This window comes from Streptomyces coeruleorubidus (assembly GCF_008705135.1).
Classification (GTDB): Bacteria; Actinomycetota; Actinomycetes; order Streptomycetales; family Streptomycetaceae; genus Streptomyces; species Streptomyces coeruleofuscus.
In genome coordinates this window covers 4961021-5073300 of sequence record NZ_CP023694.1, presented here as the reverse complement: position 1 = coordinate 5073300, position 112280 = coordinate 4961021, and the positions used below count along the sequence as shown (strand labels likewise).

Genomic DNA, 112280 nt, shown 5'->3' with positions numbered 1-112280 from the left:
TGTCGTACGACCCGGACAGGGAGGTCCTGGTCACCGCGGGCGCCACGGAGGCCATCGCCGCCTCGCTGCTCGCCCTGCTGGAGCCGGGTGACGAGGTGATCGCCTTCGAGCCGTACTACGACTCGTACGCGGCGTGCATCGCGATGGCGGGCGGTACGCGGGTGCCGGTCACGCTCCGCCCGCACGAGGACAGCTTCCGTCTCGACCTGGACGAACTGCGCGACGCGGTCACCGACCGCACCCGGCTGCTGCTGATCAACACCCCGCACAACCCGACCGGCACGGTCCTCACCCGCGCGGAGCTGGCCGCGATCGCCGAGCTGGCGGTGGAGCGGGACCTGCTCGTGGTGACGGACGAGGTGTACGAGCACCTGGTCTTCGACGACGCCGAGCACGTGCCGCTGGCGACGTTCCCGGGGATGCGCGAGCGTACGGTCACCATCGGGTCGGCCGGCAAGACGTTCTCGTTCACCGGCTGGAAGGTCGGCTGGGTGACGGCCGCGCCGGAGCTGGTCACGGCGGTGCGCTCGGCGAAGCAGTACCTGACGTACGTGGCGTCGGGGCCGTTCCAGTACGCGGTCGCGGAGGCCCTGGCGCTGCCCGAGTCGTACTTCACGGCCTTCCGGGACGACATGCTGGTCAAGCGGAACCTGCTGGCGGCGGGCCTGGAGGAGGCCGGTTTCCGGGTCTTCCGGCCGTCGGGGACCTACTTCGTCACCACCGACATCCGCCCCCTGGGCGAGACGGACGGCTTCGCCTTCTGCCGCGCCCTGCCGGAACGCGCCGGTGTCGTCGCGATCCCCAACGCGGTCTTCTACGACCACCGCGAGGAGGGCGCCCCGTTCGTACGGTTCGCGTTCTGCAAGCGGACGGGGGTGCTGGAGGAGGCCGTACGCCGCCTGAAGGGCGTCGGCGGGGCCTGAAAAGGCGTACGGCGCGTACAGCACGTACCTCTCTGCTCGTACGCGCCGACGCGCCGCTGGGGCGGGGCCTGCTGGGGCCTACTCCTCGTCCTCGGGCTTCTCCGCCTCGTTGATCTCCTCCTCGAGACCGAGCTGCTCGATGAGCCACTTGTCGAACTCGATCGCGGCCCGCACCCAGCTGACCGTCGAGGAGACGAAGTGCTCCAGGCTCACGCCCATGCCGATCAGCATCTGGGCCTCGCCGATCAGGCGGACCGTGCCGTCGTCGTGGGTGTGGCTGTAGACCTTGGGCCACAGGGTGCGGCGGTTCCAGTCGTCGATGGACTCCAGGATCTGCGGCTTGGCCTCGATCTCGTGAGGCCGGTCGTAGAACGTCCGCACGGAGAAGACCTGCTGGTCTCCCTCACCCCGGAACATGAAGTAGGTGCGGAACTGCTCCCACGGCGCCGCGAGGTCTCCCTCGTCGTCGACGACGTACTTGAGCTCCATCTGGTCGAGGAGCTGCTTCACGAGGTCCTGATCCGGGACGACGGGGCCCGCCGGACCTGACGGCTGCGGCTCGGGCTGGCCCCCGAAGTTCGGAATCGAGGACGGGTCGATGGTCACCGTGATTTTCCCTTCGTACGGATCCCGCCATCCTCCCCCATGCGGGGAGGGGGGTGGCAAGCCCCGACTACCCCGCTAAGCCCATGGCTGACACGATCCGGTCAACCGCAACCTCCAGGTGCCGCACGCCGTCCTCCTGAATGACGGGCGGAGGGGGCTGCGATGGCGGAACCGGGCAGGGGTTACACGCGGTGGCGGCTGATCCTGCCCGTCCTGGCCGTGCCGGTGCTCGTCCTCGGGTTCCTGACCGCCGGCCTCTTCGTGTGGGCCCTGTCGGACGAGGGGGACCCACGCGCGCGGGCCCTGGAGAAGGTGCCCTGCGCCGAGGCGCTGGCCTTCGGCGGTGCCTCGCCTCCGGTGAACGCCCACGTCGGGGACTGCACCATGCAGCAGGGCATCGACACCGCGTACACGGCGGTGCTGCGGATGCCGCGCGAGGACGTGCGCGACTGGCTGCGCGAGACGTATCCGAAGGCGCCCGAGGCCCGCTCGGACGCCTCCTGCGGGGCTCTCTGTCTCGACGTGAGCCACGAGGACGGCCTGCCCGCCACGGCCGGGGCACACGTGGTGCAGGTGCGGGTGGAGTACGTGAACGCCGAGACGGCGCGGATGCGCTTCTCGGCGTTCACCATGTGAGGTCCTACAGCGTCTTGCCCGTAGCCGGTCCCACCAGCAGTTCGTCGCCGATGCGGTCGACGCGGACCGTGTCGCCGTCCTTGATCTCGCCGGAGAGGATCTCCTTGGCGAGGCGGTCGCCGATGGCTGTCTGGACGAGGCGGCGCAGCGGGCGGGCGCCGTACGCCGGGTCCATGCCCTCCTCCGCGAGCCAGGCCAGGGCCTCGGGCGCGACGTCCAGGGCGAGGCGCCGCTCGGCGAGGCGCTTGGCCAGGCGCTCGATCTGGAGCTTGGCGATGCGCTCCAGCTCGGGCTTGGTCAGGGCGGCGAAGACGACCAGGTCGTCCAGGCGGTTGAGGAACTCCGGCTTGAAGGAGGTCCGCACCACCTCCAGGACCTGTTCCTTCTTCTCCGCCTCACTGGTGAGCGGGTCGACCAGGAACTGGCTGCCCAGGTTCGACGTCAGCACGAGGATGGTGTTGCGGAAGTCGACCGTGCGGCCCTGCCCGTCCGTGAGACGCCCGTCGTCGAGCACCTGGAGCAGGATGTCGAAGACCTCGGGGTGGGCCTTCTCCACCTCGTCCAGCAGGACGACGGAGTACGGACGGCGGCGCACCGCCTCCGTGAGCTGGCCGCCTTCCTCGTAACCGACGTATCCGGGCGGGGCACCGACCAGCCGGGCCACGCTGTGCTTCTCGCTGTACTCCGACATGTCGATGCGGACCATCGCCCGCTCGTCGTCGAAGAGGAAGTCGGCGAGGGCCTTGGCCAGTTCCGTCTTGCCGACACCGGTCGGCCCGAGGAAGAGGAAGGAGCCGGTGGGGCGGTCGGGGTCGGAGATTCCGGCGCGGGACCGCCGTACGGCATCGCTGACCGCCCGCACGGCCTCCGTCTGGCCGATGAGCCGCTTGCCCAGCTCGTCCTCCATGCGCAGCAGCTTCTGCGTCTCGCCCTCCAGCAGCCGCCCGGCGGGGATCCCGGTCCAGGAGGCGACGACGTCGGCGATGTCGTCGGCGCCGACCTCCTCCTTGACCATGGTGTCCTTGGAGCCCCCGCCGGAGGCGGAAGATGTCAACGCCTCCTCGGCCTCGGAGGCGGCCTCCAGCTCCTTCTCCAGGGCGGGGATCTCGCCGTAGAGCAGCTTGGAGGCGGTGTCGAAGTCGCCGTCGCGCTGGGCGCGCTCGGCCTGGCCGCGCAGTTCGTCGAGGCGTTCCTTCAGCTCACCGACGCGGTTGAGGGACTGCTTCTCCTTCTCCCAGCGGGCGGTGAGGCCGCGCAGCTCCTCCTCCTTGTCGGCGAGGTCGCGGCGCAGCTTCTCCAGACGCTCGCGGGAGGCCGCGTCGGTCTCCTTGCCGATCGCCAGCTCCTCCATCTTCAGCCGGTCGACGGCGCGCTGGAGCTCGTCGATCTCGACAGGGGACGAGTCGATCTCCATCCGCAGCCGCGAGGCCGCCTCGTCGACGAGGTCGATGGCCTTGTCGGGCAGGAAGCGGGAGGTGATGTACCGGTCGGAGAGGGCGGCGGCGGCGACCAGCGCGCTGTCGGCGATCTGCACCTTGTGGTGGGCCTCGTAGCGGCCCTTGAGGCCGCGCAGGATCGCGATGGAGTCCTCGACGCTCGGCTCGGCGACCAGCACCTGCTGGAAGCGCCGCTCCAGGGCCGCGTCCTTCTCGATCCGCTCGCGGTACTCGTCGAGGGTCGTGGCACCCACCATGCGCAGCTCACCGCGCGCGAGCATGGGCTTCAGCATGTTCCCGGCGTCCATGGCGGAGTCGCCGCCGGCACCGGCCCCCACGACGGTGTGCAGCTCGTCGATGAAGGTGATGATCTGCCCGTCGGAGTCCTTGATCTCGGCGAGGACGGTCTTCAGCCGCTCCTCGAACTCGCCCCGGTACTTGGCCCCGGCGACCATGGCCCCCAGATCGAGCGCGACGAGCCGCTTGTCCTTCAGGGACTCCGGCACGTCCCCCTTGACGATCCGCTGGGCGAGCCCTTCGACGACGGCGGTCTTGCCGACCCCGGGCTCACCGATGAGCACGGGGTTGTTCTTCGTACGGCGGGACAGCACCTGCACCACGCGCCGGATCTCCTGGTCCCGCCCGATGACGGGATCGAGCTTCCCTTCCCGCGCGGCGGCGGTGAAGTCCGTCCCGAACTTCTCCAGGGCCTTGTACTGGCCCTCGGGGTCGGCCGTGGTCACCCGGCGCGCTCCCCGCGTCTTCTGGAAGGCGTCCTGGAGCTTCCTGGCGTCGGCGCCCTGCTGGGACAGCACCTCGCCGGCCGCGCCGCCCTTCGCGGCGATGCCGATGAGGAGGTGCTCCGTGGAGAGGTACTCGTCCCCCAGGTCCTTGGCGCGGGCCTGCGCGTCGGCGACGACGGCGAGCATCTCGCGGTTGGGCTGGGGCGGCGCCACGGTGGATCCGGTCACACTGGGCAGCCCGGCGAGCACCCGCTCGGCTCCGGCGCGCACGGCCGCCTGGTCGGCGTCGACCGCGGCGAGCAGATCGGTGATGTTCTCGTTGTCCTGTCCCTGGAGCAGCGCGAGAAGCAGATGGGCGGGGGTGAGGTCAGGGTGCCCCTCCGTGACGGCCATGTTGCTGGCCGCGTTGATCGCGTCCCGGCTCCGGTTGGTCAGCTCGGCGTCCACGTTCGCGTTCTCCTCCTTGCACTGACCCGAACGACGTACACAAAGTTGAGTCTAGTCCACTCAAGGACCATTCGGGGAGGGGCGCAGGGGTTAAGTTCCGGGGCATGGCGACCAAGTACTCCGTCGATCCCGGCGCTCCGGACGAGCCGTACCTCAGCTTCTGGCGGGAACGGCACGTGTGCACCCTGACGACTCCCCGCCCGGACGGCACTCCGCACGTGGTACCCGTCGGGGTCACATACGATCCCGCGGCCCGGCTCGCTCGGGTAATCACCAACAAGGCGAGCGCCAAGGCGCGGCACGTGCTGGCCGCGGGGGAACAGGGGGCGGCGGTCGCCGTCTGCCAGATGGAGGGCCGGCGCTGGGCGACACTGGAGGGCCGGGCCTTCGTCCGCACCGAGCCGGACCGGGTCGCGGAGGCGGTACGCCGCTACGCCGAGCGCTACGGACGGACCCCCTCGCCGAATCCCGCACGCGTGGTGATCGAGATCGAGCTGACCCGAGCGATGGGGCGGGGTTGATGCCGCGGCTGATGCCGAGGTTGACCGAAGTGAAAATCCACACCGGTGATCGACTGGATCCGGCCACTGCGTGACTGCGGTGATAACCGGAAATGTCGCCAGAAACTGCAGCGGCGTCACCGTGTTCAGGTCACGGTGACGCCGCTGCGGGGGGAAGCACCTGAGCGATCTGTTACGACGGGGGAATCGCGTCAGGCACTGCGGGGGGTGGCAGAGATGGTCCTCGGGGCAGGAGAGTCGGCCTCCACCTGCTCGTGGTCCCTTTGGTCCAGGTTCACAAAGATCATTCCGTACCGTACGGCACACCGCACGGGCTGCGGCGCCCCCCGAGGCCGCCGCAGACACCGGTAAGCCCGTACGTCCTCGTCCTCGTCCCGCGTGACGACCACCGGCTCGCCGAAAACAGTCACCATCAACGAGTCGCCGCTGTGGGGGATGGCGGTGACCAGGTCGATGAAGTGCCAGCCGGAGCGGTAGGCGGTGGCCATTTCGCGGCGGAAGGAGCGGTCGTCGGGTGGAGTGGTCACGGTCAGCTCCCGGATCCCGCTGTCGCGGAACTCGGCCAGCTGGTGTTGTTCACGCCGTAGCTGGTCTGAGCCACCGCCGGCCAACTGGTGTTCGCCCGAACATCGCCCTTCTCATCGGAGAAGCCACTCAGCGCGCCGAGGGTTACAACGACGGAGAAGGCGGCGACAAGCACCGAGCGAAGCATTCTGTTCCGCATAGTCGGCTTCGTCCTCACTTGAAGGTCCCCTTTTCCCCCGTCGAGTACGACGATGGCTCATTCGGGCACGTCATGGCCACACAATCGATGCATCATGTTCCTGCATGTTCAGGACCCTGGGGGGTGGAGATTTGACCACAGATCGAGCAAAAGGGACACATCCCCATGCGATGACCGAGTGGTGCGAGGAGGGCGGACGCTTGTACGCCACCGCTCTGCGCACCGGACGCATCGCACGCGCAGACGTGGAACCGGCCCCCTGCCTGATGGAGTTCGCCCTGCTCCACCCCGATCCGGACGATCCCGACTGGCTGCGCCCCGTGGCCCCGGTCGTCGCCCTTTCCCGGCAACTCAACCCCCTGGAACACGAGATCGCCGAGCGCAGGCGCCTGGCCGTCGACCTCGCGGAGACCTTTCAGCCGTTCATGGCCCTGGGCACCCAGATCGCAACGGTAAGTGACTCCATCACCGTGCTGGAAGGTGGTGAACGTATCAACGCCGCACTCAACATGGCCACAGTCCAGTGCCGGACCGAGGTCCTCACCCTCCAGCCGAGCGACCGCATGTCCGAACGCAGCCTCCTGAGAGGGCTGGAACGCGACAAGCCACTCATCGAACGGGGCGTGCGAATCCGTACGGTGTACCAGCACACCGCCCGTTACAACCCGGAGCAACTGGCCTACGCGGCCAGGCTCTCCGACGGCAAGGCGGAGTACCGCACCATAGACGAGCTGGTGGAACGTTTGATCATCTGCGACCAAACCGTCGCCTTCATCCCCGCCCGGGACGACCAGCAGGTCGCCCTGGAACTGCGCCACCCCGGCCTGGTCCGCTACCTGATCAAGCTTTTCGAATACCTCTGGGACCGCGCGGTCCCACTGAGCACCGGCACGCCGTACGAAGCGGCCACCGGCGGTATCACGGACGTCCAGCACTCCATAGCCAAGCTTCTGGTCGAGGGCCACGTCGACGAGGCCATCGCACGCCGCCTCGGCATGAACGTCCGCACCTGCCGTGCTCACATCGCCAAGCTGGCGTCGGCCCTGGGCAGTGGCAGCCGAGCCCAACTCGGATACCTCATAGCGCAGTCGGGGATCCTGCAGCAGGACCACTGAAGAGGAGGAAGTCCCGAGTGACGTCGGCGCCACACCCCATGCACGACGCGGAAGAACTGTGCCGTGCCAGGACGGAGCTGTACGAACGGGCCCTGCGCGAAGGGCACGTACCCGCCGACGCGGTCCCCGCCGCGCCCTGCCTGACGGACTTCGGTTTGCTGCACCCCGCCGTCGACGACCTCGACCGGCTCGAGCCCGTGGCGCCGGCCGTCGCTCTCCACCGGCTGCTGCGGACCTCCGGGGAACGGATCGCGCGCGAACGACGGCGGGAGGAACGGCTGGCCGAGACATTCGAGCCGCTCATGGCTCTCGAAGGGCATCGCGCGGCTGCGGCCACCACACCGACGCTCACGCTCCTCAACGGGAAGGAGCGGATCAACAAGGCCATCACCGAGGCCATGGCGGACGCCTCCCTGGAGCTGCTCACCATCCAGCCGCGCACCAAGCTCACCAGGCAACGGGTCGAGGCGGCCTATGCCGTCGCCACGGACCGCGACCAGGCTCTGCTGGACCGCGGCGGCCGCATCCGCACCCTCTACCAGCACACCCTCCGCCACTCCCCCTTGACCGTCGCGCACCAGGAACGGCTGAGGGGCGACATCGAGGCGCGCGCCCTGGACGAGCTCACCGACCGGCTCATCATCGTCGACCGGGTCGTCGCCTTCCTCCCCGCCGACGGCAACGGCGACCTCGCGCTGGAGATACGCCACCCGGCCATCGTCGGATACCTGTCCACCACCTTCGACCGCTTCTGGCGCCTTGCCACCCCGGTATTCCCCGAAGCCGCCCCTCAGCCCTCCCACAACGGCATCACGCCCCGCCAACGCGCCATAGCCGCCCTCCTCACCGAAGGCCACACCGACGCCGTCATCGCCGACCGGCTCGGCATGAACATCCGCACGGCCCGCGTCCACATCGCCAAGCTCGCCGCGACGCTGGGCAGCCGGAGCAGGGCCCAACTGGGCTACCTCATCGGGCAGTCCGGGATTCTTGACCAGGAACGCTGAGGGTAGGGGAGGCAGCCGGCCGCGGGGGACCGTCCAGGCCCACCTGGGCGATCCGCACACCCAACTGCGTGCGGCTCGCCGCCCCCAGCGTCTCCGACAGCCGGGCGATGTGCGCCCGGCACGTCCGCACGCTTATCCCCAGCCGTTCGGCGATCACCGCGTCCTGGTGTCCCTCCGCCAGCAGCGCGGCGATGGACTGCTCGCGGTGGGAGATGCCCTCGATGCCGGTGTCGGGGAGCGGGGCGGTCAGCGGGATGGCCAGGCGCCAGAGCCGCTCGAACACCGTGACCAGATACTCGACGATCGCCGGGTGCCGTAGCTCCAGGGCCATCGTGCGGTCGGTGTTGGCGGGGATGAAGGCGACCGTCCGGTCGAAGAGGATCAGCCGGTCGATCACCTCGTCCAGCGTGCGCGCCTCCACCGCGTCGCCCATCAGCTCCAGATAGTTCAGCAGTCCCTGCCCGTGCCGGGCGACATGCGTGTACAGGTCCCGCATCCGCACGCCACGGCCGCGCAGCGTCAGCGCCCGGTGCAGCCCCTCGGAGAGTTCCGCCTCGCGCCGGATGCCGCCGGGCTGCACCGTGAGCACCTCGGTCGTGCACGCCTGGGTCGCCTCGTCCATCGCGGCCTGGATCCGGGCGAGGCCGTCCAGCACCCGGATCGCCGAGCCCTCGCCCGCCGACGGGGCCGGCTGCACCTGACGCCCCAGCCCGGCGTACCACTCGAACGCCGCCACGGCCGAACCCACCCGCCGCTGGCTCGCGCTGACCTCGTCGTACATCCCGCGCAGCAGCCGGGTCATGACCTCCTGCGGGGAGGTCGGCACCAGCCAGTCCATGTCGTCGGGGTCCGGGTGCAGCAGGGCGAGTTCCAGCAGGCAGGGCACCGGATCCGCGTCCCGGCGCGCCACGCGGCCCCGCCGTACGGCCCGGGAGTACACACGATCCCCCGCCTCGCACAGTCGGTCAGCACCGTGAGGATGCTCCTCCGCCCCGTGCCCGGCCATCGCCCATCCCACCCCCGGTTTCGCCGTCCTTCGCAGCGCAACTATGCGCGGACGGGACTTGCTCCGCAACACGGCTCCCCGCGCCGACCTCGCCGGAAACCACCGGTAAGCACCGGTATTTCCGCGCCTCAGCTCGTCGCGTTGCAGCACATGGCCGGGGGGTGACCGAATCCCGCCGGAGGCCAGCCGGATCGCTCCGGTACCGACCGGATCACTCTGGTGCCGACCGGACCCCTCCGGGGGTGAGGCGGAGGGCTCAAGGGGGCGGAAGACGGCGAACGGCGTGGCTACTTCAGGCCGATCGCCTCACAAGCCGCCTTGTACTTCGCCGTGCAGATGTCCGACAGCTTGTAGACGTCGTCGGCGACGACCGTGTCCTTGATGTTGGACTTCGTCAGGGCGACCACCGGCACGAGCTGGGCGGGGATGCCCTTGTGGGTGGGGCTGTCGACCTTGTCGCGGGTCAGGGCGGCGAACTGGATGTCGCGGCCCTGGACCTTGGCCACGGCCATCTCCGCGGCGTTCTCGGCCTCCTGCGGGTACGACTTGTACACGCTCATGTACTGCTCGCCGGCGATGATCCGCTGCACCGCCGGGAGCTCCGCGTCCTGGCCGGTGATCGGCGGCAGGTCGGTCACGCCCGCGGCCTCCAGCGCCTTGACGATGCCACCGGCCATGCCGTCGTTGGCGGAGTACACCGCGTCGATGTTGTCCTTGCCGATCTTCTCGATCGCCTCGGCCATGTTGGCCTGCGCGTTCTCCGGCTTCCAGTCCTTGGTGTCGAAGGACTGGGCGATCGTCACCTTGCCGTTCAGCTCGGACATCGCACCGGCCTTGAACTGCTTGGCGTTCGGGTCCGTCGACGAGCCGTTCATCATGACGATCTTGTCGGAGAGGCTCGCCTTCTCACCGATGGCCTCCAGCAGGGTGCGTCCCTGGACCTCGCCGACCAGTTCGTTGTCGAAGGAGATGTACGCCTCGATCGGGCCCTCGGCGAGCCGGTCGTAGGCGATGACCGGGATGCCTGCCTCCTTGGCCTTCGTCACTCCGTCGGCGATGGCGTGCGAGTCGACGGCGTCCAGCAGGATCACGTCGACCCGGTCGTCGATCATCTGCTGCAACTGGTCGGCCTGCTGGTCGGCGTTCGCCTCGGCGTTGGCGTACTCGACGCGGCCCCGGTCGTTGGTGAGGGACTCGACCTTCCTCTTGATGATGGGGTAGTCGAAGTTCTCGTACCGCGTGTTCGCCTTCTCCGGGAGCAGCAGGCCCACCGTGATGTCGTTGCCCTTCGTCGGGCTCGCGTCGTCACTGCTCCCGGTCGCGTTGAGCACGCCGCAGCCGGCGAGCGTGACGGACATCGCGGCCGCGGCCACGGATATGGAGATACGACGACGCATGCGGAGCTCACTTCGCGTGTGATTCGGACGTGGGCACACTTTGTGGCCCATGTGACTGAAAAGCCAACGCGGACGCGCCCCTCAGCGTCAAGCGGAACCACTTAACGAGATGACAACACCACGCTCCGCAGCAGTTGTGAAGACTCTGCGGAATCACCTCCAAGTGACTTGCATCATTCGGTCATCCACAGGAGGGCCAGCGAAATCGCCCCAAGGCATACGAAAAGGGCCGGGAGTGTCCTCCCGGCCCTTTTCGCAGGCGTACGCGCGTCAGTCCGACTGCTGCTGCCGCTTCGGCCGCCACACGACCAGCGCGCTGGTCTGCTGGACCTCCTGGTACGGCACCAGGTCACGGCGGTACGACGCATGCACCGCCGCCTCGCGCTGGCGCATGGCCGCCGCCGCGCCGTCGAGCGCGTCCTCCAGCTCGGCCACGCGGGCCTGGAGCGCGGCGACCTGGTTCTCCAGTTCGATGATGCGCTTGATGCCCGCCAGGTTGATGCCCTCGTCCTGCGACAACTGCTGGACGGTGCGCAGCAGTTCGATGTCCCGGGCCGAGTAGCGGCGGCCCCGGCCCGGAGTGCGGTCCGGAGACACCAGGCCCAGACGGTCGTACTGGCGCAGGGTCTGCGGGTGCAGGCCGGACAGCTGGGCCGCCACCGAGATGACGTAGACCGGGGTTTCCTCGGTCAGTTCATACGGGTTGCGTCGACGACCGTCCATCTGACTCATGCTCCCTTCGCGGCCTGGAACAGCTCCGCCCGCGGATCCTCACCCGCGGTCGCCTCGCGATACGCCTCGAGCGCGTCACGAGCCTTCCCCGTCAGGTCCTTCGGAACACTCACCTCGACGGTGACCAGGAGGTCGCCGCGGGTGCCGTCCTTGCGGACCGCGCCCTTGCCCCGGGCGCGCATCGTACGGCCGTTCGGCGTGCCCGGGGGCAGCTTCAGCGTGACGGGCGGGCCGCCCAGCGTCGGCACCCGGACCTCGCCGCCGAGGGCCGCCTCGGCGAAGGTCACCGGGACCGTGACGGTGAGGTTGTCGTCCTTGCGGCCGAACACCGGGTGGGAGTCGACGTGCACGACCACGTACAGATCGCCCGCCGGGCCGCCGCGCTCGCCCGGCGCTCCCTTGCCGCGCAGCCGGATCCGCTGGCCGTCGCTGACGCCCGCGGGGATGCGTACCTGCATGGTCCGCGAGGACTTGGCCCGGCCGCTGCCCTTGCAGACCTCGCAGGCGTTCTCCGCGATCAGGCCGCGGCCCTTGCAGTCCGGGCAGGGGTCGGTGAGGGAGAAGCCACCGCCGCTGCCCCGGGCGACCTGCCCGGTGCCGACGCAGGTCGGGCACACCCGCGGGGTGCCGTTCTTGTCGCCGGTGCCCGAACAGGCCTTGCAGGGCGACTGCGAGGACATCCGCAGCGGGACGGTCGCGCCCTCGATCGCCTCCGTGAAGCTCAGCGTGACCTCGGACTCGATGTCCTGGCCGCGCCGGGGATGCGTGCGCGTCCCCGGGCCCGCGCCGCCACGGTTGAACAGGCCCCCGAAGACGTCACCGAGTCCACCGCCGAAACCGCCGGCTCCCTGGCCGCCGCCCGGGGCGCCTCCGAAGAGGTCGCCCAGGTCGAAGTTGAAGGAGCCGCCGCCCGCGCCGGGCCCCGGGCGGAAGCCGCCGTTGCCGAAGAGGGCGCGCGCCTCGTCGTACTCCTTGCGCTTCTTGGGGTCCCCGAGGATGTCGTTGGCCTCGGAGATCTCCTTGAAGCGCTCCTCCGCCTTGACGTTTCCCTTGTTGGCGTCCGGGTGGAACTCGCGGGCGAGCTTCCGGTACGCCTTCTTGATCTCGGCCTCGGTGGCGTCCTTGGGGACGCCGAGGACCTTGTAGTAGTCCTTCTCGATGAAGTCCTTGGTGCTCATCCTCGACGCCCCTCCTTCCCTTCGTCCGCTATGACGTCAGCCCTCGTCCGGGCCACCGCTCTCCTTGTCGTCGGCTTCGGCGGACTCCTCCGCCTTGACCGTCTGCGCCCCCGGCTGGGGCTCGGCCACCGCCACCCGCGCGGGGCGGATGGTGCGCTCGCCGATCCGGTACCCGGGCTGCAGAATCGCCACGCACGTCGTCTCGGTGACGTCCGGCGCGTAGCTGTGCATCAGGGCTTCGTGGATCGTCGGGTCGAAGGGCTCGCCCTCCTTGCCGAACTGCTGGAGGCCCATCTTGGCCGCCGTGCTCTCCAGCGACTCGGCGACGGACTTGAAGCCGCCGACCAGTTCGCCGTGTTCACGCGCGCGGCCGATGTCGTCGAGCACGGGCAGGAGCTCGGTCAGGAGGTTCGCGATGGCGATCTCCTTGACCGCGATCCGGTCACGCTCTACCCGGCGGCGGTAGTTCTGGAACTCGGCCTGGAGGCGCTGGAGGTCCGCCGTGCGCTCGCTGAGCGCCGTGCGGGCCTGGTCCAGCTGGGCCACCAGAGCCACGTCCTGGCCCGTGTCCCCGGCCGGGGCCGCCCCCTCCTCCTTCGAGGGGGAGTCGGCGGCCTTCGGCTCGGCGTCGTCGGAGGTGGCGCCGGAAGGGACGTCGGGCTGCTGCTCGTCGAAGCCCGGGGTCTCCTCCGTCACGCGGCACCATCCTTCCGCTCGTCGTCCACGATCTCGGCGTCGACGACGTCGTCGTCGGCCTTGGCGTCACCGGCACCGGCACCCGCGCCGGCTCCGGCGGAGTCGCCGCCGGCGGCCTGCGCGGCATTGGCGTCGGCGTACATGGCCTGGCCGAGCTTCTGCGAGACGGCCGCGACCTTCTCCGTGGCGGTGCGGATCTCGGCCGTGTCCTCGCCCTTGAGCTTCTCCTTCAGCTCACCGACGGCTTCCTCGACCTCGGTCTTGATGTCGCCCGGGACCTTGTCCTCGTTGTCCTTGAGGAACTTCTCCGTCTGGTAGACGAGCTGCTCGCCCTGGTTGCGGGACTCGGCGGCCTCGCGGCGCTTGTGGTCCTCCTCCGCGTACTGCTCGGCCTCCTGGCGCATGCGGTCGACCTCGTCCTTCGGCAGCGAGGAGCCGCCGGTGACGGTCATCTTCTGCTCCTTGCCCGTGCCCAGGTCCTTCGCGGTCACGTGCATGATGCCGTTGGCGTCGATGTCGAAGGAGACCTCGATCTGCGGGACGCCGCGGGGCGCCGGGGGCAGACCGGTCAGCTCGAACATCCCGAGCTTCTTGTTGTACGCCGCGATCTCGCGCTCGCCCTGGTAGACCTGGATCTGCACGGACGGCTGGTTGTCCTCGGCCGTCGTGAAGATCTCGGACCGCTTGGTCGGGATCGTGGTGTTGCGCTCGATGAGCTTGGTCATGATGCCGCCCTTGGTCTCGATGCCGAGGGACAGCGGGGTGACGTCGAGGAGCAGGACGTCCTTGACCTCGCCCTTGAGGACACCGGCCTGGAGGGCGGCGCCGATGGCGACGACCTCGTCCGGGTTGACGCCCTTGTTGGCGTCCTTGCCGCCGGTCAGCTCCTTGACGAGCTCCGCGACGGCGGGCATACGGGTCGAGCCGCCGACGAGGACGACGTGGTCGATCTCGCTGATGGAGATGCCGGCGTCCTTGATGACGTTGTGGAACGGCGTCTTGCAGCGCTCCAGGAGGTCCGCGGTCAGCTGCTGGAACTGGGCGCGGGTGAGCTTCTCGTCGAGGTGCAGGGGACCCTCGGCGGAGGCGGTGATGTAGGGCAGGTTGATCGAGGTCTCGGTGGACGAGGACAGCTCGATCTTCGCCTTCTCGGCGGCCTCGCGCAGACGCTGCAGGGCCATCTTGTCCTTGCCCAGGTCCACGCCGTGGCCGGACTGGAACTGCTGGACCAGGTAGTCGACGACGCGCTGGTCCCAGTCGTCACCACCGAGGTGGTTGTCACCGTTGGTGGCCTTCACCTCGACGACACCGTCGCCGATCTCCAGCAGCGAGACGTCGAACGTACCGCCACCGAGGTCGAAGACCAGGATGGTCTGGTCGTCCTTGTCGAGGCCGTACGCCAGCGCGGCCGCGGTGGGCTCGTTGACGATGCGCAGCACGTTCAGACCGGCGATCTCGCCGGCCTCCTTCGTGGCCTGGCGCTCGGAGTCGTTGAAGTACGCCGGGACGGTGATGACCGCGTCGGTCACCTTCTCGCCCAGGTAGGACTCGGCGTCCCGCTTCAGCTTCTGGAGCACGAAGGCGCTGATCTGCTGCGGGTTGAAGGGCTTCCCGTCCAGCTCGATCTTCCAGTCGGTGCCCATGTGCCGCTTGACCGAGCGAATGGTCCGGTCCACGTTGGTGACCGCCTGACGCTTGGCCACCTCTCCGACGAGCACCTCACCGTTCTTGGCGAAGGCGACGACGGACGGCGTGGTCCTGGCGCCCTCGGCGTTGGTGATGACGGTGGGCTCGCCGCCCTCCAGAACGCTGACGACGGAGTTAGTCGTGCCCAGGTCGATGCCGACCGCACGTGCCATGGTTGATTCCTCCAGCTGACTTGAGTGGAACGGACTCAAGTGTGCACGACGGCTCTCCACCGGTCAACAGAGCTGAGTCGACCTGGCTCAAGTCTTATCCGTTCCTTACACGCAACGACGCCCTGACCTGCGGCGATACGGTGCGTCGATCGGCGTACACAGCCACCCGGGAGAGGGCGAACACGACCACGAGAGCCACTCCGGCCACCCACCACAGGGCGTCGCCGCCGACCCGGTCGGCATGCGCGAGTACCCCGACGAGCACACCGGAGACCGCCCCGGCCGCCAGCAGCAGAGTGACCCCGGGCACGGTGAGCCCGAGCCGCCGCAGCCGGTGCGCGAGATGATCCGGCCCGCTCCGGAGAACCGCCCGCCCGCCCAACCGCCGCGACAGCAGCACCAGTACGGCGTCGGCACACACCACGGCGGTCAGCGCGAACAGCACCCCGGCGCTCTCCGCTACGCCGAACCCGGCGCGGACGTGCACGGCGGCCACGGCGATCACGAACCCCGCGGCCATGGACCCGCAACTGCCCAGTGCCACGCGCGCGGGGTGCCAGTTGTGCAGCAGGAACCCGGTCAGCGCGGCGGCCAGCACGCTCATCAGCGCGGCGATCCCGTCCATCACGTCCACGGCGGCACAGGCCGCCACCCCGAAGGCGGCGACGACCCCGACCGCCCCCGCGAGCCCGTCGGCGTGGTCGAGCCCCCGGAAGGCGAAGGTCACCCCCACGACCCACAGGACCCCGAGCAGCCCGGTCCCCACCCCCGCCTCCGCGTACGGCACGACACACGCGGCCGCCACGCCCGTACCGGCAGTCAGCACCCGCCGCCGCAGCCGCCACACGTCGTCGACGAGCCCGAGCAGGGCGACGGCGCCGCCGGCGACGAGCAGCCCGCCGATCCCGCTCCCGGCCGAACCCCACTCCTCGACGCCCACGACCGACCCGGTGACGACCACGACGGCGACACCCCCCGACAACGGCACCTCCCGCTGCCGCCGCCGCTCGACCAGCCGCAGCCGCAGGGCGGGGATCCGGAGGGCGGCCGCGAGCAGGGCGGTGAGGAGGAGGGCGGTGGCGGCGGCTGCGATCCCATAGAGCACGGATATAAGTTAGGCGTCACTATGACAATTCGGTACGAATAACACGGCGGGATCGCGATGCGGATCCGGGCGGTTCCTGAGGCAACCCTCAGCGATTCAGATCACTGCCCACCCGGCTACAGTGCGGCGGAAGATAGGGGTAGTCTCAGACGGACTGCATAAGTTACCGCTTAGTAATCTCGGGGAACCCTCGATAACGACAGGTTCCCCCGACAGACCCTCGCAGGCCCGAGGAGCCCCCATGCAACTCGCCGCGATCATCGTGTCGCTGGTCTTGACCGTGGTCGGCGTCGCGCTGCTCGCACGCGCGATCGGCCAGTTCGTCCGGTACTTCAAGCTGGGCCAGCCCGTGCCCGCCGGTACCCGGACCGACAACCCCTACCAGCGCAGCGTGACCCTGGTGAAGGAGTTTCTCGGCCACACGCGCATGAACCGGTGGGGGATCGTCGGTATCGCCCACTGGTTCGTGGCGATCGGCTTCCTGACGCTGCCGCCGACGATCATCACCGCGTACGGCCAGCTGTTCCAGGCCGACTGGACGCTGCCGGTGCTCGGCGGCTTCCTCCCGTACGAGCTCTACATCGAGTTCATCGCGGCCATGACGACGCTCGGCATCGCCACGCTGATGGTGATCCGCCTGCTGAACCTGCCGTCGCGCCCGGGCCGCAAGTCCCGCTTCGCCGGCTCGAAGATGGGCCAGGCGTACTTCGTCGAGTACGTCATCCTCACGATCGGCCTGGCCATCTACGTCCTGCGGGGCCTGGAGGGCGCGCTCCACCACGTGGACGGCTACGAGGCCGCGTACTTCGCCTCGTACCCGCTGGTCCTGGCCTTCAAGGGCCTGAGCGTGGCGGCGCTGCAGAACCTCGTCTACTTCTTCGCGATGATCAAGCTGGGCACGACCATGATCTGGATGATCACGGTCAGCCTGAACACCAACATGGGTGTGGCCTGGCACCGCTTCCTGGCGTTCCCCAACATCTGGTTCAAGCGCGAGGCGACGGGCGGGACGGCGCTGGGCGCCCTCCAGCCCATGACCTCCGGCGGCAAGCCGATCGACTTCACCGACCCGGGGGACGACGACGTCTTCGGCGTCTCGCAGGTCGAGCAGTACTCGTGGAAGGGCCTGCTGGACTTCTCCACGTGCACCGAGTGCGGCCGCTGCCAGTCGCAGTGCCCGGCGTGGAACACGGGCAAGCCCCTCTCCCCGAAGCTGCTGATCATGTCGCTGCGCGACCACGCGCACGCCAAGGCGCCGTACCTGCTGGCCGGCGGCGGCAAGACGATGGAGGGCGAGGAGAAGGCGTCCGAGGAGCAGCTGGCCGGTGTGCCCGCCGCTGCCCTGGCGGAGGCCGAGCGCCCCCTGGTCGGCACGCTGGAGGACAACGGCGTCATCGACCCGGACGTCCTGTGGTCCTGCACCACCTGCGGTGCCTGCGTCGAGCAGTGCCCGGTGGACATCGAGCACGTCGACCACATCGTCGACATGCGCCGCTACCAGGTGATGATCGAGTCGGCGTTCCCGTCCGAGGCGGGCACGATGCTCAAGAACCTGGAGAAGAAGGGCAACCCCTGGGGCCTGGCGAAGAAGCAGCGCCTGGAGTGGCTCAAGGAGGTCGACTTCGAGGTCCCGGTCGTCGGCAAGGACATCGAGGACCTGTCCGAGGTCGAGTACCTGTACTGGGTCGGCTGCGCGGGCGCCCTGGAGGACCGCGCGAAGAAGACCACGAAGGCCTTCGCGGAGTTGCTCCACATCGCGGGCGTCAAGTTCGCGATCATGGGCGGCGACGAGAAGTGCACCGGTGACTCCGCCCGGCGTCTCGGCAACGAGCCCCTGTTCCAGGAGCTCGGCATGGAGAACGTCATGGCGCTGAACATGGCGTTCGGCGAGGAGATGGACGACGAGGGCAAGGTGACGCCCGAGTCGGCGAAGCCGAAGTCCGCGAAGAAGATCGTCGCCACCTGCCCGCACTGCCTGAACACGCTGGGCAACGAGTACCCGCAGCTCGGCGGCGACTACGAGGTCATCCACCACACGCAGCTGCTCCAGCACCTGGTGGACGAGGGCAAGCTCATCCCGGTCACCCCGGTCGAGGGCATCATCACCTACCACGACCCCTGCTACCTGGGCCGCCACAACAAGATCTACACGCCGCCGCGCGAGATCATCGCCAGCGTCCCCGGCATCCGCAACGAGGAGATGCACCGCCACAAGGAGCGGGGCTTCTGCTGTGGCGCGGGTGGTGCGCGGATGTGGATGGAGGAGCGGATCGGCAAGCGCATCAACAACGAGCGTGTCGACGAGGCGCTGTCGGTGAACCCCGACATCGTGTCGACGGCGTGCCCGTTCTGCCTCGTGATGCTCACGGACTCCGTCAACGGCAAGAAGAACGACGGCAAGGCCAAGGAGTCCATCACGGTCGTGGACGTCGCCCAGCTCCTCCTGGACTCGGTGAAGACGCCGGTGTCCGACGAGGGTGAGGGCGACGACGGGGGCGAGCCCCCGGCGGGGACGGCGGACTCCGCGAGTGCGCCGGAGCCGGAGCCGGTCAAGTAGGCGGTTGCTGCGGGTTGTTCTTGACGCCCCCTGTCCGAGTCATCGGGCGGGGGGCGTCGGCGTTCCACGGCTGCCGCTGCCGTACGGGTGGCACGGGCAGCCGCAGCGGGGCTGGAGCAGGATGCCGAGGGCGAAGGGGAGGGGCAGGTCGCAGGTCTGGCGGCAGTCGGTGTGCAGGTCCTGGTAGCCGGGGTGGGCGGCGAGGGTGCACTCGGGTGACGCGGGAGTCCGGTCGGCGGCGGGCGTCATGGGAAGAGACGCTCCTCGTCGTACCTCTGCCCTCGGCTTTCCGCGACACGGAGGATGTCCCGCAGGGCTTCGACCAGCCGCTCGGCGAGGAAGCGGAGTTGTGCCTCGGTGGCGTCGGGGAGCAGGTCGTCGGCGTGGGCGAGGAGCTGGGCACCCATGTCGAGCTGGGTCGCTTCGGTGATGTCGGCCAGACGGGATACGCGTCCGCCCCCGTCGTCGGTGATCAGAAAGCACGGCTTGGCTTCTGGGCCGGTCCAGGGCAGGAGCCGCAGCGTGCGACGCGGGCCGGTGTTCATCAGGCGGCCTCCACACCGTCGAAGGCGCGCGGTTCACGGCACTGCTGCCGCTGTTCGTGGGCGACGAGGGGTCGCGCTGGTCGCGCAGGGCCTGTCCAACGACCAGATCGCCGACCGCATGGTGATCAGCCCGCTGACCGCGAAGACCCACATCAACCGGGCCATGACCAAACTCCACGCCCGCGACCGCGCCCAACTCGTCGTCCTCGCCTACGAGTCCGGCTTGGTGACTCCGCGCGGCTTCTGAAATCCAAGGGCGGCACATTCTGTCCGCGGGGTACGGTGCACCGATGTCAGCGATCAAGAAGTTCCAAGTCACCTTCGACTGCGCAGAACCTGAGCGTCTCGCTCGTTTCTGGTGCGAGGTGTTGGGGTACGTCGTACCACCGCCACCGGAGGGGTTTGCCACTTGGGATGACTTCAAGCGTTCGCAGCCGCCTGAGCAGCGGGATTCATGGTTCGCCTGCATGGATCCCTCAGGTGTGGGCCCGCGGCTGTACTTCCAGCGCGTCCCCGAAGGGAAGACCGTCAAGAACCGGGTGCATCTTGATGTGCGGGTCGGCACCGGACTGGTGGGTGAAGAACGCCTCGCCGTACTTGAGGCCGAATGCGCACGACTGGTCGCGATCGGCGCAGTACACGTGCGAACGCTGTATGCCGATGAGGAAAACGAGTCGTGCATCCCGATGCTGGACATCGAGGGCAATGAGTTCTGTATCGACTGAGCGAGTCGGCTGTCTGCGTCGATGACGACCTGTTGGTCGGTGGAGTACCGGTAGTTCTAGGCGGGCCCGGACACCGGGGGTGAGAGGCGCTGGGGGTGGTGGCGCCGGGCGAGCCACAGCACGAGCGCGGCGTAGATCAGTGTCGTTGCCACGTCCACGAGGGCGAGTTGCCAGGGTGAGTCGGCGGCGGTCTCGTCGGACGACAGCCCGTCGACGAAAGCGGCCGCGGCGCCGAAGGCCAGCAGGTTGTTCAGGGCGTGCAGCGCGACGGCAGCCTCCAGGCCGCCGGTGCGGATGGTCAGCCAACCGCAGACCAGACCGAAGACCAGCAGGCCGATGAAGCCCCACTTGGTGCCCCAGCCGTGGGCGGCGGCGAAGAGCACGGCCTGCGGGATCACCGCGAACCACGGGGAACGGAAGAAGGCGCCGACCGCCTGCGTCAGCCAGCCCCGGAACACGTACTCCTCGGCCGCGGCCTGCACCGGGACGAAGACGGCCAGCACGATCAGTGAGGTGAGGAACGAACGCCGGCCCACCCACACGTCGGACTCCCCCGAGTCGCCTCCGCTGCCGGGCAGGAGAACCGCGGACACCGCCAGCACGGTCACGGGGAGTACCGCGGCGAGCAGACACCGGGCCAGCCAGCGCCACCGCAGCCGTCCGGCGACAAGGTGCCGGGCGGTCGCCGCCCCGGCCACCACACGGCCAGCAGAATCACGGGCAGGGCGATCGCGATGAACGTGAGGTCCAGGGCCGTGTTGACGGGTGTGCCGAAGTCGTAGCCGCCGTCGGGCAGTTCGCCAAGTCCGGCCGCCGCCCCGAAGCCGTAGGAGAGGGCGAACAGCAGGAGGATGAGTACGAGGTAGGCGCCGAGAGCCAGCAGAGTGCCGAGTACTGGCCGCCACCAGCTGTGACGGCCGGTGCTGTGGCCCATGCGGTGGTAAGGGAGGCCGGTGGGGTGCGGTGGTAACGGGATTGTCATGATCAGTAGCTTCCCAGGCGGGGTCCGTCATCGCCGCAGATTTGCAGCCCCCCGTAAGGCCGCGGCCATGCACTGGGAGAAGTGGCATGAGCGTTACGACACTGCAAGACAGTGTGGGAGTGCACCACTTCCGCGGTCGGCCCGTGCCGCTCCGGTCGGGCTCGCGCACCTTCTCGGTGTGACGAACCAGAGAATCATGGACCAGACCCGCCGTTTCGACCTGAGAGCCGAGGTGGGGTCGCCCCCTGCCTGCTGGGTATCGCAATCAATCTCGATAAATCGCCCCTCAAGGGTGTGAACAGTAACGAAACAGTCACTCGCGTATATAGCGGACACAAGTGAAGTGATCTTGTGAGGAGGAGTGGCTGATGAGCGAGGCAGCGCAGGGCGGCACGACGAGGTTGCGGCAGACCGGGGAGACGGCCAGAGCGGAGGCGTCGGCCACCACCGATCAGGCCAGGCAGGCCGCGGGAGAAGTCACGGGTACCGCCGTGGACCAGGCCAAGACCGTGGCCGGCGAGGCACGGCAGCAGGTCGGCGCGGCCGCCCAGGACCTGCGGAGCCGAGCGATGAGCGAGGTCGAGGAGCAGACCAGGCGGGCGGCAGGCTCGCTGCGCCAGTGGGCGGACGACCTGGCCGGGCTGGCGGAGAACGCCCAGAGCGACTCGCCTGCCCGTGGCCTCGCGGCTCAGGCGGCCGACGGTGGGCACCGGGCGGCCGATTATCTGGACAGACAGGGAGTCGACGGCGTCCTCACCGATGTGCAGGACTTCGCCCGCCGACGCCCCGGCGTATTCCTGGGCGGCGCGCTGCTGGCAGGGCTGGCCGTCGGGCGGCTGGTGAAGGCGGCGGGCAAGTCCGACGGGTCCGCTGAACGCACACAGCAGCCTGCGGCTCCGGACGAAGGACAGCCCACGGCGCTGCCGTCCGGTCCTCCCCCGGAGATGCAGCCGTCCGTCGGGATGCCCCCGGGCGGCGCGTCGGCCCGTCCGTACCCGGAGGTGTGAGCGATGGCCACGATCCAGTCCCGCCGTGTGGAGGAGCGCGGTGGGGACACCTCGGTGGGCGAGCTGCTGTCCGCCGTGACCTCCGACGTCCAGACCCTGTTCCGGCAGGAGGTCGAGCTGGCCAAGACCGAGGTCAAGCAGGAGGCGACCAAGGCGGGCAAGGCGGCCGGCATGTACGGCGGCGCCGGGTTCGCCGGCTACATGGTTCTGCTGTTCCTGTCACTGGCCGCGGTGCTGGGCCTGGCCAACGTGATGGACGGCGGCTGGGCCGCCCTGATCGTCACCGCGGTGTGGGCCGTGGTCGCGGCGGTGCTGTACGCACGGGGCCGTACCCGGATGCGCACCGTGACGCCGAAGCCAGGGCAGACAGTCGAGACGCTGAAGGAGAATGCGCAATGGGCACGTCACCCGACCAGATGAGGGCCGAGATCACCGCCACGCGGGACCGTTTGTCCGCCGACATGGACCGGCTCGCGGACCGGACCAGCCCCCGGCGTATCGCCCGTCGCCGCACGCGCAGGATGCGCGGCACCGTCTCGGGCATGCGGGAACGGGTCATGGGATCCGCCTCCCAGACCGCCCAGGGCGTCAGCGGCAGCGCGCAGTCGATGGCCGGATCGCTGCAGGAGGGCACCCAGCAGGCGGCCGGCACCGCGCGGGAGGCTGCCGGCCAGGCCGGTGAAGCCGTACGGCAGGCTCCGGAACAGGCGATACGCCAGACCCAGGGCAACCCGCTGGCCGCCGGTCTGATCGCCTTCGGCGCCGGCATGCTGGCGGCCTCGATGCTGCCCGTCTCCCAGATGGAGCAGGAGAGGACCACCGAGCTGATGCAACGCGGCGGCGAGGCGCTGGAACCCGTGAAGCAGGCCGCCCAGGAGTCGGCACAGAACCTGAAGGAGGGGGCCAAGGAGGTCGCCCAGAGTGCGGCGCAGGAGGTGAAGGACACCGCCGCGGAGGCCGCCCGCACCACGCAGGACGAGGCCCGCGGCCAGGCCGGCCAGGTAGCCGAGCAGGCACGCGACTCCGGACAGCAGGTCGCCGGCGAAACCCGGCGGCAGTCGGGCCCCGGCTGAGAACCGTGCAGGCAGCCGTCCCTGCTGCCGTCGAAGGGCCCCACTGCACGCAGTGGGGCCCTTCGACGTTGTGCCACTCGGTTTCCGACTCGGCTGCCCTTCCGTCACCGATCACTCTGGCCGGTCTCGTCGGACACGTCGGTCTCGTCGGACACGTCGGTCTCGATCCGCTCCTTGCGGACCTCGCCACGAACGGTTGCCTCGTCGGTGCGCTCCTCGGTTTCCAGGCGGACGCGTTCGACGGGGACGGCTTCCGTCTCCACGACCGGACGCTCCGCGTGGAGGATCACCTCGTGCTCGGCCTCGGTGATGTCGACGCCGGACATCGCCGCGTCCCGGTTGGCGTCGGTGATCGGTTCGCGTTCGACGCGGACTTCTTCGTGGCGTACGGGGACGGTCTTCTGGACCTCCTCGGTGACGACGTACTTGCGCAGGCGCGCCCGGCCGGTCTCGCGGCGTTCGACACCGACGTGCATCTGCTCCTCGGAGCGCGTCATCGCGTCGTCGCCGGCGGGCGCTCTCCCGGCCGCCATCCCGGTCTGCCCGGCGGTGCCGGTGCCGGTGTGGGCCCAGCCGCCCTGGTCTCGCTGGTTGGCCTGCTGCCAAGCCGTGTCCCAGTCGATGCCGTAGTGCTCGTACAGACGGTGCTCCTCCTCTACGGACAGATGCCCTCCGGCATCGACGTCGACGTTCGGTGCGTCCTTGACCGTGTCCTTGGCGAAGGGCACCTCCAGGTGGTCCTCCACCACGGTCCCGTCGTGGATCGGCACGAACGACTCGCTGGTGCCGAACAAGCCGGTCTGCACGCTCACCCACTCGGGCTCGCCGGTCACATCGTCGAAGAAGACGTGCTTGGCGTCACCGATCTTGTTGCCGTGCGCGTCGTAGACGGGATGTTCCAGCACTGTGGAGATCTGGTCGCGAGTGATCATTAGCATTCTCCTCGTTTCTGTAGCTCTCTCACGCGTAACCACCCACTCAAGAGCCAAAGCGCATAATCCGGAAAAACCGGAACATTTTGGCGCCTCTGTCCCCTGCGTTGCCCGACCGCAGGTGGCCGGCCCGCAGAGAATTCCCGCGCGAGAGCTGGAATTCCGACAGTGCGGGCGAAGGGGCGGGTCCGAGGAGTGGTGGTGCGCGATGAGTCTTCGGCGTGGGGCCGGTCTATGGATGCACAAGGGCCGCCCTCCGGCCCCCTGACGCACGGGAGACACGATGACCACCGTCGTGATGCACAACGTCGTCTCCGTGGACGGCTTCATCGCCGACGCGGACGATCAGGTCGGGCCGCTCTTCGACTGGTACGGCAACGGCCACGTCCAGCTCAACGAGTACGCCACGGTGTCCAGGGCCTCCGCCGACTACCTGCTGGAGGACCCGCACACCGTGATCCAGGGCGACCGCGTGCTTCACCTGCGCTACCGGGTCCGCAAGCAGCCGTGACCACCTACCGGGAGAGGCCGACCGCCGTGGAACCGCAGACCGCCGCCGGCAAGGTGCTCTGGCACTTCTCGATGTCCCTGGACGGATTCGTCGCCGGGCCGAATCACACGATGGACTGGATGACGGGGGTGACCTTCCGTCCCGGCCTCGTCGCGGAGTACGCCGAGACGACCGGCGCCGTGCTGGGCGGCCGCACCGGCTGGGACGCCTACCCCGACCCCACCGGGATCTACGGCGGCGCCTGGCAGGGACCCGTGTTCGTGCTCACGCACCACCCGGAGGACGCGCAGCCCACCCCGGGCGTGACCTTCCTGAGCTGTGACGTCGCCGAGGCGGTCCGGATCGCGCGGGAGGCCGCCGGCGGGAAGAACGTCGAGGTGTTCTCGCCGACCATCGGCCGGCAGCTCCTGGAACGCGGGCTGATCGACGAGATCGACCTGCACATCGTGCCCGTGCTGCTCGGCGACGGGATCCGGCTGTTCGACAACCCCGGGGGTGCGCCCGTACGGCTGGAGCTGCTCGTCGGGGACGACGGCAAGGCGGCGGTCGATGTGCGGTACCGGACGGTGCCCGGCGAGTGACATGAGCCCTGCCTCTCAGCGGCCTCGGAAATTAACCGAACTCACGTACAACCCTTACGTCCCCACACAGGTCTCCTGATCGCCGACCACCCGTGAACGCCCGTACAACTCCCGGCGAACACGGACGGTCCCGGCGCCTCATCGACTGTGGATGCCCGCCAGGCATCCCGCATGCCGCAGGAGACCCCCGCATGCATCAGCACCAGCCACCGCACCGGCGGCGCCCCCACGGGCACCCGCACCCGCACCCGCACCCGCGCCCCGCCCTCGCGACGGCCACCGGCCCGGCCACGCCGACGGACGGGCCGACGGACGGGCCGACGGGCGGGCCGTCCGTGCCCGCGACCGGCACGGCGACACACCGGGACTCCGCCCCGCAGGCCTGCCCCACCGCCTGAGCCGCCCCGCTCTCCTCACCCGGGGCCGGCCCTCAGGCCCGGCCCGCCGCTTCCCACCCGGAGCCCCACCTTGCGCAAGCGCACCCTTCTCCTGGCCGCCACGCTCACCACCGGCCTGCTCACCATCACCCCGGCCGCCGCCGCGCCCTCGGGCCTCGCCGGGGACTTCAACGGCGACGGGTACCGGGACGTCGCGGCCGGCGCCCCCTGCTCCACCGTCGGCTCGGCCTCCTGCGCCGGTGCGGTCGTCGTGCTGTACGGCTCGGCGTCCGGTGTGTCGGCCGCCCGCAAGGCCGTCATCACCCAGAACTCCGCGGGCGTGCCCGGCACCGCCGAGTCGGGCGACGTGTTCGGCGCCGCCCTGGCCACCGGCGACCTGGACAGGGACGGCTACTCCGACCTCGTCGTCGGCGCCACCGGCGAGAGCATCGGCGACCGGGACGGCATCGGCTCCGGCACGATCCTGTGGGGGAGCAAGTCGGGCCTGACCAGCGGCAAGGGCCTGCCGCAGCCGACGTCGCTCTCCGAGTACGGCGGCTTCTCCCGGGGCATCGCGACCGGCGACTTCGACGCCGACGGCGACACGGACGTCACGCTCACCGGCCAGACCCACACCCGCATCTACCGGGGCCCCTTCACCCGCACCGGCGGTCCGCTGAGCCACTCCGTCGTCGGCGAGCTGGGCACGACGTACGAGGTGATCGCGGGTGACATGACCGGCGACGGCGCGGCCGAGCGCGTCTACCCGTTCAACGTGGACGGCGACACCGGCGGCCAGATCGACTACTTCCGCTGGACCGGCTCGACGTACAAGATGGCCCAGCTGCCGGACGCCGACGGCTACCCCGGTTCGATCGGCGACATCGACGGCGACGGCTACGGCGACCTCGTCCTCGGCGACTACACGGACCCGTACGACCTCAAGCCCGGCGGCCACAAGGGCGGCCAGATCACCGTCTGGTACGGCGGCCCGAACGGCCCCGACCCGGCGCAGCAGCCGACCGTCGTCCACCAGGACACCGCGGGCGTGCCCGGCGCGGGCGAGGCCTACGACGGTTTCGGCTCGGCGGTGACCACCGGCGACATCAACGGCGACGGGTACGCCGACGTCGTGGTCTCCGCCTCGGGCGAGGACGTCGGCTCGGCGAAGGACGCGGGCTCGGTGACCGTGCTGTTCGGCTCCGCCGCCGGCCTGAAGACCAGCAGCGGCGTGAAGTCGTACACCCAGGACACCGCCGGTGTGCCCGGCTCGGCCGAGTCCTGGGACCGGTTCGGTTCGGCGGTCGGCCTGACCGACGTGACCAAGGACGGCAAGGCGGACCTGGTCGTCGGCGTCGACGGCGAGAACTCCACGGGCGGCCTGTGGACCCTGCGCGGCTCCGCCTCCGGCCTGACCACGAGCGGGGCACAGGGCATCACCACCACCGCCGTCTCCCTCAAGGACGGCAGCCTCGGTTCCGTCGTCGCCCAGTGACACTCCGCCGCCCAGTGACGGCCCGCCAACTCCTCTGTGAGGCACGTACACCCATGCGCACCCGTATCACCGCCGCCGTCGTCGCGGCGGCCCTGACCCCGCTCGCCCTCACCCTCTCCGCCCCGGCCGCGCACGCCGCGACCCCCGCCGCCCCCTACGACTTCAACGGCGACGGCCGCACCGACCTCGCGATCGGCGCGCCGGGCGCCACCGTCGCCGGGCAGGCGAAGGCGGGTGCCGTGTCCGTCGTCTACGGCAGCACCAGCGGGCCGAAGACCTCCACGCGCACGCTCCTGACCCAGAACACGGCCGGCATGCCCGGTGCCGCCGAGGCCGACGACGCGTTCGGCTCCGCGCTCGCCTCCGCGGACCTCAACACCGACGGCTACGCCGACCTGCTGATCGGCACGCCCGGTGAGGACGGCGGCGACAGCAACGACGGCACGGTCACCATCGTCTGGGGCGCGAAGTCCGGCCTGTCCGGTGCCCGTTCGCTGTTCAGCTTCTTCAGCACCGACTACGACCGGTACGGCCAGACACTGGCCGCGGGCGACTTCGACGGCGACGGGGACATGGACGTCGCGGTCGGCTCCACCGGCCCGGTCACCCTCTCCCTCGTGGAGGGCCCGATCACCAGGACGAGCGCGTCCAACGGCGGTTCGGGCTCGCGCAACGACTGGTGGTCCTCCTCGACGGGTGTCACGCACCTCTCCTCCGGCGACGTCACCGGCGACGGCCGCCCCCGGGTGGTCCTGCACGGCCGTGCCGTGAGCACCGGTGCCGCGACCACCGCCCTCGCCGACCTGAAGATCGGCAACTACGTCAACTGGCTGGAGCGCCTGCCCGCCGGGTCCGTCTCCACCGTGGGCGACATCGACGGCGACGGCCACGACGACATCGCCGTGGGGAACGACCGGGAAGCCTCCGCCGACCCGGAGGGCGCCCTCGGCGGCCGGGTCACCGTCGTCCACGGCGGACCCGACGGCGGCCTCGACACCAACCGCGCCCCGCTCGTCCTCACCCAGGACACCGCCGGTGTGCCCGGCGCCGCCGAGAAGGGCGACCGCTTCGGCAGCGACGTCGCGCTCGGCGACGTCAACGGCGACGGCTTCGCCGACCTGGCGATCGGCGCCGCCGGCGAGAACTCCGCCGCCGGTGCGGTCACCGTGCTGTACGGCTCGGCGTCCGGCCTCACCACCAAGGGCGCCACCTCGTACACCCAGAACACCGCCGGTGTGCCCGGCAGTTCGGAGCAGGGCGACCGCTTCGGCGCCCGCGTGACCCTCACCGACCACACCGGCGACCACCGCGCCGACCTGTCCATCTCCGCGCCGGGCGAGAACGCCGGCGACGGCGCCGTCTGGTCCCTGCGCGCCACCGCCACCGGCCCGACGGCCACCGGCTCCGTCAGCTTCGGCCCCGGCACGACCGGCGTCTCCACGGCCGGCACGCCGGGCTACGGCACCGCACTCAACTCCTGATCACCGACAACGGGACTCCACAGATGCGCAAGCGCACCCTCCTCCTGGCCACGGCCCTCACCACCGGCCTGCTCACCGCCCTGCCCGCGACGGCGGCCACCGCCGCGCCCGCCACCGGCCCGAAGGCCGACTTCAACGGCGACGGCTACGGCGACGTCGCGTTCGCCGCCCCGTACGCCAAGGTCGACGGCAAGGGCATGGCCGGCTACGTCGCCGTGGTCTACGGCGGCGCCACCGGCCTCGACCCGGCCAAGCGGACCGTGGTCAGCCAGAACACCGCCGGGGTGCCCGGTGCCGCCGAGGCCGAGGACACCTTCGGTGACGCGCTCGCCGTCGCCGACCTCAACGGCGACGGCTACACCGACCTCGCGGTCGGCTCCTCCGGCGAGGACGTCGGCACCGACACCGACGGCGGCTCCGTCACCGTGCTGTGGGGCTCGGCGAGCGGCCTGAAGAACGGCACCTCGGTCAAGGACCCGGCGGTCTCCGGGCACGACCACTGGGGCCGGCTGCTGACCGCGGGCGACTTCGACGGCGACGGCAAGAAGGACCTGGCCGTCGGCACCGGCTCCTCCCACGCCTACGTGATCCGCGGCGGTTTCACCACGAGCGGTACCACCGGCACCGCGAAGCGCGTCAACACGCCCGAGACGGCGTACAGCGTCGACGCCATGAAAGCGGGCGACACCAACGCCGACGGCAGGTCGGACCTGGTCCTCACCTACCGCGTACGGCTCGACTCGTCCGAGTCGGGCAGCTGGTCCAAGGGCGTCGCCTACCTCGGCTCCCCCACCGGCCCGGACACCTCCGTCCCCCGCCCCCTGAACGGCGGCACCTCCCTCGCCCTCGGCGACATCGACGGCGACGGCTACGACGAGATCGCACTCGGCAACGTCTTCACGAAGGACGACGACCACAGCGGCAGCCTCGGCGGCGAGGTCGTCGTCATCCGCGGCTCCGAGGGCGGCCCGGTCAACGGCGACGCCCCCATGGCCGAGCTGACCCAGGCCTCCACCGGTGTCCCCGGCGCCGACGAGGCGAACGACGGCTTCGGCGGCTCGGTCTCCATCGGCGACGCCAACGGCGACGGCTACGGCGACCTCGCCATCGGCGTCGTCTTCGAGGACGTCGGCACCATCGAGGACGCCGGTTCCACGGTCCTGATGAACGGCTCGGCCTCGGGTGTCTCGCGCACCGGCGGCCGCACCCTCACCCAGGCCACCGCCGGTGTCCCGGGCACCGCCGAGGCCATCGACTACTTCGGCTCGGACGTCCTGCTGGCCGACGTCACCAAGGACGGCCGCGCCGAGTTCACCGTCAGCGCCGGCTTCGAGGACGAGGGCATCGGCGGGATCACGACGCTGCGCGGCTCGGCCACCGGCCCCGTCACCGACGGCGCCCGCGCCTTCGGCCCGGGCAGCCTCGGCCAGACCCGTTCCTACGGCGCCTTCGGCACCGGCCTCATCGGCTGACGAACCAGGGAGACTCCCATGCGCAGATCCACCACGACCGCCCTGGTCGCCGCCCTGCTGGCGACCGGCGTCACCCCCGTGTTCCTCACCGGCCCCGCCTCCGCGGCGGTGGCCAAGCACTACGACGACTTCAACGGCGACGGCCGCCGCGACCTCGCCTACGGCGGCTACGACGACGTCGACCGCAAGGGTGGCACGGTGACCGTCGTGTACGGCACCGCCACCGGCCTCGACACCGCCCACCCGAAGTTCCTCCACCAGGACAGCTCCGGCATCCCCGGAGCCGGTGAGGAGGACGACCGGTTCGGCGAGTCCCTCGCGAGCGCCGACCTCAACAAGGACGGCTACGCGGACCTCGTCGTCGGCAACTCCATGGAGCACGTGGGCAGCACCGACTACCGCGGCACGGTCACCGTCGTCTGGGGTTCGAAGTCCGGCCTGTCCGGCGGCACCAACCTCACGCCCGCCGGCGGCGCGGGCAGCTACTTCGGCCGCGACCTCGCCACCGGCGACTTCACCGGCGACGGCTCGCCCGACCTGGCCGTGATCGGCGGCGGGGAGACGTGGCTGTACCGGGGCCCGTTCACCAAGTCCGGCACGACCGGCAAGGTCAGCGAGATCGACAAGGGGTCGGCCGGCTGGTACTCCTCCGGTCTCGGGGCCGGAAAGGTCGACGGGGACGGCAGGACCGACCTGGTCGTGATCGGCACGGAGATCAACGGCAGCGACATCCGCGAGCGCGCCTGGTTCCTGAAGGGCACGTCCTCCGGCCTCGCCTCCGGCGCGTCCAGGACCCTCAGCGACCAGCAGCAGGGCCTCTACCCGAGCCCGGTCATCGGCGACTTCGACAAGAACGGCTACGGCGACATCGCCCTCGGCGTGCCCGACAAGGACAACGGCAAGGGCGCGGTCACCATCTGGCGCGGCACGGCGTCGGGCCCGGGCACGTCGACCACGTTCACCCAGGCCACCTCGGGTGTCTCCGGCAGCCCGGAGGCCGACGACAACTTCGGCTACGCCATCTCGGCCGCCGACGCCAACGGCGACGGCTACGCGGACCTCGCGGTCGGCGTGCCGCACGAGGACGTCGAGGGCCTGGAGGACCAGGGCGGGGTCCACGTGTTCCGCGGCGGCTCCGGCGGCCTCAGCGGCGCCCGCTCCTCGTGGATCGCCCAGACGGTGCTGGGCCCCGCCGACTCCCACGCCTCCTTCGGCTACACCGTCCGCCTGCGCGACCTGACCGCCGACGGCAAGGCCGACCTGGCCGTGGGCGCGGCGGGCGGCGCGCTGCTGATGCGGGGCACGGCCACGGTGCCGACGAAGACCGGAGCGGTCGTCCTGCCGGAGCTCGGCGGCTCGCTTCCCGACTGACCTGCCCGGAACCGGCCCGGGGCAGACCGCTCCGGGCCGGGGCCGGTCGTGGCCCGGCCGGGGCCGGGGCCGGGGCCGGTCGAGGCCACCTGCCGGTAGCCGCCCCAGACGCCCGATCCGCCCCGCCTCACCTCGCCTCGCCCGCCCCGGCTCGTTACAACTCACAAGGACGACGCATGCCTCACCGCACCCCCCACGCCCTCGCGGCCCTGACCACCGCGGCCGCGCTGGGCGCCGCCCTCTTCACCGCCGTACCGGCCGCCGTCGCGGCACCCGCCAAGTACGCCGACGACTTCAACGGCGACGGCTACCGCGACCTCGCCACCGCCGCGCCCTACACCCCCGTCGGCGGCAAGACCGACGCGGGCGCCGTCGTCGTCACCTACGGCTCCGCGAACGGCATCAGCGCCGCCCGCCGCACGATCCTCACCCAGGACACCGCCGGCATCCCCGGCACCGCCGAGCAGGGCGACCGCTTCGGCAAGTCCCTCGCCTCCGGCGACCTGAACGCCGACGGGTACGCCGACCTGGTGATCGGCAGTGTCGGCGAGGACGTCGGCTCCGACGCCGACGGCGGCTCCGTCACGGTCGTCTGGGGCGGCAAGAGCGGCCTGTCCGGCGGCAAGGGCGTCACGGACCCGGCCGTCTCCGCCCACGACGAGTACGGCATGTCCCTCACCGTCGGCGACTTCGACGGCGACGGCCGCCCCGACCTCGCCGCCGGCAGTACCGGCAGCGACGTCTGGATCCACCGGAGCTTCACCAAGACCTCCGGCTCGACGTCCCGCTCCGAGCTCGCCACCGGCCTGCGGGGCGGCGCCGGTCTCGCAGGCGCCCAGAGCCTCGCCGCCGGCGACATCGACGGCGACGGCACCGACGACCTGGTCGCCACCGGCAGCCAGGCGTCGGACTACGAGGACGGTGCCATGGTCTTCCTCGGCGCCGCCTCCGGCCTCACCCGCCAGACGTTCCTCAAGAGCGGCGGCTGGGAGCTGGCGACGGTCGGCGACCTGAACGGCGACGGCTACGACGACGTCGTCACGGCGGACTACGGCGGCGACGCCAAGAGCCTCGGCGGCTCGGTCAGCGTGTACCCCGGCGGCACCGACGGCGCCCGCACCAGCCCCCAGACCACGATCGACCAGGACACCCCCGGCGTCCCCGGCGCGGACGAGGAGGACGACTGGTTCGGCAACGACCTCTCGATCGCGGACGTCGACGGCGACGGTTACGGCGACCTGGCCGTCGGCACGATCCACGAGGACGTCGGCACCGCGGACATCGCCGGCGCCGTCACGGTCCTGCGCGGCTCGGCCACCGGACTGACCACCACCGGCGCCCAGTCGCTCACCCAGAACACGGCCGGCGTCCCCGGCACCGCCGAGTCCGCCGACCGCTTCGGCGCGTCCGTACGCCTGTCCGACCTCAACGGCGACGGCAAGGCGGACCTGTCCGTGGGCTCCGACGGCGAGAACCACCCCTCCGGCGCCGTCTACAGCCTGCGCGGCTCGGCCTCGGGCGTGACGACGAAGAACGCGATCAGCTTCGGCCCCGGCTCGCTCGGCATGTCGACGACCGGCTACCTGAGGCTCGGCCAGGACATGCTCGGCTGACGCCGCCGCGAGGGGCCGTGGTGCTGCCCTCACGGCTGCCCGTACGGCGGAACCCTGACCGCCCACGGACGCCCAAGGCCCCTTTCCCTTAAGGGATGTCACAGCTCGGCCGCAAAGCCGGGCCCGGAAGCCCGGGCCCGGCACACCACCGCGCGGGACCAGGTACGTTCGAAGACGTGGCTGGATTCAGGATCGGGCGCGGCCGGAACAACGGCGCTCCTCAGACGCGACCGCAAAACCCTCCGTACGGGCAGCAGACGCCGCAGGGACCGTCGTACGGCTACCCGCCGGCGCCGCAGCCGTACCCGCAGCAGCAGCCGCCGTACGGCGGCAACGGCGGCGGCCCCGCCTGGCCGCAGCCGAACGCCGGGCGGCCCGGCGGCGGCTACGGCGACCAAGGCGAGCCGGAGTACTTCGGCGACGGCGCGTACCCGCCCGGCCCCCAGGGTCCGCCCGACCCGTACGCGGCGAACAACCCGGGACACACCCAGGCCTTCTCGGTCGGCGAGGACCCCTACACCCAGGGCGACACCTACCGCGCCGGCTCGGCCGCCCCGCCGCCCGGCCCGGTCGGCCCGCGCCTGCACTGGAAGGCCCTGCTGAGGGGCATCGTCCTCGCCCCCCGGCAGACGTTCCTCCAGATGCGGGACTACACGATGTGGGGCCCGGCCCTCATCGTCACGTTCCTCTACGGCCTGCTCGCCGTCTTCGGCTTCGACGGCGCCCGCAAGGATGCGATAAACGCCACACTCTCGAACGCCATCCCCATCGTCCTCACGACGGCGGTCGCGATGGTGATCAGCGCGTTCATCCTGGGCGTGGTCACCCACACCCTGGCCCGCCAGCTCGGCGGCGACGGCGCCTGGCAGCCGACAGTCGGCCTGTCGATGCTGATCATGTCCATCACGGACGCACCCCGCCTGGTCTTCGCGATGTTCGCCGGCGGCGACGCGACGTTCGTCCAGCTGCTGGGCTGGGCCACCTGGATCGCGGGCGGCGCGCTGCTGACCCTCATGGTCAGCCGCTCCCACGACCTGCCCTGGCCGAAGGCGCTGGGCGCGTCGGCGATCCAGCTCATCGCGCTGCTGTCGATCGTGAAGCTGGGCACGGTCTGAGGCTCCGCACGACGTGAGAAAGGGGCTCCCCGGGAGGGGAGCCCCTTTTCCTGGTGCCTCTTGGAGTGGTGTCAGGCGTCGAGCACCTGGTCGGCCCGCCGCACCACGGGCGGCTCCACGGACCACGGGAAGTTGATCCACGCGTCGGTCCGCTTCCACACGTACTCGCACTTCACTAGCGACTGGGACTTCTCGTAGACGACGGCGCTGCGCACCTCGGCGACGGTGTCGAGGCAGAAGTCGCGGACCAGCTTGAGCGTCTTGCCGGTGTCGGCGACGTCGTCGGTGATCAGCACCTTCTTCTCGGAGAAGTCGATCACGTTGGGGACGGGAGCGAGCATGACGGGCATGTCGAGGGTCGTCCCCACGCCCGTGTAGAACTCCACGTTCACGAGGTGGATGTTCTTGCAGTCGAGGGCGTAGGCGAGCCCACCGGCCACGAAGACGCCGCCGCGGGCGATGCTGAGCACTATGTCGGGCTCGTACCCGTCGTCGGCGATGGTCTGCGCGAGCTCGCGCACGGCGACGCCGAACTGCTCGTAGGTCAGGTTCTCCCGAACGCCACTCATGCCTTTGTCGCTCATGCTCGGGTCACTCACACCTGGGTCCGATGGAAGTTGAGGAAGGACCGGGAGGCGGTCGGCCCCCGCTGCCCCTGGTACCGCGACCCGTACCGCTCGCTCCCGTACGGGAAGTCCGCGGGCGAGCTCAGCTTGAACATGCACAGCTGCCCGATCTTCATCCCCGGCCAGAGCTTGATGGGCAGGGTGGCGAGGTTCGACAGCTCAAGCGTCACGTGTCCGCTGAACCCGGGGTCGATGAAGCCGGCCGTCGAATGCGTGACGAGCCCGAGCCGGCCCAGCGAACTCTTGCCCTCCAGGCGGGAGGCGAGATCGTCGGGCAGCGAGATGACCTCGTAGGTACTGGCGAGGACGAACTCCCCGGGATGCAGGATGAACGGCTCGTCCCCCTCCGGCTCGACGAGCCGGGTCAGATCGGCCTGCTCGATCGCGGGGTCGATGTGCGGGTACCGGTGATTCTCGAACACCCGGAAGTAGCGGTCGAGCCGCACGTCGATGCTCGACGGCTGCACCATCGCGTCGTCATAGGGATCGATCCGTACCCGCCCGGCGTCGATCTCGGCCCGGATGTCCTTGTCTGAGAGAAGCACGCCCCGAGGATACGCAAGGCGCGCGGAGCGACCACAACCGGACGTCTCCGCGCGCCTGCCTGCGTGCTTGTGGCGGGCCGTGCCGCTACCGCTCCTACCGCTTCTCGTAGCTCACGGGCACCACGCTCCGGAGCCGCGCACATCGCGGACACCGAAGCAGCCGGCCGGGGCCGAGCCGCTCGGCCTGCTGCATCGGGAACGAAGCGGTGGTGAACACGTGCCCATCCGCACAACGGACGACGGTGCGCTCCATCAAGTCCAAGAGTCCCTTCCCCAAGAGCCGCGTCCGGCTACTGCTTGCCTGACGACAAAAGCCACAGTACGGGATCAAAGGGACGGCCCTCCAGGCGGCACTCCAGTCCCGTCCGGGCCCTCGCCCGCGCCCCCACCGTACGCCCCAACTCCGGTCACCCGCAGCCCGATCCCACCCCCTGAAACGCGCCCAGGCCTCACGGTTTGAACACCGGAGGCCTGGCATGAGGTAGAGTGAGCGGGCATTCGACACCGACTCCGGTCGGCGTCTTACGCGGGTGTAGTTTAATGGTAGAACATCAGCTTCCCAAGCTGAGAGCGCGAGTTCGATTCTCGTCACCCGCTCTTCATTGAAGCCCCAGGTCAGCGGCCTGGGGCTTGTTTATTGACAGGTCGGGAACCAAGCCCCTTGCAGGTGCGCGCGCTTGGCCACGGATGATCTCGCGTCAGAGCGGGAGGTCGTCGGGTAGCACCCGGAACACCTTGTGGCGGCCCAACGGCCGTACGGCCCGGAAGTCCCGCCGGTCGAGGGTGAGGATCGCGTCAGTGTCGTAGTCGGCGGCGAGCGCCACGTTCACCGCGTCGGCGAGGTCCAGGTCGAGCGCGTCGTAGCGGAGTCGGACGGACTGCGCGGCACCCAAGTGGCCTTCCGTGATCTCGGGCATGACGATCCGACCTCGGCTCATCCACCGCCGCAGGTCATCGATCGCGCTGACGGCGGCTGCGCGCCCCAACTCGCGCGTGGCCACGTGATCGAGCTCCGCCAGCAGGAGCGGGGACATCACCAGGAGACCGGCCGCCATGATCGCCTCGTTCGCCGCTCCGTGTTCCGGGTGCGTCGCGTCGAGAGCAGCCAAGAGGCCGGACGTGTCCGCAATGACGATGATCACGCGGCGGTTCCGGGGTCTGTCTCGCGGAGGACCGCGTCGGCGACCGCGTCACGGACCTCAGCCTTGGCCGGCGTACGCCCCGACCCCTCGAACGTCCGCGAGAAAAGCGGCTCGTCCCAGACCCGGTTCGCCATGGCCGCGAGATGGATCCCCTGTCGGATGATCTCGGCCTCGCTTATGCCCCTTCGCTTGGCCGCCTCCTTGATGATCGCCAGGTCTTCAGGGTCGGCATAGACATTCGTACGTTTCATGGACATGTACCAAGAGTAGTCCATGTACTGGATTGATGTATGCGTGAGCCAGGACCTTGGGAGAGGTCCCGACGACGATCGTGTCCTGCGGCATCAACGTCACGACACCGTCAGGTAGATCTTGCGCACGGTTTCTATGGTCTTCCAGACACCGACGAAGCCCGGCTTCATGACAAAGCTGTCGCCTGCCTTGTAGACCACCGGCTCGCCGCCCTCCGGCGTGATTTCGACGACGCCGGAAAGGATGTGGCAGAACTCGAAGATCTCGCCCTTGATCGAGCGCGTCTCGCCGGGCGTGGCTTCCCAGACACCCGTGTTGATCGTTTCCCCGCGGGCGGCGTCCTGGGCCCAGGTCTTGTAGGTCGGGTCGCCGGAGATCAGGCGTTCCGGCAGCGGGCCGGACTCGCGGGGAGCGAAGGAGGGATCGGTGTCGATGGTCTTCAGGAGCGACATGCTTTTCCTCTGCTGGGTTTGGGAACGACGCGAAGCGGGAGCGGACCAGGGCCTGACGGCTGCCCGCAGCCTCCGTGGACCCAGGCGGCAGCCCCGCTCGGGGCGGGTCAGGCAGGCGGCGCCGTCCGGCCCCCGCCGGTGCGGTCCATCGACTATCTCCGACGCTCCGCACGGGGCCCATGCGTGATCTGTACGTTGCGGGCCCGATGTTCGGACGTTGTGTCAAGCGTGGGCTGGATGAGCGGACAACCACTGACTACAGCAGGAGTTGCTCGGTCCAGATGCATTTGCCGTGCGAGGTGTAGCGGGTCCCCCAGCGTTGTGAGAGCGCGGCGATCAGCTGGAGGCCGCGGCCACCTTCGTCGGTCTCATGTGCGCGGCGAATGTGAGGCGTGGTCAGGCTGCCGTCGGTGACCTCGCAGATGAGCAAGCGGCTGCGGATGAGGCGCAGCCGGACGGGGCCTCTCGCATGGCGGATGACGTTGCCGACGAGCTCGCTGGCTATCAGCTCCGTGGTCCACATGAGGTCGTCCAGTTCCCAGTCGGTGAGCTGATGTCGTATGTGATCGCGGGCCTGGCCTGCGGCGACCGGGTCCTCGGGAAGCTCCCAGCACGCCACGTCCCCCGCGGCGAGAGCGTGCGTGCGGGCCACGAGCACCGCGGTGTCGTCGCTGGTCTGCTCCTTGGCGGGGAGGAGAGCGGAGGTGAGCGCGGTGCACAGCTGGTCGAGATGCCGGGCGTCGGCATCCCGGTCGGCGATCGGGGCGCCCGGATCGCGCCCGTCGGGCATCCGGGCGTTGGCGAGCGTGTCGGCCAGGCTGGCCATGCCGCTGTCGATGTCGCGGAACGCGGACTCGACCAGGCCGTCGGTGTAGAGCACGATCAGGCTGCCTTCGGGCACCGTGAGCTCCACCGTCTCGAAGGGCGGCGTGGCCGCGCCGAGCGGTGGGTTCTGAGGCAGCCGCGGGAAGTGGACGGTGCCGTCGGGCTGGACGAGGGCGGGTGGGGGGTGCCCGGCCCGGGCGATGGCACACACCTGGTCGGTGGGGTCGTAGACCGCGTACAGGCAGGTGGCGTAGAAGTCGTCGCCGAGGTCGCTGACCAGGTCGTTGAGGCGGGAGAGCAGCTCGTCGGGGGGCAGTTCGAGTCCCACGAGTGTGTGTACCGCGGTGCGCAGGCGCCCCATGGTGGCGGCTTCGGACAGTCCGTGGCCCATGACGTCTCCGATGACGAGCGCGACTCGCTCGGCGGACAGGGGGATGACGTCGTACCAGTCGCCGCCGACCTCCAGACCCTCGGTGGCCGGCAGGTAGCGGGCCGCGGTGGTGACGGCCGGCAGGGAGGGCAGGACCAGCGGGAGCAGGCCGCGCTGCAACTCCTGCGAGCGGGTGTGCTCGGCGTCGTACAGGCGGGCGCGTTCCAGTGCTTGGGCGACCAGCCCGCTGAGCGCGGTCAGCAGGGCTTGGTCCTCCTCACCGAAGCTGCGCGGCTGTGAGAAGGAGATGACCAGGCAACCGATGGGACCACCGGAGACGATCAAGGGCACGTACGCCCAGGCTTGCTTCCCACCCGTGAGTGCGCGGTCGGCGAATTCCGGGTAGCGCTCGCGGAACTCCCGCCTGGAGACGAGGTACTGCGGGGCGCGGTGGTGGACGGCGTCGGTGAACGGGCTGTGATCGGACAGCCTGATCCTGCCGATGATGTTGCTCAGAAACTCCTGGGAGTAACCGGCGCTCCCCGCGACCCGGAGGCTCTCGCCGTCCACGAGCTGCACCAGAAGGCCGGTGGCACCGAAGAGGGGCAGGACACGCTCCGCAACGGTGTCGACGACGTCGCTCACGGCGACCGCCTCGGCCAGCGCCGCGTTGAGGCGCCCGATGTGCGTGGTGCGCTGGGTGGCTGCGCGCTGTGCTGCCTCACGCCGCTGATCCGCCAGCCGCTTCTCGGTCACGTCGGTGAGGTAGAGCGTCGCCCCGTCCGGCGCCGGGACCAGACGCAGGTGGTACCAACGCCGATGTGGCGGCCACTGGACATCGAAGCCGGTCGGAGCGCCCGCGGCGGCCATCTGCCGGCAACGGTCCTCCAGACCGGGCACCTCGACACCGGGAACGTCCCACAGGACGCGGCCGAACAGTTGCTGAGAAGGGCCGAGGAGGCGCTCGGCGTGGAGGTTGACGAACTCGATCCGCCAGTCGGCATCCACCGTGAGGAAACCGTCGCTCATGTGCAGCAGGGAATGAGCGACCGAATCCAGCGCGGCGCGCTTCTGTGTCGTGTCCCACACTGTGCCCACGAAGCGGGTCGGTTCGCCGTCCTCCCCGAGGACGACCTGGGCGTGGGCCTCCACCCAGACGACAGTGCCGTCCGGTCGGCACAGCCGGTACTCCGCCGCGTACTCGCTGCGCTGCCGGATGGCCTGCTCGACCGCGGCCACGACGCGCGGCAGGTCGTCCGGGTGGACGAGCCCCACAACGGTGTCGACCCGTCCGTCGAAGGTCTCCGGGTCGATGCCGAGTATGGTCAGCGTCGCCTCGTCGTAGACCACGTCGCCCGTGCGGAGGTTCTGTTCCCAGCTGCCGACGCGGACCGCCTCGCGCGCGTGCTGGAGCCGGGGCCCGGCCAGATGCTCCGCGTTCCACCAGGCGGGGCCGAGGCTGCCGGTGGAGGGAGCGGGATGTGTCAGACGCTCGCACACCCACCGTGCGAGCGTCTCGAGGAAGGCCCGCTGCGCGACCGAGGGAACGCCACTCACGGTCACGACCGAGAGCACTCCCAGCGAGCTGCCCTCCACGGCGAGCAGAGGGACGGCCACGATCCCGGTGCCGACCGAAGCAGCGAGCGCCTGCGTGTCGGTCGTGGGCAGCCACACCAGCGCGCCGTCCCGCAGGGCCCGGACCGGCGCGGTCGCGTCCTGCCAGCCGAGGGACTCCCACTCCTGGGCGAATTCCCGGGGCAGTCCACCCGTCGCCGCCAGGTGCAACGGCCGGCTGTCACCAGGTATGCGCAGGTGCACCATGCCACCCAGCCCACCGAGATCGGCCACCGCGTGATGCAGCGCGAAATGCAGCGCCTCGGCCTGGGTCTGCCCGTCGCCCATGTTCCTGAGTACGCGCATCCGGGCGGCCTCCGGCGCCTCCGCCGCTGTCGGCGGAGGCTGACCGAGCTGTTCGTCTGTGGCCATATGGATCACACTCGCCGTCCCGCTGGGCGGGGCGAAATTTACACTACTACCCGTTCGTACGAGCCGAATAAGGGCTATGTCCTTATCATCCCATTCCCCTGGGGATCTCCAGTGCTGTCCGCTGCCCCGACGCCGGCGAGCACGTTCGGGTTATTGCACGTCCACGAAGTCACCGGTCGCCTTGACGGCCGGGGTGGTGGAGGTCCCTGCGAAGTTCCAGCGCCAGTAGCCGTCCTCCGAGGCGGTGGCCGTGGTCGTCAGGTTGCCGGTGCTGGAGGTGTACACGGTCTTGACGGTCGCGTAGGTCGTGGTGCCGGCCTTGCGGAACTGGAGCTTGACCGGCTGGTTGGTGTAACCGCGGTAATCGAGATTGTCCCAGTCGGCCCGGGTGAGCCTGCCGGTGACGGTGAGGGTCTTGCCCCTGGCAGTCGGTTCCGGGCCCGCGTTCACGGTGAGTGCGGACTGCCGCTGCAGGCGGGTCGTGGTGTAGCTCGCCGATTGGTTCCAGCTGTCGTCATTGGCCACCCCCTGCACGCTGACGTTCCAGGTGCCGGCGTGGGCGTTGGTGAGCGCGGTGCCGCCGTACTTCCAGTCCGGTTCGAGGGAGATCGTCTGCGAGCAGGTGGAGGTGGCGGCACTCGAGGCGACGCAGTCCGCATGGGAGTAGTACTGGTTCGACACGATGCGGTCGTCGTAGGTCTCGTAGGGGTTCGCCCCCGCCGGTCCGCGCCACAGGACGAAGTCCGCGTCCTGGATGCCCGAGGGGTGGGTGAAGGTCCCTGAAACCGTGATCGTCTTGGCGTAGAGACCGACCACGATGTTCTTGCCACCGTCGAAGGAGACGTCGCTGATCTGGACGTCCGTCTGGGTCTCGCCCGCGTAGGCACCGGGGGCGGCGAAGCCTGCCAGCGCGGCGACGGCACTGAGCAGGGCAAAGGCAGCACGCTTGCGCATGTATTTCCTTGTCAGAGAAAAGAGTGGGGACCCGCCGAGCGGGAGCAGCGGGGCAGGTGAAGCCGGTCAGGGACCGGTGACCGACTTGATCGTGTACGGGAAACTCTCCTGCTGCCAGATCACCGTGAACCGGGAGACCGGGCGGGTGCCGACCTGGGGGACCCGGCCGTCCGACGTGAGTGTCTTCACGGTGCCGAAGGTGCCGGAACGGCTGATCAGGCGGGCGCCGGCCTTGGTGTAGCTGTACGGGGGCGTCGACTTGGGGACGACCGTGTGGAAGACCAGCATGCCGTCGCCGTCGTCGTCGAGGGCCAGGTCGGGGCGGTCGCCGGGACCCAGGCTGGTGACGGCGCCCCGGGCACCGGCCGCGGAGAGGCGGCGGCCGAGCAGCTCGAGTTTGCCGCTGCTGTAGCGGGTCCACACGATCATCGAGTCGCCGTCGAGGTCGGTCGCGAGGGCGTGGTGGAAGCCCACGTTGTCCGTGGAGGCCGAGATGCGCAGGGGAGCCGCCAGGGTGCCGGTGCGGCTCCAGCGGGAGGCCCAGACCTGCGAGACGGAGCCGCCGCCGGAGTGGTAGGTGATGACCGCGTCGCCGTCCCGGTCCACGCCGACTCGCACCATGCCGAAACCGCCGTACGACGCGATGGGCGACGTGAGCACCTTCGTCGAGGAAACGGATGTCGACGTGATCCGCTTGGCCACGACGTCCGAGGCACGCGCCCAGGCGACGACGAACCGGCCGCTGCGGTCCACTCCGATGGCCGGCTTCTCCGCCGAGCCCGAGCCGAGAGTGATGGGCGTGCCGAGCGTGCCGTCGAGCTTGAGGCGGCGGGCGACCGCGTACCAGCTTCCGTCGCGGATCTCCGTCCACGCCGCCATCGCGGTGCCGCCCGGGGTCACGGCGACCACCGGGGTGGTCGCGGGCGCCGACGTGGACAGCTTCTGCAGCGGTCCGACGAGGCTGCCGGAGGCCGAGAGCCGGCGGCCCACGACCTGGCTGTCCTGCTGCCAGACCACCGCCGAGTCGCCGGTGTCGTCGGATGCGGCCTCCGGCCGGGACGGCGCGGCACCGTCGGGCGACAGGGTGCGGATCGCTGTCACCGTACCGCTCGCGGTCTTCACTCTGGTCTGGATCCGGTAGTAGCAGCCCGGCGTCGACAGGTCGCAGGCGTTCCAGGCCAGCAGGGCGTCGCCCTGCCGGTCGACCGACACCGTGGGGGAATCGTCAGGGGTCCAGCCGGAGGCCGACACGTTCCACGTCGACGTCCACGCCGCCTCGGCGTTCATGGCCATCGTCGCGGTGACCGCGATTCCGGCCGCCGCGGCCGCGGAAACCCCGGCAAGGACACGACGCTTCACCGAACGCCGATGACGTGCTGCACGCGTAGCCACCCTCATCCCCCGTTTCCATGGCTTGGGCACAGCCGTCACAGGCCGCCCTCAACCTCCAGCGCACCTGCGTGCTCAAACGTCACACGCGTATGGACGGGCATGAGCGGTCTGGTCGTCTCCAGCTGAAAGGGTCCTCGCCCTGTCAGCCGTACTCGGGCTGCCACATCGCGTCCTGGATCTGCTGGATCACGTCGTCCAGGCGGGCCCGGGCGATGCCCTCCTCGGCGGCGCGGCGGGCGACGGCCGTGGCGACCACGGCCGAGGAGGTGCGCAGGTTCCGCACCTCCGGCAGCAGGGCGGCGCCGGGTTCCGGCAGGTCGGCGAGGCCGGCGACGGCTTCCGCCGCGGCCTGGAGCATGCCGTCGGTGATCCGCTCGGCGCAGGCCACCACGGCACCCAGCCCCAGGCCCGGGTAGAGGAGGGCGTTGTTGGCCTGGCCGATGACGTACGTGGTGCCGTCCAGCTCCACCGGAGGTACCGGGATGCCGGTGGCGACCAGGGCCTTGCCGCCGGTCCACCGCAGCACGTCCTCCGGCATGGCCTCGATCTTCTCCGTGGGGTTGGACAGCGGCAGGACGACCGGCCGGTCCACGTGGCGGGCCATGGAGCGCACCACGTCCTGGGTGAAGGCCCCGTGCCGGGTGGAGGTTCCCACCAGCACGGTCGGCTGTGCCTGGTCCACCACGCTCGGCAGGTCGGCCGGCCTGTCGTCGGGCCACTCGTCGTCGGGTCGCGCGTAGGGCTGCTGGTAGTCGCGGAGTCCCTCGGTGGACTGCCGCAGCAGGCCCTGGCGGTCCACGCACCAGATGCGGCGGGTGGCCTCCTCGGGGTCCAGGCCGTCGCGGACCATGGCATCGCGCAGCTGGTCGGCGATGCCCACGCCCGCCGTCCCGGCGCCGAAGATCACGACCCGCTGATCCCGCATGGGCGTGCCGGTGACCCGTGCCGCGTTCATGACGCAGGCCAGCGTGATCGCGCCGGTGCCCTGCATGTCGTCGTTGAACGTGCAGATCTTCTCGCCGTACTGCTGGAGGATGCGGCGGCCGTTGCCGGGGCCGAAGTCCTCCCAGTGCAACAGCGCCTGCGGGAACAGCTCGCCCACCGCCTCCACGAAGGCGGCGACGAACGCGTCGTACGCCTCGCCGCGCACCCTGTTGTGCCGGTTGCCGACGTACAGCGGGTCGTTGAGCAGTGCCTGGTTTCCGGTGCCGACGTCGAGCATCACCGGGATGGCCCGCCCCGGGTGGATGCCCGCGGCGGCGGTGTAGACCGCCAGCTTGCCGACCGCGAGCTGCATGCCGCCGACGCCCCAGTCGCCGATGCCGAGGAGTTGCTCCGCATCGGTGGCCACGAGCAGGTCGACGTCGTCGGGGCCGAGGCCGAGCGCCTCGAACGCGGGGCGGATGTCCTGGGGGCGGTCGATGGACAGGTAGACCCCGCGCGGCCGCCGGTATTCGTGGCTGTAGCGCTTGACCGCCTCGCCCACGGTCGGGTCGTACACGATCGGCAGCAGCTCGGTGAGGTGGTCGCAGAGCAGCCGGAAGTAGAGGACCTCATTGCGGTCGTGGAGCTGCTCCAGGTACACGTTCTTCGCCAAGTCGTCGGGCTGGGCCTGTAGTTGCTCCCAGGCGCGGCGGGCCTGGAGCTCCAGGGACAGCACCGCGGGCGGCAGCATCCCGACCAGTCCGTGGCATTCCCGCTCCTCCTGGGTGAAGGCGACTCCCTTGTTGCTCAGCGGGTCCGTGAGCAGTGCGTGCCCGTCCGGTCGCCCGCGGCCGGTGTGGCCCTTCCCGGAGTGGCCCTTCGCCCTCCCCTGGTGGTCGTCCTGTGCACGGTTGCGGGGCGGGGCCATCGGCTCTCCTTGCGTCGTACGACTGCCGTAGGGCTGGTTTCCGGCCAGGCGCCCCGGGTACCCCGGTCGGCGTGACAGGCGCACCGGGTGCCCATCCCTTTGCCGCACTTTGACGCGGCCCTTCGTTCGGGTACGGCGGCGCTACCGCCTCCAGCCGGTGCAGCGATCCCCGCGATGAGAGAAGAGGGGGATTTCCCCATGTCCAAGCCCGCCCAGCAGCAACAGCCTCCGGGTACCGAAGCGGAGCTGCGGCCCCGGGCCGACCACGGTGAGCACAGCTACCGCGGATCGGGTCGGCTGGCCGGGAAGAAGGCCCTGATCACCGGTGGTGACAGCGGTATCGGCAAGGCCGTCGCGATCGCCTACGCCCGCGAGGGCGCCGATGTGCTCCTCTCGCACCTGGACGAGGAGGAGGACGACGCCCGCGACACGGCGCGCTGGGTGGAGGAGGCGGGCCGCGAGGCGGTTCTGGTGCCCGGTGATCTGAGCGATCCCGCCCACTGCCGGGAGGTGGCGGCCCGGGCCGTCGAGGCGTTCGGCCGCATCGACGTCCTGGTCAGCAACGCGGCGTTCCAGATGTTCCGCGACTCGATCGAGGAGATCCCCGACGAGGAGTGGGACCACACCCTGGCGACCAACCTCAGCGCCATGTTCCACCTCTGCAAGGCGGCGGTGCCGCACATGAAGTCGGGCGCGTCGATCATCGCGTCCACCTCGGTGAACTCCGACTCTCCACCTCCGGGCCTGCTGGCGTACAACGCGACGAAGGCGGGCATCGCCAACATGGTCGGCTCCCTGTCCCAGTCGCTCGCCGAGCGGGGCATCCGGGTCAACAGCGTCGCCCCGGGGCCCATCTGGACGCCGCTGATCCCCGCCACGATGCCGCCCGAGCAGGTCGAGGACTTCGGCGGCCAGACACCGCTGGGGCGCGCCGGGCAGCCGGCCGAACTCGCCCCCGTGTACGTCATGCTCGCCTCGGACGAGGCCGCGTACGTCTCGGGTGCGCGCATCGCCGTCACCGGCGGCCAGCCCATCCTCTGACGCCCCGGCAGGAATCACCCCGGCAGGAACGAGGAGTGACCGTGGACTGGTACCCCTTGCGGTTGACCACCCCTGTCAAGCAGCACGTCTTCGGCGGCCGGGTCATCGCCGAACGGCTGGGCCGTACCGGCCTGCCCGACGGTCCGGTCGCCGAGACCTGGGAGGTCAGCGATGTGGACGGCGAGGGAGCACGGGTCGCGGAAGGCTCGCTGGCCGGCCGCACGCTGCGCGGGCTCGTCGAGGATCACCCCGACGAACTCGTGGGGCGCGGGTGGCGCGGCCCGCGCTTCCCGGTGCTGACCAAGTTCATCGACGGCACCGGTGCCCTTCCGGTCCATCTGCACGCCGACGACGACACCGCGCGCCGGCTGGAGGACGAGCCCCACGGCAAGACCGAGGCGTGGCACGTCCTCGACGCGGCCCCGGGAGCCACCGCCCTGGTGGGGGTGAAGGCCGGCGTGGACCGGGACACACTGCACCGGGCTCTGCTCGCGCAGGACTTCGACGCGGTCATGCGCCGGCTTCCGGTACGGGCCGGGCAGACCGTCTACGTACCCGGCGGCACGCTGCACAGTTTCGGCCCCGGCACCCTCGTCTACGAGATCGAGCAGACCTCCGACATCCAGCAGCACGCCATGCGCAGGCACATGGAGGACGGCTCGGAACTGGACGACGAGGAGTGGCACGCCAACCTCGGGCGGCTCCTCGACGAGTGGCGTCCCGGTCCACGCCCCGAGTTCCACTCCGGCCTGAGCGTCCAGGTCGACGACGGGGTGGAGCGCACGGTGCTGTGCGCCGGCCCGTACTTCGCGCTGGAGCGGTGGCGGGCGGGCACCACGGCCCCGCTGGTGCACGACTTCTCCACCGCGCTGGTCGTCAGCAACGCCGGTGCCCCGGTCACCGTGGAGTCCGGCGGCCGGTCCGAGCGGCTCGGGCGGGCCCGGAGCCTGCTGCTGCCGGCCGCGCTGGGCCGCGTACGGATCCAGGGGCCCGCCGACGTCCTCATCGGCTACCTGCCCGACCTGGAACAGGACATCCGCACGCCGCTGCTCGCGGCCGGGCACGGGGCCGCCGCCGTGGCCGCGCTCGGTGAGGGCCTCACCGAGCCACGCACGTAGAAGGAGATCCATGGGCACCATCACCACCAGCGACGACGTCACCATCCACTACGAGGAACAGGGCACCGGCCCTCCCCTCGTCCTGCTCCACGGCTGGGGCTTCAGCGGCCGCTTCTTCACCCGCAACCTGGACGCCCTCGCCGAACACGCCCGCGTCATCACCGTCGATCTGCGCGGCCACGGCGACTCCGGCAAACCCCGCCACGGCTACCGCGTGCCGAGGCTGGCCAAGGACCTGTTCGACCTCCTCGAAGAACTGGACCTGCGCGAGGTCACCGTCCTGGGCTGGTCACTCGGCTGCCCGGTCATCTGGAGCTATCTCGAACTCTTCGGCAGCCACCGCCTGGCCCGCGCGGTGTACGTCGAGCAGGCACCTCGCCAGTACTACGCACCGGACTGGCCGCACGCACACGCCACCTGCTACGACGAACCCTCCCTGGCCGCCCTCCAGACGCAGCTCACCTGTGACCCGCCGGCCTTCGACGAGAACCAGATCGGCACGATCTTCGCGGACGAACCCACCCCGCGGGAGCGGGAGTTGTTGCTGGCCGAGATGGCCAAGTCTCCCCCGTACGCGCGCAACGCGCTGATGACCGACCACACCCGCCACGACTGGCGCGACCTGCTGCCCACGATCCGGCTGCCCAGCCTGGTCCTGGTGGCACGTCAGGACCAGGTGTTCCCCTGGCAGGGCCCCGCCTGGGTCGGTGAGGCGCTCCCGGGAGCCCGGACCGTCTTCTTCGAGCACAGCGGCCACGGGCTGTTCTTCGACGAGCCGGAGAAGTTCCACCGGACGGTCGCCGGGTTCCTGACCGGCAGCAGGGACGACGCGGAGGTGCTCGTATGAACAGCCCCACACCTGCGTTCGCCTTCCCCTACGGCGTCAACCAGTTCACCACCATGCCCTGGTCCTTCGAGGAGGACCTGACGCACTACGCCGGCCTCGGTGTCGAGGCGATCGAGCTGTGCGAGACCAAGCTCGACGACGACCACGACCGTGCCAAGGCGCAACTCGCCTCGGTCGCCGAGTCGGGACTGCCGATCAGCTCGGTCCAGCCCGTCGTACGGACCGTGTTCCCCAGCGAGACCCAGCCGGGCCCCGCCGACCGGCGCGACCGACTGGACCACTTCCGCCGCAGCGTGGAACTGATCGCACCGTTCGCGACGGACGCGGTGTTCGTCACCAACACCGGGCCGGCGCCCGACGGGAACCTGCACGAGGCGATCCGTCAGGTCGTCACCCATCACCGGGAACTGGCGGACATCGCGGCCGGCCACGGCGTACGGATCGCGCTGGAACCCCTCAACCCCGTCCTGCTCAACGCGGAGACCGCCATCTGGACCTACCGGCAGGCGCTCGACGTCGTCCAGGAGGTCGATCGGGAGAACGTGGGTGTCTGCCTCGACCTGTGGAACCTGTGGCAGGACCCGGATCTCGTCCCCCGCCTCGCCGACGCCCCCGACCGTCTGTTCCTGCTCCAGGTCAGCGACTGGCGCACACCCCGCTCGCGGATGGACCGGCGCAGCGTCGGCACCGGCGACATCCCGGTGGGCCGACTGCTGCACGCCGCCCACGACGCCGGTTACCGCGGCCCCTGCGTCCTGGAGATCTTCTCCGACAACGTGCCGGACTCGCTCTACGAGACGGACCTGGACGAGCTTCTGCGCACCAACCGGACGGCCCTCGAATCGGCCTGGCGAACCGGGTGAGCGCGGCGCGAGCCATGTCCCTGACTTCAAACCGGTTCGGGTTGTGGTTCCGGTTTCCGTGCGGCTACAACCGTCGGTTCCCACACTCTCGTGGTCCGTACGTAGCCGTAGACCACCGAGGTCATCGCCAGAATGAGAAGTGATCCGGAGAGCTCCTGATGCCGCGCCATCTCCATCGGGAGATAGCGGTACGAGACCAGTAGCGCGGCGAAGACCGCAGTGCCGTAGACGACGAGCTGGATCCCCCGCCTGTCCCAGCCACGGTCGAGCGCACGCAGTGCTGCCTCGATGGTGAGCGCGAACACCACGCCGGCGATGAGATCCACGCCGTAGTGGTAGCCGAAACCCAGCGTCGCGGCGAGCGTGGCGATCATCCAGAACGTACCGGCGAAGCGCAGGATCCGGGGGCCCTTGCGGGTATGGATGAAGATCGCGACGGCCCATGCCGTGTGGAGGCTGGGCATGCAGTTCCGCGGGGTGATGTCGTCGTACGACATCAGGTGCGGCGTGCTGATCGGCAGCGGCGTGTGCGGCCACAGATCGGCCGCCGCCCACTGCACGCCGCCGGTGCCGGAAGCGCCCGGGCCGTAGGCGAAGACCGGTCCGACCACCGGAAAGAGCATGTAGATGCCCGGCCCGAGGAGGCCGATCACCAGGAACGTGCGCACCAGATGATGGCTCGGGAAGCGCCGCTCGACCGCTACGTGACGTAGCTGGTACAGCGCGACGACGATCGCGGCCACCGCGAGCTTCGCGTAGACCAGGTCGAGGATGTTGATGCCGATCGGGCCGGTGGCCTGGAGCAAGCGGCCTGCCAGCCACGAGGGGTTGCCCAGCGCGTGGTCGGCGGTCGCCACGTACTGGTCGAGCACCGCCGGGCGGGTCTTCGACGTGATCAGCAGCCAGGCGTCGCCGGACTTGCGGCCGGCCACCAGCAGCAGGCCCAGCCCGACGCCCTTCAACAGGAGAACTCGTTCCCGGCCGGTGCGGCGCGTAACAGCGATGACCGCATATCCCAGCATCACCAGCAACGCGCCATTGCCGAAGAAATGGCCGTCGGCCACTTCGACGCCGGCCGCCCACCGCACCAGCAAGAGGACGCCGTCCATACCGATCGCGGCACCGACCGCGATGAACCGTTGCGGCCAGGTGAGCACCACCGACATCAACACCAAACCGCCGTACAACGGCCCCGGTTTCGGGGCGAATACCGCCCCTTTGAGCTGGTCGGCGACCGGCCCCGGCTGACCGTAGCGGCGTGCGGCGATCTCCAGTGCGACAACGAGTCCAAGAGCCGCCACAGCCACTGTGACCCACAGCATCACTCGCCACTGACACCGAGCAGTCAACGGACTTCTGTTGTTTATTCGCGAAAGCACCTGCTACGTCCTAGATATGAATTTTTCGACTGATTTGCTCGATATAGGCTCAATGGGAAAACAGCAACGGGATCAATCACTGTGAATCAGAAGATGCTACGAGCTCGTACGCCTCGACGGCTGTTTGAGTTTCTAGGTCGCGTGACCTAATGTCCCGGCGTGGACGATGACATCCAGCTCGATGTGACCGGCCCCGTACTCGTGGTCGGCGGTTACGGCACAGTCGGCGGCGAGTTGGCCCGGCTCGCCGCACCCTCCTGGCCGCTGCTGCTCACCGGGCGCAGCCCGGAGCGCGGCCGGGCGCTGGCCGAAGAGGTCGGGGCGTCGGTGCGGCGCTGGGACCTGGGCGACCCGGAGCCGTTCCCGGCGCGGGTCCGGGCCGTGATCAGCACGGTGAACGACCCGGACGACCGGGTGCTGCGCGTCGCACTGCGCGGTGGTGTGCCCTACGTGGACATCACGCGGTGGACGGCGCGGTTGCAGCGGGCCACCGCGATCACCGCCCTGACGCCGCCGAAGGCTCCGGTGCTGCTGTCGTCGAGCTGGATGGGCGGGGTCAGCGCGCTGGTCGCCGCGGCCCTGGCGGCCGGCCTCGGCGGGGCGGCGGCGGTGGAGGTCGCCATCCGGTACGACCTGAAGGACCGGGCGGGCACCGACTCGGTGGAGTTCATGGACCGACTGGGCCTGGACTTCGAGGTGATGGAGGACGGAGAGCGGCGGATGATCATGCCGCTGAGCGGAGCCGGGTACGTCACCATCGGCGGACACCGGACGAAAGTCGCCCGGATCGACACTCCGGAACAGTTCACGCTGCCCCTGACGCTGGGCGTCGACACCGCGGTCACGCGGATCGGCTTCAGCGCGAACTCCTCGACGTCCGCACTGCTGGCCCTGAAGAAGACCGGCTTCTTCCGCTGGGGCCGCGGCGACCGGCTGGAGTCGGTGCGGCGGTCGCTGCTGTACTCGCCGGGCGAGGGCGGCGAGGCGCTGCTGCGGATCGACGTGCGCGGCCGGGACGGCGGCCGTCGCACCGCGACGGTCCGGGACACCGCGGGACAAGCCCACCTCACCGCGCTCGGCGGGCTGCTGGGGCTGCGCCGGGTGCTCGGCGAGGACGGTTCCCCGGCACCGGAGGGCGTGGTCTTCGCGGAGCAGACGCCGGCGCCCCGGGAGGTCGTCCCCGCCCTGGAGAAGGCGGGCGTCGAGGTGACGGTGTCATGAGCGGTCCCGCCGAAGGCGAGAGGGCCGCGGGCGGCAAGCCGCGGCTGACCCAGCAGGGCAGCATCCGGCGTACGAGCCTGCTGGACGCCGCCGAGACCGTGCTGGTCGACAAGGGCAACGCGAGCGCGTCGCTGCGGGCCATCGCCGACGCGGCGGGCATTCGGATCGGGCATCTCCAGCACTATTTCCCGACCCGGGCCGATCTGATCAAGGCCGTGCTGGAGCGGGCGCTGGACCGGTCGCTGGAGCGGCTGGCCGACGCGACGGGACTGCGGGTGAGCCCGGACGACCCGTCGGACATCCGGCCCTCGCAGGGCCGGGCGGACACCGCCGACGTCGTGGCGGTGGTCCTGGCCGAGCAGGACGATCCACGGCTGGTCCGGCTCTACGTCGAGGTGTGGGCACTGGCGGCCAGGGACGACGACACGGCCCGGGTCGTCCGGGAGTTCTACCAGAGGTACGTCACCCACGTGGCGGCCCTCGTCCGGCTCAACCGGCCCGAATGGCCGGCCGACTTGTGCCGGGCCCGGGCGGAGACGTTCGTGGCCCTGGCCGAGGGGGCCGCCCTGCTGCGGTCGGGCATCGCCGGCACCCGGTCGGCGGCGATGGACGCCGAGCTCGCCCGGCAGGCCGTACGGCTGCTCAGCGCATGACGGACGCGGCCGGCCGAGGGGCCGGCCGGCGTCCGGGTGGGGACTTCGGCCGAGCGGTGGAGCGAGGGCAGCGACCTACTGGTCGATGTAGCTGAAGTCGCCCACGGTCCACGCGCTGACGTCCTTGATCGCCACCCGGTACATGCCGCCCGTCTCGGGGATCCCGAGGCTGCCCTGGAGGATCCGGGCAAGGTGGAAGTGCAGGTGCGTGGGGGTCTCGCCGTGGCCGGGCCGGTTCTGGCGTGGGCCGCGGGTGAAGACGTCGGAGAACGGGCCGAGGTGGTCCGAGTCCTTCAGGACCTCCGCCACCCGCTCCCTCCACACGGCCTCGGGAGCCAGCCGGCCGGTGATGACGGCACCGCCGACGACCACGGTCAGTGACATCTGATTGCTTCGCTCGGATTCCACCGCGGCGGAAATGGCGACGAGCAGCTCATCAGGGTTCGACATGAGTCCACATCCTATTCGGCCGCCTGTCCCGGCACCCTCCGCGGGCGGGAAACGGTCGCGAACCGGCTGTGAGATGTATCAGTGCGCCGGAGCCCGGTCCCGGTGGATCGGGCCGGACAGACGGGACAAGGGCAGGCCCGTTCCCTGGTTGGTGTGGGCGACGATCTCCGCGGCGATGGAGATCGCTGTCTCCTCGGGGGTGCGGGCGCCGAGGTCGAGCCCGATCGGGGAACGCAGCCGGGCCAGCCGCTCCTCGGTCACGCCTGCCCCGGTCAGGAGGCGCAGGCGTTCGTCATGGGTGCGACGGGAGCCCATCGCGCCGACGTAGCCGACGGGCAGGCCGAGGGCCAGGCGGAGCAGGGGGATGTCGAACTTGGCGTCGTGGGTGAGGACGCAGATCGCGGTGCGGGCGTCGACTTCTGTGCGTTCCAGGCAGCGGTGGGGCCAGTCGACGACGATCTCGTCGGCGTGCGGGAAGCGGGCGGGGGTGGCGAAGACGGGGCGGGCGTCGCAGACGGTGACGCGGTAGCCGAGGAAGGCCCCGGTCCGGCTCAGGGCGGCGGCGAAGTCGATCGCGCCGAAGACCAGCAGGCGGGGGCGGGAGGCGTGGACGTGGACCAGCACCGAGAGTCGTTCCGGGCAGGTGCCGGCATCCCCGCCGGCCTCCGCCCGGGCCGTGCGTCCGGCCCGCAGCAGCGCCCACGCCCGTGCGCCGATCTCCCGGCGCAGTGCTCCGGTCAGCGGGCCGTGCTGTGTGCCGTGCCGGACGCCTCCCGCCGCGTCGACGTACAGCGTCCCTCCGAGCAGGTCCTCCGGGCCCTCGACGACCTGGGCGACGGCAGCGGGCCGGCCCTCCACGACCTCGGCGAGGGCGGTCGCGAGGTGCGGGTGCGTCGCGGGGTCGACGCGCTGGACGAGGACGTCGAGTTCGCCGCCGCAGGTCAGGCCCACGGCGAAGGCGTCGTCGTCGGAGTAGCCGAACCGGGCGCGCTGGGGAACTCCCCGGTCGTGGAGCACCTGCCGGCACAGCTCGTAGACCGCGCCCTCGACGCAGCCGCCGGAGATGCTGCCGACCGCGTTGCCGTCCTCGTCCACCGCGACCGACGTGCCGACCGGCAGCGGTGCGCTGCCGGTGACGTCGACGACGGTGGCCAACGCGAAGGGACGTGCTTCGCGGCACCAACGGTGCAGTGTGTCCGCGATGTTCAGCATGGGTCGTTCTCCCTGCCCCTCAGAGCAACGCCTCCGCCGTGATGGGCAGTTCGCGGACGCGGCGGCCGGTGGCGTTGAAGACCGCGTTGGCGAGGGCGGGCGCGACGCCGCAGATCACGAGCTCGGCAAGGCCCTTCACGCCGAGCGGGTCGGCGTCGTAGTCCTCCCCGTCGAGGTAGATCGCCCTGAGGTCGGGGATGTCGGCGTTGACCGGGACCAGGTAGTCGGCGAGGTTGGCGTTGACGATCCGGCCGTCGCGGTGGTCGGTGACCGTGTGCTCCAGCAGCGCCTGGCCGATGCCGCCCACCATGCCGCCGATGGCCTGGCTGTCCGCCAGCTTGGGGCTGATGATGCGGCCCGCGTCGTACACGGAGAGCATCCGCCGCACCCGCACCAGACCCAGCGTCGCGTCCACCGCCACCTCGGTGAAGGTCGCGCTGTAGCCGCTGATGGAGAACCGTTCGCCCCTCGGCGGGGTGAAGGAGGTGTCCGCTTCGAGGCGGGCGCGGCCGTTGCGGGTCAGCAGCCGCTGGTACGACTCGCCGCGCGCCGGGTTCCCCTGCACGTGCAGGCGGCCGCCCCGGACCACGATGTCGTCGGGCGACACCCCGTGCAGCGGGGATTCCTCGTCCTCGACGGCCAGTCGGATCGCCTGCCGCCGGAGCTGGTCGCAGACGTCGAGCGTGGCGGAGCCGACGCTGGCCATGGTCATCGAGCCGCCGTGCGGCGGGGTCTGCGGGTAGCGGGAGTCGCCGAGCCGGTAGTCGACCGCGCGGACGGCCAGCCCCAGCGCGTCGGCGGCGACCTGGGTCTGGGCGGTGTAGGTGCCCGGGCCCATGTCGCTGGTGGCGGACTCGATCACCGCCGTGCCGTCGGCGTTCAGCCGGCCCCGGGACTGGGCCGGGGCGACCGCGGTGTGGTACACGCCCGCGGCCATGCCCATGCCGATCAGCCAGTCGCCGTCACGCGTGGAGCGCGGCTTCGGCTTGCGGCGCTGCCAGCCGAACTCACGGGCACCGACCGTGTAGCACTCCAGCAGCCGGCGCGTGGAGAACGGCGTGTTGTTGGACGGGTCCTGGGCCGGCTCGTTGCGGCGGCGCAGTTCGATCGGGTCGATGCCGAGCTCGTGGGCGAGTTCGTCCATGGCCGACTCGACGACGAAGACCCCCGTGGCGGCGCCGGGGCCGCGCATCCAGATCGGGCTGTTCACGTCCAGCGGCACCGTGCGATAGGCCTGGCGGACACCGGGAGTGCTGTAGAGCATCTGGCCGGGGGTCATGACGGCCTCGGTGAACGTCTCGTACGACGAGGTCTCCGCGTCGATCCGGTGGTCCGCGGCGACCAGGCGGCCGTTCCGGTCGCCGCCGAGGCTCAGCCGGTAGTCGTAGGAGGGCCGGAAGCCGGTGCCGAAGTACATCTGCCTGCGGGTCAGGACCAGCTTGACCGGACGTCCCGTGATCCGCGCGGCCAGGCCGGCGACCACGGTGTGCGGCCAGCAGCGCAGCCCGCTGCCGAAGCCGCCCCCGACGTAGGGGTTGATGACCCGCACGGAGTCCAGCGGCAGGCCGAACACCGTGGAGAGCTCCAGCTGTGTGCCGTACACCCACTGGGTCTTGTCCCACACGGTCAGCCGGTTGCCGTCCCAGCGGGCGATGGTGGCGTGCGGCTCCATCGGGTTGTGGTGGTTGCGCGCCAGGCGGTACGTCAGGTCCAGCCGCACGTCCGCGTCGCGCAGGCCGGCTTCCGCGTCGCCGCGCGCGTACCCGGTCGGCTCGCCCGGCTCGCCCTCGGCGAGGTCCGTGGTGGGCCGCTCGGCGTCGTAGCGGACCTTCACCAGGCTCGCGCCGTGCTGCGCGGCCTCCAGCGTAGTGGCCACCACGACGGCGACCGGCTGGCCGTGGAAGAGGACCCGGTCGTCCTGGAAGACCCGCAGCTTGCGGCCGGGCAGGTTGTTCGACCCGGAGGAGTTGTCGCGGTACGGCAGCGTCGGCGCGTTGCCGTGGTGGATCACCCGCAGTACGCCCGGGACGGCTTCGGCGTCGTCCGTGTCGACGCCGGTGATACGTCCGCGGCCGATGCTCGCGTCGACGATGACGGCGTGCACCGCCCCGTCGATGTCGAACTCGGCGGCGTACCGCGCCTGGCCGGTGACCTTCAGCCGCCCGTCCACCCGGGACAGCGGCGCGCCCACGGCTGCCTGCGGCTGGGGGCTCACTTCGTACCTCCTACGATGCGCAGCTGGCGTTCGACGGTCCGCTTCAGCAGCGCGACCTTGAAGCGGTTGTGCCTCAGGGGACGGGCCCCCTCCGTCGCCTTCTCCGCGGCCGCTGTCCACAGGGCGTCCGAGGGGCGCTCGCCGATGAGGTGGCGTTCGACGGCGGGCAGCTTCCAGGGGACGGTGCCCACTCCCCCGGCGGCGACCCTCGCCTCCCGGATCACCCCGCCCCGGATGTGCAGCGCGACCGCCGCGGAGGTCAGGGCGAACTCGTAGGACTGCCGGTCGCGCACCTTCAGATAGCCCGACTTGAGGGGACGCGGAAGCGCCGGGATCTCGATCGTCGTGATCAACTCACCCTGCTTCACGGCCTGTTCACGCTGTGGTGTGCTCCCCGGGCGCAGCAGGAAGTCCGCGAAGGGGACTTCACGCTCTCCGTCCGGGCCCAGCAGGCGCACTCTCGCCTCCAGCGCCGCGAAGGCCACGGCGACGTCGGAGGGGTGCGTGGCGACGCACTGGTCGGAGGTGCCCAGGATCGCGTGCGAGCGGTTGACGCCGTGCAGTGCCGCGCAACCGGAGCCGGGCTCGCGCTTGTTGCAGTCGGCGGTCACGTCCCGGAAGTAGGTGCAGCGGGTGCGCTGCATGATGTTGCCGCCGATGGTGGCCATGTTGCGCAGCTGGGCCGAGGCGCTCAGCTCCAGCGCCCGGGAGACGACCGGGTAGGCGGCGCGCACCGCGGGGTGGGCGGCCGCCTCGGCCATCCGCACCAGGGCGCCGATACGCAGGCCGCCCTCCTTGGTGACGAGGATGTCGCGCAGCGGCAGGCCGGAGATGTCGACCAGGGTCCCGGGGCGCTCGACGGTCTCGCGCATCAGGTCGACCAGGGTGGTGCCGCCGGCGATGTAACGACCGCCCGCGCGACCGGCTTTGAGGGCCTCGCGGGTGTCGGAGACGCGGGTGTAGGCGAAGGGATGCACGGTGGGCCGCTCCTTACTTCCGGCCCGCGGTCTGCTCGACCGCGCGCACGATCTTGACGTAGCAGCCGCAGCGGCAGATGTTGCCGCTCATCCACTCCCGTATCTCCTCCGGCGAACCGGTGTGCCCCTCCTGGATGCAGCCCACCCCGGAGACGATCTGGCCGGGCGTGCAGTAGCCGCACTGGAAGGCGTCCTCGTCGATGAACGCCTGCTGCAACGGGTGCAGCCGGTCACCCTCGGCCAGACCCTCGACGGTGGTGACCTCGGCTCCCTCCAGCCGCACGGCCAGCGTCAGGCAGGAGTTGACCCGGTGGCCGTCGACCAGCACGGTGCACGCCCCGCAGGCACCGGCGTTGCAGCCCTTCTTCGAGCCGGTCAGGCCGAGGTGCTCGCGCAGCAGGTCCAGCAGCGAGGTGCGGTTGTCGACCGTCACGGTCCGGCGGGTGCCGTTGACCGTCAACGACACCCGGCTGGAGGGCGCCGCCCCCTCGGCGGTGGCTTCGTCCGGGACCGCGAGGAACGTCCCTCCGGCCACGACGGCACCACCGACCGCGGCACTGGTGGCGATGAAGGTGCGCCGGCTGGGCGGCGAGGAGGACTCGCCGGGTTCGGTGGGGGGTGGAACAGCGGATTCAGGGAGGTCAATGGACATGGATACGCCTTCGCATCACGGACGGATCGGCCGTACAGAGCGGCACGGCAGGAGACGGGATCGTTGTCACCGCAGACCTGGGCGACCGCGCGCCTTTCCGCGGCCGTCCATGGGGGAAGTCTGGCACCGCGAGCAGCGCCTGTGACGGGGAGAGTTTTGTCCCCCCTTGGTTTCCTCACGAGGGCGGCGCGGGTGGCCCGTTGCTCGCGCTGCTGAGGCGGCGGCGATGGCTGGGCGCCGTACGGGCACGGCATGCAAGGATGTCGCCCGTGACCGGATCGTCTTCCTCGCCTGTCGCCGAGGGCACGCCGCACGACGACGGCCTGGGTCCCCGTACCGCCGCGGTGCTGGTGTTCGGGTCCTCCGCCGCGGTCCTGGTGGTGGAGATCGTCGCCCTGCGGCTGCTGGCTCCCTACCTCGGCCTCACCCTCGAGACCAGCACCCTGGTGATCGGCATCGCCCTCACCGCGATCGCCGCCGGCTCCTGGATGGGCGGGCACTTCGCCGACCAGGTCGATCCCCGCCGGCTCCTGGGCCCCTCGCTCGGGGTGTCGGGAGCGGTCGTGGCGCTCACACCGGCCGTGCTGCGCAGCACCGCGGAGTGGGCGCCGGCGTTGCTCCTGCTGATCGCGTCGCTGACCATCCTCGTGCCGGGCGCGCTGCTCTCGGCGGTGACGCCGATCGTGACCAAGGTGCGGCTCACCAGCCTCGCCGAGACCGGAACGGTCGTCGGCCGGCTGTCCGGCGTCGGCACCGTCGGGGCCATCGTCGGCACCGTCCTCACCGGCTTCGTCCTCGTGTCGCGGTTGCCGGTCAGCGGCATACTGATCGGCCTCGGCACCCTGCTGGTGGCCGGCTCGGCGCTGGTGGAGTGGCGAAGGCGTGGGTGGAGCGGCACCCCCGCCCTGACGCTCGTGGTCGTCGCCGGCGGCCTCGCCACGACGGTCGCGCCCGGTGCCTGCGACACGGAGACCAGGTACCACTGCGCCCGGGTCGTCGCGGACCCCGACCGGGACAGCGGCCGGACACTCGTCCTGGACGGCCTGCGGCACTCCTACGTCGACCTCGACGACCCGACCTTCCTCGAGTTCGAGTACGTGCGCGCCATCGCGTCGGTGGTGGACGCCGCCTTTCCAGAAGGTGAGCCGCTCGACGCCCATCACGTGGGCGGCGGCGGGCTCACCATTCCCCGCTACCTCGCGGCCACCCGGCCCGGAACGCGCAGCCTCGTCTCCGAGATCGACGGCGGGGTCGTACGCATCGACCGCGACCAGCTCGGTCTCGGGTCAGCGGCGGGCATCGACGTACGCGTCGAGGACGGCAGGCTCGGCTTGCGGCGGCTGGACGCCGGCAGCCGTGACCTCGTCGTCGGCGACGCCTTCGGGGGCGTCAGCGTGCCGTGGCACCTCACCACGGTGGAGGCGATGACGGACGTACGGCGGGTGCTCGACGAGGACGGCCTGTACGTCGCCAACCTCATCGATCACGGCGGTATGGCCTTCGCACGTGCCGAAGCGGCCACCCTCGGCGAGACGTTCGAGCACGTCGCCCTCGTCGGCGAACCCGCCGATATCGGCCTCGACCCGACCGCCACGGCCCTGGGCGGCAATCTGGTGGTGATCGCCTCCGACCGGCCGGTCGACCCGCGCGCGATCCAGAAGGCGCTGGACGCCCGGCAGACCGGCTGGAAGATCGCCACGGGTGACGACGTCACGTCCTGGATCGGCGACGCCCGACCGCTCACCGACGACTACGCACCCGTCGACCAGCTCCTCCAGCCTTACAGCCCGGGGAACGGCCGGTGACAGGGCACACGGCCGTGTGACACAAGGCGGCGCGTCGGCGAACCGCCGTCCACAGCCGATGTGTTGCTGTGTCACGGGCGTGCCACGGCGGTGTCGTGAAGGGAAGACGGGTGCGACCCGAGGGCTCTGGGGCTCCTCATAGTCAGCACAGAGCGGGAACCGGCGCGGACGCCGCCGGCCCCCTGCCACTCCCCACTTCGGAAGGACACTCCGTGATGAACCGCCACCTGCGCAAGGCCGTCGTCGCCACCGCCGCGATCACCGCCGGGCTGCTGATGACGGCGTGCCAGAACGGCACGGACGCCAGCTCGTCCGGCAAGACCACGCCGGGCGCGGCGGCGGTCGCGGAGAAGGCGTCGGACCCGAAGTCGGGCTCGGAGAAGTCGAAGGGCGTCAGCGGCACGTTCAAGAACGGCAAGGTCAGCTATCTCGCCCCGGGCAAGTACATCGTGACCGTGCCGGGCAAGGGCGACCAGCAGTTCCTGGTCGCCGACGACACCGAGGTCTACGGCGTCGGCACGATATGCGGCGAGGCGGGGTCCAAGGTGGACGCCCCGTGCACGCTGGACCAGCTGGAGGCCGCCACCAAGAAGAACGCCGTGGGCGCCGACGTGGAGATGAAGAACGGCATCGCGACGCTGGTGACCGAGCGGCGAGCCCCTCAGCAGAACACCGGCTCCGGCTCCGAATCCGGCCCTGACACCGGCTCCGGCTCCGACTCCGGCCCCCGCGAGACCGTCGTCGAGGGCATCGACAAGGGCAAGGGAGTCAACGGAACCTGGTTCGGCAACGTCTCCTACCTGGCGCCGGGCAAGTACACGGTCTCCGACATGAAGGGCGTCGAGCAGCAGTTCCTCGTCGCCGAGGACACCGAGATCTGGGGCTACGGCGACATCTGCGGTGACACGAACACGGGTGAGGGCGGCCAGGGCGGCATCGAGTGCACCGAGGCCGAACTGGAGCAGGCCGCCAAGAAGGGCTTCACCGCCGAGGTCGTGATCAGCAACGGCATCGCGACCACCATCCGCGACGACCACTGAGCCACGGTCCGGCCGGGCCGGACGATGGCGGATGATGGCGGCCATGCGCATCCGCATCGACGCCGTCGACCTGCCCGGCAGGCTCCCCGAGTACGGCGACATCCACGTCGCCGTACAACGCCGCGACCGCCCGGCCGAACTCCTCGAACCACAGCCCGCCGACGCACCCTCAGCGACCTGGACGCTGGAGTGCACCACGAGCACCTCGCCGGCCGGCATCGAGATCAAAGGCCCTTACGTCCAGGACCGTCTGGGCCGGCGGTTCATCTACCTGTCCTGGGGCACGGTCGACGAGTCGGGCGTCTTCACGATGTTCCGCCGCGCCAAACTGATGCTCGACGCCATCCCCGCCGACGTACTCACCGCCGCCGCACGCGACGGCCTGCTGATCGGCCGCCTGGGCCTGACCGACCCACAGGGCGGCCCCCTGTGCGCACGCGTCGAGCCCCCTCACATCCGCTGGAGCGCCGCGCACGCCGGTCAGGAGGGCTTGTAGCGGTCCAGGGCGTCACGTCGCCCTCTGCCCGGCGGCCACGAACGGCCCGCCCCGGAGTGCCTCCGAGACCCGAGCTGCTTAGCGTCGTCCTGCGTACCCGCACAGACCGCGCAGCCCGCGCCGCGCCCAGGCGATTGAGAGGCACCCCATGGCAGTCGTGATGACCTTCGTCTGGCCCGAGATCACGCCCGAGTTGTACGACGCGACGCGCAAGAGGGTGCGCTGGGAAGAGGAGTCCCCGGACGGGTGCGTGCTGCACGTGGCGTGGTTCACCGCCGACGGCCTGAACGTGCTCGACATCTGGGAGTCGGAGGAGCACTTCGCCCGGTTCATCGCCGGCAGGATCGAACCTGTGCTCAAGGGCGAGCTGGGGGTGAAGAGCGACCCCCAGCCGGAGTTCTTCCCCGTCCACAGGCGCTTCGTCGCCCCGGCCGTCAGCGGCGCCGCCTGACGCCCGCGTCGGCGGACAGCGATGACGGACAGTGGGCGGAAGCCGGACAGGATCGGGGTGGACCGGTCGGAGGGGTTCGGCGAGCGACTGCTGGGGGTGCTGCTGGACCGGGCCCACGAGATGCCGCCGGACTTGATCGCCCCGCTCGTCGCGGAAGAGGTGGCCAGGGTCGGGGGCCGGGACGTCTCCATCCTCCTCCAGGACTACGAACAGGTGCTGCTGGTGCCGCTGCCGGGCCGGAGGCTGAGAGTCGGCGGCCCCGAGTCGGTCGAGGACTCCCCCGCCGGCGAGGCGTTCCTCAGCCGCGGAACGGTGGAGGTGCCGCTGGACGGCAGCGTGCGGATGTACCTGCCGCTGCTGGACGGCAGCGACCAGATCGGCGTGCTGGCCGTCACCCTGGACACGGTGGACGACGACGACCGGCGGCTGCTCCGCAGACTCGCCGGTCTGGTCGCGGACATGATCGTCACCAAGGACGCCTACACCGACCAGTTCTTCCAGGCCCGCCGCAGCGCCCCGATGAGTGTGGCCGCGGAGGTCCAGTGGTCGTTGCTGCCCCCGCTGTCGATGACCGTTCCGCAGGTCGAGGTGGCCGGAATCCTGGAGCCCGCCTACGACGTGGCGGGCGACAGCTTCGACTACGCCCTCAACGGCGACATCCTTCACGTGGCCATGCTCGACGCGATGGGCCACGGGCTGGACGCGGCGACCATGGCGACGGTGGCCGTCGGCGCCTATCGCCACACGCGGCGGTCCCACACCGATCTGTCCCAGGTGTACGCGTTCATGGACCGGGCCATCAACGAGCAGTTCGGCAACGACCACTTCGTCACCGCGCAGATGATGGTGCTGAACGTCGCCACCGGCCGGCTCCAGTGGGTCAACGCCGGCCACCCGGCTCCGCTCCTGATCCGCGACCGCGCCGTGGTGGACCGGCTGGAGAGCCCGACCACGTTGCCGGTCGGCTTCGGCGGTGAGGAACCGGTGGTCAGCGAGCGGATGCTGCGGCCCGGTGACCGGTTGCTGTGCTTCACCGACGGCCTGATCGAGGAGCGCCAGCCCGGCGGGGAACAGTTCGGTGAGGAACAGCTCATCGAGTGGACCAACCGGGTCCTCCGCGACCGCACCGAGGTGCGGGCGGTGGTGCGAGCGCTCTCCCACGCCCTGAAACACGAGCGGGGCGGCGCCACGAGCGACGACGCGACCATCTTCCTCGTCGAGTGGCGAGGCGGCGACGCCGATCATCTCGCCGCCTTCGACTGACTTCGGCGGTGCGGACCCCTTCGGATGGCCGCCCGCCATCGGACCCTCGGCAGTTCACCCGTATGCCGATGTGACCTTCATCGCGATGGTGGCGTTCCGGCGCGTTCACCGTCGTCGCGTCCGCTGAGGGGGACGGCCGCGGCGCAGGGGCCATCGAGGGAGGTCATGGCGCTGCGGCCGGGAGTGCGCGGCAGGAACAGTGCGTCCACGCGGGACCAATATCTGTTTTTGCGAGATGAGAAATTACTGCGGCACCCGGCGAGTATTCCTCGGCCTCCGGACGGGGCGGAATTACTGATCCACACAGCGCCGGTCGCGCCATGCTACTGTCGATCTCAGTTGCAGGTGTGGTTGCCAGAAGGTTCATTTTCCTACGGGGTAATCAGCACGGCGACGCGGAATTCGCACAGGGCGAATTCCGAACATCGTCTCCGAAGGAGAATTGACATGGCTACTGGTACCGTGAAGTGGTTCAACGCGGAAAAGGGCTTCGGCTTCATCGAGCAGGACGGCGGCGGCGCCGACGTCTTCGCCCACTACTCGAACATCTCCGCCCAGGGCTTCCGTGAGCTGCTGGAAGGCCAGAAGGTGTCCTTCGACATCGCGCAGGGCCAGAAGGGCCCGACGGCCGAGAACATCGTTCCCGCCTGATCACGGCAGCAACGCATATTTCGCAGCTGGGGCCCGCACCTTGGGGTGCGGGCCCCGGCTCGCTGCTTTTCCGGGCGCGTGACACCAAAGCCGCGCCCAACATCTCCGGCTCGTTCTCGCGATTCTCTGCGCCGTTCATTTGCGCGGCGGAAATTCCTTGCTACGTGCCCACGAGCTCACATCGAGGAAGGTTCCGCTTGAACCGCGCACGCACCGCCCGCCCGACCCGCTCCTACGACCGCTCCAGGGGGTCCGCCGCCAAGGGCTCGGGCGCTCCGCGGCGTTCCAAGGGCTACGAGCGCCGGCCGGCCGCACTCCAGGGGGAGTTCGCGCTGCCGGTGACGACCACGCCCGCGCTGCCCGCCGTCGAGTCGTTCGCCGACCTCGACCTGCCGGCACCGCTGCTGGCCGCACTCGGCCACGAGGGCATGACGGTGCCGTTCCCCATCCAGGGAGCGACCCTGCCGAACTCCCTCGCCGGGCGTGACGTGCTGGGCCGCGGCCGTACCGGGTCGGGCAAGACCCTCGCCTTCGGCCTCGCGCTGCTGGCCCGTACGGCGGGCCGGCGTGCGGCGCCGCGGCAGCCGCTCGCCCTGGTTCTCGTCCCCACCCGCGAGCTCGCCCAGCAGGTGACCGACGCGCTCACCCCGTACGCCCGCTCCGTCCGGCTGAAGCTGGCCACCGTCGTCGGCGGCATGTCGATCGGCAGGCAGGCGGGTGCGCTGCGGACCGGAGCGGAGGTCGTCGTCGCGACGCCGGGGCGGCTCAAGGACCTCATCGACCGCGGCGACTGCCGGCTGGACGACGTCGCCATCACCGTCCTCGACGAGGCCGACCAGATGGCCGACATGGGCTTCATGCCCCAGGTCACCGCCCTGCTCGACCAGGTGCGTCCCGAGGGGCAGCGGATGCTCTTCTCGGCGACGCTGGACCGCAACGTCGACCGCCTGGTCCGCACCTACCTGACGGACCCCGTGGTCCACTCCGTCGACCCGTCGGCGGGTGCGGTCACCACGATGGAGCACCACGTGCTCCACGTGCACGAAGCGGACAAGCACCGCACGACGACGGAGATCGCGGCGCGGGACGGCCGGGTGATCATGTTCCTGGACACCAAGCGCGCCGTGGACCGGCTGACCGAGCACCTGCTGAACAACGGCGTCCGCGCCGCGGCTCTGCACGGCGGCAAGTCCCAGCCCCAGCGCACGCGGACCCTCGCCCAGTTCAAGACCGGTCATGTGACGGTGCTGGTGGCGACCAACGTCGCGGCCCGCGGCATCCACGTCGACAACCTCGACCTGGTCGTCAACGTGGACCCGCCCACCGACCACAAGGACTACCTGCACCGCGGCGGCCGTACCGCCCGGGCCGGCGAGTCCGGCAGCGTCGTCACGCTCGTGACACCCGGCCAGCGTCGCGGCATGACCCGGCTGATGGCTTCGGCCGCCATCACCCCCCAGGTCACCCCGGTGCGTTCGGGTGAAGCGGAACTGAGCCGGATCACCGGGGCCCAGACCCCGTCCGGTGTTCCCGTCGTCATCACCGCACCGGCTCCGGCTGCCCGCCGTTCCGCGTCCGGGGCGCCCTCGTCCCGAGGCCGCCGGAACCGCCCCGTCCAGGGGCGCCCCACCGGACAGGCGGGGCGGCGCAGGGCGCAGCGGCCCGCCTTCGACCCGGCGGCCTAGGCCTGTCGCGTCGATCGTCAGCTCACCCATCTCCGCGGAGGCAGCTTTGACACCGGTTCAGACGCAGTGCCAGCAGGTTGATCCCTCCCTCGTGTCCGTGGTCGACGCCATGGACGCGTCCGGCCCTCGGGTCGGGGACGACATGACCGTCGAGGTCGCGCTGTCCGTCATGGCCGGTGCCCGGGTCGAGTACCTCGTCCTGTGCGACGGGGACGACCAGAGCACGGGCTCGGTCACCCTGGCCGAACTCGTCGCTCACCGCGGCAGTTCCACCTACACGGACCGGACCCGACTGCGGGACGTCCTCGACGGACCGTTCGTCTCGCACGGCCGGACCCCGGGCGTCCTCGCCCTCTCCGGCTGATCCGCCTCACCCGGTCAGCCGTTCTCCTTCTCCCTGTGGGGGCATCATGCGCTGTGTCATCGCCCGGTACCCGTTCGACCTGACCAAGAGCGGGGTGCTGGCCTCGATGAAGGGCGTCACGCCCGAGATCGTCACGGGTGAGTCCGTGACCATCGGCCGCCGCCGCTACCCCGTCAAGCAGGTGGGCCAGGTCATCACCCGACAGGACCGCCGCGACTTCACGGGCAGCGAAGTCGTGCGGGCCATGGCCCGTCTCGGCTTCACCTGCCACGAACACCCCGAGGCCGCGCCCGTGCGCGTCCCCACCCCGCTCCAGACCGCGTCGGCACTGCTCGGCGCCGCACCCCTGGACGCATGAGGACGGGCGGACAACCGCCCACCCCGATCCCGATGAGGGCCCTGCCGACGCGCGTCGGCAGGGCCCTCGTCGTCGTACCGCCGCTCTTGCGGGCCACCGGCAACCTGCGCCACCAGTGAACAAAAATCTACTCTTGTCAGAGTAGACATTGAGCTCCGGCGCAGTTAGCCTTTTTCTCGTTGACACGAGATCACTGAGCAGAGAAGGACGGAGGAGCAGACGCCATCAGGATCGCCCGGCCCGAGCGGCGCTCGGCCGGGTACCGCAAGACCCCGGATTGGAAGGTGGTCCCCGGTCACGCAGCCGCGATCCCCGCATCCCCCCTCCCACAGGGCCGGTAGCGGAAACAGAAGGTCGGCGCAGCATTAGGGCCGACAGATGGTGTTCAATTTCCTTCGGGGCCCTGGTGCCGTACGGCACCAGGGCCCCTCGACGCGTTGCACTACGAGGTGACATGACAGCAGATACCCCGCTCAGCGATCGTCTGGAAGACGACGACTACCCCGCGTACACGATGGGGCGGGCCGCCGAGATGCTCGGCACCACCCCGGCCTTCCTGCGAGCCATCGGTGAGGCTCGTCTGATCACTCCGCTGCGCTCGGAGGGCGGACACCGCCGGTACTCCCGCTACCAGCTCCGCATCGCGGCGCGCGCCCGCGAGCTCGTCGACCGGGGCACCCCGATCGAGGCCGCGTGCCGCATCGTCATCCTCGAGGACCAGCTCGAGGAAGCTCAGCGCATCAACGCCGAGTACCGCCGCCGTGCCGGGCACGGCGCGTCCGAGAGTTCCGGCTGATCGCCGCCCAGGGCGAGGTCAGATGTTCCAGACACCCTCTCGGGCGGTGCTGTCGGCGTACTCGGAGAAGTCCCGGGGAGCCCGGCCCAGGGCCTTGTGGACGCCGTCGCCGAGCGAGGCGAGGCCGCCTGAGCGGACGTGCTCGTACAGGCCGATCGTCAGCCGCACCCACTCCTCGGGCACACCCTGCGCCCGCTGCTCCTGCGCGTACGCCTCCGGCGTCAGCGGGACGTAGCGCAGATCGCGGCCGGTGGCCCGGGCGATCTCCGCGACGGCGTCGGCGAAGGTCATCAGCCGGGGGCCGCTGAGCTCGTAGTTCCACCCGGCGTGCCCGGGCTCCGTCAGGGCCGCGACCGCCACCTCGGCGATGTCCTCGGCGTCGATGAACGCCTCCTTGCCGTCGCCGGCCGGCAGCCGTACCTCGCCGCTCAGTACGGGGTCGCGGAGGAAGTCCTCGCTGAAGTTCTGGAAGAACCACCGCACCCGCAGCACCGTCCAGTCCAGACCCGCGTGTCCGAGGGCCCGCTCGGCGGACAGGACGTGTTCCCCGGCAGGGCCCCAGGCGTCGGAAGGCGTGGACAGCAGCACCGCGTGACGGGCTCCGGCAGCCGCGGCCCGCCGGGCGAACGCGGCGACATCGTCAGCGGCCCGGGGGCTGCCCAGGTCGGGGTGCACGACGTACATCCCCGTCACCCCGCGCAGGGCCTTCTCCCAGGTCCCGCGGTCCGTCCAGTCGAAGGACGGCGTGGCGGAACGGGACGCCGCGCGGACCGGCACGCCCCGCTCCCGAAGCAGCCGCGCCACCCGGCGGCCCGTCTTGCCCGTGGCCCCTGTCACCAGGATCATCTCGTCGCTCATGGCCTCCAGCGAACCAGTCGCCGTCCGCCCGGGACATGCCGTGCGGACTCACGTCCATACGCGTTCGTCTACGCTGACCGGCATGGACCCCATGGGGCTGACCAGCACGGATCCGCTGACGGACCTCCTGAACGGGGTGCGGACCAGTGGCGCCGTCTTCCACCAGTCCTCCCTGACCGGCTCCTGGGCGGCACGCTTCGAGGACGGCTCGCCGCTGGCCCTCGCGGTCCTCGTGCGCGGCTCCGCCTGGGTCACGCCCGAGGGCGGCGACCCGGTGCGGATCGGCTCCGGAGACGTCGCGGTGCTGTGCGGCGGCGCGCCCTACGTGATCGCGGACGACCCCGGCACCGAACCGGACGTGGTGATCCGTCACGGCGGCCGCTGCACGACCCCACAGGGCGAGGAACTGGACCGCCCCCGGATTCCGGGTAGCGGCGCCGGGGACGCGGAAGGGGACGGCGGCACGCTCCTGATCAGCGGGATCCACACCCTGGAGAGCGGCGCCCCGGGCCGGCTGCTCGCAGCGCTGCCGCCCCTCGCTGTCGTCGACGCGAGCGTGGGCACCTGCCCCTTCGGCATGTCGGCCTTCGAGGAGATCACCCGCGAGGAGCCCGGGCAGCAGCTCCTCCTGGACCGGGCCCTGGACCTGATGCTCGTCACCGCCCTGCGTGCCTGGTTCACCCGCCCCGGCGCCGAGGTCCCCGCCTGGTACCGGGCCCACAGCGATCCCGTGGTCGGCCCCGCCCTGCGCATGCTGCACAGCGATCCCGCCCACCCGTGGACCCTGCCCGCCCTGGCGGCGAGGACCGGCGTGTCCCGGGCCGGCCTGGCGCGGCGCTTCACCGCTCTGGTCGGCCGGCCGCCCATGACCTACCTACGGGAACAGCGCCTCGCCCTGGCCGCCGACCTGCTGCGCGAGCCGGAGGCGACGCTCGCCGTGGTGGCGGACCGGGTCGGCTTCGCCAACGCGTTCGCCTTCAGTGCGGCGTTCAAGCGGGAACACGGCATCAGCCCGAGCGAGTACCGCCTGCGCGACCACGTCCCCGCACGCGGTACGGGGACGCCGTAGGGACACTCGGTGCCGGAGGGTCATCCCGGCGTCGCGGGGCCGTGGCCGGGTCGGGGTGGGGGCTCACTCGGCTTGCTCACGGGAGCGGCGCCAGGAGAACCGCCCGTGGCCGCGGGCCCTGCGCCGACCGGATGGAGCCGGTCCCGCGACCGGCAGCCCGGAGCGGCCGTAGTGGAAGGCGGCGATACGGTCGTCGTGCTGTGAGTTCAGCTGGTGGATGAGGAACACACCGAGAACGATCATCCCCAGGATCACCGCCACGGACACGAATACCTCCACTGTTCTCACCTTCCCATCGGCTGATACGGCACCGGGGCGGACATGACCGGAACCGGCGGGCCTGCGGCCGGGTCGCGGGCCTCGTGTCCTCCTTCGGAGTCCCAGACCGCTTCCACGGCCCGGTCGGCCTCGTACTCCGTCCGCGAGCGCGCCTCGTCCTCCATCAGCCGGCTCGCCGTCGACGTGCCGAGCGGGTCGCTCGCGGCGGCCATCAGCCGGGCGGCCGAGTCGGGAGTCGTCTGCGGCGGGATCACCAGGAGGTTCCAGCGGCCCACTCGGTACGAGAGCAGCAGCAGTTCGTGCGGGTCCTGCTCGAAGCGGAACCAGCCCACCTTCACCACGCGCCCGGTGACGGGCACCTTGCGGGGTACGACCGGCCAGTGGGTGGGATTCACCGTGACCCGGGTGATCCGCCCCCACACCGGGTCCAGTACGGCGGTCAGGGAGGGGAGTTCCGCCGCGAGATCGCGGGAGCGGGGCCACCAGGCGCCGTCCAGCAGAGCCGGTGCGGAACCGGTGGCGGCGAGCGACAGACGCGGAGCGGAGGAGGAGGACCGGTCATCGGCTTCGGCTGCCGGCGGGTGGGAAATGGTCGCAGTCATGACGCGAACCCTGCCCCGGGACGGCAGCGGCCGCCCCGGCATATTCGATCGCCGAAAACGACACGAGCCTGGAAGCCGGTGCGCGAAGAATCCTCGGTATCTCCACCGTACTCCTCGCACGGGTCCGGCGGGCCGTACGGATCCGGGGGCTATTCGCCGGGGGCGCTCGGGAGTTCCGTCGCGCTCGGGGTCGAGTGCCCGGTGCCGGTGTCGACGAGGATCTGTTCGGCCTGCGTCACGCTGCCGGAGCGGACGGCCTCGGTCATGGCGGCGCGCGCGGCGTCGGGCGTCGCGTGCGGCGGGACCACGAGGAGGGAGAAGAGGTCCTGCCCGCCCCGGGTGATGAGGACGGTGTCGTCGCCGACCGGGGAGGAGTCGATGTGGACGACACGGTCGTCGATGGTCATCCGCGTCGGCAGCTCTTCCCAGGCACCGGCGTCCAGGCCGACACGGGTGATGGGCCCGAGGTGCTCGGTCAGTGCGGTGATCAGGCCGGGGAGCTCGGCGGCGATCTCGCGGGAACGCGGCCACCACGCCCCGTCGAGCACGCCCTGCCGCTCATGAGTCGTCTCCAGCCGTACCACGGCCGTTCCGGGCCGCACGGCCTGGTGGACGGCGTCGGGCAGGAGCCTGGTCACACGCGGGGAGTCGGAGTCGGACATCGCGCTCGCCTGCCTGCCGGGGGGAATCCTGCCGGGCATCAGGAAGCCTGGTGGCTTCCTCGTCTCACGGTACTCTCCGGGCTCTCCGGCCGATGGCGGCCGGAGAGCCCGGAGTAGAGTGAGGGACCCGGCCCGTCTCCCGCCGGGACACCGAACTCCGAGGTCGCCATGCAGTCCACGGAACCACCCTCGGACGGGCACGCCGAGGTACGCATCGTCGCCGCCTCGCCCGAGGTCGCCCGGCGGGTCGCGGAGGTTCTCCGCCGTTGCTTCGCCGCCACCGAGCAGCGCAGCTACCCGGCCGGTCCCGACGGGGGAACCCGCCTCGACCTCACCGTGGACACCGGCCGCGCGGCGGAACCTGCCCGGTCCTGGCTGGACACCAGCCGGTCCATGGAGGACAGCCACCGGCGGAAGTGAGACGACGCTCGGCGAGTGGCGAGCACCGCCGGGCGGGTGGCGGTCACCGCCGGGCGAACGGCCGTCACTCCTGATCGCTCGCCGCGGCCGCCATCAGCGGTTCCGCCGCCTCCTCGGTCGTGTCCGGCGGCACCACCAGCAGGTCCCAGCGGCCCCGGCCGGGGGCGAGCAGGACGACGGTGTGCGGGGCGGACGCCGCGAGGGCCCTGTGCAGTCGTACGACCTGGTTGGAGACGAGCATCCGGCCGGGTGCCGCCGGCCACGTCGCCCCGTTGACGGTGACGCTGGTGACCTGACCCCACGTGCGCGGCAACCCCGAGAGCAGCGACGGGAGTTCCGCGAGCAGGTCGTAGGAGCGGGGCCACCACGCCCCGTCGATGGGCCGGGGCATGCCGCTGCGGGGTGCGAGACGCAGCCGGAGGACCGGGTGGGAGGGGAGCGGGGGCGGTAGCGCGGTGGTCATGAGGGCTCCTGCCGACTTCATGAGTGGTCCGGTGGTCGGTGTCAGACGCGACGGGCCGCGACCCGGTCCGCGGCCCCCCGTCACCGCGACGTACAGCCGCTCACCGCCGTCGCGGGCGGGCGCCGGGCCGTCCGGCGGGAACGGGGACGTGCCGTCGTAGCCCTGGGGCGACGGCACGGGGTCAGGCGGTGGAACCGTCGTGGAGGTGTTCGGACTGTGGGGCGATGGCATGCGTGGCTCCTCGGCCTGGATGCGGATGCGCGGCCGGGTCACGGGCTGCCCATGCGAGGACGGATGACGTACGTGGTCCGGGACCGGTCAGAATTCCGGCATACGGAAAGTCCTCGTCCTTCCCACCGTACTCCGGCCCGGGCCGGAGTAGGGTGAAACGGCGGGACCGGACAGGGAGTACGGGCATGATCCGTTCAGCCGACATCCGTGAATGGCGCGACCATGACGTGGTCGATCCGAAGCAGCACAGGATCGGCATGCTAGAAGGCGTCTACGTGGACACCTCCACCGACGAACCGGCCGTGGCCACCGTCCGCACCGGGGTGCCCGGCCGCCGGCGCCTGGTCTTCGTCCCCCTCGACGACGCCGTGGTCGGACCGGGTTACGTCAAGGTCTCCCACGCCAGGGGACAGGTGCGCAAAGCCCCGTCGATCGGGACGGACGACGTTCTCCCGGCCGAGCGGGAGGAGCAGATCTTCCAGTACTACGGCATGACGTACCGGCCCGGAGCGGGGGGCGAGCGCCGGCTCGCCCGCCGGTGACCGCACGCACGTGGCACAGGAGAGGTGGTCCGCGATGATGGCGCTCTTCCTTCTGGTCGTCCTCGTGGCCGTCGTCCTGGGAATCATCGGCGTGGCGGCGGCGGGCCTGGGTTATCTCCTGGCCATCGGCATCGTGCTCCTCGCCGTAGACGTGATCTTCTTCGCCGTACGGCTGTCCCGGCACGCGGGGCGGCGGCCTGTGCGCTGACGACGGGTTGGGGCGAGGTGTTCCTCGTTCCGGTCAGGATTCGAGAAGCGCGGGTCTCGTGCGGCGCCTAGCGTCAACGTCATGACTTCCATCGAATCCGTCACCCTCGAAGTGGACGACCCCACCGCCGCCCACCGCTTCTACACCAGCGCGTTCGGACTGGGCGATCAGGTACGCGTGCGGGCCTCACAGGCGCCGACGACCGGCTTTCGCGGGTTCACGCTGTCGCTCGTGGTGTCCCAGCCGGCCGACGTCAACGCCCTCTTCGGCGCCGCCGTGGACGCCGGTGCCGCGACGCTCAAGCCCGCCGCCAAGTCGCTGTGGGGCTACGGGGGCGTCGTGCAGGCTCCGGACGGGACGATCTGGCAGATCGCGTCGTCGTCGAAGAAGGACACCGGCCCGGCCACCCGGCGGATCGACGAGATCGTGCTACTGCTGGGAGTCGAGGACATGGCCGGCAGCAAGCGGTTCTACGTCGAGCACGGCATCCCCGTGGCGAAGAGCTACGGCAGCAAGTACGTCGAGTTCGACACCGGGTCGGGCTCCGTCAAGCTGGCGCTGTACAAGCGCCGGGGCCTGGCCAAGCTCGTCGGCGTCTCCCCCGACGGCACCGGATCGCACCGGCTCACGATCAACGGCGACTCCGGGCCCTTCACCGACCCGGACGGGTTCGCCTGGGCGACCGCGTCGGAGACCGCGTCGCTGTGACCGTGCGCGATCTTACGGAGTCGTGACGTACGGGCGCGGTCCCGTGGTGCGGCCGGGTCGCGGGCCTAGCGTGGCCGTATGCGCGTACTGGTCACCGGCGGTGCCGGGTTCATCGGGTCCCATGTGGTCGCCGCCCTCCGGGAGCGCGGGCACGAGGCGGTCGTGTTCGACGTGCGGGAGGACGCCGGTGCCAACGTGCGGGACCCGGCCGCCGTCGGACGCGCCGTGGCCGGTGCGGACGCCGTGTGCCACCAGGCCGCGAAGGTCGGGCTCGGCGACGGGGTCGCCGACGCGGCGGAGTACGTCTCGCACAACGACCTCGGGACGGCCGTGCTGCTCGCCGCCATGGCGGAGGCGGGTGTGCGGCGTCTCGTGCTGGCCGGGTCGATGGTGGTCTACGGGGAAGGGCGGTACGAGTGCCCCCGGCACGGGGTCGTACGGCCCGGGCCGCGTGCCGTCACCGACCTCGACACCGGCCGGTTCGAGCCGCCGTGCCCGGTGTGCGGGGCGGACCTCGTCCCCGGGCTGGTCGGCGAGGACGCCCCGGCCGATCCCCGGAACGTGTACGCGACGACCAAGCTGGCCCAGGAGCACCTGGCCGCCGCCTGGGCCCGCTGCACGGGCGGGTCGGCGGTGTCGCTGCGCTACCACAACGTGTACGGGCCCGGCATGCCCCGCGACACCCCCTACGCCGGTGTCGCCTCCTTCTTCCGCTCGGCGCTCGCCCGGGGCGAGGCACCGCGCGTGTTCGAGGACGGACGGCAGCGCAGGGACTTCGTGCACGTCCGGGACGTGGCGCGGGCCAATGCCGTGGCGCTGGAGGCGGAGGCCGCCCCGGGCGGGCTCACGGCGTACAACACCGGCAGCGGCGACCCGCACACCGTCGGCGAGATGGCCCGGGCACTCGCCGCCGCGTACGGCGGGCCCGAGCCCGTCGTCACCGGCGAGTACCGGCTCGGGGACGTACGGCACATCACCGCCGACTCCGCACGGCTGCGGGACGCGCTGGGCTGGAAGCCGGAGGCCGGGTTCGAGGAGGGCATGGCGGAGTTCGCGCGGGCCGGGATGCGGGACGCGTAGGAGCCGCCGACGTCCCCCGGGGTCCGGCTCGCGAATGACCGGGGGTCGGGACCGCGGGGGACCCGGAGGTCGGGACCGCGAGGACCCGGAGGTCGGGACCGCGAGGACCCGGAGGTCGGGACCGCGAGAGACCCGGAGGTCGGGACCGCGGGGGACCCGGGGGCCCGGCCCGCGGGGGACCCGGGGGCCCGGCCCGCGGAAGGCCGAGGGTTCGGCCCGCGAAGACCGGGGGTCAGGCCCGCGAAGGCCGGGAGCCCCGCGCAAGACCGGTGGTGCTGCCCGTGTTACGAAGCGGCGGCGGGCAGCACCACCTCGAAACGGCAGCCACCGGGGATGTTCCGTACGGTGGCCCGGCCCTGGTGCGCCTCCACGATCCCCCGGACGATGGCGAGGCCGAGGCCCGCGCCGGCGGGGGGCGTCCGGGCGTGCGTGCCGCGCCAGCCGGTGTCGAAGACGCGCGGCAGGTCCTCGTCGGGGATGCCGCCGCAGCCGTCCGTCACCGACAGCACCACGCCCTCGGTGGAGCGCTCCGCGGTGACGGCGACCGTGCCGTCGGCCGGGGTCCGGCGGATGGCGTTGACCAGCAGGTTGCCCAGCACCCGGCTCATCTCCTTGCCGTCCACCTCCACCGGCACCGGCTCGATACGGCCGCCCACCAGCCGCACGCCGTGTTCCCGGGCGAGCGGATCGGCTCCCGCCAGCGCGTCGCCCACCAGGTCGTACAGGGAGATCCGGCTGGGGGCCAGGGCGAGCGCGCCGGCGTGGATGCGGGAGAGTTCGAAGAGGTCGCCGACCATGTCGTTGAGGCGTTCGACCTCGGTGCGGATCTGCTTCAGATAGCGGCCGGGGTCGGCGGCGACGCCGTCCTCCAGCGCCTCCGACATGGCGCGCAGGCCGGCCAGCGGGGTGCGCAGATCGTGCGAGATCCAGGCGACGAGTTCACGCCGGGAGGTCTCCAGCGCGCGTTCCCGCTCCCGGGATTCGGCGAGTCTGGCGCTGGTGGCGGCCAGTTCACGGCTCAGGTGGTCCAGTTCGGCGGTCGTCGGGCCGACGGGGGCGGCGAAGTCCCCGCCGTCGCCGAACGAGCGTGCGGCCACGGCGAGTTCGCGGCTGCGGGCGACGACCCAGCGGCCCAGCAGCAGCGCGGTGGCCAGGGAGACGACGGCCGCCATGGCGACGACGGTCGTGACGACGGACAGGTCGTGCGGCGACAGGAACATCGCCCAGGCGACGGCGAGCGTGCCCGCGAGCATCGCCACGACCCCGACCGTCGCCACCACGGCGAGCGAGGCGGTGAGCGAACGGCGCCGGATCAGACGCAGCGCACCGGCTCCGGCCAGGCCGGTGGCCGCGGCACCGGCGAAGGCGTAGACGGCGATGAGGAGGGTGTCGTTCACGATCCGGCCTCCTCTCCGGTGGTTCCTGTGGGGTCGAAGCGGTAGCCCACGCCCCACACGGTCTGGATCAGGCGCGGCCGGGCCGGGTCGTCCTCGACCTTGCCGCGCAGACGGCGGACGTGGACCGTGACGGTCGACAGGTCGCCGAAGTCCCACCCCCACACCTCACGCATCAGGTCCTCGCGGCCGAAGGCCCGCCCCGGGTGCCGCAGGAAGAAGGAGAGCAGGTCGAACTCGCGGAGGGTGAGGGCGAGTTCGGTTCCGCCCTTGGTGGCCCGGCGTGCTTCCGGGTCGACGGTCAGACCGGCCGCTCCCAGCCGGTGCCCGGGGACGGCGGGCCTGCTGCGGCGCAGCACCGACTCCACGCGCAGCACCAGCTCGCGGGGGCTGAAGGGCTTGGTGACGTAGTCGTCGGCGCCGACCTCCAGGCCCAGGATGCGGTCGTCCTCGTCGCCGCGTGCGGTGAGCATGATGACCGGGACCGGCCCCTGTCCCCGCATCCGCCGGCACACCTCCAGCCCGTCCATCCCGGGCAGCATCAGGTCGAGGACGACCAGGTCCGGCCAGTGCGCGGCGGCACGGGCGAGGGCGGTCGGGCCATCGTCGGCGCGGTCGACGACATAACCGGCGCGGTCCAGGTACCCGGCGACGACCTCGGCCACGGTCGGGTCGTCGTCGACGACCAGGACCCGCGGGGGCCCGTCGGGGATGTCCCCGCGGCTCTGCTCGTGCTGATGCGGCTGCTGCATGGCTCCAGCCTCGCACCGGACGACCCGCGGCGGCCTGTCCGGAGGCCTCCTCGGCCGCCGACGTCCGCGTTTCGTAAGGAGCCGAAGTCCGGTATGCCCGGTTCGTGTTCGTAGGGTGAAACCGTGACGACGACATCTTCCGACGTCGACGTGGTGCTGCCCTGCCTGAACGAGGCCGAGGCCCTGCCCTGGGTGCTCGAACGGATCCCGCCGGGCTGGCGCGCACTCGTCGTCGACAACGGCTCCACCGACGGCTCCGACCGGGTCGCCCGCGCGTGCGGCGCGACCGTCGTGCACGAGCCGCGCCGGGGTTTCGGCGCGGCCTGCCACGCCGGGCTGACCGCGGCCACCGCGGACGTGGTGTGCTTCTGCGACTGCGACGCCTCCCTCGATCCGTCGCTCCTCGTGCCCTTCGTGCGCGAGGTGCGCGACGGCGAGGCCGACCTGGTCCTCGGCCGGCGGCGTCCGCAGGGCCGGGGCGCGTGGCCCGCGCACGCCCGCGCCGGGAACCTCACGCTCGCACGGATGCTGCGCCGCCGCACCGGGCTGCGACTGCACGACCTCGGTCCCCTGCGCGCCGCCCGCCGCGAACCGCTGCTCGCCCTCGGTCTCACCGACCGGCGCAGCGGCTATCCGCTCCAGATGGTGGTGCGCGCGGCCGACGCCGGCTGGCGGATCGCCGAGCACGACGTGCCGTATCTGCCGCGCACCGGGGCTTCGAAGGTGACGGGCACGTGGCGCGGCACCTGGCAGGCCGTACGGGACATGAGCCGCGTGCTGGGCGAAGCCCCCGGCGAGACTCCGGCCGTCGGAAGGGGAGCACGGTGACCGCACTCCTCGTCATCGCCAAGGAACCACGCCCCGGCCGGGTCAAGACCCGGCTCACCCCGCCGTTCACGCCCCGGGAGGCCGCGTCCCTCGCGGAGGCGTCCCTGGCCGACACCCTGGACGCGGTCGCGGCGACCCCGGCCGACCGCAGGGTCCTCGTCCTCGACGGGGAGCCCGGCCCGTGGCTGCCGCCCGGCTTCGACGTCGTGCCGCAGTGCGCGGGCGGTCTCGACGAGCGGCTGGCGAACGCCTTCGCGCGCTGTGCCGGCCCGGCCCTGCTCATCGGCATGGACACGCCGCAGGTGACGCCGGAGCTGCTCACCGTGGACTTCACCGGCTGCGACGCCTGGTTCGGCCCGGCGGAGGACGGCGGCTTCTGGGCCCTCGGCCTGACCCGCCCCGACCCCACCCTGCTGCGGGGCGTGCCCATGTCGACCTCTTCGACGGGGGCTGTCCAGCGGGACCGGCTCGTCGCGGCGGGCCTGCGGGTCCGCGACCTGCCCCGCCTGCGCGACGTCGACACGGAGGCCGACGCCCACGCTGTCGCCGCGCTGGCTCCGAAGGGGCGGTTCGCGGCGCGGCTGGCCCGGTGTTCGGGGAGGGGGTGGGGTGGTGGGCAGTCCGGCCCGAACCCCGACCCCCTGCCTGACATAACACCGGCCTCCCGTCCGGCCGTGTCCCGATGAGCGCCCCGCCCGCCACCGCCGTCGCCTGGGCGACCGCGGACCCCTACTCCGCTGCCCTGCGCGCCGGTCACGGGCCGCTGTTCCTGCGGCGGGCCGACGGCTGGCTGCTGCCGCTGGAGGTGGAGCGGTGGTGTGCCCGGGCCGACGCGGTGGACCGGGATGTGCTGGACCGGTGTGAGGGGGCCGTACTGGACGTCGGGTGCGGGCCCGGGCGGCTGGTGGCGGAACTCGCCGCCCGGGGCCGGGCCGTCCTCGGCATCGACGTCAGCGCCGCCGCCGTCGACCACACCGTACGGATGGGAGGCCAGGCCCTGCGGCGCTCGGTGTTCGAGCCGCTGCCCGGCGAGGGCCGCTGGGACACCGTCCTGCTCATGGACGGCAACATCGGCATCGGCGGCGACCCGCGCGCCCTGCTGGACCGGGTGGCCGGACTCCTGCGCCCCGGCGGTCTGCTGATCGCCGAGACCGCGCCGGTGGACATCGACGAACGCGCCCAGGTGCGGGTCGTCGGCCTCACGGACGCACGCGGTGCCGACGATTCGTTCCCCTGGGCGCGGCTCGGCACCCCCGCCCTGCTCCGGCACGCCCGGGGCTGGCCGCGGGCCGGTCAGTGGACGGCCGACGGGCGCCGCTTCGCCGCCCTGCGCACTCGCAGCAGACGCACCGCCAGCAGCAGCGCCGAGCCGCCGAAGAGGACGGCGGTGATCAGCAGCCAGCGGGCGAGGAACACGTCCGCTGGCAGGCCGGTTCCGGACCGGTAGCGCCGCTCCACCATGCCGCTGATCAGCGGGAACCACACCAGGAGCAGCAGTCCGGAGAGGGCCGCCGGTACGCGTACGTACGACACCCACTCCCGGCGTGCGCCGAACCCTCGGACGACCGCCCGGTCCAGGGCCGCGTACAGCGGCAGCAGCACCAGGTCGTGCAGCAGCGCCGCGCCCACGAACCACAGCGCCACACCGAGCCAGTCACCGGCGAGCAGCCGTACGCCCGCGTAGGCGGCGAGCGCGAACGAGCAGGCGAGCAGGAGGAGCTGGAAGGGGCTCCCGACGGGGATCCGCGGCCGGCGCATCACAGGTCGCCGCATCACAGGTCGCCGCATCACAGGTCGCCGCATCACAGGTCTCCGAACGTCATGCGGGCCACCCACTTGGTGTTCAGCACACCGGGTGCCGCGGGCACGATGATCCGTGCCGGGTAGCCGTGGTCGGGAGACAGTTCCTCGCCGTTGACGTACAGGGCGAGGAGGGAACGCGGGTCAGCCACCTGGTTCGCGCGCAGGGCCGCGCTCCGGAAGGCGCCGCGCCGCTGGAGGGACTCGACGAACACGTCCGGCGGGTCGTCGGCGTCGTAGCCGACGAGCGCCGCGAGATCGCGCAGCCGCACCCCGCGCCACCACTGGTCCGACGTCGACCAGCCCTCCACACAGGCGATGGGCAACGCCGAGCTGTGCAGGACGAATCCGGCGAGCTGGTCCCGGCTGAGACGGACCGTGCCCGCAGGGCCCGTCACGACGAGCCGCCATGCCTCCTCGCCCGTCTCGGCCGTGTCGATCCCGGCGTACGCGGCGGTCTTGTTGATCTGGAAGCCGTTCGGGCCGCTGCCGGGATCGCCGCCGCCGTGCGGTGCCAGGAGGGCGGTGCGCCGCAGGAGCCCGTCGAAGTTCTGTCCCACCGTCGTAGCGAACAGCAGCAGCGAGCCGCCCCCGACGAACCACAGCGCACCCCGGCGGGAGACGGTCGGCGCGGCGGGACGGGGAGTCACGAGGTCGTTCCTCTCCTCCCGCAGGTGCCGCAGATTGCGCAGCGCCGTGGGCATCTTCAGCAGCGCATGGGCGACGAAGGCGGCGAAGAACACCCACGCTCCGTAGAAGTGCAGCGGGTAGAAAGAGCCGGGGAAGACGTAGTCGAGCTGGACGTTGAGCACACCGGTCACGAACTCGAACAGCGCACCGCCCACCAGGAGCAGCAGCGAGATCCGCTCCAGGGCGTGCGCGAGCGAGCGGGCCGGCGGCAGCGCGAACAGCCTGGGAATCACGGACCACAGCTTGGCGAGCAGGACGGGGATCAGGGTGATGCCCAGCGTGACGTGGACGCCCTGGTTGAGCCGGTACAGCCAGTGCGGGTTCGTCGGCCAGGCGAAGAGGTAGAAGCCGAGGATCCCCTTGTCCGGGGTCTTGTCGTTCACCGGCGACAGGTCCGGGTTGTAGGCGGCGTACGAGACCAGCCCCGTCACGAACAGCACGGTGATGCCGACGAGCAGGACGAGGCCCAGCACCGAGGTGAACCGGGGGCCACGCAGGGGGCTGCGCCAGAAGCCGGGCGAGGAGGGAAGCCGTGGGTCGTCTCGCATGGCCCGACCGTAGGCCCGGAACACCCCGGAAACGGGTGCTCGACCCATGACGAAACGCTGACGTCCGGCCCGGACGGCGGTCCGCGCCCGCCCTGTCGGCCTAGCGTTCCGGCTGTGACCCGCTCCCTCCGCCGTGACCTGCGCCGTGACCTGTACGCCGTCGGGGCCGCCGCCCTGCTGGTGACGGCCGCCGTCCTGGTCGGCCGCCACATCCAGGACACCAGCCGCACCCTGTTCGTCGACTGGCCCCCGCTGCTGGCGTCCTGGGGCCCCCACCTGGGCCCCGGCACTCCGGCGGCCGTACTCCTGGCGATCGCCACCGTCGCGTACGGCCCCACCCTCGTGGCCCGACTCCCCTGGCGGACGCTGCTCCCTGTGACCTGGGCCGCGGCCACGGCGTGGATCTTCTCCCTGGCCCTGGTCGACGGCTGGGACCGGGGCATCGCACGCCGCCTCACCACCCGCTACGAGTACCTCCAGGTCATCGACCGCTTCGACGACATCCCTGCAGCGCTACGGGACTTCACCCAGCACATCCTGCTCGACTCCCCCGACAACTGGCCCGCCCACATCGCCGGCCACCCGCCCGCCGCCACCCTCACCTTCGTCCTGCTCGACCGGATCGGGCTGCGGGGCGGCGGCTGGGCGGGCATGTGGTGCATCACCGTCGGAGCGACGGCCTGCGTCGCCGTGCTGGTCACGATCCGCGCCCTGGCCGACGAGACCCTCGCGCGCAGGGCGGCCCCCTTCCTCGTCCTGGCCCCGGCCGCCGTGTGGATGGGCACCTCGGCCGACGCCTACTTCGCGGCGGTGGCGGGGTGGGCGGTGGCGCTGCTGGCACTGGCGGTCACGAGACGCTCGCTGTCGTGGGCCGGGGCGTCGGGGTTGCTGTTCGGCCTGACCTGCTACCTCTCCTACGGCCTCACACTCATCGCGCTGATCGCGGCGGCGGTACTGCTCCTCGGCCGGCACGGGATCCGGGAACGCCCCGTCCTGCTGATGCCGCTGCTCGCCGGACTGGCCGTGGTCCCGGCGGCGTTCACGCTCGCCGGGTTCGACTGGTGGGAGGCGTACCGTCTGCTGGTGACGCGCTACCACCAGGGCGCGGGCGGCATCCGCCCCTACGGCTACTGGGTCTGGGCCAACCTCGCCTGCACCGTACTCATCACAGGCCTGGCGACGGCGGCGGGCCTGCGCCGGACGGGCGCGGCGCTGCTCTCCCGCCGCGCCGATACGCCCCACGGGGCTGCCGAGCCCCGCCTCGCATTCCTCGTCTCCGCCGCCCTCCTCGCCCTGCTGGTCGCCGACCTGTCCGGCATGAGCAAGGCGGAAACGGAACGCATCTGGCTGCCCTTCGCACTGTGGCTCCTTCCGTCCTGCGCGTTGCTTCCCCACCCGCGTGCTTGGCTCATCGGGCAGGTGGTGCTGGCGTTGCTGCTCAACCATTTGCTGTTGACGGGGTGGTGACGCGGACAGCCTCGACGCCAGGAAACCGCTCGGCCACGGAGGGAACCCAGTGGCCCGTACCGAGGACTACGACGCCCCCGAGGCCCCAACCCCCAACAGCCTCGTCGTGGCCGCATCAGCGGTGGTCACCGACGACCAGGGCCGCATCCTGCTCCAGCGCCGCCGGGACAACGGCCTGTGGGCCCTGCCCGGCGGCGGCATGGACATGGCCGACTCCCTGCCCGGCTGCGCCGTACGGGAAGTCAAGGAAGAAACCGGCTACGACATCAAAATCACAGGCCTCGTCGGCACCTACACCGACCCTCGCCACGTGATCGCCTACACCGACGGCGAGGTACGCCGCCAGTTCAACGTCTGCTTCAGGGCCCGCATCGTCGGAGGAGAACTGACCGTCTCCGACGAGTCCACCGAGGTCCGATTCGTCGACCCCACAGACCTGGACGCCCTACCCATGCACCCCACACAGCGCCTGCGGCTCGACCATTTCCTTAAGAACCGGCCTGCGCCCTATCGGGGTAGGCCTGGCACTCGGCGCCCTTGGAGTCGGTGATCAGCCGGGCGACCTTGAGCGGAGTGCACAGCAGTGCGGCGACTGGCTGCGCTGCACGATGGGCGAGTGGGGGCTGACTCTTCATGCCCTTCACCCACCGTCGGCAGAACGCCTCCAAAATCACGGCGGCAGGACAACGATGCGTGATCAGCTTGGGATGTGGAGACCATCATCGCCAGCGGCATAGCCGTCCTGGGAACGCTGCTTGGTTCGGGGATCACCCTGGCGTTCCAGCAGCGCAGCGTCGACAGGAGCCACCAGCTCACCCGTCAGGAGAAGCTGCGACAAGAACGACTCGATGCCTACTCCGCCTACGCCGGCGCATTGGTCAACTACCGCCGTTGCCTGGTTCACCTCTGGTTCTGCGAGCACGAACAGCCACCACCGGAGGACCCCGACACGGTGCGGATCCGTGCCTACGACCTGCGCTCCAACGCCCAAGAGGCATTGTTTCGGGTGCAGATGCTCACCGAAGACGAGACGCTGAGCCAAGCCGCGGAAGACGTGCTCGCAGACGTTACGGCGCTGTCCAAGACAGACAGCAGAACAGAACACGACGATGCCAGGGTACGGACCCGTGACGACATCAGCCGACTGGTCAGAGCAGCCAAGCAGCACCTCTGAGGCACTTGAGCAGGACCATAGAGTCACCCCGAGAGTCACCCCGGAGGAGGGCGAGATGTCGTCTCTGGCGATCACCTGGACGCTGGGCAGTCACGGCTGGGCCGTCGTCGAGGTGGCTGATGATCATGGCGAGGCAGAGGCCGTCGCTTCTTACCTCACTGACGCACCCGAGCAGTTCCTCTACGCCGTTGCCCGGCTCATCCACGGTGACGAGGAAACACGCGCCGAGTTGGAGGCCGAGCCGCAGGTGTACCGGTGGTTCTTCGGCGGGGACGGATCTGTGGTCGATATCCGCCTGGTCCTGGCTGACGGCGTCCAAGCCCCGGACAGCACGGGGGCAGTTGTCTGGTCAGGCCGCCACACCATCACGGCACTCGCACGATCCGCCGTCCGGGCCTTCGACCGGATCGATCACGAGCAGGGCGAAGAGGCCTATGAGTCCCAATGGGGCCGGCCGTTTCCCCGAACCGAGCTCGAAGCTCTGCGAACCGCCCTGCGGTCCCACCAGAGAGTCACAGCGGCCAATGACGGCCAACGACGAACACCAGGCGCACGAGCCCACCGTTCCTGACGAGCAAAACCCAGCTCACCAAGGTGCCCGACAACACCCAGGGCAGGGAGAAGGCCCGTCGTGTGCAAGCCTTCTGCCTGTCCGCAGGTCAAGGTACGGGGTCTTGGGAAAGGTCGCCCTTCCAAGGTGGCGGCCAGGGAACTGACTCCGCTATGCGCGTCCCTCGCACGCCGAGGCCGGCGCGAGCCAGTTGCAGGAAACGATGCCGGGCCTGCCGGAAATCCTCGTACGCCTGGTCCCAGCCGCCCTGTCCTCTTGTCGGAAGCTCACGGGCCAGCCACTCCAGATGCCACAGGCAGTGGTTCAGCCTGACAGCGGCCGTGTTCGTCTTTGCGTCCCCCAGCAGCCACACCGTCTCTGCGAGTGCAGAGCGCTGGACCTCGGCCTCCGCCACTTCGGCGAGAACCTCGTCGGTGGGCTCCAGCGGAGCGGCTCCGCTCGCAGCAATGCCCTTGGCGACTGCGATCCGCCGGTAGCGGTGCGCGATTACCTTCACGGCATGGGCGTACTCGGCATACGCGCTCAGACGACGCTCATCCCACCGGACGGACTGCTCGCGGCGCCATCGGGCCTTCTCCACGATCATGGTTGTCGCCATCGACAAGACCGCGCCCAACGCCACGCCGAGCAACGTCGCCAGCTGACCAGTCAGACTCATGAGTACTTCATAACCCACCGGCCAAAGCGGCAATCACGGCCGAATCGTACGCCCGGGATCCATCAGTTGACGTCGTCCAGGGCGAGTTCGAAGGTGATGTGCGGCGCCAGCGCCCCGAGGAAGTCCGCGGCGTCGAAGATCTGGCCCGCGGAGGCTACGCCTACCGCGTGCGTGCGGCCCGTGAGGATGCGGTCGACCGCCTCCACCGCCAGCGGTGCCGTGACGGCGTAGATGTCCTGGCCCGTTGCCACGGCGCGGCGTTCGTTACCGCCGGAGCGGACGACGGCTTCGACGAGGAAGGTCTGGTCGGAGCGGCCGGTCTCGTCCGTCGGCGTCGGGGCCGGTGTGTCCGGGGACGAGAGGTCTCCTGCCGCTTCCGTCGTCATGTGGGTGCGTACCTCGGGGATGGCGAGGTGGCTGGGGATGGTGACCACGTCGGCCATCGTGAAGTCGCCGATGACCTCCTTGGTGCCCATCGGATCGGGGAAGGGCCACTTCAGGAGGGTCGGTTCGGTGTCGTGGTACTCCAGCCGGCCGTTCGTGTAGCGGACTCGGCGGCCGGACCGCCGTTCGCGGGAGACCGTGCCAGCGGTGCGTGTCCCGGGGGTGGGGTACCAGCCGCTCAGTCCGTACGCGATGGTCGCTTCGTCGGCCGTCGTCCAGTCGCCCATCGCGGCCGTGGTCAGGAGGTCGCCCAGGCCGCCGTAGAAGGCCATCGCGGGGACGATCACCGCTCCCGCCTGCCGGGCTCGGTCCGCGAAGTGCGTGAACGTGTCGGCGTTGGCCTCGATCTCGGCCGCCACATCCACGTACGGGATTCCGGCGCGCAGGGCCGCCTCGATCACGGGCGCGGCGGTCAGGGCGAAGGGCCCGGCGCAGTTGATCACGGCGGCCGCGCCTGCCAGGGCGCGGTCGAGCGACGCCGGGTCGTCGATCGAGGCCGGGCGGACCTCCAGGCCCGGGGCGGATGCCGCCAGCGCGCTCAGTTTGTCCGCGTCGCGGCCCGCGAGGATCGGGACGAACCCGCGAGCGCGCAGTTCAGCCACCACGAAGCGTCCCGTGTGGCCGTACGCGCCGTACACCGTCACCGTCCGTGCCGGCTTTGCCGGTCCTGTTCCTGTTCCTGTTCCTGTTCCCATGGGTGCTCCCCCGTCGAGTGCTCGTCATCCGGTCCGTCGCGAGCTGTTACCTACATCCTGGCCACCTTGAGCCGTCCACCGCGAGTGTCCGGAACGACATGCCCCGTACAGTTCCGGACATGACCACTGTCGCGCTCGCCGTCACCGACGGGATGCTGCACTTCGAACTGTCCCTGGCCTATGAGGTGTTCGGGTCGGCCCCGGTGGGCGTGGGCGTGCCCTGGTACGACGTCCGGGTCTGCGGGGTGGACTCCGTGCGGGTCGGGCGGTTCCGGCTGGAGTCCGACCAGGGGCTCGACGGGCTTCGGGAGGCGGACACCGTGATCGTGCCCGGCTGGGCGGACACCGACGTGGAGCCGCCGGCCGAGCTGGTCGGTGCCGTGCGTGCGGCCCACGAGGCGGGGGCGCGGGTGGCCTCCCTGTGCACGGGCGCGTTCGTGCTGGCCGCCGCCGGACTGCTGGACGGCAGGTGCGCGACCACGCACTGGGCCCACACGGGGGCGCTGGCCGCCCGCTACCCGCGGGTGGAGGTCGATCCGGACGTGCTCTACGTGGACAACGGCAGCGTGCTGACCTCGGCCGGCAAGGCGGCCGCGATGGACCTGTGTCTGCACCTGGTCCGTCTCGACCACGGTTCGTCCGTCGCCAACGCCGTGGCCCGCCGCCTGGTCGTGCCGCCGCACCGGGCCGGTGGCCAGGCCCAGTTCGTCGCCGCCCCCGTGCCCACCCGGGACGACCACCCGCTCGCCGCGCTGTTGCCCTGGGCGGTCGAGCGTCTCGACCAGCCGCTCACCGTGGAGGACCTGGCACGCCGGGCGGGAATGAGCTCGCGCCATCTGGGCCGCCACTTCAGGGCGGTGACCGGCACCACTCCGCTGCAATGGCTGCTGACCCAACGGATCCGCCGCGCCCAGGAGCTGCTGGAGACCACCGACGACGTGGTCGACGCCATCGCGGCGGCCACCGGCATGGGCACCGCCACGACGCTGCGCCGGCACTTCAACCGCACGGTCGGCGTGCCTCCGGACACCTACCGCCGGACCTTCCGCTCGGCCCCCGGCTCCAACCGGCCGGCAGTGGAGTAACTCCGGCCACACAGTGAACGCACAGCCGCTGTTCCTCCTCTTGCACAGCGAACCCCCCAACCGAGAGGAACATGCTGTGCGTTCACGTACGCGGATACGTACACGTAGACCTTCGCGCCTGTACCCGGCCGGGTCCGTCGTCCTGGCTCTCGCCGCCGCGGGATCCGTGCTGGCGGGGCCGGCCGGTTCCGCCTTGGCCGCCGAGACGGGTGGCCGCGCCGATCTGCGGGCGGATGTGAACCGCGACGGACGGGTCGATGTCACGGGCGGCAGCGACAAGGACGGTGAGGACCGCTGGTCCGTCGGGCGTGGAGCCGTCTATCTGCCCAACCTCGACGACGACAGCAAGCGGTGCCCGGTGAGCGGGCCGGGCGGCAAGCCGCTGTCCGACGCCAAGCTGGCCGCGTGCAACGACGGCTCCGACACGAAGGTCAACGGCAGCGCGGACGCCGCCGACCTCGCCCGGGTCCGTTCCGTCCCCATGCCGGGGCTGGGCAAGGAAGCCCAGGGCAGGCTGAAGGTCACCACGGGAGGCGAGCATGCCCGCGTCTTCCTCAAGCGTTCCGGCAAGTGGACAGCGGTGACGTCCAAGACCCGGCTGACCGCCGCCGAGTTGCGGTCCGGCGTGGAGTTCGGTGTCGAGGGCACCGATGTCGTCCGGGACAGCGCGAAGTGGGACGGCCGTGCGGTGGTCCGGCTGACGGTGACGTCCGGGCAGAAGTCCACCTCCGACTCCGTGACCCTGCGCGTCGCGCCGCTGCTGACCCACCATCATCTGCAGAACACCCAGCAGGTGATGGTGACCGAGGTCCAGGGCGAGGGCCCGTACAGCCGTCTTCAGCAGAAGTTCGTCGCTGAACTCGGCAAGGAAGTCAAGAAGGCCGGTGTCACCGCACCGCTGGTCAAGTTCAAGAAGTACGCCGACCCCTGGACCCAGGACTTCGTCGAACCGGCCTACGTCAGCATGACCGGGCCGGGCGGTCAGCGGCACGTGATGCGCGTGATGCTGCGTTCCGCCCAGCCGGACCGGGATGCGGGCCGGGAGCTGTTCGAGAAGGTGCGCGGCCGGGACGTCGGTGTGGTGCAGGTGACCGACCGGGCCGAGCCCGACGACTGGTCGCTCAACTCCATGGGGAATCTGGAGACCATCCCGCCCTACGCGCACGGCGGGCGCTCCTTCCCGGCCGGGCGGATCATCATGGGCGAGCGCAAGGACAGCGGGGCGCGGCCGTCCAAGGTGATGCGGACGATGCTCAAGTCGCAGGGGTTGCAGGACCCGCTGCTGCTGGACACCTCCTGGCTGGGCGTGGGGCACGTTGACGAGTTCGTGCAGTTCCTGCCCGCCGACACCCCGCGCGGCTGGCGCCTCGGCCTCGCCGACCCGCAGGCGGGGCTGAAGCTGCTGCGCGACGCCAAGCGCGACGGCCACGGCAAGACGAAGATGTTCTCCGTCCCGGGCCGCAGTGACATCCCGGCGCCCAAGGAGACCATCGACCAGGCGCTCGCCTCCAAGCACCTGGTGGCCGACAACGAGATGGCCGCGCAGCGCATCGCGGCCAACCTGGAGATCCTGAAGCGGGAGACGGGCGTCACCGACGGGGAGATCGTGCGGGTGCCCGCGCTGTACACCCGCGAGTCGGAGGTCATGACCGCCGAAGGCGACGAGATTCCCGTGCCGCGTCTGACGCGCATGGGCGCCGGTTCCGACCTCGTGGACAGCCTCGGGGACCGCGGCCAGCAGAAGTGGCTCGCCGAGAACCCGGCCGGCTCGCGTGCGGCGGCTGCGGCGACGGTGATGACCAGCGCGTACGTTCCCGGAGCGGTCAACGGCGTGCTCCTCGCGCGCGACCGCTACCTCGCCCCGCGCCAGTGGGGGCCCGTCATCGGCGGCAAGGACATCTTCACGCAGGCCGTCACCGCCGCCTACCAGCGGGTCGGCCTGAAGGTGTCGTACATCGACGACTGGTACACGTACCACCTCGGCATGGGCGAGGTGCACTGCGGCACCAACACCCTGCGCGACGCGACGGCCGCGTGGTGGCAGCGCCCGGCGCGCTGATCCGTAACGAGGAGCAGGCGGCGGGTGGTTCGGGCCGCCCGTCGGCCCGGGGCGGCGGAACGGACGGTCAGGAGCCGTACGGTCCGTCGCCCCGCCCGGGTGCCAGGCGCCGGTAGGCCGCGCGGGCGTGGGCGACGCGGGCCAGGGCCGTGCCCACGAGCGTGGCGGTGAGCAGGCAGGCCAGCCATGTCGTGTCGCGGGGGCCGACCCAGGTGAGGATGCCCGCGGGCGGGATGGCGAAGCCGTTGAGGAACAGCCAGCACAGGACGGCCGTTCCGGGGGCCGCCGTGAAGCGTGCGCACAGGCCGAGCACGGCGGCCAGCAGGGACAGCGCGAGCAGGGCCAGTCCGGGGCGGTCGGTCCCCACCACGGTGTTCAGGAGTGCCACCAGCACCAGCGCGCCGCCGAACGCCCCGGCCCACACCAGCGGTGTCGCCATGGGCCGCGGAACGGGCCTGGCTCCGGTGCCCAGCGGCCTCCACTCGATCATGCCGGCGCTTCCTTTCCCGAGGGTGCTCGTCAGGGTCCCACTCACAGCCGTTCAGTGAAACACTCGAACCGGACAGTCGGACGACGCCGCAGAGCATGACGAAACCCCAGGTCCAAGACCTGGGGTTGCTTCGTCCGGACCCGGCGGGTCCGCGTCACACGAACGCGCTCCGGCCCGTGATCGCCTTGCCGACGATCAGGGTGTTCATCTCGCGGGTGCCCTCGAAGGAGTAGATCGCCTCGGCGTCGGCGAAGAACCTGGCGATGTCGTGGTCCAGGAGGATTCCGTTGCCGCCGAAGATCTCCCGGCTCCAGGCCACGACCTCCCGCATCCGCGCGGTGACGAACGCCTTGGCCAGGGCGGAGTGTTCGTCGCGGAAGACACCGGCGTCCTGCAGGCGGGCGAGCTGCGCCAGCATGCCCCACGACGCGGTGATGTTGCCCAGGCTCTTGACCAGCAGATCCTGCACGAGCTGGAAACCGCCGATCGGGCGGCCGAACTGACGGCGCTCCCGGGCGTAGTCGAGGGCCAGTTCGTAGGCGCCGGCCATGACGCCCAGCGCCTGCCAGGCCACCCCGCTGCGCGTGGCGCGCAGGATCTCGGCGACGTCGCGGAAGGAGTTGATGTTCTGGAGGCGGTTCGCCTCCGGTACCCGGACGTCGGTGAGGGTGATCTCGGCGTTCTCGACGATCCGGAAGGCGATCTTGCCCTCGATCTTCGCGGGGTCGAAGCCAGGCGTGCCCTTCTCGACGACGAAGCCCTTGACGTGGTTGTCGTCGACGTCCCGCGCCCACACCACGACGTAGTCGGCGAAGGTCGCGTTGCCGATCCACTTCTTGGCGCCGTTCAGGACCCAGGTGTCGCCCTCGCGCTCGGCCGTGGTGCGCATGCCGCCCGCGACGTCGGAGCCGCCGAGCGGCTCGGTCATGGCGAACGCGCCGATCTTGTCCATCGCGGCCATCTCCGGGAGCCAGCGGTCGCGCTGCTCCTGGTCGCCGCCGGAGTGCACGGAGTACATCGCGAGGCCGTTGTGGACGCCGAAGAAGGTGGCCACCGAGGCGTCGGTGCGGCTCAGTTCCATCGCCAGCATGCCGCTGAGCAGGTTGCTGACGGCGGGCCGGTGCTCGCCGTAGCCCTCGTAGGGCAGGCCGGCGAGGCCGCTGTCGCGGAAGATGCCGACGAGTTCCCGGGGGAACTCGCCCTTGGCCCAGTTGGCGTTGACCAGCGGCTTGATCTCGTCGCGCATGAGGGCGCGGGCCTTGAGGAGGATCTTGCGCTCCTCGTCCGGCAGCAGCGTCTCGTAGGCGTAGAAGTCCGCGGCGAGCTGGTCTTCGAGCGGTTCCATCGTGGTGGTCATCTCAGTTCTCCTCCTTGTCGGTGCTGTCCAGGGCGGACAGGACCGCGAGTTGCCTGCGGTCGCGCGTCTCGGTGAGGTCCGGGTACGTGGCGGAGCCGTAGGCCTGTTCCACGGCCGCGATGAGCCGTTCCTGTTGTGCGTCGTTCTGGGACGGGGTGCCGAGGTCCGCCCACATCCGCTTCATCGAGGCGCCGATGTGCTCGGCCATGTGCCGGTAGCCGCCGGGTCCGCCGCCCAGGTGCGAGCCGAGGAACGGCCCGACCGTGGCCCAGCGCAGCCCCAGCGAGTTGGTCATCACCGTGTCGAGCTCCTCGGGCGTCACCACGCCCTGCTCGACGAGGTACACGGCCTCGCGGCTGAGCGCGTTCTGGAGCCGGTTCCCGACGAAGCCGGGGATCTCCTTGCGCTCGACGACCGGGGTGCGGCCGACCGAGGTGTAGAAGTCGACGGCGGCCCGTACGGCGTCCTCGCCGGTGCGTTCGCCTGGCACGACCTCGACGAGCGGCAGGAGGTGCGGCGGGTTGAAGGGGTGGCCGATCAGGACGCGGGCCGCGTCGTCGTCCGCCAGCTCCTTGGTGAACTCGGTCGACGGGATGGCCGACGAGGAGCTGAGCAGCAGCGCGTGGCCGGGCGCCTCCCGGGCCAGGGTGGCGAACAGGTCCTGCTTGAACTCCACGCGCTCGGGGCCGCTCTCCTGTACGACGTCCGCGTCCCGGACCGCCTCGGTGACGTCGGCGGCGAGGTGCACCCGGCCGGCGAGGTCCGACACGTCCAGGCCGCGGGCGGCGAGCTGCGGGGCGGACCGCGCCAGGGCCTCGTCCACGGCCTCGGCGAGGTCCGGTCGCGGGTCGCTCACCCGGACCGTCAAGCCGTGCGCTGCGAACAGGGCCGTCCAGGACAGTCCGATGGTCCCGGCGCCGATCACCGCGGCCGTACGGAAGGTCCGGGTCATGACGCGGCTCCCTTCAGGTAGTCGTGGACCGGCTCGGCGCCGGACAGCGTCAGGTCGGTGAGGAGGTGGCTGGCCGACACGATCTCCAGCACCGGCAGGTCGGCCAGCGGGGCGAGTACGTGCTGGAAGAGCTGGAGCCGGGCGGGGCCGGTCCATGCCCCCTTGACGGTGACGTCGGTGATGCGCGTGCGGACGAGTTCCTGCACCCGCGGCGAACCGTCGTAGCCGGGGACGGTCTTGAGCATGAACGTCGGCACGGTGATCTGCGCCTCGGCCTCGCGCCGGTCCAGCTCGTGGTGCTTGTAGCCCATCGTCGCGGTGGCGACCCGCAGGCTGCCGTGGTCGAGGGTGCCGACGAGCGCGCCGGAGTCGACGGTGAGCGACGGGGAGCCGAGGACCTTCGGGTAGGCGGAGACCTCGCGGCCGGAGGCGGTCGCCGGGAAGTTGTCGAGGTACATGGCGTGCAGGTACTCGCCGTGCTCGCCCTCGAAGCTCACGGGGATCGCCTGGCCGGCCTCCGTGTAGGGGCCGTATCCGCTGACGTCGCCCATCTTCATGACCTCGAACCGGACCAGGGGTTCACCGATCCGCAGCGGTTCGGGGACGACGGCCCGCAGCGCGTCGGGATCGGTGCGGTAGACGACGTTGAGGTACTCACGGTCGGTGAACCGCGGGACCGTCGGCGCGTACGCCGGGCTGGTGAGCGGGGTGGTGAGGTGCTGTCGTACGTCCTCGGCCTGCATGCCGGCTCACCGTCCCGTCCACCGCGCGGGGCGGCGCTCGGCGAAGGCGGTCATGCCCTCGCGTACGTCCGCCGAGGCCATCAGGGTCTTCATCTCCCCGCGCTGGAAGGCGAAGGCGTCGGCGTCGGGCGCTCCGTCGGCGGCGCGGACGACGCGCTTGACGGCCGCGAGTGCGAGCGGGGCGTTCTCCGCGAGCCGTTCGGCCAGCCGGAGCGCCTCGACGACGGCCTGGCCGGTGGCGGTGACCCGGTTGGCCAGACCCAGTTCGCCGGCGCGGCGGCCGTCGACGGGCTCGCCGGTCAGCAGGAGTTCCATGGCCAGGTGGTGCGGGATGCGCTTGGGCAGCCGGATCACGCCGCCGCCCGCCGCGATCAGCCCGCGCTTGACCTCGGGCAGCCCGAACCGGGCGTCCTCGGCCGCGACGATCAGGTCGCAGGCCAGGGCCAGTTCGAAGCCGCCGCCCATGGCGTAACCCTCCACGGCGGCGATGAGGGGCTTGGCCGGCTCGGCCTCGGTCAGGCCGCCGAAGCCGCGGCCTTCGACCTCGGGCGACTCACCGCGCAGCGCGGCCTTGAGGTCCATGCCGGCGCTGAACGTGCCGCCCTCGCCGGTCAGGACACCGGCCCGCAGCTCGGGGTCGGCCTCCAGTTCGTCCAGTGCGGCGGTCAGGCCGGCGGCGACCGCTGCGTTCACGGCGTTGCGGGCCTCGGGGCGGTCGAGGGTGATCAGCAGGGCGGAGCCGATCCGTTCGGTGCGTACGGCGGGAGGTGTGGGGGTGCTCATGGTTGTCCTCCTGTGACGGTCAGACGGTCAGCGGGCGGCGGCGTCGAGCTCGGCGAGGACGTTCTCGGTGTCCTGGCCGGCGACCGGTGCCAGACGGCGGATCGAGCCGGGGGTGGCGGAGAAGCGCAGCGGGATGCCGATGGTGCGGACCGTGCCCTCGGTCGGGTGCTCGACGGTGTCGAGCAGGTGGCCGTCGCGGACGTAGGGGTCCTCGTGGGCGCGGTCCAGTTCCAGCACCGGAGCCATCGGGATGCTGTGCTTGGCGCACACCTCCGCCCACTCCTCGGTGGTCAGCGCCGGGGCGCAGGTCTCCAGGAGCGCGGCCAGGTCCTCGTGGTCGGCACTGTCGATGGCGTCCCCGTTGACGCGCGGGTCCTCCGCGAGGTCCGGGCGTCCGGCGGCGGTGAAGAAGTCCCGGTAGTTCCGCGGGTTGTACGGCATGACGCAGGCCAGGCCGTCCTTGGTGCGCACCGCCTTGTGACCCTTCAGCATCGACAGGGCGAAGCCGGTGGGGCCCGTCTCGGGCACGTGGGTGTGTCCCGCCAGGTGCTCGACCAGGTTGAACGCGATGAGGGTGTCCGTCATCGGGATCTCGACGAGCTGGCCCTGCCCGGTCCTGTTCCGGTGCAGCAGGGCGGCGAGCACGCTGTAGGCGATGGTCAGGGAGGAGACCTTGTCGCCGATGATGGTCGGCAGGTAGACGGGCTCGCCGAGCGCCCGGTCGGCGATGTCGACCAGGCCGGACGCGGCCTGCACGGTCTCGTCGTAGGCGGCGTTGCCGGCCCGGTCCGAGTCGCTGCGGAAGCCCTGGGCGTGCGCGTAGACGAGGCCCGGGTTGCGGGCGGCGATGTCGTCGTGGGACAGGCCGAGGCGGTGCAGTGCGCCCGGCCGCATGTTGGTGATCAGCACGTCGGCGGTGTCGATCAGCCGCAGCGCCCGCTCCCGGTCGGTGTCGTCCTTGAGGTTGAGGGCCACGCTGCGCTTGTTGCGGTTGACGTTGAGGTTCAGCGGGGTCATGCCCGGCGTGGTGCGGTAGTGGCCCACGCGCACGGTGTCGGCGGGCGACTCGATCTTGATCACGTCGGCGCCCAGGTCGCCGAGGATCTGTGCCGCGTAGGGGCCCATCACCACGGTGGACAGGTCGATCACGCGGATGCCCTCCAGGGGGCCGGTGGCGGTGTCCGTGATGTCCGTCATCGCTTTTCCTTCAACTCCTCGCTCCGTCATGTATGTGTATCTGGAAACTAAGTTAGCAAGGAGGAGGCGAGGAACGGAAACAAATGGAGTGACCGATGAACGAAAGGCGGTATGACCGCAGTGGTCATACCGCCTTTGGTGAAAGCTTTCCGAATACTTGGATGGATCAGGTGTGGAGCGGCTCGGCGAAGATCTCGCGGGCGGCGGCGACGACTTCCTCCAGGTCACCGCCGTGCGCACGGTCCTTGCGCCACAGCAGTCCGGTCTCCAGGCGGGGATGGAAATCCGAGAAGGGAAGGACGGTCACATTGTCGAGACGGTGATTCTGCACGGGGCTTCGCGGATCCAGCATGGAAATGGAGAACGCCAGGCCGCTGGACACTATCTCGGAAACTCCGTCGAATGTCGCGCTGCCGATTTCGATACGCTTCTTGACGCCGAGTTCGGCAAGCTGCTGGTCGAGACCGCGGAAATACGCGTTGGTCACGGCCGTGGGCGAGCCCGCGTAGGCCAGTCCGGACAGTTCCGCCAGGGCGATCGACTCCCGCCCGGCGAACCGGTCCCTGGGCACGACCGCGCCGAGCCGCTCCGACATCACCGGCAGCTGTTCCAGGGCCGGGTCGCCGCCGACCGGGAGGCGGGCCAGGGTCAGCGCCAGTCTGCCGTCGCACACGGCGTCGACCAGACGCTCGGTGCCGCCCGGCCAGCGTTTGATCTCGAACCGGTCACCGACCCGCTCGGCGAGCGCGTCCATCCGTGCCCGCAGGTCCGGATGGATACCGCTCGGAACACCGAGCAGCAGGGTGGTCCGCCGTGGCCGGGCCGTCTCGTCCAGCCGCCACTGGATGGAGTCGACCTGCTCCAGGACCCCGCGGGCGATCGGCAGCAGCGCGCTGCCGGCCGGGGTGAGCCGCACATGATGGGTGTCGCGGTCGAACAGCCGGTGTCCGAGCTCGTTCTCGAGATCCTTGATCCGCCTGCTCAAAGGGGATGCCGCCATGTGCAGTTTGCGGGCCGCGGTGGAGAAGTTCAGTTCTTGGGCGACGGCGACGAAATAGCGCAGGTGCAGGAGCTCCACACGGTTCACCCTAACCGCTGCGGAGCGAGGTCCCCGGGGCTGTGGGACCGGAGAGCTCCTTCTCCAGCAGGGTGAAGGACTTGGGCGCCCCGCCCGGCTGCGGCTTGCCCTCCTTGTGGCCCACGACGCGGTAACCGGCCTGCCGGTAATAGGCGTTGAGCTGCGCGTTGCCCGCCAGGCAGTCCAGGCGGACCCGGATCCGTCCGGCCTCGGCCACCCGGCGCTCCGCGGCCTCCAGCAGCAGCCGCCCCGTTCCGGGCGCGGCGGCGCTCCGGTCCACCATGAGCCGGTGCACGTACCCGGCCACGGGCGGCTGCGGCCCCCAGGCGGCCTCGTCCTGCCACCACAGCTCCCAGGCACCGAGGACACGCCCGCCGGCCTCCGCGAGCCAGACCTCGCCGCGCGCCATGACCTGACGGAAGTGCTCCTCGTCCAGCTCCCCCGGCCGCCACTGCCCGGTGACACCGCGGGCCAGCATCCAGCGGGCCGCGGCGTCACGGAGACGGACGAGGGTGGCCAGGTCGGCCTCGGTGGCCGGGCGGACGCGTAGATCATTCACCCGGGGATCGTCGCACGTCCGTCCGACGACGGTCCCTCAGACCACCTCTGCTCAGGAATCCTCGATGGTGATGAAGGGATCCCACTGGAAGTAGCCCTTCAACTGGCGGTGGCGGTCCAGGATCTGGAAGGAGAAGTGGTAGGTGACCTGGCCGGCCTTCTTGACGGTCGTGCGCCAGTAGTGGTCCTGGTACCGCTGCGTGTCGAAGTTCGGCCTGCCCTCGGATCCCTCCTTCGGCAGGGGATAGATGCCGTCGACCACCTCGATCTCCGGTGTCCTGATCAACTGGTGCTGGGGGTCGTTGCTGACGTACCGGTACAGCAGTGCCTTGTAGTCGCTGCCGAGCGAGAGGGTCGTCTCGCGCCACCTGATGCTGTCGCCGGGTTCGGCCCGGAGGTTCAGTTCGGCGCCCGACGTGCCGACTATGTGGTCGAGGCGGGTCGTCATGTAGATCAGGTTGTGGTCGACCCACGTCGGCGCGTCGGGGTTCCGGGACGCGCTGGGGTTCCGTTCGACGATCGTGGCCGCGTCGAACGCGATCAGTACGTTGAGATCAGCCATGCTGCTGCTCCTTCTTCTTGGGCACCTTGTACGCCATCGCCCGCGGGTAGTCGTGGCGGTGCAGACGGACGCGGACCAAAAGCGGTCCGGCGTTCAGCGGGTCGGCCGGGTCGGTGAGGCGGTCCAGGAGGTCGTCGAGTTCCGCGGTGTGCGCGACGGTGACGCCGTTCGCCGGGGTGTGCTTCCCGGCGAAGACGTCCGCGAGGCGGTCGTAGTGCCAGGGGTGGAGGACGTTGTAGAAGTCGGGGTCGGCCGCGTCGTGGTCCGCGTAGTACGCCGGATGCACCAGCATCTGCTCGACGCCGTAGAAGTGGCCGTTGTCCATGACGAACACCACCGACCGCAGGCCGTGCCTGGTGTGCGTGGAGAGTTCCTGGCAGGTCTCCTGGAAGGCGCCGTCGCCGACGAACACCATCGGGCGGACGGCGCCGCGCTCGGGGGCGAGCGCGGCGCCGGTGGCCGCGCCGACCGACCAGCCGATGGACAGCCAGCTGACCTGTGACAGGAACCCGCCCGCCGGCAGGGACAGGTTCATCGAGCCGATGAGGGAGAACGCGGCGTCGGAGACGACCGTCCAGTCCTCCCGCGTCTCGTGGTTCAGGAAGTGGTTGATCCGGTCGAACACGGCGTCGTAGGTGAGGCGTTCGGCGCGCCGGTGGGGCGAGCGGCTGCTGCGCAGTGAGGCCCGGTGGTGTTCCAGACCCGCCGGGCGGTTCTCGCGCGGTCCGTGGTGGGCGTAGGACTCGGCGTAGTAGTCGGCGGTCAGGCCCCCTGAGCCGTACGCCTTCACCAGCGCGTCCTGGAGGGCGGGCAGCAACTGTGTGAGCTGGACGTCGGGGAAGTAGGAGGTGCCGACGCTGATGCCGCCGTGCGCGGCCATCACCCAGTCGTCGCCGACGCTCTGCTCCCCGCCCAGGTTCTTGGACGTGGACCAGGCGCCGAGCCCGATGCGGCAGGTGGCCCAGTCCTTGAACACGGCGTGCACGTCCGGGTGGCTGGCGCCGCCGTTGTAGACGCCGTGGAACTGCGGCAGGTCCTCGTCGACGACGGCTTTGGCGCCGACGGTCGTGCAGAACGGCACGCCCGTCGCCTCCACCAGGTCGACGAGCTGCCCGCCGAGGCGGAACCGGTCGATCTCCTCGCCGGCCCAGACGACGGGGCGGGGCCTGCCGTCCGGGCCGGGGTGCTCCTCGACCAGGGTGAGGACCGCCTGCACGGCCTTGTCCAGCATGGTCTGGTTGCGCGCGCTGAACGGCCGCTCCCGGGGGACGATCGGCGCATGGGGCTCGGGGCAGGGCTCGTCCCAGAGGTCCTCCATGACCTCCAGGTAGACCGGCCGGCGCTCGGAGAGGCACGCGGTGAGCGCGGCGTCGATCTGGCCGGGGGCGAGGCCCGGGTTGGAGATGGCCTGGGCGTCCACGGTGACCTGCCGGTAGACGTCCAGGTTGCTCTCCGGGCGGGGGCTCATGTGCGAGGTGAGCAGGCCGACGGCACGGTAGTTCTGCCACTGCTCGTAGGGCGGGGAGGCGTTGACGGCGACCAGCGGGACCTGTTCGACGTAGGCGCCGCCGCAGGCGTTGAGCAGGTTGAACGCGCCAACGCTGTAAGTGACGGCGGCCGCTCCGATGCCGTGGATACGGGCGTAGGCGTCGGCGGCCTGGCCCGCGCCGCCCTCCGTGGGGGTTCCGACCCACTCGATGTCGCCCTCGGCCCGCAGGGTGGTCAGGAACGGGCCGAGGTGGTTGCCGGGGACGCCGAACAGGTGCGTGATGCCCAGCTCGGCCAGACGCAGGGCGAGGTAGCGGGCGACTGTGCACTCGTGGTCCATCGCGGTCATGAGCGGTCCCCCTCCCGGTCCGCGCCCGGGGTGGTGACCGGCGGGGCCTGGTGGACGGCGAGGGCGGCACGCACGGCGCTCTCCAGGGCGCCCTCGATCCAGGCGTGCTTGAGGGAGGTGTGCTCCCCGGCGAAGTGCACGGGGCCTTCGGGCCGGGAGACGTCCAGGTGGAAGCTGGTCATCTGGTGCGCGGTGTAGATGGCGGCCTCGCCGAAGGCGTACGGGTCGCGGGCCCAGCTCTGAGTGGCGCCGCGTCCGGTGAAGAACACCTCGATGCGGCGGCCGTGCAGGGCCTGGAGGTTGCGCAGGGCGTAGACGTAGCGTTCCGCGGGGCGCATGGAGTCCCAGCGGGCGGCGTCGTCCGACCAGCAGTACGAGGCGAGCACGACGCCGCCGGTGCTGCCCTCGACCCGGTGCGAGGGGTAGTACATGAACCGGTTGGGGTTGTCGGTGGCCGAGCCCCCTCCGAAGCAGTGGGTGGCGGGGCGGACCGCGGGGCCGCGCAGCGGCAGGGTGCTGTTGAGCTGACGCATCTCCTCGGTGACGCTGCTGTCCTTGACGGCGGCCGCCAGCAGGTCGGTGCCCGACCCGTCGAACGTGAGGGCGGGTTCGGCGTCCACCTGGGCGCCCAGCCGGTAGTACTCGTACAGGCCGGGTGCGACGCGGTCGAGTTCGTCGCGCCAGTCGGCCTCGGTGAACTCCCACCACCGGTGGCTGAACTCCAGCAGCACCTTGGTGGCCTGGTCGTAGTGGGTCTCGATGATCGCGCGGCGCTTCTTGTACGACATCGACGGGACGATCTCCACGAAGCGCAGGGCGGAGAACGGGATGGTGACGATCGCCAGGTCGGCCGTCCACAGGCGCGGCGGGGCCTGTGGATCGTTCTCGGCGACGGTCTGCACGGCCACGCCCCACCCGTCGGGCCCCACGGCGCCGGTGCCCTCCGGGTCGGTGTCGCGGCTGGGGTCGTGGTACTCGAGGCGGATCATGCGGTGGCCGAGCCGCACCTCGTCGCGCAGGCCCTGGTGGAGGGCGTGCGGCAGGCGCCAACTGCCGCCGGGTATCTCCCAGTAGCGGACGCCGGGATTGATGTCGCTGCGGCTCAGGAAGCTGTGGAAGAACGACAGATGCAGCCGCGAGGACATGTTCTCCAGCGTTCCGACGGCCTCGATCGCCTCGTCGCTGAGACCGGCGTGATCGCGCAGGAAGCCGCCCATCGAGTAGCCGTCGAAGTCGCGGATCACCCGCGCCCAGCCCTCGACCCACTCCTCGAACGGCTTGTTGACGCGCTTGCCGTCGACGACGTCGGAGTAGTAGTCGCGCACGCTCTCCAGCGCGTCGTCGACCATCTTCACGACGGGGGCGCGGACCTCGTCGTCGGTGAGGTGGAAGCCCTCGTTGATCCGCTCGGGACCGGCGGCGTAGTCGGCGCGCCGCACCTGGGTGCGGTTGGCGCGGATCCAGGAGTTGCCGCGCTTGTCGGGTTCGCGGAAGTCCGGGCTGTCGTCGCCGTAGGTCCAGGTGCGGCCGGTGAAGGAGGTGTACGTCACCGGGGGCACGGGGACGTCGGGGCCGCTGCCGGTGCCGGGGGCCACGTCCACGTTGTAGAACTGGCGGCGGCCGAGCCCGAGTTTGTCGACCAGGGCGAGGACGAGCGGGTGGAAGTCGGGCAGCCGCATGGCGCCCGCCTCGGCGTACTGGGCGGGGTCGTCGAAGGGCTGGTGGTGTTTGGTGGCGCGGAAGGTCTTGATGCGTCCGCCGACGCGGCCGGCGTTGGCCTCCAGGATGGTGACGTCGTGTCCGGCGTCCTTGAGCAGCCGGCCGGCGACGAGGCCGGTGATGCCGGCGCCGACGACGAGGATCTTCTTGCGCGGGTGCGGGGTGGGGCCGAGGCGGCCCGTGTCTATCAGGGTGTGCAGGTAGCCGAGTTTGAGGTCGGTGCCGTCCGGCCCGACGAGGAGGAGTTCGCGGGCGAGCCTGAGGCAGGTCTGCCAGCGTGCACGGGTGGCGGAGTCGTCCCGAGGTAAGTCGGTCATAGCTTGCGATCGTAGATATGCCGAAACGATTTCGCGGTTTTTCTCGCGCATAAAGTCCGGAAAACAGCGATCGCGTTTCCTGGCGGGATTTCGACTTGCTCGAATTCCTTTGCGAAATACGGGAGATTCGTCAGGGGCGGAAGGTAAAGGGGCGCGAAAAGGCCCCCATCACCAATTCACTTGCGGAATGCGGAAATCCTGGTGCCTCGGCGCCGTCGCGCAGGCACGGCGCACCGCCGGACGGTCACGCGGGTTCGGGAACCCGGCGCCGGCTCGCGAGGACGAAGAGCGCGCCGACGACGGCCAGGACCGTCAGGGCGGTGCCGAAGACGGTCGCCCCGGTGGGCAGTCCCACCGCGTCCATGAGGTAGCCCGTGGACACCGGCAGGAGTCCCGCCGGGAGGTAACCGCCCACGTTGAGCGCGGCGTTGGCCTCGGCGAGCCGCTGCGGCGGGACGGTGGAGTTGAGCAGGGAGAGGCCGCCGAGCTGGCCCATGCCCTGGCCGGCCCCGGCGAGCAGGGCGGAGGTGACGAGCAGGACGACGGACGAGGCGGGCACGGCGGCGATCAGTGCGGCCATGCCGAGGGCGGTGCTGATCGCGCCGGCGGTCAGGACGGTGCGCCGGGGCAGCTTCCGCACGGCGAACTGGACGCCGGTGGCGGCGAGGAACATGACGAACGCCATGGTTCCGGAGACGATCCGGCTGGTGGTGCCGAGCAATTCGGTCAGCAGGGTGGGGCCGAGCGACAGCACGAAGGACGTGGCGGTGATGCCGGGGGCGAATACCGCGATTCCCAGAGCGAGATGGACGCCGTTGCCGCGCGGCACGCCGGGCACGCGCACCCAGGCGCCCTCACGGGCGCGGCGGGACGGCGTACGGGCATGCGCAGCACGGCGAGGACGGCCGTGACCAGCAGCACCGCCTCGACGGCGAAGACGGTCACCGTGGGCGCCGGCAGCGTCTCGGACAGCACGCCGGCGAGCAGCGGACCGAGGCCGGCCCCGAAGACCATCGCGCAGGAGGCGAGCAGGGCCGCCAGCCGCCTGCGCTCCGGTCCGGCCACGTCCGTCACGGCGGCCATGCCCGCGGAGACGACGGCACCGACGGCGATCCCGGTGAACAGCCGGGCGACGAGCAGCGCGGTGACGGTCGTGGCCGTCGCGAAGATCGCGCAGGCGGCGAGTGCGAGGGCGAGCGCGGGCAGCAGCACGGGCTTGCGTCCCAGGCGGTCGGAGACCACGCCCGAGACGAGCAGCGACCCGAGCAGGCCGACGATGTAGAACGCGAAGACGACGGTCAGGGTGCCCTGGGAGAAGCCGATGTCGCGCTGCCACAGCACGTACAGCGGGGTCGCCGCGTTGGACAGCACGAAGACGGCGGTGACCGGCCACGCCGCCAGCCACACCCACCAGGTGGGGGTACGGGGTGCGGCCTGACGTTCCGGCATGGCTGATCCCTCCGGGGAGCTCAGTACGAGTTTTTTCGAACTTGGTTCTTTCGAACCTAGCACGCAGTACGATGAAACTCGTACAAGCGATTCGGATGACGAAGACAGGGAGCTGCCCATGTCCGCCACGGCTCACGACGTGCCGGTCGTCAAGGTGCTGCCGGAGCCGGAGGACCTGCCGGAACCGCTGCCCGAGCCGGCGGTCGGGGAGCTGCGCCTGGAGACGGTGCTGGGCGCCCTGAGCGACCCGCTGCGCCTGACGATCGTGCGCAAGCTCCTGTTGGAGTCGGAGGCGTTCGACCACTCCTGCGGCTGGTTCGGCCTCGACCGCCCCAAGTCCTCCCTCACCCACCACTTCAAGGCGCTGCGCGAGGCCGGTGTCACCCGCCAGCGCCAGTACGGCCTGGAGCGCCGCAGCCACGTCCGCGTGGCCGACCTCGACGCCCGCTTCCCCGGCCTCCTGGAGCTGGTGGCGGCGTGGACCCCGAAGACGCCGTGAGCTGAGGCGGGAACCGCCACCGACGACCGCCCGGACGCGTTGTTCGGTCAGCGGACCGGGTGGCTGAACAATCCGTGCCGCGGCTGAACTGGGCTCGCCGGAAAGGGCCGCAGCACGGAGAGGGGTCATCGGATGGGCAGGAGCAGGGGCGTCGCGGTCGCGGTCGCCGGGCTGGTGCTGGCCGTCGGGGGTTGCGCAGAGGGCGGGACGGACGAGAAGGCCGCCAGGTCGTCGGCCGAGCCGAAACCGACCCGATCGCCGTCATCGTCGCCGTCGCCGTCGTCCGAACTCGTGGAGTGGGCCGGCGACATGTGCGAGTCGACGGTCGCGCTCCGGAACCTGCGGAAGGAGAGCGCCGCGGATCTGAAGGAGATCCGGGACTCGGACGACGAGACCGGGATGCTCGCCCACGCCCGCGCCCTCAGCTACCTCTCGACGACACCGGCGGACGTGGAGACCGTGGCCGGCGACCTGGAGGCCATCGGTGCGTCGGGCGTGCCCGCGGCCGACCGGCTGCGCGACGCCCTGCGGAAGAAGGTCAGGAGTGTCGCCAACGAGCTCGAAGCACAGTCACCGGCGGTGGGCCTCGAGTACGCCGAGAGCACTGTCGCGGACGCCGACAAGCGGGTCCAGTCCCTCACCCCGCCGCAGCCGGACCTGCCCACGCTGGCCGAGAAGATCCCGCGGCTCGCGGCGGCGTACGAGCGGGCCGAGCAGTGCGCGCCGGGCTGGAAACCCGGCGGGGCGTCCGGGGACGGCGGCTCGCCCGCGCCCGACGCCACCGGCCCGCTGCCCAAGGCCGCGGACGGCAGGAACTACGCGGCCTGCTCGGACGGGGCGTGCGAGGTCCTGGTGACCTCCACCGCGGACATCACGGCGAAGGGCACGAAGGTGCACGTCATCGTGGCGGACGACTCCATCACCTTCCAGTCGGGGGGCGGCCTGATGCAGTTCGGCGGCGCGGGCGGTGAGGCCGGGTTCGGCAACGGCCTGAAAGCGAACGTCGTCGCCCACAACAAGGACGGTGCCGTGCTGAAGTTCTCCCGTCCGTGAGCACCTCTACCGCTACCGCCCTGCGCAGGCCTCCCGGTAGGGGAGTTGCGGCAGCTGCGCCTCCCAGTCGGCCCGGGTCAGGATCCCGCCGGTGTGCCCGCAGACGTACGTGGCCGCGCGGTCCTCGTCCAGCGTCCACACCCGGGCCGTCAGGTCGTAGCCGGCGGAGGCGAGGGCGTCGCCGCGCGGGCTGAACGCGACGGTGGTGACGGTGTCGAGATGGCCGGTGAGCTCCTGGCCGGACGGCTCGGCCCGGGCCGGGTCGGACACCTCCCACAGGCGGACCGTGTGGTCGCCGCCGCCGGTCGCCAGTGTCTTGCCGTCCGGTGCGAAGGACAGGGCCCTGACCGCCGCGCGGTGCCCGGTCAGCTCCTCCCCCAACGGGCGGGCGCGGTCACCCCGTTCCACGTCCCGCACATCCCACAGCCGCACCGTACGGTCGTCGCTGCCCGTCGCCAGTGTCCTCCCGTCCGGGGCGAAGGCCACCGCCTCGACCGACTCGTCGTGCCCGGCGAGGGCGGCGCCCGCAGGCCGGGCCCGCGTCCGGTCGCCGTCCACGTGCCACAGGCGGGCCGTGGCGTCCTCGGCACCGGTGGCCACGAGGCGGCCGCCGGGGGCGAAGGCCACGGAGGTGACGGCGTCCGTGTGGCCGCGCAGCGGTGCGCCGAGCGGCCGTGCGCGGTCCGGGCGGCGTACGTCCCACAGCCGTACCGTGTCGTCGGTGCCGCCGGTGGCCAGGGTGCGGCCGTCCGGCGCGAACGCGACGGCGCCGGCTTCCCCGTCGTGTGCGCGCAGGGGCGCTCCGAGCGGGGCGGGGCGTTCGGGCGCGGAGACGTCCCACAGGCGTACGGTGCCGTCCGCGGAGCCGCTCACCGCCGTACGGCCGTCGGGTGCGAACGCGACGGCCAGCACCCGCTCTTCGTGGGTGAGCGGCCGCGGCAGCCGGCGCGGACGGTCCGGGCGGCGCACGTCCCACAGGCGGACCAGCCCGTCGTCGGTGCTGGCGGCGGCGAGCAGGCGGCCGTCGGGGCTGTAGGCGACGGCGGTCACCGGGTTGGTGAAGTCGGTGAGGACGGTCGGCGGCCGGTGCCAGAGCAGCACGCCGCCGTCGGCGCCGGTGCTGGCGAGGGTACGGCCGTCGGGGCTGAAGGCGACCTCCCACACGGGCTCCGTATGCCCGGTCAGCGGCTCCCCGAGCCGCTGGGGATAGGCGGGGTTGGCCACGTTCCACAGCAGGGGCGCGTCGTCCTCTCCCGCGCTCGCCAGGGTCTCCCCGTCGGGGCTGAACGCGACCGACATGACGGGCGCGGTGTGCCCGGTGAGCGGTTCGCCCAGCGAGGTGAGCCGGTCCGGGCGGGACGCGTCCCACAGCCGCACCGTCTCGTCGAAGCCCGCGGTGGCCAGCGTGCGCCCGTCGGGCGAGAAGGCCAGGGTCCAGACCGGGTCGGGGTGGGCGCGCAGGGGCTTGCCCAGCGGTGTGATGCCGTCGTTCCCGCCGTACCGCCACATCCGGACGGTGCCGTCGTAACCCGCCGTCGCCAGGGTGTTCCCGTCCGGGGCGAACGCGACCGCGCGGACGCTGCGGTCCTCCGAGTCGTCGGCCGCGGCGGGGTTGCCGAGCGGCGCGGGGCGGGCCGGGTCGGTCAGGTCCCACAGGCGTACGGTGCCGTCGTCGCCGGCGGTGGCCAGGGTGCGGCCGCCGGGGGCGAAGGCGACGGAGACGATGTTCTCCTCGCCGTGACTCACCAGCGGGCGGCCGAGGGGGCGGGGGCGCTCCCGGTCCCGCACGCCCCACAGGCGGATGACACCGCCCTCGCCGGTGGCCGCCAGCAGGTCGCGGTCCCCCGGTGCGAAGGCGACCGCGCCGACCCGGTCCGTCCCGAACCGCAGCGGCGCGCCCAGCGCCTCGCCGCCGGTGTCCCACAGCCGGACCGTGCCGTCGTGGCCGCCGCCGGCCAGGGTGCGGCCGTCGGGCGCGTACGCCACGGAACTGCCGGTCCCGTCGTGCCCGGGCAGCCGCGTGGCCAGGACCCGGCCCGCGTCCGAGGCCAGCCGGGTCCGCAGGTCCGGGGTGGAGCGCATGCGGTACGCGGCCACGTCCAGCCGGGCGGCCAGCCCGGCGTGGGTGTCGCGGACCCGGTCGGCCTCGGCGGTGAGCCCGCCGAACACGGCGTCGTCCCGTTCCGCCTGCGCGGTGGCGCGGGCCTGGAGGGCGACGACGGCGGTGCCGGTGGCGAGCAGGGCGAGCGCGGCGAGTACCGCCACGACCGTGCGGCGCAGGAGCGCGGCACGGTGCCGGCGGCGCAGCGAGGTCGTGAGGAACCGCCTCTCCAGTGGCGTCAGTTCGTCACTGCCGGGGGCCGCGCCGTCCGCCGGGAAGGCGTCGCGGGCGGCGGACAGCCGGGAGCCGGCGTAGAGCGCGGCGGTCTCCTGTCCCAGGTCCTGCCAGGTGCGGGCCGCCTCGGAGAGGGCGCGGTGGACGCGCAGCCGATCGCGTTCGGCGTCGATCCAGGCGCGCAGGCGCGGCCAGGCGGTGATGAGGGCCTCGTGGGCGAGGTCGGCGGTGCCGTCGTCGAAGGTGATGAGGCGGGCCCGGGCCAGGCGTTCCAGGACCACCCGGGTGTCGGCGGGGTCGCCGAAGTCGAGCTCCGCGTGGTCGGTGGGGCGGCGGGTGTCGGCGGTCCCGTCGCCAGGAGCGACGAGGCGCAGCAGGATTTGGCGCGCCAACTCGGCTTGACTGCCCGTCAGTTCGCCGTAGACCTGCTCGGCCGTCCGGACGACGGCGCCGTGCAGTCCGCCGGCCGCCTCGTACGCGGTCTCGGTCAGGGCCCGGCCGCTGCGGTGGCGCCAGGTCTCCAGCAGGGCGTGCGACATCAGGGGCAGACCGCCGGGGGCGTCCTCGACCTCGTCCAGGAGGCGGTCGGTCAGGGAGCGTTCGACGATCAGCCCGGCCGCGGTGGCCGGGCGGACGATGGCCTCCCGCAGTTCCGCCCGGCTCATCGGCCCGGCGAGCAGCGTGGCGTCCTGCAACGCGGCCGTGAGCCCGGGATGTTCGGCACACCGGCCGAGGAAGTCGGCCCGTACCGCGATGACGACGCGCAGCCTGCTGTCGGCGCCGGTGGCGGCCACGAGACGGTCGATGAAGGTGTCGCGGTCGGCCGGGTCCGCGCCGAGGGTGTACAGCTCCTCGAACTGGTCGACGATCAGCCAGGTGTCGGCGTCGGTGTCCGGTACGGGTTCCAGCCGCTCGGCGTGCGTGCGCAGCGGATCGGCGCCGGGGGTGAGGATCCGTACGGCCGCGGGCGGCACGTCGTCGTGGCCGGCCGCCCGCAACCGGGGGATCAGGCCCGCCCGCAGCAGCGACGACTTGCCGCTGCCGGAGGGGCCGAAGACGGCGGTGAAGCGGTGCTTGCGGTTCAGCTCGGTGAGCCGCTCCACGAGCTGGTCGCGGCCGAAGAACAGTTCGGCGTCGCCCGGTTCGAACCGGGTCAGGCCGCGGTAGGGCGGCCGGGCGGTGTCCTCGGCGGCCGTCTCGGCGGCCAGTTCCTGAGACGCCTCGCGCCAGCGCCGCTCCCACTCGGCGAGGTCGCCGCCGCACGCCTTGACGTAGGCGAGCGTCACCGCGCGGGTGGGAAGCTGCCTGCCCGCCGCCGCCTGCGACAGGGTGGTCACCCCGTACCGCGCCCGCCGGGCCATCTCCCGGTAGGTGGGCCTGCCCGCGGCCTCGCGCAGCGCACGCAGCCCGGCGGCGAACCGCTGCACCGGCCCGGCGTCCGGATCCAGCTCGCCCTCGGCGCGACCCGGCCCTGTCTGTCCCGGCACGTGCCGCCCCCCTCGCCTCGTACGCCCTCCCTGACTTTCGGCCGTATCGGCGGCCGTGACACGGGCGTTCACCTGATCCTCACGCTTCCTCCGGGCCACTCGGTCCGATTGGCGCCCCGGGGTTGTTCGGTGCTGGTGAGGGGCCAGCCGAACAACGGCGCACGGCGGTCGAATGGCCTGAGGACGTGGCCGGGACGGGCCGTTTCCGGCGGCCGCGCGGTCCGAGCCCCGCGAGGGGAGGGCTCGGACCGCGCCCACGTCCGCACACACCCGCGACACGCTGGAGGAGAGCCATGCACGGACGACATCGCACCCGGCACCTCGCCGTGGGGCTGGGCGCGGCGGCGCTCACGATGACGCTCACGGCGACGGCGGCACCCCGCTCGGCGACCACCGCGGCGGAGCGGTACGGCTGGGGCGAGCCGCTCCCCGCGTGGTCGGACGAGTTCGGCTACGGCTCCGAGACCGGGCCCGCCGTACCGGACCGCGCCAAGTGGCGCCTGGCGGGCGGCGGTCCCGGCGAGTGCCGGCCGGGCCACAGCGACAACGGCCGCCGCTGCGATGCCGACACCCGCGTCGTCGGCGGAATCCTGCGCATGACCGGCGAGGCGGACGGCGACACCGGCTGGCTGGACGGGGACGGCCTCCAGAGCGCCGTCTACGAAGTGGACTGGGCGCGGGTCTACGACCTGCCGGACGACGAGGGCGCCTCATGACATATCCGACGTACGAACCCGGTCCGCCCCTGCCGCCGGAGCCCCCCGAGCCGCCGCGGCCCGCGGCCCCCGCCGACCCGTGGGCGGTGGCCCTCGGCAACGCCACGCTGCTCGGCATCGGTTACCTGCTGCTGCGCCAGTGGCGACTGGCCGCCGTCGCCGTGCTCGGCACGGCCCTGCTGCTCGACCTCACCGCCTCCACCGCCGAGACGTTGTACGAGGTCCTGCTGCTCCTGTGGTGGGCGGCCGGCATCGCCCACGGCTGGTTCCTGGCCCGTCGCCGCCCGGAGCACGTCGTACGACGCGGGCAGCGGGCGGCCACGCTCGGCCTCGCGCTCGCGGTGGTGCTGACCGCCGTACTGCTCCGTGCCGACGCGTACGGCATCGAGAACCGCGTGACCGCGGCCCGCGAGGGCGGCGACTGCGAGGCGGCCGTCGCCGCGCAGGGCGAGGTGTGGTGGGGCCACCGCCTGGCGGGCGCGCCGGTGGTGGAGCCCGGAGACGCGGTGGTGGAGGCGTGCCACCGGCTGGACGGGGCGGCGGCCACTCTGGCCCGCGCCGCCCGCAGGGGAAGCACCGAGGACCTGGGGCGGGGTTTCGGCACACTCGCCGGCGTCCTGAACGAGCCCGGCAACGAGCAGACCGTCAGGACGGTCCTGGACACCTTCCTCGACGGCCTGCCCACCGACGACTCCTGCGACACCGCCGCCCTCACCGCCTGGCTCCGCGACCGCGGCACCGGCCACGACGTCCTGGACCGCTCCGCCGACGCGGCGGCACGCACGGAACCCGCCGCCCTGGTGGGATGCGGCGACCACCTGATGACCGAGGACGCCTGGCAGCAGGCGCGGACCCACTACCAGCGGCTCCTCGACGCCTACCCGGACGACGCCCGCACGGACGAAGCCCGCGACGGCGTCCGCGAGGCGACCCTCGCCATCGAACTGGACCACGTGCGCGGCCTGGTCGAGAACACCTACAGCGCCGGCTCCGGCTACTGCTCCAAGCCGGCCAGGTACAGCGGAGCCCCGCCGTACCGCAAGGGCACCAACCGCGCCCTGTTCCTCGGCGACGACGAGTACACCGGCAAGCTCCCCGGTTCCTGGCGCACCGGCGACCCGGCCAAGGCCGCGCTCGTGGTCTGCGCGGACGCGGCGGAGAACGGCGCCGCCGTGGAGACCTGCCCCTACGAGAACGACAGGTCGAAGTACCTGCCCCACCAAGTGACCTTCTACAAGGTCAAGATCCCCCTGAAGGTCTACGAACTGCGCACCGGCAAGCGCCTCGACCCCCGCTCGGTCCAGATCGGCGGCGGAAGCTGCCCGAGCGTCCTGCGCTACGAGTACTACCAGTACGACCTGGGGCCGCGCGACCAGTTCGTCTCGACGTCCAAGTCCGGCGTACGGGACGCCTTCCGGCCGGTCGTGCGACGGTGACCACCCGTCCTCCCGGCCGGTCCGTCCCGTCACGCCCCCCGCATGCGCCGCAGCGCGGCCCGGGCCGGGAGCACGGTGGCCGCCGTGGCGAGCAGCAGACAGCCGGCCACCACACCCGCGACCCAGGGCCAGGCCACCGACAGCTCGACCGGCAGCCCCAGTTCCCGGCGCAGCCCTTGAGCCATGCCGAACAGGGCGGGAGCGGCCACCGCCAGGCCCAGGGCGGCGCCCAGGGCGACGACGCAGCACGTCTCGGCCGCGAGCGTCAGCAGCACCTGGCGCGGTGCCGCACCGGACAGGCGCAGGACGCGCAGGTCCCGTACCCGGCCCGCGGTCGCCGACAGCACGGTGGAGGCGACGGCGATCATGGTGTAGCCCGCCGTGATGGTGACGAGGATCAGGGTGAACAGCCACACCAGCCGGTCCTCCTCGGCGTCGTCCGAGGCCGCGTGGACCGCCACCGGGACCTCCTCGGCGCCGAGTCCCGAGAGGGACGGCGCCGGTGTGGCCGTGGTGCGGTAGACGACATCCGCGAGGGCCGACGGGTCGTGGGCGCGTACCAGCTCCCGCGGCAGGAACACCTGGTACGGCATGGAGTCGTCCAGCACGGCTCTCACGCGCAGGTGCCGGGTGCGGCCGTCCTCGAAGGTGAGGGTGGCGGTGCGGCCCTCCCGCCAGCCGTGCGCGGCGGCCACGGCGGCGGTGACGACGACGTCGTGCGAGCGGGGTGCCCGCGCCCGGTACGTCTGCTCGAACCCGGGCGTCACCCCGGCCGCCGACAGGGCCGCCCCGCCCTCGCCGCCGTAGACCGTCGTCGACAGCAGCGCCGTGCCCCCGACCCGGTCGACCACGGCGTCCGACAGGCCCGGTGTGCCCCGGGGCACGACGGCCGCCTCGGCCCGCACGGCCGCGGCCTGCCGGGTGGTGTCGGCGCTCTGGGTGGTCTGCACGGCGCTGGTGATCAGTACGGCGAAGGCGACGGTCGCCAGCACCGGGGCGATCGTGGCGGAGGTGCGGCGCACCGAGGTGAGCATGTTCTCGCGCACGAGCAGGGCCGTGGCGCCGGGGCGCCGGGCGAGCGGCCGGGTCAGCGCCCCGACCACGGGGCGGGTCAACGCCGGCAGCAGGAGGGTGAGTCCGGCCGTCAGGCTCATGGCCGCGCCCAGGACCAGCAGCACCATGGCGTCGGCCCCCGCGAAGGCCGTACCCGCCGAGCAGGCCGCGCCCAGGCCCGCCGCCGCCAGCCCCGTGACCCACCGGCGGCGGGTCATCGGCCGGCTGTCCACCGCGGCCTCCCGCATCGCCTCCAGGGGCTTCACCCGGGAGGCCCGGCGCGCGGCCGCGCCCGCTCCGGCGAGTGCCACGGCCACGCCCAGGGCCCAGGCGGCGGCCGGTACCCACCACCGGATGCTCACCTCGAAGCCGGCCGGCTCGAAACCCGCGTCGATCAGCGACCCGGTCATCGCGGGCGCCATGACGACTCCCGCGACCGCCCCCGCCCCGGCTCCGGCGACGCCCACCACCAGGGCCTCCCCGTACACCAGCCGCCGCACCTGCCGCGGTGTCGCGCCGATCGTGCGCAACAGGCCGAACTCGCGGCGCCGCTGGGCGACGGCGAACGCGAACGTCGACGACACGTTGAAGACGGTGACGAACGCGGAGAGCAGCGCCATGGCGGTGAGCACCTGGCCGCCGATCCAGCGGATCATCTCGTCCTGCTGAGGCGCGAGCGCGTCACGGGAGGCGCCGGTCAGGACGGTGCCGTCGGCGCCGACGGCGTTCCGGGCGGCGGCCGCGACCCGGGCGGGGTCGGTGCCGGGTTCGAGGACCAGCCCGATGGTCCGTACCCCGCCCGCCAGTTCGGCGGCCCGCCGGTCGGTGACGTAGTAGCCGGGGCCGTCGACCGTGCCGGACACCGTGAAGCGCTGCGGTCCGCGCGCCGTCAGCACCGTGAGGGACTCGCCCGGCCGGTGCCCGAGGGAGTCGTCCACGACGATCTCGCCGTCCGCCGCCGGCGGTCTGCCCCCGCTCAGGCCGTAGGCGGCGAGCGCCGCGGCCGACCAGGGGCGGCCCTGCCGCTCCCCCGCGCGCTGACCACTGCCGGGCGTCTGCGCGTAGAAGGACCGGTCGGCCACCGCGGCGGCCACTCCCGGCAGCCGGCCGAGTTCCCGCCGCAGTTCCCCGGCGCGCTCCGGCGCCCACGGCGGGTTCTCCGTGAACACCCCTGCGGCCGGCGCCCCCGCGGGGCTCCGCACCAGCACCGGCGCCCCCGCGAGCCGCTGCGGCACACCCGTACCGTCCGACAGCAGCACCAGCGCGCTCATGGTGACGACCGCGACGCCCACCGCCACGGCCACGAAGGACCCCAGGAAGGAGGTCCATCGCTCTCTCGCTGTCGCCAGGCTGATCACGACCGCACCTCCAGGGCGGCCGTCCGCGCCGCGATCGCCTCGGCGCCCTCGGCGCCCGCCAGTTCGTCCGCGAGCCGGCCGTCGGCCAGCAGCAGCACCCGGTCCGCGTACGCCGCGGCGGCCGGGTCGTGCGTCACCATCACGACCGTCTGCCCGCGGCCGTCCACCAGGTCGCGCAGCAGCCGCAGCACGACCCGCGAGGCGGTGCTGTCCAGTGCGCCGGTCGGCTCGTCGGCGAAGAGGACGGCGGGCCGGGCGATCATGGCCCGGGCGATCGCCACGCGCTGCTGCTGGCCGCCGGACAGTTCGCTCGGCCGGTGTCCGTGCCGGTCCGCGAGCCCGACCGCGGCGAGTGCCGCGTGCACCTCGTCCGCCGAGGGGCGTGACCCGGCCAGTCTCAGGGGCAGTTCGACGTTCTGCGCGGCGGTCAGGGCCGAGACCAGGTTGAACGCCTGGAAGACGAGTCCGATCCGGTCCCGGCGCAGCACCGTGAGCGCGTTCTCGTCCAGCCCGCCCAGTTCCGTACCGCCGATCAGCACCTCGCCGGCGCTCGGCCGGTCGATGCCCGCCGCGCAGTGGAGCAGGGTGGACTTGCCGGAGCCCGAGGGGCCCATGACGGCCGTCATCGTCCCGGCCGGAAAGTCCAGGGTGACGTCGTCGAGTGCGGTGACGGCGCGGTCGCCGGTGCCGTAGCGCTTGGTCAGCGAGCGGAGCCGGACGGGCGGCACCGTCGAAGTGCCGTGTCGTGTTGTCGTGTTGGTCGTCGTCATGCCCTCAAGCCAACGACGCGGACACCGCCCGGCACATTGGCGCCTGAGCGAGAGCCGATACTCCACCTGGCACTACTGCCCGCGCCGCCCCCCGCCGCTACGGTCGACCGCGTGACCACCCCTCGAACCGTCCTGGAGGCCCTCACCCGCAGCCCGTTGGGGTTCCTCCGTACCGCCTGGCCATGGCGCGCGCTGGGGTATCTGCTGTCCGGCGGGGTGTTCGCGACCGGTGTCTACCTCGGTGTGGCCGGGCTGCTCACCGCGCCCGTCGGGGCGTTCGCCCGGGTGCTCTGCTCGGGGGCGCTGGTGTTCTTCGCCGTCGCCCTCGCCGGTCCTCTGGAACGCCGACGCCTCGCTCTCGTCGACCGGGGAGACGGTGGCAGCGGCAGTGGCGACCGGCAGCGGCAGTGGCACAGTACGCGCACCGCCGGTTACGGCGCCGTGTCCGTCCTGGCGGTCGGCTGGATGGACCTCGCCGTGGCCCTGGTCTCCCTCGGCATCCCGGGCTTCCTCCTCCTGACGCCCTTCCAGCCCACCGCCCTGCCCTGGCAGACCGTGGCGGGCCCGGTCGCGGGCGCCCTGCTGCTGCCCGTGGCCGCGTATCCCATCGGGGCGTGGGCCGCCGTCCGTGCGGCGGTGGGCCGTGCCGTGCTCTTCCCGAAGGACCGTGAACTGCGTGAGGTCGTACGGTCCCGGGCCCGCCTCGTCGACGCCTTCGAGACGGAACGCCGCCGCATCGAACGCGATCTGCACGACGGTGCCCAGCAGCGGCTCGTCGCCCTCACGATGAAGCTGGGCCTGGCCACCCTCGATCTGCCGCCCGGCAGCGCGGCGGCGCGGCAGGTCGGTGAGGCGCACACCCTCGCCAAGGAGGCGCTCACCGAGCTGCGCGAACTGATCCGGGGCATCCACCCGCAGATCCTGACGGAGCGCGGACTGCCCGCCGCCGCACGGGACATCGCCGGGCGCTGCCCGATACCCGCCGACCTCGACCTCGACCTTCCGGGCCGGCTGCCGGCCGCCGTCGAGCAGACGGCGTACTACGTGACCGCCGAGGCCCTCACCAACATCGCCCGGCACAGCGGTGCCGACCGCTGCCGCGTCAGCGCCCGCTGCCGCGACGGCGTGCTCCGCCTCGACATCGAGGACAACGGCTCCGGCGACGCCGACCCCGCTCGCGGCACGGGGCTCGTCGGCCTCGCCGACCGGATCGCCGCCGCCGGCGGCAGAATGCTCCTGTCCAGCCCACCCGGTGGACCCACCCTGCTGAGAGCGGAGATCCCGTGCGCCGGACCGTCCTCCTGAGAGCGGAGACCTGATGCGGCAGTCCCTCCGCCTGGTGA

The 112280-nt window shown here is 71.3% G+C and carries 110 protein-coding genes, 1 tRNA gene and 2 pseudogenes (2 of these 113 running past the window's edge); 58 read left to right on the top strand and 55 right to left on the bottom strand.

Annotated features, from left to right (window positions below; all coding sequences use genetic code 11):
• Positions 1–923: the 3' portion of a pyridoxal phosphate-dependent aminotransferase gene (locus CP976_RS23500; protein WP_150482156.1), read on the top strand. The gene continues 271 nt to the left of window position 1, outside the view; only the last 923 of its 1194 coding nucleotides appear in the window; the start codon falls outside the window, past its left edge; its stop codon occupies positions 921–923.
• Between the two features lie 78 nt (positions 924–1001).
• Here the strand turns inward: CP976_RS23500 and CP976_RS23495 are convergent, their stop codons facing one another.
• Complete coding sequence (locus CP976_RS23495) at positions 1002–1529, bottom strand: YbjN domain-containing protein (protein WP_150482155.1); 528 nt, start codon at positions 1527–1529, stop codon at positions 1002–1004.
• Between the two features lie 162 nt (positions 1530–1691).
• Here CP976_RS23495 and CP976_RS23490 point away from each other — a divergent pair, with 162 nt between their 5' ends.
• Positions 1692–2165, top strand: coding sequence for a hypothetical protein (locus tag CP976_RS23490; protein ID WP_167537396.1), 474 nt, complete (start codon positions 1692–1694; stop codon positions 2163–2165).
• Between the two features lie 4 nt (positions 2166–2169).
• Here the strand turns inward: CP976_RS23490 and clpB are convergent, their stop codons facing one another.
• Positions 2170–4791, bottom strand: a complete 2622-nt coding sequence (gene clpB, locus CP976_RS23485; RefSeq protein WP_150482154.1) for an ATP-dependent chaperone ClpB — start codon at positions 4789–4791, stop codon at positions 2170–2172.
• A 104-nt stretch (positions 4792–4895) separates the two neighbouring features.
• On the opposite strand from clpB, the gene CP976_RS23480 reads away from it, so the two are divergent.
• The gene (locus tag CP976_RS23480) at positions 4896–5312 is read left to right on the top strand and encodes a pyridoxamine 5'-phosphate oxidase family protein (protein WP_150482153.1); all 417 of its coding nucleotides are present in this window, start codon (positions 4896–4898) and stop codon (positions 5310–5312) included.
• A 191-nt stretch (positions 5313–5503) separates the two neighbouring features.
• Here CP976_RS23480 and CP976_RS23475 read toward each other — a convergent pair whose 3' ends face one another.
• On the bottom strand, positions 5504–5839 hold the full coding sequence (locus tag CP976_RS23475; RefSeq protein ID WP_086604769.1) for a Rieske (2Fe-2S) protein: 336 nt from the start codon (positions 5837–5839) through the stop codon (positions 5504–5506).
• A gap of 301 nt (positions 5840–6140) precedes the next feature.
• On the opposite strand from CP976_RS23475, the gene CP976_RS23465 reads away from it, so the two are divergent.
• Positions 6141–7151, top strand: coding sequence for a helix-turn-helix domain-containing protein (locus tag CP976_RS23465; RefSeq protein ID WP_150482152.1), 1011 nt, complete (start codon positions 6141–6143; stop codon positions 7149–7151).
• A gap of 17 nt (positions 7152–7168) precedes the next feature.
• On the top strand, positions 7169–8158 hold the full coding sequence (locus tag CP976_RS23460; RefSeq protein ID WP_150482151.1) for a helix-turn-helix transcriptional regulator: 990 nt from the start codon (positions 7169–7171) through the stop codon (positions 8156–8158).
• Here the strand turns inward: CP976_RS23460 and CP976_RS23455 are convergent.
• The 7 genes from CP976_RS23455 to CP976_RS23425 all read right to left on the bottom strand — a co-directional run bounded on the left by CP976_RS23455 (position 8121) and on the right by CP976_RS23425 (position 16131).
• Positions 8121–9164, bottom strand: a complete 1044-nt coding sequence (locus tag CP976_RS23455; RefSeq protein WP_150482150.1) for a helix-turn-helix transcriptional regulator — start codon at positions 9162–9164, stop codon at positions 8121–8123. The two genes, CP976_RS23460 and CP976_RS23455, sit on opposite strands and share 38 nt — an antisense overlap.
• Positions 9165–9451: 287 nt before the next feature.
• Positions 9452–10561 (bottom strand): sugar ABC transporter substrate-binding protein, encoded by a 1110-nt coding sequence (locus tag CP976_RS23450; RefSeq protein WP_167537395.1) that lies wholly within the window; start codon positions 10559–10561, stop codon positions 9452–9454.
• A gap of 270 nt (positions 10562–10831) precedes the next feature.
• A complete protein-coding gene (locus CP976_RS23445; RefSeq protein ID WP_020269597.1) occupies positions 10832–11284 on the bottom strand; it encodes a heat shock protein transcriptional repressor HspR in 453 nt (150 codons plus the stop codon).
• Positions 11285–11289: 5 nt separating this feature from the next.
• A complete protein-coding gene (dnaJ, locus tag CP976_RS23440; RefSeq protein WP_086844019.1) occupies positions 11290–12471 on the bottom strand; it encodes a molecular chaperone DnaJ in 1182 nt (393 codons plus the stop codon).
• A gap of 36 nt (positions 12472–12507) precedes the next feature.
• A complete protein-coding gene (gene grpE / locus CP976_RS23435; RefSeq protein WP_150482148.1) occupies positions 12508–13167 on the bottom strand; it encodes a nucleotide exchange factor GrpE in 660 nt (219 codons plus the stop codon).
• Positions 13164–15026 carry a molecular chaperone DnaK gene (dnaK, locus tag CP976_RS23430; RefSeq protein ID WP_150482147.1) on the bottom strand — a complete coding sequence of 621 codons (1863 nt, stop codon included), beginning with the start codon at positions 15024–15026 and terminating at the stop codon, positions 13164–13166. The genes grpE and dnaK overlap by 4 nt, the downstream gene beginning before the upstream one ends.
• Before the next feature lie 94 nt (positions 15027–15120).
• Positions 15121–16131 carry an MraY family glycosyltransferase gene (locus tag CP976_RS23425; RefSeq protein ID WP_150482146.1) on the bottom strand — a complete coding sequence of 337 codons (1011 nt, stop codon included), beginning with the start codon at positions 16129–16131 and terminating at the stop codon, positions 15121–15123.
• A 241-nt stretch (positions 16132–16372) separates the two neighbouring features.
• On the opposite strand from CP976_RS23425, the gene CP976_RS23420 reads away from it, so the two are divergent.
• Positions 16373–18688 carry a (Fe-S)-binding protein gene (locus CP976_RS23420; protein ID WP_150482145.1) on the top strand — a complete coding sequence of 772 codons (2316 nt, stop codon included), beginning with the start codon at positions 16373–16375 and terminating at the stop codon, positions 18686–18688.
• A gap of 39 nt (positions 18689–18727) precedes the next feature.
• Here the strand turns inward: CP976_RS23420 and CP976_RS23415 are convergent, their stop codons facing one another.
• Both CP976_RS23415 and CP976_RS23410 read right to left on the bottom strand, forming a co-directional pair.
• Positions 18728–18937, bottom strand: a complete 210-nt coding sequence (locus tag CP976_RS23415; protein WP_150482144.1) for a hypothetical protein — start codon at positions 18935–18937, stop codon at positions 18728–18730.
• Positions 18934–19233, bottom strand: coding sequence for a hypothetical protein (locus tag CP976_RS23410; RefSeq protein WP_150482143.1), 300 nt, complete (start codon positions 19231–19233; stop codon positions 18934–18936). Before CP976_RS23410 ends, CP976_RS23415 begins: the two co-directional genes overlap by 4 nt.
• Positions 19234–19288: 55 nt before the next feature.
• Between CP976_RS23410 and CP976_RS23405 the strand changes: the two are divergent.
• Positions 19289–19480: pseudogene (locus tag CP976_RS23405) on the top strand (response regulator transcription factor); the annotation flags it as partial.
• A gap of 43 nt (positions 19481–19523) precedes the next feature.
• Positions 19524–19958 (top strand): VOC family protein, encoded by a 435-nt coding sequence (locus CP976_RS23400; protein WP_150482142.1) that lies wholly within the window; start codon positions 19524–19526, stop codon positions 19956–19958.
• Positions 19959–20014: 56 nt separating this feature from the next.
• Here CP976_RS23400 and CP976_RS43825 read toward each other — a convergent pair whose 3' ends face one another.
• Together CP976_RS43825 and CP976_RS43820 are read right to left on the bottom strand one after the other, a co-directional pair.
• Complete coding sequence (locus CP976_RS43825; protein ID WP_229875392.1) at positions 20015–20551, bottom strand: CPBP family intramembrane glutamic endopeptidase; 537 nt, start codon at positions 20549–20551, stop codon at positions 20015–20017.
• An 11-nt stretch (positions 20552–20562) separates the two neighbouring features.
• Positions 20563–20940 carry a hypothetical protein gene (locus tag CP976_RS43820; protein ID WP_229875395.1) on the bottom strand — a complete coding sequence of 126 codons (378 nt, stop codon included), beginning with the start codon at positions 20938–20940 and terminating at the stop codon, positions 20563–20565.
• A gap of 368 nt (positions 20941–21308) precedes the next feature.
• Here CP976_RS43820 and CP976_RS23390 point away from each other — a divergent pair, with 368 nt between their 5' ends.
• The 3 genes from CP976_RS23390 to CP976_RS23380 are packed head-to-tail and all read left to right on the top strand — an operon-like array spanning position 21309 to position 23020.
• Complete coding sequence (locus CP976_RS23390) at positions 21309–21947, top strand: ATP synthase F0 subunit B (protein WP_150482141.1); 639 nt, start codon at positions 21309–21311, stop codon at positions 21945–21947.
• 3 nt (positions 21948–21950) lie between these two features.
• A complete protein-coding gene (locus CP976_RS23385) occupies positions 21951–22367 on the top strand; it encodes a phage holin family protein (RefSeq protein WP_150482140.1) in 417 nt (138 codons plus the stop codon).
• On the top strand, positions 22343–23020 hold the full coding sequence (locus CP976_RS23380) for a DUF3618 domain-containing protein (protein WP_150482139.1): 678 nt from the start codon (positions 22343–22345) through the stop codon (positions 23018–23020). Before CP976_RS23385 ends, CP976_RS23380 begins: the two co-directional genes overlap by 25 nt.
• Before the next feature lie 104 nt (positions 23021–23124).
• Here the strand turns inward: CP976_RS23380 and CP976_RS23375 are convergent, their stop codons facing one another.
• Positions 23125–23952: a DUF2382 domain-containing protein gene (locus CP976_RS23375; RefSeq protein ID WP_150482138.1), complete on the bottom strand. Its 828-nt coding sequence runs from the start codon at positions 23950–23952 to the stop codon at positions 23125–23127.
• Positions 23953–24235: 283 nt separating this feature from the next.
• Here CP976_RS23375 and CP976_RS43815 point away from each other — a divergent pair, with 283 nt between their 5' ends.
• The 9 genes from CP976_RS43815 to CP976_RS23330 all read left to right on the top strand — a co-directional run bounded on the left by CP976_RS43815 (position 24236) and on the right by CP976_RS23330 (position 33968).
• Positions 24236–24463: a hypothetical protein gene (locus tag CP976_RS43815; RefSeq protein ID WP_229875405.1), complete on the top strand. Its 228-nt coding sequence runs from the start codon at positions 24236–24238 to the stop codon at positions 24461–24463.
• A complete protein-coding gene (locus CP976_RS23365; RefSeq protein ID WP_229875407.1) occupies positions 24460–25044 on the top strand; it encodes a dihydrofolate reductase family protein in 585 nt (194 codons plus the stop codon). Before CP976_RS43815 ends, CP976_RS23365 begins: the two co-directional genes overlap by 4 nt.
• A gap of 191 nt (positions 25045–25235) precedes the next feature.
• On the top strand, positions 25236–25442 hold the full coding sequence (locus tag CP976_RS23360) for a hypothetical protein (protein ID WP_150482137.1): 207 nt from the start codon (positions 25236–25238) through the stop codon (positions 25440–25442).
• A gap of 70 nt (positions 25443–25512) precedes the next feature.
• Complete coding sequence (locus CP976_RS23355; protein ID WP_150482136.1) at positions 25513–26916, top strand: FG-GAP-like repeat-containing protein; 1404 nt, start codon at positions 25513–25515, stop codon at positions 26914–26916.
• Positions 26917–26969: 53 nt separating this feature from the next.
• Positions 26970–28397: an FG-GAP-like repeat-containing protein gene (locus CP976_RS23350; RefSeq protein WP_150482135.1), complete on the top strand. Its 1428-nt coding sequence runs from the start codon at positions 26970–26972 to the stop codon at positions 28395–28397.
• Between the two features lie 23 nt (positions 28398–28420).
• Entirely contained in the window at positions 28421–29869 is a 1449-nt protein-coding gene (locus tag CP976_RS23345; RefSeq protein WP_150482134.1) for an FG-GAP-like repeat-containing protein, read from the top strand.
• An 18-nt stretch (positions 29870–29887) separates the two neighbouring features.
• The gene (locus CP976_RS23340) at positions 29888–31240 is read left to right on the top strand and encodes an FG-GAP and VCBS repeat-containing protein (protein WP_150482133.1); all 1353 of its coding nucleotides are present in this window, start codon (positions 29888–29890) and stop codon (positions 31238–31240) included.
• Between the two features lie 176 nt (positions 31241–31416).
• Positions 31417–32853 carry an FG-GAP-like repeat-containing protein gene (locus tag CP976_RS23335; RefSeq protein ID WP_150482132.1) on the top strand — a complete coding sequence of 479 codons (1437 nt, stop codon included), beginning with the start codon at positions 31417–31419 and terminating at the stop codon, positions 32851–32853.
• Between the two features lie 95 nt (positions 32854–32948).
• Positions 32949–33968 (top strand): Yip1 family protein, encoded by a 1020-nt coding sequence (locus CP976_RS23330; RefSeq protein ID WP_150482131.1) that lies wholly within the window; start codon positions 32949–32951, stop codon positions 33966–33968.
• A 71-nt stretch (positions 33969–34039) separates the two neighbouring features.
• Here CP976_RS23330 and CP976_RS23325 read toward each other — a convergent pair whose 3' ends face one another.
• Positions 34040–34537 (bottom strand): phosphoribosyltransferase, encoded by a 498-nt coding sequence (locus tag CP976_RS23325; RefSeq protein WP_150482130.1) that lies wholly within the window; start codon positions 34535–34537, stop codon positions 34040–34042.
• 26 nt (positions 34538–34563) lie between these two features.
• Positions 34564–35139 (bottom strand): dCTP deaminase, encoded by a 576-nt coding sequence (gene dcd / locus CP976_RS23320; protein WP_031142497.1) that lies wholly within the window; start codon positions 35137–35139, stop codon positions 34564–34566.
• A 526-nt stretch (positions 35140–35665) separates the two neighbouring features.
• Between dcd and CP976_RS23315 the strand changes: the two genes are divergently transcribed.
• Positions 35666–35736, top strand: a tRNA-Gly gene (locus CP976_RS23315).
• Between the two features lie 101 nt (positions 35737–35837).
• Here CP976_RS23315 and CP976_RS23310 read toward each other — a convergent pair.
• From CP976_RS23310 to CP976_RS23280, 7 genes are all read right to left on the bottom strand, one after another.
• Positions 35838–36281 (bottom strand): PIN domain-containing protein, encoded by a 444-nt coding sequence (locus CP976_RS23310; protein ID WP_150482129.1) that lies wholly within the window; start codon positions 36279–36281, stop codon positions 35838–35840.
• Positions 36278–36538 (bottom strand): ribbon-helix-helix domain-containing protein, encoded by a 261-nt coding sequence (locus CP976_RS23305; protein ID WP_150482128.1) that lies wholly within the window; start codon positions 36536–36538, stop codon positions 36278–36280. The genes CP976_RS23310 and CP976_RS23305 overlap by 4 nt, the downstream gene beginning before the upstream one ends.
• 93 nt (positions 36539–36631) lie before the next feature.
• Positions 36632–36985 carry a cupin domain-containing protein gene (locus CP976_RS23300; RefSeq protein WP_150482127.1) on the bottom strand — a complete coding sequence of 118 codons (354 nt, stop codon included), beginning with the start codon at positions 36983–36985 and terminating at the stop codon, positions 36632–36634.
• A 256-nt stretch (positions 36986–37241) separates the two neighbouring features.
• The gene (locus tag CP976_RS23295) at positions 37242–40166 is read right to left on the bottom strand and encodes a SpoIIE family protein phosphatase (RefSeq protein ID WP_229875415.1); all 2925 of its coding nucleotides are present in this window, start codon (positions 40164–40166) and stop codon (positions 37242–37244) included.
• Positions 40167–40316: 150 nt separating this feature from the next.
• Entirely contained in the window at positions 40317–41120 is an 804-nt protein-coding gene (locus CP976_RS23290; RefSeq protein WP_150482126.1) for a calcium-binding protein, read from the bottom strand.
• Between the two features lie 66 nt (positions 41121–41186).
• On the bottom strand, positions 41187–42479 hold the full coding sequence (locus CP976_RS23285; RefSeq protein WP_229875417.1) for a hypothetical protein: 1293 nt from the start codon (positions 42477–42479) through the stop codon (positions 41187–41189).
• A gap of 175 nt (positions 42480–42654) precedes the next feature.
• Entirely contained in the window at positions 42655–44364 is a 1710-nt protein-coding gene (locus CP976_RS23280) for an NAD-dependent malic enzyme (RefSeq protein WP_150482125.1), read from the bottom strand.
• Between the two features lie 198 nt (positions 44365–44562).
• Between CP976_RS23280 and CP976_RS23275 the strand changes: the two genes are divergently transcribed.
• Genes CP976_RS23275 through CP976_RS23260 form a run of 4 tightly spaced genes read left to right on the top strand, consistent with a single transcriptional unit; the run spans position 44563 to position 48233 of the window.
• Positions 44563–45405, top strand: coding sequence for an SDR family oxidoreductase (locus CP976_RS23275; protein WP_150482124.1), 843 nt, complete (start codon positions 44563–44565; stop codon positions 45403–45405).
• A gap of 41 nt (positions 45406–45446) precedes the next feature.
• Positions 45447–46523 (top strand): class I mannose-6-phosphate isomerase, encoded by a 1077-nt coding sequence (locus CP976_RS23270; RefSeq protein WP_150482123.1) that lies wholly within the window; start codon positions 45447–45449, stop codon positions 46521–46523.
• A gap of 10 nt (positions 46524–46533) precedes the next feature.
• On the top strand, positions 46534–47370 hold the full coding sequence (locus tag CP976_RS23265; protein WP_150482122.1) for an alpha/beta fold hydrolase: 837 nt from the start codon (positions 46534–46536) through the stop codon (positions 47368–47370).
• On the top strand, positions 47367–48233 hold the full coding sequence (locus CP976_RS23260; protein ID WP_150482121.1) for a sugar phosphate isomerase/epimerase family protein: 867 nt from the start codon (positions 47367–47369) through the stop codon (positions 48231–48233). Before CP976_RS23265 ends, CP976_RS23260 begins: the two co-directional genes overlap by 4 nt.
• Positions 48234–48259: 26 nt before the next feature.
• Here CP976_RS23260 and CP976_RS23255 read toward each other — a convergent pair whose 3' ends face one another.
• Complete coding sequence (locus tag CP976_RS23255; RefSeq protein ID WP_150482120.1) at positions 48260–49555, bottom strand: phosphatase PAP2 family protein; 1296 nt, start codon at positions 49553–49555, stop codon at positions 48260–48262.
• Between the two features lie 216 nt (positions 49556–49771).
• Between CP976_RS23255 and CP976_RS23250 the strand changes: the two genes are divergently transcribed.
• Both CP976_RS23250 and CP976_RS23245 read left to right on the top strand, forming a co-directional pair.
• Complete coding sequence (locus tag CP976_RS23250) at positions 49772–50833, top strand: saccharopine dehydrogenase family protein (RefSeq protein ID WP_167537394.1); 1062 nt, start codon at positions 49772–49774, stop codon at positions 50831–50833.
• Positions 50830–51486, top strand: a complete 657-nt coding sequence (locus CP976_RS23245; RefSeq protein WP_150482119.1) for a TetR/AcrR family transcriptional regulator — start codon at positions 50830–50832, stop codon at positions 51484–51486. Before CP976_RS23250 ends, CP976_RS23245 begins: the two co-directional genes overlap by 4 nt.
• 75 nt (positions 51487–51561) lie before the next feature.
• Here the strand turns inward: CP976_RS23245 and CP976_RS23240 are convergent, their stop codons facing one another.
• The 5 genes from CP976_RS23240 to CP976_RS23220 form a co-directional block, all read right to left on the bottom strand.
• Positions 51562–51936 carry a hypothetical protein gene (locus tag CP976_RS23240; RefSeq protein WP_150482118.1) on the bottom strand — a complete coding sequence of 125 codons (375 nt, stop codon included), beginning with the start codon at positions 51934–51936 and terminating at the stop codon, positions 51562–51564.
• Positions 51937–52014: 78 nt separating this feature from the next.
• Positions 52015–53148: an XdhC family protein gene (locus CP976_RS23235; protein ID WP_150482117.1), complete on the bottom strand. Its 1134-nt coding sequence runs from the start codon at positions 53146–53148 to the stop codon at positions 52015–52017.
• A gap of 19 nt (positions 53149–53167) precedes the next feature.
• Positions 53168–55363 (bottom strand): xanthine dehydrogenase family protein molybdopterin-binding subunit, encoded by a 2196-nt coding sequence (locus tag CP976_RS23230; protein WP_150482116.1) that lies wholly within the window; start codon positions 55361–55363, stop codon positions 53168–53170.
• Positions 55360–56340 carry an FAD binding domain-containing protein gene (locus CP976_RS23225; protein ID WP_150482115.1) on the bottom strand — a complete coding sequence of 327 codons (981 nt, stop codon included), beginning with the start codon at positions 56338–56340 and terminating at the stop codon, positions 55360–55362. The genes CP976_RS23230 and CP976_RS23225 overlap by 4 nt, the downstream gene beginning before the upstream one ends.
• Positions 56341–56353: 13 nt before the next feature.
• Entirely contained in the window at positions 56354–56992 is a 639-nt protein-coding gene (locus CP976_RS23220; RefSeq protein ID WP_150482114.1) for a (2Fe-2S)-binding protein, read from the bottom strand.
• Positions 56993–57252: 260 nt separating this feature from the next.
• Between CP976_RS23220 and CP976_RS23215 the strand changes: the two genes are divergently transcribed.
• The 10 genes from CP976_RS23215 to CP976_RS23170 all read left to right on the top strand — a co-directional run bounded on the left by CP976_RS23215 (position 57253) and on the right by CP976_RS23170 (position 65901).
• Positions 57253–58797, top strand: a complete 1545-nt coding sequence (locus tag CP976_RS23215) for a fused MFS/spermidine synthase (protein ID WP_373304856.1) — start codon at positions 57253–57255, stop codon at positions 58795–58797.
• Positions 58798–59012: 215 nt separating this feature from the next.
• Positions 59013–59837 carry a hypothetical protein gene (locus CP976_RS23210; RefSeq protein WP_150482112.1) on the top strand — a complete coding sequence of 275 codons (825 nt, stop codon included), beginning with the start codon at positions 59013–59015 and terminating at the stop codon, positions 59835–59837.
• Positions 59838–59880: 43 nt separating this feature from the next.
• Positions 59881–60333 carry a DUF5990 family protein gene (locus CP976_RS23205; RefSeq protein ID WP_229875418.1) on the top strand — a complete coding sequence of 151 codons (453 nt, stop codon included), beginning with the start codon at positions 59881–59883 and terminating at the stop codon, positions 60331–60333.
• A gap of 148 nt (positions 60334–60481) precedes the next feature.
• Complete coding sequence (locus CP976_RS23200; RefSeq protein WP_150482110.1) at positions 60482–60784, top strand: hypothetical protein; 303 nt, start codon at positions 60482–60484, stop codon at positions 60782–60784.
• Positions 60785–60805: 21 nt separating this feature from the next.
• Positions 60806–62047, top strand: coding sequence for a PP2C family protein-serine/threonine phosphatase (locus tag CP976_RS23195; RefSeq protein WP_150482109.1), 1242 nt, complete (start codon positions 60806–60808; stop codon positions 62045–62047).
• A 447-nt stretch (positions 62048–62494) separates the two neighbouring features.
• Positions 62495–62698: a cold-shock protein gene (locus CP976_RS23190; RefSeq protein WP_030730357.1), complete on the top strand. Its 204-nt coding sequence runs from the start codon at positions 62495–62497 to the stop codon at positions 62696–62698.
• A 197-nt stretch (positions 62699–62895) separates the two neighbouring features.
• Positions 62896–64383: a DEAD/DEAH box helicase gene (locus CP976_RS23185; RefSeq protein WP_150482108.1), complete on the top strand. Its 1488-nt coding sequence runs from the start codon at positions 62896–62898 to the stop codon at positions 64381–64383.
• A gap of 109 nt (positions 64384–64492) precedes the next feature.
• Positions 64493–64747, top strand: a complete 255-nt coding sequence (locus tag CP976_RS23180; RefSeq protein WP_150485464.1) for a CBS domain-containing protein — start codon at positions 64493–64495, stop codon at positions 64745–64747.
• A 46-nt stretch (positions 64748–64793) separates the two neighbouring features.
• The gene (locus CP976_RS23175) at positions 64794–65105 is read left to right on the top strand and encodes an SCO5918 family protein (RefSeq protein WP_150482107.1); all 312 of its coding nucleotides are present in this window, start codon (positions 64794–64796) and stop codon (positions 65103–65105) included.
• 454 nt (positions 65106–65559) lie between these two features.
• Entirely contained in the window at positions 65560–65901 is a 342-nt protein-coding gene (locus CP976_RS23170) for a MerR family transcriptional regulator (protein ID WP_150482106.1), read from the top strand.
• A gap of 18 nt (positions 65902–65919) precedes the next feature.
• Here CP976_RS23170 and CP976_RS23165 read toward each other — a convergent pair whose 3' ends face one another.
• The gene (locus CP976_RS23165) at positions 65920–66759 is read right to left on the bottom strand and encodes an NmrA family NAD(P)-binding protein (RefSeq protein WP_150482105.1); all 840 of its coding nucleotides are present in this window, start codon (positions 66757–66759) and stop codon (positions 65920–65922) included.
• Between the two features lie 82 nt (positions 66760–66841).
• On the opposite strand from CP976_RS23165, the gene CP976_RS23160 reads away from it, so the two are divergent.
• Complete coding sequence (locus CP976_RS23160) at positions 66842–67828, top strand: AraC family transcriptional regulator (RefSeq protein WP_208838943.1); 987 nt, start codon at positions 66842–66844, stop codon at positions 67826–67828.
• Positions 67829–67891: 63 nt separating this feature from the next.
• Here CP976_RS23160 and CP976_RS23155 read toward each other — a convergent pair whose 3' ends face one another.
• The 3 genes from CP976_RS23155 to CP976_RS23145 form a co-directional block, all read right to left on the bottom strand.
• Positions 67892–68107, bottom strand: coding sequence for a hypothetical protein (locus CP976_RS23155; protein WP_150482104.1), 216 nt, complete (start codon positions 68105–68107; stop codon positions 67892–67894).
• 5 nt (positions 68108–68112) lie between these two features.
• On the bottom strand, positions 68113–68709 hold the full coding sequence (locus tag CP976_RS23150) for a DUF5994 family protein (RefSeq protein ID WP_150482103.1): 597 nt from the start codon (positions 68707–68709) through the stop codon (positions 68113–68115).
• Between the two features lie 149 nt (positions 68710–68858).
• Positions 68859–69371, bottom strand: coding sequence for a DUF5994 family protein (locus tag CP976_RS23145; protein WP_150482102.1), 513 nt, complete (start codon positions 69369–69371; stop codon positions 68859–68861).
• Positions 69372–69539: 168 nt separating this feature from the next.
• Here CP976_RS23145 and CP976_RS23140 point away from each other — a divergent pair, with 168 nt between their 5' ends.
• Positions 69540–69791 carry a hypothetical protein gene (locus tag CP976_RS23140; RefSeq protein ID WP_150482101.1) on the top strand — a complete coding sequence of 84 codons (252 nt, stop codon included), beginning with the start codon at positions 69540–69542 and terminating at the stop codon, positions 69789–69791.
• A 64-nt stretch (positions 69792–69855) separates the two neighbouring features.
• On the opposite strand, the gene CP976_RS23135 is transcribed toward CP976_RS23140, so the two are convergent.
• The gene (locus CP976_RS23135; protein WP_150482100.1) at positions 69856–70254 is read right to left on the bottom strand and encodes a DUF5994 family protein; all 399 of its coding nucleotides are present in this window, start codon (positions 70252–70254) and stop codon (positions 69856–69858) included.
• A gap of 416 nt (positions 70255–70670) precedes the next feature.
• Here CP976_RS23135 and CP976_RS23130 point away from each other — a divergent pair, with 416 nt between their 5' ends.
• The 4 genes from CP976_RS23130 (at position 70671) to CP976_RS23115 (ending at position 73023) form a co-directional block, all read left to right on the top strand.
• Positions 70671–71027, top strand: coding sequence for a PRC-barrel domain-containing protein (locus CP976_RS23130; protein ID WP_150482099.1), 357 nt, complete (start codon positions 70671–70673; stop codon positions 71025–71027).
• A gap of 10 nt (positions 71028–71037) precedes the next feature.
• Entirely contained in the window at positions 71038–71235 is a 198-nt protein-coding gene (locus tag CP976_RS23125) for a hypothetical protein (RefSeq protein ID WP_150482098.1), read from the top strand.
• 81 nt (positions 71236–71316) lie between these two features.
• Positions 71317–71943 (top strand): VOC family protein, encoded by a 627-nt coding sequence (locus CP976_RS23120; RefSeq protein ID WP_150482097.1) that lies wholly within the window; start codon positions 71317–71319, stop codon positions 71941–71943.
• A gap of 78 nt (positions 71944–72021) precedes the next feature.
• Positions 72022–73023, top strand: coding sequence for an NAD-dependent epimerase/dehydratase family protein (locus CP976_RS23115; protein ID WP_150482096.1), 1002 nt, complete (start codon positions 72022–72024; stop codon positions 73021–73023).
• A 284-nt stretch (positions 73024–73307) separates the two neighbouring features.
• On the opposite strand, the gene CP976_RS23110 is transcribed toward CP976_RS23115, so the two are convergent.
• Entirely contained in the window at positions 73308–74420 is a 1113-nt protein-coding gene (locus tag CP976_RS23110; RefSeq protein WP_150482095.1) for a sensor histidine kinase, read from the bottom strand.
• Positions 74417–75169 (bottom strand): response regulator transcription factor, encoded by a 753-nt coding sequence (locus CP976_RS23105; RefSeq protein WP_150482094.1) that lies wholly within the window; start codon positions 75167–75169, stop codon positions 74417–74419. The genes CP976_RS23110 and CP976_RS23105 overlap by 4 nt, the downstream gene beginning before the upstream one ends.
• Before the next feature lie 123 nt (positions 75170–75292).
• Here CP976_RS23105 and CP976_RS23100 point away from each other — a divergent pair, with 123 nt between their 5' ends.
• Genes CP976_RS23100 through CP976_RS44500 form a run of 3 tightly spaced genes read left to right on the top strand, consistent with a single transcriptional unit; the run spans position 75293 to position 77444 of the window.
• Complete coding sequence (locus CP976_RS23100) at positions 75293–75997, top strand: glycosyltransferase family 2 protein (RefSeq protein WP_150482093.1); 705 nt, start codon at positions 75293–75295, stop codon at positions 75995–75997.
• On the top strand, positions 75994–76683 hold the full coding sequence (locus CP976_RS23095; protein ID WP_229875424.1) for a TIGR04282 family arsenosugar biosynthesis glycosyltransferase: 690 nt from the start codon (positions 75994–75996) through the stop codon (positions 76681–76683). The genes CP976_RS23100 and CP976_RS23095 overlap by 4 nt, the downstream gene beginning before the upstream one ends.
• Complete coding sequence (locus tag CP976_RS44500) at positions 76680–77444, top strand: class I SAM-dependent methyltransferase (protein WP_150482092.1); 765 nt, start codon at positions 76680–76682, stop codon at positions 77442–77444. The genes CP976_RS23095 and CP976_RS44500 overlap by 4 nt, the downstream gene beginning before the upstream one ends.
• Positions 77445–77799: 355 nt before the next feature.
• Here the strand turns inward: CP976_RS44500 and CP976_RS23080 are convergent, their stop codons facing one another.
• Positions 77800–79035 (bottom strand): molybdopterin-dependent oxidoreductase, encoded by a 1236-nt coding sequence (locus CP976_RS23080; RefSeq protein ID WP_150482091.1) that lies wholly within the window; start codon positions 79033–79035, stop codon positions 77800–77802.
• Between the two features lie 114 nt (positions 79036–79149).
• Between CP976_RS23080 and CP976_RS23075 the strand changes: the two genes are divergently transcribed.
• The 4 genes from CP976_RS23075 to CP976_RS23060 all read left to right on the top strand — a co-directional run bounded on the left by CP976_RS23075 (position 79150) and on the right by CP976_RS23060 (position 82247).
• Positions 79150–80502: a hypothetical protein gene (locus CP976_RS23075; protein WP_150482090.1), complete on the top strand. Its 1353-nt coding sequence runs from the start codon at positions 79150–79152 to the stop codon at positions 80500–80502.
• Positions 80503–80551: 49 nt separating this feature from the next.
• Positions 80552–81052 carry an NUDIX hydrolase gene (locus CP976_RS23070; RefSeq protein WP_150482089.1) on the top strand — a complete coding sequence of 167 codons (501 nt, stop codon included), beginning with the start codon at positions 80552–80554 and terminating at the stop codon, positions 81050–81052.
• Between the two features lie 159 nt (positions 81053–81211).
• Entirely contained in the window at positions 81212–81676 is a 465-nt protein-coding gene (locus CP976_RS23065; RefSeq protein WP_150482088.1) for a hypothetical protein, read from the top strand.
• A gap of 55 nt (positions 81677–81731) precedes the next feature.
• Positions 81732–82247 (top strand): hypothetical protein, encoded by a 516-nt coding sequence (locus CP976_RS23060; RefSeq protein ID WP_150482087.1) that lies wholly within the window; start codon positions 81732–81734, stop codon positions 82245–82247.
• Between the two features lie 88 nt (positions 82248–82335).
• On the opposite strand, the gene CP976_RS23055 is transcribed toward CP976_RS23060, so the two are convergent.
• Together CP976_RS23055 and CP976_RS23050 are read right to left on the bottom strand one after the other, a co-directional pair.
• Positions 82336–82905 carry a hypothetical protein gene (locus CP976_RS23055; RefSeq protein WP_150482086.1) on the bottom strand — a complete coding sequence of 190 codons (570 nt, stop codon included), beginning with the start codon at positions 82903–82905 and terminating at the stop codon, positions 82336–82338.
• Between the two features lie 62 nt (positions 82906–82967).
• Positions 82968–84044, bottom strand: coding sequence for a saccharopine dehydrogenase family protein (locus CP976_RS23050; RefSeq protein ID WP_150482085.1), 1077 nt, complete (start codon positions 84042–84044; stop codon positions 82968–82970).
• A gap of 119 nt (positions 84045–84163) precedes the next feature.
• Between CP976_RS23050 and CP976_RS23045 the strand changes: the two genes are divergently transcribed.
• Positions 84164–85129, top strand: coding sequence for a helix-turn-helix domain-containing protein (locus CP976_RS23045; RefSeq protein ID WP_150482084.1), 966 nt, complete (start codon positions 84164–84166; stop codon positions 85127–85129).
• A gap of 118 nt (positions 85130–85247) precedes the next feature.
• Positions 85248–87188, top strand: a complete 1941-nt coding sequence (locus CP976_RS23040) for a protein-arginine deiminase domain-containing protein (protein ID WP_373304863.1) — start codon at positions 85248–85250, stop codon at positions 87186–87188.
• A gap of 67 nt (positions 87189–87255) precedes the next feature.
• On the opposite strand, the gene CP976_RS23035 is transcribed toward CP976_RS23040, so the two are convergent.
• The 12 genes and pseudogenes from CP976_RS23035 to CP976_RS22980 form a co-directional block, all read right to left on the bottom strand.
• The gene (locus tag CP976_RS23035) at positions 87256–87678 is read right to left on the bottom strand and encodes a hypothetical protein (protein WP_150482083.1); all 423 of its coding nucleotides are present in this window, start codon (positions 87676–87678) and stop codon (positions 87256–87258) included.
• 154 nt (positions 87679–87832) lie between these two features.
• Positions 87833–89035 carry an acyl-CoA dehydrogenase family protein gene (locus CP976_RS23030; protein ID WP_150482082.1) on the bottom strand — a complete coding sequence of 401 codons (1203 nt, stop codon included), beginning with the start codon at positions 89033–89035 and terminating at the stop codon, positions 87833–87835.
• Between the two features lies 1 nt (position 89036).
• Entirely contained in the window at positions 89037–89987 is a 951-nt protein-coding gene (locus tag CP976_RS23025) for a 3-hydroxyacyl-CoA dehydrogenase NAD-binding domain-containing protein (RefSeq protein ID WP_150482081.1), read from the bottom strand.
• Entirely contained in the window at positions 89984–90730 is a 747-nt protein-coding gene (locus CP976_RS23020) for an acetoacetate decarboxylase (RefSeq protein WP_150482080.1), read from the bottom strand. The genes CP976_RS23025 and CP976_RS23020 overlap by 4 nt, the downstream gene beginning before the upstream one ends.
• 6 nt (positions 90731–90736) lie before the next feature.
• Positions 90737–91513: a crotonase/enoyl-CoA hydratase family protein gene (locus tag CP976_RS23015; protein WP_150482079.1), complete on the bottom strand. Its 777-nt coding sequence runs from the start codon at positions 91511–91513 to the stop codon at positions 90737–90739.
• Between the two features lie 27 nt (positions 91514–91540).
• Positions 91541–92710 carry a CaiB/BaiF CoA transferase family protein gene (locus CP976_RS23010; RefSeq protein ID WP_150482078.1) on the bottom strand — a complete coding sequence of 390 codons (1170 nt, stop codon included), beginning with the start codon at positions 92708–92710 and terminating at the stop codon, positions 91541–91543.
• Between the two features lie 166 nt (positions 92711–92876).
• A complete protein-coding gene (locus CP976_RS23005) occupies positions 92877–93788 on the bottom strand; it encodes a LysR family transcriptional regulator (protein ID WP_150482077.1) in 912 nt (303 codons plus the stop codon).
• 10 nt (positions 93789–93798) lie between these two features.
• Positions 93799–94347 carry a GNAT family N-acetyltransferase gene (locus CP976_RS23000; protein ID WP_150482076.1) on the bottom strand — a complete coding sequence of 183 codons (549 nt, stop codon included), beginning with the start codon at positions 94345–94347 and terminating at the stop codon, positions 93799–93801.
• 51 nt (positions 94348–94398) lie between these two features.
• Positions 94399–94908, bottom strand: coding sequence for an inclusion body family protein (locus CP976_RS22995; protein WP_150482075.1), 510 nt, complete (start codon positions 94906–94908; stop codon positions 94399–94401).
• Complete coding sequence (locus CP976_RS22990) at positions 94901–96745, bottom strand: thiamine pyrophosphate-binding protein (protein ID WP_150482074.1); 1845 nt, start codon at positions 96743–96745, stop codon at positions 94901–94903. The genes CP976_RS22995 and CP976_RS22990 overlap by 8 nt, the downstream gene beginning before the upstream one ends.
• On the bottom strand, positions 96742–98781 hold the full coding sequence (locus tag CP976_RS22985; RefSeq protein ID WP_150482073.1) for a flavin monoamine oxidase family protein: 2040 nt from the start codon (positions 98779–98781) through the stop codon (positions 96742–96744). Before CP976_RS22985 ends, CP976_RS22990 begins: the two co-directional genes overlap by 4 nt.
• Positions 98782–99025: 244 nt before the next feature.
• Positions 99026–100230: pseudogene (locus tag CP976_RS22980) on the bottom strand (MFS transporter).
• 118 nt (positions 100231–100348) lie between these two features.
• Between CP976_RS22980 and CP976_RS22975 the strand changes: the two are divergent.
• The gene (locus tag CP976_RS22975) at positions 100349–100729 is read left to right on the top strand and encodes an ArsR/SmtB family transcription factor (protein WP_150482072.1); all 381 of its coding nucleotides are present in this window, start codon (positions 100349–100351) and stop codon (positions 100727–100729) included.
• Between the two features lie 132 nt (positions 100730–100861).
• Positions 100862–101782 carry a hypothetical protein gene (locus CP976_RS22970; protein ID WP_150482071.1) on the top strand — a complete coding sequence of 307 codons (921 nt, stop codon included), beginning with the start codon at positions 100862–100864 and terminating at the stop codon, positions 101780–101782.
• Between the two features lie 12 nt (positions 101783–101794).
• On the opposite strand, the gene CP976_RS22965 is transcribed toward CP976_RS22970, so the two are convergent.
• A complete protein-coding gene (locus CP976_RS22965) occupies positions 101795–105604 on the bottom strand; it encodes an nSTAND1 domain-containing NTPase (RefSeq protein ID WP_150482070.1) in 3810 nt (1269 codons plus the stop codon).
• Positions 105605–105897: 293 nt separating this feature from the next.
• Here CP976_RS22965 and CP976_RS22960 point away from each other — a divergent pair, with 293 nt between their 5' ends.
• Together CP976_RS22960 and CP976_RS22955 are read left to right on the top strand one after the other, a co-directional pair.
• A complete protein-coding gene (locus CP976_RS22960; RefSeq protein WP_150482069.1) occupies positions 105898–106320 on the top strand; it encodes a hypothetical protein in 423 nt (140 codons plus the stop codon).
• Entirely contained in the window at positions 106317–107756 is a 1440-nt protein-coding gene (locus CP976_RS22955; protein WP_150482068.1) for a hypothetical protein, read from the top strand. Before CP976_RS22960 ends, CP976_RS22955 begins: the two co-directional genes overlap by 4 nt.
• A 29-nt stretch (positions 107757–107785) precedes the next feature.
• On the opposite strand, the gene CP976_RS22950 is transcribed toward CP976_RS22955, so the two are convergent.
• Both CP976_RS22950 and CP976_RS22945 read right to left on the bottom strand, forming a co-directional pair.
• Entirely contained in the window at positions 107786–110167 is a 2382-nt protein-coding gene (locus CP976_RS22950; protein WP_150482067.1) for an ABC transporter permease, read from the bottom strand.
• Positions 110164–110937 carry an ABC transporter ATP-binding protein gene (locus CP976_RS22945; RefSeq protein WP_150482066.1) on the bottom strand — a complete coding sequence of 258 codons (774 nt, stop codon included), beginning with the start codon at positions 110935–110937 and terminating at the stop codon, positions 110164–110166. The genes CP976_RS22950 and CP976_RS22945 overlap by 4 nt, the downstream gene beginning before the upstream one ends.
• A 111-nt stretch (positions 110938–111048) precedes the next feature.
• Between CP976_RS22945 and CP976_RS22940 the strand changes: the two genes are divergently transcribed.
• A complete protein-coding gene (locus tag CP976_RS22940; protein WP_229875428.1) occupies positions 111049–112242 on the top strand; it encodes a sensor histidine kinase in 1194 nt (397 codons plus the stop codon).
• Positions 112243–112255: 13 nt separating this feature from the next.
• Positions 112256–112280 carry the beginning of a response regulator gene (locus CP976_RS22935; RefSeq protein ID WP_150482065.1) on the top strand. Its footprint extends 635 nt past the window's final position, so the window shows 25 of its 660 coding nt (coding positions 1–25); the start codon lies at positions 112256–112258; its stop codon lies off the right edge, out of view.

What these genes read in the sequence shown, in the direction of transcription:
- CP976_RS23490 (WP_167537396.1), top strand. Translation starts at nt 1,692, where the DNA reads ATGGCGGAACCGGGCAGGGGTTACACGCGGTGGCGGCTGATCCTGCCC.
- CP976_RS23480 (WP_150482153.1), top strand. Translation starts at nt 4,896, where the DNA reads ATGGCGACCAAGTACTCCGTCGATCCCGGCGCTCCGGACGAGCCGTAC.
- CP976_RS23465 (WP_150482152.1), top strand. Translation starts at nt 6,141, where the DNA reads ATGTTCAGGACCCTGGGGGGTGGAGATTTGACCACAGATCGAGCAAAA.
- CP976_RS23455 (WP_150482150.1), bottom strand. Translation starts at nt 9,164, where the DNA reads ATGGCCGGGCACGGGGCGGAGGAGCATCCTCACGGTGCTGACCGACTG.
- CP976_RS23450 (WP_167537395.1), bottom strand. Translation starts at nt 10,561, where the DNA reads ATGCGTCGTCGTATCTCCATATCCGTGGCCGCGGCCGCGATGTCCGTC.
- CP976_RS23445 (WP_020269597.1), bottom strand. Translation starts at nt 11,284, where the DNA reads ATGGACGGTCGTCGACGCAACCCGTATGAACTGACCGAGGAAACCCCG.
- dnaJ (WP_086844019.1), bottom strand. Translation starts at nt 12,471, where the DNA reads ATGAGCACCAAGGACTTCATCGAGAAGGACTACTACAAGGTCCTCGGC.
- dnaK (WP_150482147.1), bottom strand. Translation starts at nt 15,026, where the DNA reads ATGGCACGTGCGGTCGGCATCGACCTGGGCACGACTAACTCCGTCGTC.
- CP976_RS23420 (WP_150482145.1), top strand. Translation starts at nt 16,373, where the DNA reads ATGCAACTCGCCGCGATCATCGTGTCGCTGGTCTTGACCGTGGTCGGC.
- CP976_RS23415 (WP_150482144.1), bottom strand. Translation starts at nt 18,937, where the DNA reads ATGACGCCCGCCGCCGACCGGACTCCCGCGTCACCCGAGTGCACCCTC.
- CP976_RS23410 (WP_150482143.1), bottom strand. Translation starts at nt 19,233, where the DNA reads ATGAACACCGGCCCGCGTCGCACGCTGCGGCTCCTGCCCTGGACCGGC.
- CP976_RS23400 (WP_150482142.1), top strand. Translation starts at nt 19,524, where the DNA reads ATGTCAGCGATCAAGAAGTTCCAAGTCACCTTCGACTGCGCAGAACCT.
- CP976_RS43820 (WP_229875395.1), bottom strand. Translation starts at nt 20,940, where the DNA reads ATGACAATCCCGTTACCACCGCACCCCACCGGCCTCCCTTACCACCGC.
- CP976_RS23390 (WP_150482141.1), top strand. Translation starts at nt 21,309, where the DNA reads ATGAGCGAGGCAGCGCAGGGCGGCACGACGAGGTTGCGGCAGACCGGG.
- CP976_RS23385 (WP_150482140.1), top strand. Translation starts at nt 21,951, where the DNA reads ATGGCCACGATCCAGTCCCGCCGTGTGGAGGAGCGCGGTGGGGACACC.
- CP976_RS23380 (WP_150482139.1), top strand. Translation starts at nt 22,343, where the DNA reads ATGGGCACGTCACCCGACCAGATGAGGGCCGAGATCACCGCCACGCGG.
- CP976_RS23375 (WP_150482138.1), bottom strand. Translation starts at nt 23,952, where the DNA reads ATGATCACTCGCGACCAGATCTCCACAGTGCTGGAACATCCCGTCTAC.
- CP976_RS43815 (WP_229875405.1), top strand. Translation starts at nt 24,236, where the DNA reads ATGACCACCGTCGTGATGCACAACGTCGTCTCCGTGGACGGCTTCATC.
- CP976_RS23360 (WP_150482137.1), top strand. Translation starts at nt 25,236, where the DNA reads ATGCATCAGCACCAGCCACCGCACCGGCGGCGCCCCCACGGGCACCCG.
- CP976_RS23350 (WP_150482135.1), top strand. Translation starts at nt 26,970, where the DNA reads ATGCGCACCCGTATCACCGCCGCCGTCGTCGCGGCGGCCCTGACCCCG.
- CP976_RS23345 (WP_150482134.1), top strand. Translation starts at nt 28,421, where the DNA reads ATGCGCAAGCGCACCCTCCTCCTGGCCACGGCCCTCACCACCGGCCTG.
- CP976_RS23340 (WP_150482133.1), top strand. Translation starts at nt 29,888, where the DNA reads ATGCGCAGATCCACCACGACCGCCCTGGTCGCCGCCCTGCTGGCGACC.
- CP976_RS23335 (WP_150482132.1), top strand. Translation starts at nt 31,417, where the DNA reads ATGCCTCACCGCACCCCCCACGCCCTCGCGGCCCTGACCACCGCGGCC.
- CP976_RS23330 (WP_150482131.1), top strand. Translation starts at nt 32,949, where the DNA reads ATGTCACAGCTCGGCCGCAAAGCCGGGCCCGGAAGCCCGGGCCCGGCA.
- CP976_RS23325 (WP_150482130.1), bottom strand. Translation starts at nt 34,537, where the DNA reads ATGAGTGGCGTTCGGGAGAACCTGACCTACGAGCAGTTCGGCGTCGCC.
- CP976_RS23305 (WP_150482128.1), bottom strand. Translation starts at nt 36,538, where the DNA reads ATGTCCATGAAACGTACGAATGTCTATGCCGACCCTGAAGACCTGGCG.
- CP976_RS23300 (WP_150482127.1), bottom strand. Translation starts at nt 36,985, where the DNA reads ATGTCGCTCCTGAAGACCATCGACACCGATCCCTCCTTCGCTCCCCGC.
- CP976_RS23295 (WP_229875415.1), bottom strand. Translation starts at nt 40,166, where the DNA reads ATGGCCACAGACGAACAGCTCGGTCAGCCTCCGCCGACAGCGGCGGAG.
- CP976_RS23290 (WP_150482126.1), bottom strand. Translation starts at nt 41,120, where the DNA reads ATGCGCAAGCGTGCTGCCTTTGCCCTGCTCAGTGCCGTCGCCGCGCTG.
- CP976_RS23280 (WP_150482125.1), bottom strand. Translation starts at nt 44,364, where the DNA reads ATGGCCCCGCCCCGCAACCGTGCACAGGACGACCACCAGGGGAGGGCG.
- CP976_RS23275 (WP_150482124.1), top strand. Translation starts at nt 44,563, where the DNA reads ATGTCCAAGCCCGCCCAGCAGCAACAGCCTCCGGGTACCGAAGCGGAG.
- CP976_RS23265 (WP_150482122.1), top strand. Translation starts at nt 46,534, where the DNA reads ATGGGCACCATCACCACCAGCGACGACGTCACCATCCACTACGAGGAA.
- CP976_RS23260 (WP_150482121.1), top strand. Translation starts at nt 47,367, where the DNA reads ATGAACAGCCCCACACCTGCGTTCGCCTTCCCCTACGGCGTCAACCAG.
- CP976_RS23255 (WP_150482120.1), bottom strand. Translation starts at nt 49,555, where the DNA reads ATGCTGTGGGTCACAGTGGCTGTGGCGGCTCTTGGACTCGTTGTCGCA.
- CP976_RS23245 (WP_150482119.1), top strand. Translation starts at nt 50,830, where the DNA reads ATGAGCGGTCCCGCCGAAGGCGAGAGGGCCGCGGGCGGCAAGCCGCGG.
- CP976_RS23240 (WP_150482118.1), bottom strand. Translation starts at nt 51,936, where the DNA reads ATGTCGAACCCTGATGAGCTGCTCGTCGCCATTTCCGCCGCGGTGGAA.
- CP976_RS23235 (WP_150482117.1), bottom strand. Translation starts at nt 53,148, where the DNA reads ATGCTGAACATCGCGGACACACTGCACCGTTGGTGCCGCGAAGCACGT.
- CP976_RS23220 (WP_150482114.1), bottom strand. Translation starts at nt 56,992, where the DNA reads ATGTCCATTGACCTCCCTGAATCCGCTGTTCCACCCCCCACCGAACCC.
- CP976_RS23215 (WP_373304856.1), top strand. Translation starts at nt 57,253, where the DNA reads ATGTCGCCCGTGACCGGATCGTCTTCCTCGCCTGTCGCCGAGGGCACG.
- CP976_RS23210 (WP_150482112.1), top strand. Translation starts at nt 59,013, where the DNA reads ATGAACCGCCACCTGCGCAAGGCCGTCGTCGCCACCGCCGCGATCACC.
- CP976_RS23205 (WP_229875418.1), top strand. Translation starts at nt 59,881, where the DNA reads ATGCGCATCCGCATCGACGCCGTCGACCTGCCCGGCAGGCTCCCCGAG.
- CP976_RS23200 (WP_150482110.1), top strand. Translation starts at nt 60,482, where the DNA reads ATGGCAGTCGTGATGACCTTCGTCTGGCCCGAGATCACGCCCGAGTTG.
- CP976_RS23195 (WP_150482109.1), top strand. Translation starts at nt 60,806, where the DNA reads ATGACGGACAGTGGGCGGAAGCCGGACAGGATCGGGGTGGACCGGTCG.
- CP976_RS23190 (WP_030730357.1), top strand. Translation starts at nt 62,495, where the DNA reads ATGGCTACTGGTACCGTGAAGTGGTTCAACGCGGAAAAGGGCTTCGGC.
- CP976_RS23180 (WP_150485464.1), top strand. Translation starts at nt 64,493, where the DNA reads ATGGACGCGTCCGGCCCTCGGGTCGGGGACGACATGACCGTCGAGGTC.
- CP976_RS23175 (WP_150482107.1), top strand. Translation starts at nt 64,794, where the DNA reads ATGCGCTGTGTCATCGCCCGGTACCCGTTCGACCTGACCAAGAGCGGG.
- CP976_RS23170 (WP_150482106.1), top strand. Translation starts at nt 65,560, where the DNA reads ATGACAGCAGATACCCCGCTCAGCGATCGTCTGGAAGACGACGACTAC.
- CP976_RS23165 (WP_150482105.1), bottom strand. Translation starts at nt 66,759, where the DNA reads ATGAGCGACGAGATGATCCTGGTGACAGGGGCCACGGGCAAGACGGGC.
- CP976_RS23160 (WP_208838943.1), top strand. Translation starts at nt 66,842, where the DNA reads ATGGACCCCATGGGGCTGACCAGCACGGATCCGCTGACGGACCTCCTG.
- CP976_RS23150 (WP_150482103.1), bottom strand. Translation starts at nt 68,709, where the DNA reads ATGACTGCGACCATTTCCCACCCGCCGGCAGCCGAAGCCGATGACCGG.
- CP976_RS23145 (WP_150482102.1), bottom strand. Translation starts at nt 69,371, where the DNA reads ATGTCCGACTCCGACTCCCCGCGTGTGACCAGGCTCCTGCCCGACGCC.
- CP976_RS23140 (WP_150482101.1), top strand. Translation starts at nt 69,540, where the DNA reads ATGCAGTCCACGGAACCACCCTCGGACGGGCACGCCGAGGTACGCATC.
- CP976_RS23135 (WP_150482100.1), bottom strand. Translation starts at nt 70,254, where the DNA reads ATGACCACCGCGCTACCGCCCCCGCTCCCCTCCCACCCGGTCCTCCGG.
- CP976_RS23130 (WP_150482099.1), top strand. Translation starts at nt 70,671, where the DNA reads ATGATCCGTTCAGCCGACATCCGTGAATGGCGCGACCATGACGTGGTC.
- CP976_RS23120 (WP_150482097.1), top strand. Translation starts at nt 71,317, where the DNA reads ATGACTTCCATCGAATCCGTCACCCTCGAAGTGGACGACCCCACCGCC.
- CP976_RS23115 (WP_150482096.1), top strand. Translation starts at nt 72,022, where the DNA reads ATGCGCGTACTGGTCACCGGCGGTGCCGGGTTCATCGGGTCCCATGTG.
- CP976_RS23105 (WP_150482094.1), bottom strand. Translation starts at nt 75,169, where the DNA reads ATGCAGCAGCCGCATCAGCACGAGCAGAGCCGCGGGGACATCCCCGAC.
- CP976_RS44500 (WP_150482092.1), top strand. Translation starts at nt 76,680, where the DNA reads ATGAGCGCCCCGCCCGCCACCGCCGTCGCCTGGGCGACCGCGGACCCC.
- CP976_RS23080 (WP_150482091.1), bottom strand. Translation starts at nt 79,035, where the DNA reads ATGCGAGACGACCCACGGCTTCCCTCCTCGCCCGGCTTCTGGCGCAGC.
- CP976_RS23060 (WP_150482087.1), top strand. Translation starts at nt 81,732, where the DNA reads ATGTCGTCTCTGGCGATCACCTGGACGCTGGGCAGTCACGGCTGGGCC.
- CP976_RS23055 (WP_150482086.1), bottom strand. Translation starts at nt 82,905, where the DNA reads ATGAGTCTGACTGGTCAGCTGGCGACGTTGCTCGGCGTGGCGTTGGGC.
- CP976_RS23050 (WP_150482085.1), bottom strand. Translation starts at nt 84,044, where the DNA reads ATGGGAACAGGAACAGGAACAGGAACAGGACCGGCAAAGCCGGCACGG.
- CP976_RS23045 (WP_150482084.1), top strand. Translation starts at nt 84,164, where the DNA reads ATGACCACTGTCGCGCTCGCCGTCACCGACGGGATGCTGCACTTCGAA.
- CP976_RS23035 (WP_150482083.1), bottom strand. Translation starts at nt 87,678, where the DNA reads ATGATCGAGTGGAGGCCGCTGGGCACCGGAGCCAGGCCCGTTCCGCGG.
- CP976_RS23030 (WP_150482082.1), bottom strand. Translation starts at nt 89,035, where the DNA reads ATGACCACCACGATGGAACCGCTCGAAGACCAGCTCGCCGCGGACTTC.
- CP976_RS23025 (WP_150482081.1), bottom strand. Translation starts at nt 89,987, where the DNA reads ATGACCCGGACCTTCCGTACGGCCGCGGTGATCGGCGCCGGGACCATC.
- CP976_RS23020 (WP_150482080.1), bottom strand. Translation starts at nt 90,730, where the DNA reads ATGCAGGCCGAGGACGTACGACAGCACCTCACCACCCCGCTCACCAGC.
- CP976_RS23015 (WP_150482079.1), bottom strand. Translation starts at nt 91,513, where the DNA reads ATGAGCACCCCCACACCTCCCGCCGTACGCACCGAACGGATCGGCTCC.
- CP976_RS23010 (WP_150482078.1), bottom strand. Translation starts at nt 92,710, where the DNA reads ATGACGGACATCACGGACACCGCCACCGGCCCCCTGGAGGGCATCCGC.
- CP976_RS22995 (WP_150482075.1), bottom strand. Translation starts at nt 94,908, where the DNA reads ATGGCTGATCTCAACGTACTGATCGCGTTCGACGCGGCCACGATCGTC.
- CP976_RS22990 (WP_150482074.1), bottom strand. Translation starts at nt 96,745, where the DNA reads ATGACCGCGATGGACCACGAGTGCACAGTCGCCCGCTACCTCGCCCTG.
- CP976_RS22985 (WP_150482073.1), bottom strand. Translation starts at nt 98,781, where the DNA reads ATGACCGACTTACCTCGGGACGACTCCGCCACCCGTGCACGCTGGCAG.
- CP976_RS22975 (WP_150482072.1), top strand. Translation starts at nt 100,349, where the DNA reads ATGTCCGCCACGGCTCACGACGTGCCGGTCGTCAAGGTGCTGCCGGAG.
- CP976_RS22970 (WP_150482071.1), top strand. Translation starts at nt 100,862, where the DNA reads ATGGGCAGGAGCAGGGGCGTCGCGGTCGCGGTCGCCGGGCTGGTGCTG.
- CP976_RS22960 (WP_150482069.1), top strand. Translation starts at nt 105,898, where the DNA reads ATGCACGGACGACATCGCACCCGGCACCTCGCCGTGGGGCTGGGCGCG.
- CP976_RS22955 (WP_150482068.1), top strand. Translation starts at nt 106,317, where the DNA reads ATGACATATCCGACGTACGAACCCGGTCCGCCCCTGCCGCCGGAGCCC.
- CP976_RS22945 (WP_150482066.1), bottom strand. Translation starts at nt 110,937, where the DNA reads ATGACGACGACCAACACGACAACACGACACGGCACTTCGACGGTGCCG.